This is a genomic window from Aeromonas fluvialis (assembly GCF_000819885.1).
GTDB lineage: Bacteria > Pseudomonadota > Gammaproteobacteria > Enterobacterales > Aeromonadaceae > Aeromonas > Aeromonas fluvialis.
Window position 1 is genome coordinate 1 of sequence record NZ_CDBO01000040.1, and the last position, 113,122, is coordinate 113,122.

Annotated in this window: 116 protein-coding genes (1 of these 116 cut by a window edge); 34 read left to right on the plus strand and 82 right to left on the minus strand. The window is 59.0% G+C overall.

Annotated features, from left to right (window positions below; genetic code table 11):
* Positions 1-884 (plus strand): bifunctional helix-turn-helix transcriptional regulator/GNAT family N-acetyltransferase (locus tag BN1125_RS18555; RefSeq protein ID WP_042011788.1); only part of this gene is annotated, 884 nt, incomplete at its 5' end.
* On the plus strand, positions 881-1,342 hold the full coding sequence (locus tag BN1125_RS08500) for an acyltransferase (RefSeq protein WP_042011790.1): 462 nt from the start codon (positions 881-883) through the stop codon (positions 1,340-1,342). The genes BN1125_RS18555 and BN1125_RS08500, both read left to right, overlap by 4 nt.
* A gap of 101 nt (positions 1,343-1,443) precedes the next feature.
* Here the strand turns inward: BN1125_RS08500 and prfC are convergent, their stop codons facing one another.
* The 4 genes from prfC to BN1125_RS08520 form a co-directional block, all read right to left on the minus strand.
* Positions 1,444-3,033, minus strand: coding sequence for a peptide chain release factor 3 (gene prfC / locus BN1125_RS08505; protein ID WP_156993224.1), 1,590 nt, complete (start codon positions 3,031-3,033; stop codon positions 1,444-1,446).
* A 221-nt stretch (positions 3,034-3,254) separates the two neighbouring features.
* A complete protein-coding gene (locus tag BN1125_RS08510) occupies positions 3,255-3,485 on the minus strand; it encodes a GGDEF domain-containing protein (RefSeq protein WP_042011794.1) in 231 nt (76 codons plus the stop codon).
* 276 nt (positions 3,486-3,761) lie between these two features.
* The gene (viaA, locus tag BN1125_RS08515) at positions 3,762-5,216 is read right to left on the minus strand and encodes an ATPase RavA stimulator ViaA (RefSeq protein WP_042011795.1); all 1,455 of its coding nucleotides are present in this window, start codon (positions 5,214-5,216) and stop codon (positions 3,762-3,764) included.
* Between the two features lie 9 nt (positions 5,217-5,225).
* Positions 5,226-6,839 carry an ATPase RavA domain-containing protein gene (locus BN1125_RS08520; protein ID WP_042011797.1) on the minus strand — a complete coding sequence of 538 codons (1,614 nt, stop codon included), beginning with the start codon at positions 6,837-6,839 and terminating at the stop codon, positions 5,226-5,228.
* 239 nt (positions 6,840-7,078) lie between these two features.
* On the opposite strand from BN1125_RS08520, the gene BN1125_RS08525 reads away from it, so the two are divergent.
* Both BN1125_RS08525 and rimI read left to right on the plus strand, forming a co-directional pair.
* Positions 7,079-7,483 carry a DNA polymerase III subunit psi gene (locus BN1125_RS08525; protein ID WP_042011799.1) on the plus strand — a complete coding sequence of 135 codons (405 nt, stop codon included), beginning with the start codon at positions 7,079-7,081 and terminating at the stop codon, positions 7,481-7,483.
* A 130-nt stretch (positions 7,484-7,613) separates the two neighbouring features.
* On the plus strand, positions 7,614-8,063 hold the full coding sequence (gene rimI, locus BN1125_RS08530; RefSeq protein WP_042011800.1) for a ribosomal protein S18-alanine N-acetyltransferase: 450 nt from the start codon (positions 7,614-7,616) through the stop codon (positions 8,061-8,063).
* A 29-nt stretch (positions 8,064-8,092) separates the two neighbouring features.
* Here rimI and BN1125_RS08535 read toward each other — a convergent pair whose 3' ends face one another.
* Positions 8,093-8,635, minus strand: a complete 543-nt coding sequence (locus BN1125_RS08535) for a thioredoxin family protein (protein ID WP_042011801.1) — start codon at positions 8,633-8,635, stop codon at positions 8,093-8,095.
* A 185-nt stretch (positions 8,636-8,820) separates the two neighbouring features.
* Between BN1125_RS08535 and BN1125_RS08540 the strand changes: the two genes are divergently transcribed.
* Positions 8,821-10,611 (plus strand): AMP-dependent synthetase/ligase, encoded by a 1,791-nt coding sequence (locus BN1125_RS08540; RefSeq protein WP_042011803.1) that lies wholly within the window; start codon positions 8,821-8,823, stop codon positions 10,609-10,611.
* An 81-nt stretch (positions 10,612-10,692) separates the two neighbouring features.
* On the opposite strand, the gene gshA is transcribed toward BN1125_RS08540, so the two are convergent.
* From gshA to BN1125_RS08560, 4 genes are all read right to left on the minus strand, one after another.
* Complete coding sequence (gshA, locus tag BN1125_RS08545) at positions 10,693-12,291, minus strand: glutamate--cysteine ligase (protein WP_042011804.1); 1,599 nt, start codon at positions 12,289-12,291, stop codon at positions 10,693-10,695.
* Between the two features lie 61 nt (positions 12,292-12,352).
* Positions 12,353-15,166 (minus strand): M16 family metallopeptidase, encoded by a 2,814-nt coding sequence (locus BN1125_RS08550; protein WP_042011805.1) that lies wholly within the window; start codon positions 15,164-15,166, stop codon positions 12,353-12,355.
* Between the two features lie 27 nt (positions 15,167-15,193).
* On the minus strand, positions 15,194-15,631 hold the full coding sequence (locus BN1125_RS08555) for a YqaA family protein (protein ID WP_005348990.1): 438 nt from the start codon (positions 15,629-15,631) through the stop codon (positions 15,194-15,196).
* Positions 15,628-16,605, minus strand: coding sequence for an NADP-dependent oxidoreductase (locus tag BN1125_RS08560; RefSeq protein ID WP_052446111.1), 978 nt, complete (start codon positions 16,603-16,605; stop codon positions 15,628-15,630). Before BN1125_RS08560 ends, BN1125_RS08555 begins: the two co-directional genes overlap by 4 nt.
* A 56-nt stretch (positions 16,606-16,661) precedes the next feature.
* Here BN1125_RS08560 and BN1125_RS19030 point away from each other — a divergent pair, with 56 nt between their 5' ends.
* On the plus strand, positions 16,662-16,829 hold the full coding sequence (locus BN1125_RS19030; protein ID WP_167562313.1) for a hypothetical protein: 168 nt from the start codon (positions 16,662-16,664) through the stop codon (positions 16,827-16,829).
* 53 nt (positions 16,830-16,882) lie between these two features.
* Here BN1125_RS19030 and BN1125_RS08565 read toward each other — a convergent pair whose 3' ends face one another.
* Positions 16,883-17,893, minus strand: a complete 1,011-nt coding sequence (locus BN1125_RS08565) for a hypothetical protein (protein WP_042011807.1) — start codon at positions 17,891-17,893, stop codon at positions 16,883-16,885.
* Between the two features lie 255 nt (positions 17,894-18,148).
* On the opposite strand from BN1125_RS08565, the gene BN1125_RS08570 reads away from it, so the two are divergent.
* Positions 18,149-18,445, plus strand: a complete 297-nt coding sequence (locus BN1125_RS08570; protein ID WP_042011809.1) for a hypothetical protein — start codon at positions 18,149-18,151, stop codon at positions 18,443-18,445.
* 19 nt (positions 18,446-18,464) lie between these two features.
* Positions 18,465-18,794, plus strand: a complete 330-nt coding sequence (locus BN1125_RS08575) for a hypothetical protein (RefSeq protein WP_042011810.1) — start codon at positions 18,465-18,467, stop codon at positions 18,792-18,794.
* 52 nt (positions 18,795-18,846) lie between these two features.
* Here the strand turns inward: BN1125_RS08575 and BN1125_RS08580 are convergent, their stop codons facing one another.
* From BN1125_RS08580 to rpsF, 4 genes are all read right to left on the minus strand, one after another.
* Complete coding sequence (locus BN1125_RS08580) at positions 18,847-19,590, minus strand: ferredoxin--NADP reductase (protein ID WP_042011811.1); 744 nt, start codon at positions 19,588-19,590, stop codon at positions 18,847-18,849.
* A gap of 102 nt (positions 19,591-19,692) precedes the next feature.
* Positions 19,693-20,139, minus strand: coding sequence for a 50S ribosomal protein L9 (gene rplI, locus BN1125_RS08585; protein WP_042011812.1), 447 nt, complete (start codon positions 20,137-20,139; stop codon positions 19,693-19,695).
* A 49-nt stretch (positions 20,140-20,188) separates the two neighbouring features.
* Entirely contained in the window at positions 20,189-20,419 is a 231-nt protein-coding gene (gene rpsR, locus BN1125_RS08590; RefSeq protein WP_005313392.1) for a 30S ribosomal protein S18, read from the minus strand.
* 30 nt (positions 20,420-20,449) lie between these two features.
* Positions 20,450-20,839, minus strand: coding sequence for a 30S ribosomal protein S6 (rpsF, locus tag BN1125_RS08595; RefSeq protein WP_042011813.1), 390 nt, complete (start codon positions 20,837-20,839; stop codon positions 20,450-20,452).
* A gap of 237 nt (positions 20,840-21,076) precedes the next feature.
* Here rpsF and BN1125_RS08600 point away from each other — a divergent pair, with 237 nt between their 5' ends.
* The 3 genes from BN1125_RS08600 (at position 21,077) to BN1125_RS08610 (ending at position 23,876) form a co-directional block, all read left to right on the plus strand.
* Entirely contained in the window at positions 21,077-22,297 is a 1,221-nt protein-coding gene (locus tag BN1125_RS08600) for an Nramp family divalent metal transporter (protein ID WP_042011814.1), read from the plus strand.
* A gap of 111 nt (positions 22,298-22,408) precedes the next feature.
* On the plus strand, positions 22,409-23,266 hold the full coding sequence (locus tag BN1125_RS08605; RefSeq protein ID WP_042011815.1) for an alanyl-tRNA editing protein: 858 nt from the start codon (positions 22,409-22,411) through the stop codon (positions 23,264-23,266).
* A 166-nt stretch (positions 23,267-23,432) separates the two neighbouring features.
* Positions 23,433-23,876, plus strand: a complete 444-nt coding sequence (locus tag BN1125_RS08610; RefSeq protein WP_052446113.1) for a PACE efflux transporter — start codon at positions 23,433-23,435, stop codon at positions 23,874-23,876.
* A 142-nt stretch (positions 23,877-24,018) separates the two neighbouring features.
* Here BN1125_RS08610 and BN1125_RS08615 read toward each other — a convergent pair whose 3' ends face one another.
* Complete coding sequence (locus BN1125_RS08615; protein ID WP_042011816.1) at positions 24,019-24,291, minus strand: HU family DNA-binding protein; 273 nt, start codon at positions 24,289-24,291, stop codon at positions 24,019-24,021.
* A 330-nt stretch (positions 24,292-24,621) separates the two neighbouring features.
* Here BN1125_RS08615 and BN1125_RS08620 point away from each other — a divergent pair, with 330 nt between their 5' ends.
* Both BN1125_RS08620 and BN1125_RS08625 read left to right on the plus strand, forming a co-directional pair.
* Positions 24,622-25,104, plus strand: a complete 483-nt coding sequence (locus BN1125_RS08620) for an Rsd/AlgQ family anti-sigma factor (protein ID WP_042011817.1) — start codon at positions 24,622-24,624, stop codon at positions 25,102-25,104.
* 101 nt (positions 25,105-25,205) lie between these two features.
* Positions 25,206-25,586 carry a PilZ domain-containing protein gene (locus tag BN1125_RS08625; protein ID WP_042011818.1) on the plus strand — a complete coding sequence of 127 codons (381 nt, stop codon included), beginning with the start codon at positions 25,206-25,208 and terminating at the stop codon, positions 25,584-25,586.
* Positions 25,587-25,655: 69 nt separating this feature from the next.
* Here BN1125_RS08625 and radA read toward each other — a convergent pair whose 3' ends face one another.
* Positions 25,656-27,023, minus strand: coding sequence for a DNA repair protein RadA (gene radA, locus BN1125_RS08630; protein WP_042011819.1), 1,368 nt, complete (start codon positions 27,021-27,023; stop codon positions 25,656-25,658).
* Positions 27,024-27,123: 100 nt separating this feature from the next.
* Here radA and BN1125_RS08635 point away from each other — a divergent pair, with 100 nt between their 5' ends.
* A complete protein-coding gene (locus BN1125_RS08635; protein ID WP_042011823.1) occupies positions 27,124-29,505 on the plus strand; it encodes a PilZ domain-containing protein in 2,382 nt (793 codons plus the stop codon).
* Positions 29,506-29,541: 36 nt separating this feature from the next.
* Here the strand turns inward: BN1125_RS08635 and BN1125_RS08640 are convergent, their stop codons facing one another.
* Both BN1125_RS08640 and serB read right to left on the minus strand, forming a co-directional pair.
* Positions 29,542-30,447, minus strand: a complete 906-nt coding sequence (locus BN1125_RS08640; protein ID WP_042011826.1) for an alpha/beta fold hydrolase — start codon at positions 30,445-30,447, stop codon at positions 29,542-29,544.
* A 28-nt stretch (positions 30,448-30,475) separates the two neighbouring features.
* Complete coding sequence (gene serB / locus BN1125_RS08645) at positions 30,476-31,486, minus strand: phosphoserine phosphatase SerB (protein ID WP_042011828.1); 1,011 nt, start codon at positions 31,484-31,486, stop codon at positions 30,476-30,478.
* Between the two features lie 146 nt (positions 31,487-31,632).
* Here serB and BN1125_RS08650 point away from each other — a divergent pair, with 146 nt between their 5' ends.
* Positions 31,633-32,238, plus strand: a complete 606-nt coding sequence (locus BN1125_RS08650; RefSeq protein ID WP_042011977.1) for an AhpA/YtjB family protein — start codon at positions 31,633-31,635, stop codon at positions 32,236-32,238.
* Positions 32,239-32,300: 62 nt separating this feature from the next.
* Here BN1125_RS08650 and deoD read toward each other — a convergent pair whose 3' ends face one another.
* The 7 genes from deoD to BN1125_RS08685 form a co-directional block, all read right to left on the minus strand.
* Positions 32,301-33,017: a purine-nucleoside phosphorylase gene (gene deoD / locus BN1125_RS08655; protein ID WP_042011830.1), complete on the minus strand. Its 717-nt coding sequence runs from the start codon at positions 33,015-33,017 to the stop codon at positions 32,301-32,303.
* A 75-nt stretch (positions 33,018-33,092) separates the two neighbouring features.
* On the minus strand, positions 33,093-34,301 hold the full coding sequence (locus BN1125_RS08660; protein ID WP_042011831.1) for a phosphopentomutase: 1,209 nt from the start codon (positions 34,299-34,301) through the stop codon (positions 33,093-33,095).
* Between the two features lie 14 nt (positions 34,302-34,315).
* Positions 34,316-35,647: a thymidine phosphorylase gene (gene deoA / locus BN1125_RS08665; protein WP_042011832.1), complete on the minus strand. Its 1,332-nt coding sequence runs from the start codon at positions 35,645-35,647 to the stop codon at positions 34,316-34,318.
* A 106-nt stretch (positions 35,648-35,753) separates the two neighbouring features.
* On the minus strand, positions 35,754-36,527 hold the full coding sequence (deoC, locus tag BN1125_RS08670) for a deoxyribose-phosphate aldolase (RefSeq protein WP_042011834.1): 774 nt from the start codon (positions 36,525-36,527) through the stop codon (positions 35,754-35,756).
* A gap of 421 nt (positions 36,528-36,948) precedes the next feature.
* The gene (locus BN1125_RS08675) at positions 36,949-37,119 is read right to left on the minus strand and encodes a XapX domain-containing protein (RefSeq protein WP_005340467.1); all 171 of its coding nucleotides are present in this window, start codon (positions 37,117-37,119) and stop codon (positions 36,949-36,951) included.
* A 126-nt stretch (positions 37,120-37,245) separates the two neighbouring features.
* The gene (locus tag BN1125_RS08680) at positions 37,246-38,520 is read right to left on the minus strand and encodes a NupC/NupG family nucleoside CNT transporter (protein WP_042011837.1); all 1,275 of its coding nucleotides are present in this window, start codon (positions 38,518-38,520) and stop codon (positions 37,246-37,248) included.
* Positions 38,521-38,712: 192 nt separating this feature from the next.
* A complete protein-coding gene (locus tag BN1125_RS08685) occupies positions 38,713-39,516 on the minus strand; it encodes a TatD family hydrolase (protein WP_042011838.1) in 804 nt (267 codons plus the stop codon).
* A 44-nt stretch (positions 39,517-39,560) separates the two neighbouring features.
* On the opposite strand from BN1125_RS08685, the gene BN1125_RS08690 reads away from it, so the two are divergent.
* On the plus strand, positions 39,561-40,196 hold the full coding sequence (locus tag BN1125_RS08690) for a pilus assembly FimT family protein (protein WP_042011839.1): 636 nt from the start codon (positions 39,561-39,563) through the stop codon (positions 40,194-40,196).
* 325 nt (positions 40,197-40,521) lie between these two features.
* On the opposite strand, the gene luxS is transcribed toward BN1125_RS08690, so the two are convergent.
* The 8 genes from luxS to BN1125_RS08730 all read right to left on the minus strand — a co-directional run bounded on the left by luxS (position 40,522) and on the right by BN1125_RS08730 (position 48,116).
* Positions 40,522-41,031, minus strand: coding sequence for an S-ribosylhomocysteine lyase (luxS, locus tag BN1125_RS08695; RefSeq protein WP_042011840.1), 510 nt, complete (start codon positions 41,029-41,031; stop codon positions 40,522-40,524).
* An 18-nt stretch (positions 41,032-41,049) separates the two neighbouring features.
* Positions 41,050-41,694 (minus strand): transglycosylase SLT domain-containing protein, encoded by a 645-nt coding sequence (locus BN1125_RS08700; protein ID WP_042011978.1) that lies wholly within the window; start codon positions 41,692-41,694, stop codon positions 41,050-41,052.
* A gap of 8 nt (positions 41,695-41,702) precedes the next feature.
* The gene (glnB, locus tag BN1125_RS08705) at positions 41,703-42,041 is read right to left on the minus strand and encodes a nitrogen regulatory protein P-II (protein ID WP_005308848.1); all 339 of its coding nucleotides are present in this window, start codon (positions 42,039-42,041) and stop codon (positions 41,703-41,705) included.
* Between the two features lie 9 nt (positions 42,042-42,050).
* A complete protein-coding gene (locus BN1125_RS08710) occupies positions 42,051-43,673 on the minus strand; it encodes an NAD+ synthase (protein WP_042011841.1) in 1,623 nt (540 codons plus the stop codon).
* A 73-nt stretch (positions 43,674-43,746) separates the two neighbouring features.
* Entirely contained in the window at positions 43,747-45,855 is a 2,109-nt protein-coding gene (locus BN1125_RS08715; protein WP_042011844.1) for a type IV pilus modification PilV family protein, read from the minus strand.
* An 8-nt stretch (positions 45,856-45,863) separates the two neighbouring features.
* Positions 45,864-46,970 carry a PilX N-terminal domain-containing pilus assembly protein gene (locus tag BN1125_RS08720; protein WP_042011979.1) on the minus strand — a complete coding sequence of 369 codons (1,107 nt, stop codon included), beginning with the start codon at positions 46,968-46,970 and terminating at the stop codon, positions 45,864-45,866.
* Between the two features lie 4 nt (positions 46,971-46,974).
* Positions 46,975-47,562, minus strand: coding sequence for a PilW family protein (locus tag BN1125_RS08725; RefSeq protein WP_042011846.1), 588 nt, complete (start codon positions 47,560-47,562; stop codon positions 46,975-46,977).
* A gap of 20 nt (positions 47,563-47,582) precedes the next feature.
* Positions 47,583-48,116, minus strand: a complete 534-nt coding sequence (locus BN1125_RS08730; protein WP_042011848.1) for a GspH/FimT family pseudopilin — start codon at positions 48,114-48,116, stop codon at positions 47,583-47,585.
* A gap of 91 nt (positions 48,117-48,207) precedes the next feature.
* On the opposite strand from BN1125_RS08730, the gene BN1125_RS08735 reads away from it, so the two are divergent.
* Positions 48,208-48,594, plus strand: coding sequence for a type IV pilin protein (locus BN1125_RS08735; protein ID WP_042011981.1), 387 nt, complete (start codon positions 48,208-48,210; stop codon positions 48,592-48,594).
* A gap of 21 nt (positions 48,595-48,615) precedes the next feature.
* Here the strand turns inward: BN1125_RS08735 and tppA are convergent, their stop codons facing one another.
* The 12 genes from tppA to murJ form a co-directional block, all read right to left on the minus strand.
* Entirely contained in the window at positions 48,616-49,017 is a 402-nt protein-coding gene (tppA, locus tag BN1125_RS08740) for a type IVa pilus pseudopilin TppA (protein ID WP_042011850.1), read from the minus strand.
* Between the two features lie 8 nt (positions 49,018-49,025).
* Complete coding sequence (locus tag BN1125_RS08745) at positions 49,026-52,379, minus strand: pilus assembly protein (protein WP_042011851.1); 3,354 nt, start codon at positions 52,377-52,379, stop codon at positions 49,026-49,028.
* A gap of 10 nt (positions 52,380-52,389) precedes the next feature.
* Positions 52,390-52,866: a pilus assembly PilX family protein gene (locus BN1125_RS08750; RefSeq protein WP_156993230.1), complete on the minus strand. Its 477-nt coding sequence runs from the start codon at positions 52,864-52,866 to the stop codon at positions 52,390-52,392.
* 11 nt (positions 52,867-52,877) lie between these two features.
* Entirely contained in the window at positions 52,878-53,972 is a 1,095-nt protein-coding gene (locus tag BN1125_RS08755; protein WP_042011852.1) for a PilW family protein, read from the minus strand.
* Positions 53,969-54,382, minus strand: coding sequence for a type IV pilus modification protein PilV (gene pilV, locus BN1125_RS08760; RefSeq protein ID WP_042011853.1), 414 nt, complete (start codon positions 54,380-54,382; stop codon positions 53,969-53,971). Before pilV ends, BN1125_RS08755 begins: the two co-directional genes overlap by 4 nt.
* Positions 54,379-54,882 (minus strand): GspH/FimT family pseudopilin, encoded by a 504-nt coding sequence (locus BN1125_RS08765; RefSeq protein WP_042011854.1) that lies wholly within the window; start codon positions 54,880-54,882, stop codon positions 54,379-54,381. The genes pilV and BN1125_RS08765 overlap by 4 nt, the downstream gene beginning before the upstream one ends.
* 257 nt (positions 54,883-55,139) lie before the next feature.
* Positions 55,140-56,075 carry a 4-hydroxy-3-methylbut-2-enyl diphosphate reductase gene (gene ispH / locus BN1125_RS08770; protein WP_042011855.1) on the minus strand — a complete coding sequence of 312 codons (936 nt, stop codon included), beginning with the start codon at positions 56,073-56,075 and terminating at the stop codon, positions 55,140-55,142.
* Complete coding sequence (gene fkpB / locus BN1125_RS08775; protein WP_042011856.1) at positions 56,075-56,527, minus strand: FKBP-type peptidyl-prolyl cis-trans isomerase; 453 nt, start codon at positions 56,525-56,527, stop codon at positions 56,075-56,077. Before fkpB ends, ispH begins: the two co-directional genes overlap by 1 nt.
* Positions 56,524-57,021, minus strand: a complete 498-nt coding sequence (gene lspA, locus BN1125_RS08780) for a signal peptidase II (protein WP_042011857.1) — start codon at positions 57,019-57,021, stop codon at positions 56,524-56,526. The genes fkpB and lspA overlap by 4 nt, the downstream gene beginning before the upstream one ends.
* Positions 57,021-59,882 carry an isoleucine--tRNA ligase gene (gene ileS, locus BN1125_RS08785; protein WP_042011859.1) on the minus strand — a complete coding sequence of 954 codons (2,862 nt, stop codon included), beginning with the start codon at positions 59,880-59,882 and terminating at the stop codon, positions 57,021-57,023. Before ileS ends, lspA begins: the two co-directional genes overlap by 1 nt.
* Complete coding sequence (gene ribF / locus BN1125_RS08790) at positions 59,882-60,856, minus strand: bifunctional riboflavin kinase/FAD synthetase (protein ID WP_042011860.1); 975 nt, start codon at positions 60,854-60,856, stop codon at positions 59,882-59,884. Before ribF ends, ileS begins: the two co-directional genes overlap by 1 nt.
* A gap of 155 nt (positions 60,857-61,011) precedes the next feature.
* Positions 61,012-62,574 carry a murein biosynthesis integral membrane protein MurJ gene (murJ, locus tag BN1125_RS08795; RefSeq protein WP_042011861.1) on the minus strand — a complete coding sequence of 521 codons (1,563 nt, stop codon included), beginning with the start codon at positions 62,572-62,574 and terminating at the stop codon, positions 61,012-61,014.
* Between the two features lie 191 nt (positions 62,575-62,765).
* Between murJ and rpsT the strand changes: the two genes are divergently transcribed.
* Positions 62,766-63,029 carry a 30S ribosomal protein S20 gene (rpsT, locus tag BN1125_RS08800; RefSeq protein WP_005308808.1) on the plus strand — a complete coding sequence of 88 codons (264 nt, stop codon included), beginning with the start codon at positions 62,766-62,768 and terminating at the stop codon, positions 63,027-63,029.
* Between the two features lie 49 nt (positions 63,030-63,078).
* On the opposite strand, the gene BN1125_RS08805 is transcribed toward rpsT, so the two are convergent.
* From BN1125_RS08805 to rppH, 8 genes are all read right to left on the minus strand, one after another.
* Positions 63,079-63,381: an ArsR/SmtB family transcription factor gene (locus BN1125_RS08805; protein ID WP_042011862.1), complete on the minus strand. Its 303-nt coding sequence runs from the start codon at positions 63,379-63,381 to the stop codon at positions 63,079-63,081.
* A 50-nt stretch (positions 63,382-63,431) separates the two neighbouring features.
* The gene (gene nhaR / locus BN1125_RS08810) at positions 63,432-64,364 is read right to left on the minus strand and encodes a transcriptional activator NhaR (RefSeq protein ID WP_042011864.1); all 933 of its coding nucleotides are present in this window, start codon (positions 64,362-64,364) and stop codon (positions 63,432-63,434) included.
* On the minus strand, positions 64,351-64,758 hold the full coding sequence (locus tag BN1125_RS08815) for a hypothetical protein (protein ID WP_042011865.1): 408 nt from the start codon (positions 64,756-64,758) through the stop codon (positions 64,351-64,353). The genes nhaR and BN1125_RS08815 overlap by 14 nt, the downstream gene beginning before the upstream one ends.
* Entirely contained in the window at positions 64,755-65,945 is a 1,191-nt protein-coding gene (nhaA, locus tag BN1125_RS08820; RefSeq protein WP_042011866.1) for a Na+/H+ antiporter NhaA, read from the minus strand. Before nhaA ends, BN1125_RS08815 begins: the two co-directional genes overlap by 4 nt.
* Positions 65,946-66,168: 223 nt before the next feature.
* Positions 66,169-66,963 carry a thymidylate synthase gene (gene thyA, locus BN1125_RS08825; RefSeq protein ID WP_042011868.1) on the minus strand — a complete coding sequence of 265 codons (795 nt, stop codon included), beginning with the start codon at positions 66,961-66,963 and terminating at the stop codon, positions 66,169-66,171.
* Positions 66,963-67,787 (minus strand): prolipoprotein diacylglyceryl transferase, encoded by an 825-nt coding sequence (lgt, locus tag BN1125_RS08830; protein WP_042011869.1) that lies wholly within the window; start codon positions 67,785-67,787, stop codon positions 66,963-66,965. The genes thyA and lgt overlap by 1 nt, the downstream gene beginning before the upstream one ends.
* A 67-nt stretch (positions 67,788-67,854) precedes the next feature.
* On the minus strand, positions 67,855-70,134 hold the full coding sequence (ptsP, locus tag BN1125_RS08835; protein ID WP_042011870.1) for a phosphoenolpyruvate--protein phosphotransferase: 2,280 nt from the start codon (positions 70,132-70,134) through the stop codon (positions 67,855-67,857).
* Between the two features lie 20 nt (positions 70,135-70,154).
* Positions 70,155-70,682, minus strand: coding sequence for an RNA pyrophosphohydrolase (gene rppH, locus BN1125_RS08840; RefSeq protein WP_084202289.1), 528 nt, complete (start codon positions 70,680-70,682; stop codon positions 70,155-70,157).
* A 733-nt stretch (positions 70,683-71,415) separates the two neighbouring features.
* Between rppH and mutH the strand changes: the two genes are divergently transcribed.
* Together mutH and BN1125_RS08855 are read left to right on the plus strand one after the other, a co-directional pair.
* Entirely contained in the window at positions 71,416-72,090 is a 675-nt protein-coding gene (gene mutH, locus BN1125_RS08850) for a DNA mismatch repair endonuclease MutH (RefSeq protein ID WP_042011874.1), read from the plus strand.
* 80 nt (positions 72,091-72,170) lie between these two features.
* Positions 72,171-72,494, plus strand: coding sequence for an isoamylase early set domain-containing protein (locus BN1125_RS08855; protein ID WP_042011876.1), 324 nt, complete (start codon positions 72,171-72,173; stop codon positions 72,492-72,494).
* 101 nt (positions 72,495-72,595) lie between these two features.
* Here the strand turns inward: BN1125_RS08855 and rplS are convergent, their stop codons facing one another.
* The 5 genes from rplS to ffh form a co-directional block, all read right to left on the minus strand.
* Positions 72,596-72,943 (minus strand): 50S ribosomal protein L19, encoded by a 348-nt coding sequence (gene rplS, locus BN1125_RS08860; RefSeq protein WP_005313505.1) that lies wholly within the window; start codon positions 72,941-72,943, stop codon positions 72,596-72,598.
* A 35-nt stretch (positions 72,944-72,978) separates the two neighbouring features.
* Positions 72,979-73,725, minus strand: coding sequence for a tRNA (guanosine(37)-N1)-methyltransferase TrmD (gene trmD / locus BN1125_RS08865; protein ID WP_042011878.1), 747 nt, complete (start codon positions 73,723-73,725; stop codon positions 72,979-72,981).
* Positions 73,726-73,759: 34 nt separating this feature from the next.
* Complete coding sequence (gene rimM, locus BN1125_RS08870; RefSeq protein WP_042011880.1) at positions 73,760-74,281, minus strand: ribosome maturation factor RimM; 522 nt, start codon at positions 74,279-74,281, stop codon at positions 73,760-73,762.
* 24 nt (positions 74,282-74,305) lie between these two features.
* Complete coding sequence (gene rpsP / locus BN1125_RS08875; protein ID WP_042011881.1) at positions 74,306-74,554, minus strand: 30S ribosomal protein S16; 249 nt, start codon at positions 74,552-74,554, stop codon at positions 74,306-74,308.
* Between the two features lie 177 nt (positions 74,555-74,731).
* Positions 74,732-76,108, minus strand: coding sequence for a signal recognition particle protein (gene ffh / locus BN1125_RS08880; RefSeq protein WP_042011882.1), 1,377 nt, complete (start codon positions 76,106-76,108; stop codon positions 74,732-74,734).
* A 203-nt stretch (positions 76,109-76,311) separates the two neighbouring features.
* Between ffh and BN1125_RS08885 the strand changes: the two genes are divergently transcribed.
* A complete protein-coding gene (locus BN1125_RS08885; RefSeq protein WP_042011883.1) occupies positions 76,312-77,100 on the plus strand; it encodes a cytochrome C assembly family protein in 789 nt (262 codons plus the stop codon).
* A gap of 43 nt (positions 77,101-77,143) precedes the next feature.
* Positions 77,144-78,424 (plus strand): HlyC/CorC family transporter, encoded by a 1,281-nt coding sequence (locus tag BN1125_RS08890; RefSeq protein ID WP_042011885.1) that lies wholly within the window; start codon positions 77,144-77,146, stop codon positions 78,422-78,424.
* A 40-nt stretch (positions 78,425-78,464) separates the two neighbouring features.
* On the opposite strand, the gene BN1125_RS08895 is transcribed toward BN1125_RS08890, so the two are convergent.
* The gene (locus BN1125_RS08895; RefSeq protein ID WP_042011886.1) at positions 78,465-78,935 is read right to left on the minus strand and encodes an Rrf2 family transcriptional regulator; all 471 of its coding nucleotides are present in this window, start codon (positions 78,933-78,935) and stop codon (positions 78,465-78,467) included.
* Between the two features lie 111 nt (positions 78,936-79,046).
* Between BN1125_RS08895 and hmpA the strand changes: the two genes are divergently transcribed.
* Complete coding sequence (gene hmpA, locus BN1125_RS08900) at positions 79,047-80,240, plus strand: NO-inducible flavohemoprotein (RefSeq protein ID WP_042011887.1); 1,194 nt, start codon at positions 79,047-79,049, stop codon at positions 80,238-80,240.
* 100 nt (positions 80,241-80,340) lie between these two features.
* Here hmpA and BN1125_RS08905 read toward each other — a convergent pair whose 3' ends face one another.
* The 6 genes from BN1125_RS08905 to BN1125_RS08930 all read right to left on the minus strand — a co-directional run bounded on the left by BN1125_RS08905 (position 80,341) and on the right by BN1125_RS08930 (position 85,300).
* Entirely contained in the window at positions 80,341-80,925 is a 585-nt protein-coding gene (locus BN1125_RS08905) for a tetratricopeptide repeat protein (protein WP_208854231.1), read from the minus strand.
* Between the two features lie 395 nt (positions 80,926-81,320).
* On the minus strand, positions 81,321-82,256 hold the full coding sequence (mdh, locus tag BN1125_RS08910; RefSeq protein WP_042011889.1) for a malate dehydrogenase: 936 nt from the start codon (positions 82,254-82,256) through the stop codon (positions 81,321-81,323).
* A 221-nt stretch (positions 82,257-82,477) separates the two neighbouring features.
* Complete coding sequence (artM, locus tag BN1125_RS08915) at positions 82,478-83,140, minus strand: arginine ABC transporter permease ArtM (RefSeq protein WP_042011890.1); 663 nt, start codon at positions 83,138-83,140, stop codon at positions 82,478-82,480.
* Between the two features lie 3 nt (positions 83,141-83,143).
* Positions 83,144-83,794 carry an arginine ABC transporter permease ArtQ gene (gene artQ, locus BN1125_RS08920; RefSeq protein WP_042011891.1) on the minus strand — a complete coding sequence of 217 codons (651 nt, stop codon included), beginning with the start codon at positions 83,792-83,794 and terminating at the stop codon, positions 83,144-83,146.
* 3 nt (positions 83,795-83,797) lie between these two features.
* Positions 83,798-84,535: a transporter substrate-binding domain-containing protein gene (locus BN1125_RS08925; protein WP_042011892.1), complete on the minus strand. Its 738-nt coding sequence runs from the start codon at positions 84,533-84,535 to the stop codon at positions 83,798-83,800.
* 24 nt (positions 84,536-84,559) lie between these two features.
* Entirely contained in the window at positions 84,560-85,300 is a 741-nt protein-coding gene (locus BN1125_RS08930; RefSeq protein ID WP_042011893.1) for an ATP-binding cassette domain-containing protein, read from the minus strand.
* Positions 85,301-85,501: 201 nt separating this feature from the next.
* On the opposite strand from BN1125_RS08930, the gene argR reads away from it, so the two are divergent.
* Positions 85,502-85,972, plus strand: coding sequence for a transcriptional regulator ArgR (argR, locus tag BN1125_RS08935; protein ID WP_005340378.1), 471 nt, complete (start codon positions 85,502-85,504; stop codon positions 85,970-85,972).
* Positions 85,973-86,062: 90 nt separating this feature from the next.
* On the opposite strand, the gene BN1125_RS08940 is transcribed toward argR, so the two are convergent.
* The 5 genes from BN1125_RS08940 to glnK all read right to left on the minus strand — a co-directional run bounded on the left by BN1125_RS08940 (position 86,063) and on the right by glnK (position 91,458).
* Positions 86,063-86,968 carry a Dyp-type peroxidase gene (locus BN1125_RS08940; protein WP_042011894.1) on the minus strand — a complete coding sequence of 302 codons (906 nt, stop codon included), beginning with the start codon at positions 86,966-86,968 and terminating at the stop codon, positions 86,063-86,065.
* Between the two features lie 103 nt (positions 86,969-87,071).
* The gene (locus BN1125_RS08945; protein WP_042011895.1) at positions 87,072-88,106 is read right to left on the minus strand and encodes an ABC transporter ATP-binding protein; all 1,035 of its coding nucleotides are present in this window, start codon (positions 88,104-88,106) and stop codon (positions 87,072-87,074) included.
* An 82-nt stretch (positions 88,107-88,188) separates the two neighbouring features.
* Positions 88,189-89,814, minus strand: a complete 1,626-nt coding sequence (locus BN1125_RS08950; protein ID WP_042011897.1) for an ABC transporter permease — start codon at positions 89,812-89,814, stop codon at positions 88,189-88,191.
* 39 nt (positions 89,815-89,853) lie between these two features.
* Complete coding sequence (locus BN1125_RS08955) at positions 89,854-90,861, minus strand: Fe(3+) ABC transporter substrate-binding protein (RefSeq protein ID WP_084202290.1); 1,008 nt, start codon at positions 90,859-90,861, stop codon at positions 89,854-89,856.
* A gap of 258 nt (positions 90,862-91,119) precedes the next feature.
* Positions 91,120-91,458 carry a P-II family nitrogen regulator gene (glnK, locus tag BN1125_RS08960; RefSeq protein ID WP_042011899.1) on the minus strand — a complete coding sequence of 113 codons (339 nt, stop codon included), beginning with the start codon at positions 91,456-91,458 and terminating at the stop codon, positions 91,120-91,122.
* 201 nt (positions 91,459-91,659) lie between these two features.
* Here glnK and arfB point away from each other — a divergent pair, with 201 nt between their 5' ends.
* Together arfB and BN1125_RS08970 are read left to right on the plus strand one after the other, a co-directional pair.
* The gene (arfB, locus tag BN1125_RS08965; RefSeq protein ID WP_042011902.1) at positions 91,660-92,076 is read left to right on the plus strand and encodes an alternative ribosome rescue aminoacyl-tRNA hydrolase ArfB; all 417 of its coding nucleotides are present in this window, start codon (positions 91,660-91,662) and stop codon (positions 92,074-92,076) included.
* A gap of 27 nt (positions 92,077-92,103) precedes the next feature.
* On the plus strand, positions 92,104-92,601 hold the full coding sequence (locus tag BN1125_RS08970) for a methylated-DNA--[protein]-cysteine S-methyltransferase (protein WP_042011985.1): 498 nt from the start codon (positions 92,104-92,106) through the stop codon (positions 92,599-92,601).
* 294 nt (positions 92,602-92,895) lie between these two features.
* On the opposite strand, the gene BN1125_RS08975 is transcribed toward BN1125_RS08970, so the two are convergent.
* From BN1125_RS08975 to tapT, 4 genes are all read right to left on the minus strand, one after another.
* Positions 92,896-93,321 (minus strand): hypothetical protein, encoded by a 426-nt coding sequence (locus BN1125_RS08975; RefSeq protein ID WP_042011903.1) that lies wholly within the window; start codon positions 93,319-93,321, stop codon positions 92,896-92,898.
* A 195-nt stretch (positions 93,322-93,516) separates the two neighbouring features.
* Complete coding sequence (gene yaaA / locus BN1125_RS08980) at positions 93,517-94,290, minus strand: peroxide stress protein YaaA (RefSeq protein ID WP_042011905.1); 774 nt, start codon at positions 94,288-94,290, stop codon at positions 93,517-93,519.
* A 47-nt stretch (positions 94,291-94,337) separates the two neighbouring features.
* The gene (gene tapU / locus BN1125_RS08985; RefSeq protein ID WP_042011986.1) at positions 94,338-95,447 is read right to left on the minus strand and encodes a type IVa pilus ATPase TapU; all 1,110 of its coding nucleotides are present in this window, start codon (positions 95,445-95,447) and stop codon (positions 94,338-94,340) included.
* A 28-nt stretch (positions 95,448-95,475) separates the two neighbouring features.
* The gene (tapT, locus tag BN1125_RS08990) at positions 95,476-96,510 is read right to left on the minus strand and encodes a type IVa pilus ATPase TapT (protein WP_033135532.1); all 1,035 of its coding nucleotides are present in this window, start codon (positions 96,508-96,510) and stop codon (positions 95,476-95,478) included.
* A gap of 39 nt (positions 96,511-96,549) precedes the next feature.
* Between tapT and BN1125_RS08995 the strand changes: the two genes are divergently transcribed.
* From BN1125_RS08995 to BN1125_RS09015, 5 genes are all read left to right on the plus strand, one after another.
* Entirely contained in the window at positions 96,550-97,251 is a 702-nt protein-coding gene (locus tag BN1125_RS08995; RefSeq protein ID WP_042011908.1) for a YggS family pyridoxal phosphate-dependent enzyme, read from the plus strand.
* Positions 97,252-97,392: 141 nt separating this feature from the next.
* Positions 97,393-98,217 (plus strand): pyrroline-5-carboxylate reductase, encoded by an 825-nt coding sequence (gene proC, locus BN1125_RS09000; RefSeq protein ID WP_042011909.1) that lies wholly within the window; start codon positions 97,393-97,395, stop codon positions 98,215-98,217.
* An 11-nt stretch (positions 98,218-98,228) separates the two neighbouring features.
* The gene (locus BN1125_RS09005) at positions 98,229-98,780 is read left to right on the plus strand and encodes a YggT family protein (protein WP_042011910.1); all 552 of its coding nucleotides are present in this window, start codon (positions 98,229-98,231) and stop codon (positions 98,778-98,780) included.
* The gene (yggU, locus tag BN1125_RS09010) at positions 98,780-99,082 is read left to right on the plus strand and encodes a DUF167 family protein YggU (RefSeq protein WP_042011911.1); all 303 of its coding nucleotides are present in this window, start codon (positions 98,780-98,782) and stop codon (positions 99,080-99,082) included. Before BN1125_RS09005 ends, yggU begins: the two co-directional genes overlap by 1 nt.
* A 43-nt stretch (positions 99,083-99,125) precedes the next feature.
* Positions 99,126-99,545, plus strand: a complete 420-nt coding sequence (locus tag BN1125_RS09015) for a DUF4426 domain-containing protein (protein WP_042011912.1) — start codon at positions 99,126-99,128, stop codon at positions 99,543-99,545.
* 147 nt (positions 99,546-99,692) lie between these two features.
* On the opposite strand, the gene BN1125_RS09020 is transcribed toward BN1125_RS09015, so the two are convergent.
* From BN1125_RS09020 to BN1125_RS09040, 5 genes are all read right to left on the minus strand, one after another.
* Positions 99,693-100,229, minus strand: coding sequence for a glutathione peroxidase (locus BN1125_RS09020; RefSeq protein ID WP_042011913.1), 537 nt, complete (start codon positions 100,227-100,229; stop codon positions 99,693-99,695).
* Positions 100,230-100,287: 58 nt separating this feature from the next.
* A complete protein-coding gene (locus BN1125_RS09025) occupies positions 100,288-100,851 on the minus strand; it encodes an NnrU family protein (RefSeq protein ID WP_042011914.1) in 564 nt (187 codons plus the stop codon).
* 232 nt (positions 100,852-101,083) lie between these two features.
* Positions 101,084-102,217 (minus strand): glycerate kinase, encoded by a 1,134-nt coding sequence (locus BN1125_RS09030; protein WP_042011915.1) that lies wholly within the window; start codon positions 102,215-102,217, stop codon positions 101,084-101,086.
* Between the two features lie 9 nt (positions 102,218-102,226).
* Positions 102,227-103,489, minus strand: a complete 1,263-nt coding sequence (locus BN1125_RS09035; protein WP_042011916.1) for a GntP family permease — start codon at positions 103,487-103,489, stop codon at positions 102,227-102,229.
* Positions 103,490-103,607: 118 nt separating this feature from the next.
* Entirely contained in the window at positions 103,608-104,723 is a 1,116-nt protein-coding gene (locus tag BN1125_RS09040) for a sugar diacid recognition domain-containing protein (RefSeq protein WP_042011918.1), read from the minus strand.
* Between the two features lie 197 nt (positions 104,724-104,920).
* On the opposite strand from BN1125_RS09040, the gene BN1125_RS09045 reads away from it, so the two are divergent.
* Entirely contained in the window at positions 104,921-105,295 is a 375-nt protein-coding gene (locus BN1125_RS09045; protein ID WP_042011919.1) for a YacL family protein, read from the plus strand.
* Positions 105,296-105,360: 65 nt separating this feature from the next.
* Positions 105,361-105,657, plus strand: coding sequence for a hypothetical protein (locus BN1125_RS09050; RefSeq protein ID WP_042011920.1), 297 nt, complete (start codon positions 105,361-105,363; stop codon positions 105,655-105,657).
* A 134-nt stretch (positions 105,658-105,791) separates the two neighbouring features.
* Here the strand turns inward: BN1125_RS09050 and BN1125_RS09055 are convergent, their stop codons facing one another.
* Positions 105,792-107,021 (minus strand): DEAD/DEAH box helicase, encoded by a 1,230-nt coding sequence (locus tag BN1125_RS09055; protein ID WP_042011921.1) that lies wholly within the window; start codon positions 107,019-107,021, stop codon positions 105,792-105,794.
* Between the two features lie 396 nt (positions 107,022-107,417).
* Positions 107,418-107,918, minus strand: coding sequence for a thiol peroxidase (gene tpx / locus BN1125_RS09060; protein ID WP_042011922.1), 501 nt, complete (start codon positions 107,916-107,918; stop codon positions 107,418-107,420).
* Positions 107,919-108,102: 184 nt separating this feature from the next.
* Between tpx and BN1125_RS09065 the strand changes: the two genes are divergently transcribed.
* Positions 108,103-110,562, plus strand: a complete 2,460-nt coding sequence (locus BN1125_RS09065; protein ID WP_042011924.1) for a zinc/cadmium/mercury/lead-transporting ATPase — start codon at positions 108,103-108,105, stop codon at positions 110,560-110,562.
* Positions 110,563-110,760: 198 nt separating this feature from the next.
* Here BN1125_RS09065 and pulA read toward each other — a convergent pair whose 3' ends face one another.
* Positions 110,761-113,122, minus strand: partial view of a pullulanase-type alpha-1,6-glucosidase gene (pulA, locus tag BN1125_RS09070; RefSeq protein WP_084202291.1) — the 3' portion only. It continues 1,679 nt past the right edge of the window; the window shows 2,362 of its 4,041 coding nt (coding positions 1,680-4,041); its start codon lies beyond the right edge, outside the window; it ends in the stop codon at positions 110,761-110,763.

Here is a 113,122-nt window from a genome sequence, read left to right on the forward strand (position 1 = left end):
ATTCACTATGCCACTACACCCAGCAGTGTGGCAATCTGGCCCTCACCCCTATCGAGGCTCACCTGCTGATCGAGCTGGAAAACGCCCCTGCCACCAACCAGCAGCTGGCAGAAAAGCTGCACATCGACAAATCCAACGCCAGTCGTCCGCTGGCCCGCCTCGCCGAACGGGAGCTCATCAGCTGGCACCCCCACCCCTCCGACGGGCGCAGCAAGGAAGCCCGTCTCACCGTCAACGGTCAGGGGATGCTGCTGGCGTTGCACCGGGAGATGGACGGGGCGATGGAAGAGATGCTGGCACAGTTGAGCCTGCCCGAGCGTGAACAGTTGTGGAGCGGCCTGCTTCTCTACCGCAGCGCCCTATCCCGCGCCCGTCGCCAGCAGGGTTACCGCATTCGCCCCATCACGGCGGCAGATGATCCCCGGATCGCCACGGTGATCCGCGCCGTATCGGCCGAATATGGCCTCACCGCCGACAAGGGTTATGGGGTCTCGGATCCCAATCTCGATACCCTCTCCCAGAGCTATCAGGGGGAGAAGAGCCGCTACTGGGTCATCGAAGGACCGGACGGTTCCATCCTCGGCGGGGGCGGCATAGCGCCATTGGCGGAAGAAGAGGGTGTCTGCGAGCTGCAGAAGATGTACTTTATGCCCGCCCTGCGCGGACTGGGCCTTGGCAAACGGCTGGTACTGCAGGCGCTGGATGCGGCTCGTGATCTGGGTTATCAACGCTGCTATCTGGAGACAACCGAGGTCTTGCGCGAAGCCACCAGCCTCTACGAATCACTGGGCTTTGAACACCTGCCCGGTCCCCTTGGCTGTACCGGCCACGGGGATTGCGAGATCTGCATGGTGCTAGATCTGGAACAGAGAGGCGCATCATGAATGAGCCAACACGGCACACCGTCGGCATTTGCGATGTCAGTTTCGGCGAGCGGGTGAAACTGGTTGAACCCGTCAATCTCTACGGCTGCACTCTGGCTGATGATGTCTTTATCGGCCCCTTCGTGGAAGTGCAGGCCAACGTCACCATTGGCCGCGCAACCAGAGTCCAGTCGCACACCTTTATCTGCGAGCACGTCACCATAGGTGAAGAGTGCTTTATCGGTCACGGGGTGATGTTTGCCAACGATCTCTTCAAGAAGGGGGCTCCCGACCCAGACTCCACTCATTGGGGCCGAACCGTCATTGAAGATGAGGTCTGCATCGGCTCCAATACCACCATTTTACCAGTCCGTATCTGCCGGGGCGCCGTCATTGGTGCCGGAGCCGTCGTCACCCGGGATATCGAGATCCCCGGCACCTATGCCGGCAATCCGGCCCGCTTGCTGCGCACCTTCTGAGAGACTGCGCAACTCGCTAGGCGACACATCTGCGCACCAAGAAAAAGACCCCGCCGAAGCGGGGTCTTTGCTATCTTGTCTGCCGATAAGGCAAGACCTTATCAGTGCTCGCGAGTCTGACGGAACTCAACGTCCGGGTGACGCTCCTGTGCCAGACGCAGGTTGACCATGGTCGGCGCGATATAGGTGAGGTTGTCACCGCCATCGAGGGCCAGGTTGACCTCGTTTTTGCGCTTGAACTCTTCAAACTTCTTCACATCGGTTCCCTCCACCCAGCGGGCGGTGGAGACGTTGACCGCCTCATACAGAGCTTCGACGTTGTATTCGCTCTTGAGGCGCGACACCACCACGTCAAACTGCAGCACACCGACCGCACCCACGATGAGATCGTTGCTGATCAGCGGACGGAACACCTGCACCGCGCCCTCTTCGGAGAGCTGGACCAGCCCCTTGAGCAGCTGCTTCTGCTTGAGCGGGTCGCGCAGACGGATGCGGCGGAACAGCTCCGGTGCAAAGTTCGGGATACCGGTGAACTTGAGATCCTCACCCTGGGTGAAGGTGTCACCGATCTGGATGGTGCCGTGGTTGTGCAGACCGATGATGTCACCGGCGAAGGCGTCTTCCGCCTGCTCACGGTCACCGGCCATAAAGGTCACGGCGTCGGAGATGTTCACATCCTTGCCGATCCGCACGTGGCGCATCTTCATGCCCTTGCTGTAAGTGCCTGACACGATACGCATAAAGGCGATACGGTCGCGATGCTTCGGATCCATGTTGGCCTGGATCTTGAACACGAAACCGGAGAACTTCTCCTCGGTCGCCGCCACTTCACGGCTCTCGGCCTTGCGCGGCATGGGCGACGGCGCCCAGTCGGTCAGACCGTCCAGCATGTGGTCAACACCGAAGTTACCCAGTGCGGTACCGAAGAAGACCGGGGTCATCTCGCCTGCGATGAAGGCGTCGTGATCGAACTCGGGAGAGGCGCCCTGCACCAGCTCCAGCTCACCTCGCAACTGAGCAGCCAGATCCTCACCGACGGCGGCATCCAGATCCGGGTTGTTCAGCCCCTTGACCACCCGCTTCTCCTGGATGGTGTGGCCCTGACCGCTCTGATAGAGGTAGGTCTCGTCCTTGTAGAGGTGATAGACCCCCTTGAAGGATTTGCCGCAGCCAATAGGCCAGGTGATGGGGGCGCACATGATCTTCAGCTCGCGCTCCACCTCGTCCATGACCTCCATCGGATCGCGCACTTCGCGGTCCAGCTTGTTCATGAAGGTGAGGATGGGGGTATCACGCAGACGGGTCACTTCCATCAGCTTGCGGGTCCGGTCTTCAACACCCTTGGCGGCATCGATGACCATCAGGCAACAATCCACGGCAGTGAGAGTACGGTAGGTATCTTCGGAGAAGTCCTCGTGACCCGGGGTGTCGAGCAGGTTGACCAGACAATCGGCATAGGGGAACTGCATCACCGAGGTAGTGATGGAGATACCACGCTGCTTTTCCATCTCCATCCAGTCGGATTTGGCGTGCTGGCCCGAGCCACGGCCCTTGACGGTACCGGCGCGCTGAATGGCCTGTCCGAACAGCAGAACCTTTTCGGTGATGGTGGTTTTACCCGCATCCGGGTGCGAAATGATCGCAAAAGTGCGTCTCTTGGAGACTTCACTCAGAAATTCAGCTGACATAATTCAACGTTCTTCTATTGGGCGGCGGCCTTGGCCACCGTGGGAATAATTCCGGGATGCCGCATTGACTCACGGTCCGGCATGGATACGCAACGGGCCACTCGGGTGGGCATTAGATCCGCCGGTGGAAAGAGGAAGGGGGTTGCGTTACATGGGTCTTTTCACCTGAGCCAAAGCAAAATTGCGCGACATTATACCCGCGCGAGTGAAAAATACCCAGCCCGTCAGTGGTCTGTTTCCACCCGGTTGCGCCCGCCTCCCCCCTGATGGTGGCCGAGGGTATCGTTGATCCGCTTGAAGTGATCGATATCGAAGACCAGCAAGCTACATGGTGCGCCTGGCCGACGGGTAAGTTCAAACAGTGTATTGCCACGCCACAATACCCGTCGCCGGTTGTTGAGCCCGGTCAGCTCATCGGTAAAAGCCAATCGGTGCATGCGGCGATAGCGTTCCAACAGCCATCCCGTACTCAGCAAGGCCAGCCCGCCACACAGCAGCAGAACTGCAAGCAGCCAGAAACGACGCTCTTTGGCTAACCTCAGAGAGGTACGTCTGCTCCAGCGTATTGAGAGCACTCTCCAACTGAATGGGTAAAACCGCCTCGGCGATAGCGTTCAATACCAACAGCAATCCACAACTCGGATAAAGCTTCATATTCCTCATCCATCCGCAGTAGCACCAGAAACCCCCTCAAAGCAACCATCAAACACGGCTTATCACTCAAAGGGCTGTTAATTGCGCTGAAAACGCCGCAGCAACCGACCACGCAGGCCACAATCGAGCAGCCAGCGGTTGTCAAAGACCCGCAACAATGCCTGTTTGGCGTGGCGAGACATGGCCACGGCGTGAAAACGGGTCTGGCGCTGGCGATAGCGGTTCATCTGATCGAGCAGGGTGTGGGGCAGACTCTGGGCGATAAAGTCGGAGATGACCAGCACATCCGCCTTGGCAAAGGCGGGATCATCGAGCTTGGCCAGCGCCTTCTCGAGACAGGGCACCAGATCGGTACCGCCGTGAAAACTCATGGAGAGGAAGCGCTCCGCCTTGTCCAGCCCGGTATCGGCGGTGATCTCAAGGGTCGCCACCTCGGTGGAGAAGAGCATCAGGTAGCAGCCGCGCTTCTCATCCATCGCCACCTTGAGCAGCACCAGAAAGAGTGCCTTGGCACACTCCTCGGGATAGCCCCCCATGGAGCCGGAGGTATCGACACAAACGATAAAGGGCCCCCGTTGCTGCAACTGCTGCCCCCCCTGTTCAGGGGTACGGAGCATGATGCGCTGGCGCGGCAAGGTGCCGCGCGACTGGTAACTGAGCAGACGTCGCTCCAGATAACGGCGATAAAACTCCAGCTCCAGCTCCGGTAGCCCCAGCATCACCGCCTCGCTTGGCAGCAGCCTCATCAGATCGCTCGCCTGGTGGATCCCCACCAGATCATCCGGCACATCGTCGCTGGGGGCTGGCTCCAGCTCCATCATCTGAACCGGCGGCACCGGCTGCTCCGGCGCCCGTTGCTCCCGCTCGCTACGCCCGAGCAGACCGGCAATTTCCGCCAGCAAGGGCTCGCGTTGCAACATCCGGGCATATTGCTTAATCAGGACCAGACTGCGCTTGTGCCAGCTCCCCTGCGCCAGGTCCCACAGGCCGCCAGCGGAAATCTGGTGGGGATCGAGGGCATCGGCCAGGGTGCGGCTCGCCAGCAGCTGATCTTCAATCTCCTGACGTTGCTTCTCCCGCTCCGCTTCGGCGATCTGCTGCTGCAACTGCAACAGACTCCCCACCAGGCTGGCCCGCCACTTCTCGACAAACAGCTGGCGCAGCCCCTCGGTGGGGTGGGCCAGCAGTTGGCGAACCAAGGATCGGGCCTCACCGGCAAAGGGGCTGTAGCGATCCAGCGACTCAAGCAGGGTGGGCAGACGACCGATCAGCTCGGTCATCGGCAACTGGCGGTGCGCCTGATAGAGCAGGTACTCCTGCTCCAGCGCCACCGGCACCGGCTTGTGGCGGATCTCCTCGCCAAGCTGCTCGCCCCAGCTCTGCAAGCGCTTTTTCAGCAGCTTGCCCTGCAGGGGCGAGCGCTTGATAAACTCGGAGATCTTGGGGGAAGCCGCCAGCAGCAGCGCCACCTCCCCCGCCAGCTCCCCTTCCCCTATCAGGAGCCCCAGATCCAGCATGCCAATTTCCAGCATGGGGACTCCTTAATCGTCCAGTCTGGGCAACCGCTCGCGCCAGTGCGCCAGCTCGCCGGAGAGTTGCTCAAGATCCCGGTTCAGCACGAAGAAGCTATCCTCCACCTGCTGCAACCAGCGCTGCCCGATGAAGAGGTGCTGCTGATGGCGCTCGAACAGGCTGCGCTGCTGTTTGAGGGACTGTATCACCTTGGCCACCTCGGCCTGCAACTCGTCGAGCGCCTGTAGCCAAGGCTCCAGCACCACCTCGGGGATAGCGTTGCGCTCCATCAATACCAACGGGATTTGCTGACGCTGGATATCCAGCACATGAAGCCGCTGCTCGTCATCAACCACCAGCTCAAAATGGCCCTCTTTCGGGTTGCCATAGTGATAGCCCGCCAGGGCTTCACCGGTCGGGTGCCAGTGGGAGAGCAGGGTACGATCAAACACCAGCGTTTCGGTCAGGCGCTCGGGCTCTCCGCTATCCAGCGGCGCCGGGGTGAGCAGGTGAAAGTGCACCGCCTTGCCGAAGGGCCTGGCGTTGGCCAGGGGGATCTCGATCCCCCGCGCACGGCGGCCGAACCACTGTTTGCGCTGGCGCGCCTTGCAGCAAAGCCGTTGGGCGACCCGCTGCTTCAGTTGTTTGAAACTGTCCCGCAGGGCCAGGAGCTGACGGGTCATAGTCAGCTGCTGATAGCCGTAGAGACGGGAAAATTCGGTCATCATCTCCTGCAGGGCGGTGCGGGACTCCTCGTCGTGCCACAGGCAATCCTTGAACAGCAGCAGATCCACCGGCGCGACCTCGTCACGCCCATTGAAAAAAGCGCTCGCCTTGATGAGCCGAACCGCCTTCTTCCAGCGCCGATCCGACACATAGCAACGGTGGGCCAGCTGGCTGTCGAGCTGCTGGCGCAGTTGATATATGAGCTCGAAACAGGTTTCAGGCAGGCGCACCTGCTCAATCTGGCTCTGCCACTGCAGGTACTCATCCCCCTGGATCTGCAAGGCGGCCGGCAGGTTTTGATGGGCGTGACCATCGCTGGCCAGCATCGCCTGAAAGTTGGATTTTTCCTGCACCCTGTCCATCCAGATCCGCACCAGCATACGGTCGTAGAGCGCCTCCAGCCCGCTGTCCGGCGCCGGCAGTTCGTTGGAGGCGGTCACCAGCAGGCGCATCGGGATGGGGTGCTGGCTGTCACCGTTGCGAAATTGCCGCTCGTTGATGGCGGTGAGCAGGGTGTTGAGAATGGCGGGGCCCGCCTTCCAGATCTCGTCGAGGAACACCACTTCGGCTTCCGGCAGATAACCGGCGGTGAGACGCAGGTATTTGCCATCCTCCTTCAGAGCCTGGATGGAGAGGGGGCCGAACACCTCCTCCGGTGTGCTGAATCGGGTCATCAGGTATTCAAAGTGGCGAGCATCGTGAAAGGCCAGCTTGAGGCGGCGCGCGATCAGGCTCTTGGCGATCCCAGGCGGGCCGAGCAAGAAGACGCTCTCGCCGCTGAGGGCAGCCAGCAGCCCGAGGCGCAGGGCATCCTGGCGTTCATAGAGCCCCTCGCCAAGGGCGCTCAGCAGACGGGGCAGGCGTTCATGGATGGGCATGGACCGCACGGCGGCGTGAGCTTGAGATGAAAGCGACATAGAGACAATTCCGAATCAGCAGTAATGATGGTGCCAAGGGGTGATATTCGTTTGTTCGCCCTTGGATTTTGTCTTGTTATGATGTTTATTCTGGCCCCGGTTGCTGTAAACCCCCCCTTTCTGGCAGGAAAAAACCGTATGGGCCAAGGTTGGACGCAGCAAAGGGTGCAGCAGAACCCGTTCGAGTGTACCCTGCCCGGCACGATTTTTCCCAACGCAGATCATAGAGTGAGTCACCCATGCAAGATCCCTTACGTCAGAGCATGTTGGCCCGCATGGGCATTCAAGGCTGGCAATTGCGCCGCCCGGCCTTGCTGGGTGGCGCCCCTGAATCGACCTCGCCGCCGTCCGCCAGCGACGAACAGACCCAAGAGGCTGCCATGCCAGACGGCAAGCTCTGGCTGCTGGCCACCCAGTTGCCCGCTCAGCCTCTGCTGGCCGATATCTGCCAACTGCTCGGCATTACGCCGGAGGAGGTATCACTGCTTGGGGAGATGCCCGCCGGCGAGCCACCCCTGCTCTGGTTGACCGAGGGCGATCCCCGCTGGCCCGACGCCCTGATCTGCCCGCTCGCTCCCAACGGGGCGCAGAAACGGGCACTGTGGCAACAGCTGCGCCAACGGCTGGCCGCCACGGCGGCATAAGTGGGCATCTGGTCTCAAGCCGGCCCGATGATGCCGCTCTTTTCACCCGACTTTCCAAAGACGGCACACCACCTGGTTCGGCCGTTACCAGTGCGACGTGTCGTCATTTCCCCCTCGTTTCGGAGTGTCCATGGCTGAGTTTCGTCCCCTGCTCGAGAGCGATGTCGAGCTTGTCTATCCCATTGAGCGGGCCGCCCACAAGGAGCCCTGGAGCCAGGCCAACCTGCTCTCCTGCTTCGGTCCTCGCTATCTCAACGGCTTGATGCTGGTCGACGGTCGCCCGGCGGGCTTCTATATCTCGGATCTGGTAGCTGGCGACAGTTCGCTGATGAACATCTGCGTGCACCCGGATTTTCAGGGCAAGGGGCTGGGCCGGGCGCTGCTCATGGCGTATCTGGCTCGCAGCAAGGGGAAGGGGGCCGAGGCCTGGTTTCTCGAGGTGCGCGCCAGCAATCTGGCCGCTATCGGCCTCTACGAGAGCGCCGGCTTTGCGGAATATTGCCGCCGGACCGACTACTACGGCACCGGCTGCGAGCGGGAAGATGCAATCCTGATGTCGCGCCTGTTCGACTTCGGCTGACATCCGGCCTTTGGTGACTAGCCCCGGCATCACTCCAGCGGGGCATTGTCCAGGGCGGGGTCCTGCAAGGTCAGGGTAGTCTCGAGCACTGTCTCGAAGGCCGCCGCCGAGAGCGGCATATAGAAGCCCCGCTGCCAGGTCTTGCCCGGCATCCAGATCTGGTTGATATCCACCACCAGCTTGATGGGCCTCAAGGGTTCACCCGGTCGCTGAACGTAGATGCCGGGCGGCGTAGCCACCCTGGGGAAGCGGCGCAGGATCTGCTCGCTGCCATCCCCGCTCCCCGAATTGAGCCTCACCTTCACCAGCCGCGAGAGGGGGCCCACCATCTCGTCGCTCTGCCAGAAGCGCTGATCCAGCACCTTGCAGCGGCGACACTTCGGGGTTTCCAGTACATAGAGCAGCGGCTGACCGGATGATAGCGCCTGACGCTGCGCACTCTGATAGCCCTCATTCCCCTGATACCAGGCGCTGGCAGCCTTGTCCGCCTCACTGCCCGAGAAGAACCAGGCGCCCCCCACCGCCATCATGAGCACCCCGGCGGCTAATCCCCCTTTAAGCCATAAATTCATATTGTTAGCTCCCCTGTACACGCTTTTTTATATCGGCAGCCCTGTGCAGAGATAGAGCTATTTGCTCTCTTTGTGATCCAGAACAAACAGCGAACACTTGTAAGCTGTAATGCTCGAGTTTAAACTCTAGCCCGATTTTTAGTGCCCTAATGGGCGTACAACTGTAATTAAAGGATGTTTAACTGATGCCGAAGCTTCATCTGGTTCGACTGATGCGTGAACGTATTGCCCGACTTGGCAACAAGGCTGCCCTGCGCGTTCAGCAGGATGGTCAGTGGCGCGCCATTGGCTGGCGCACTCTGGGTCAGGCCATGGACTACTGCGCCCAGGCGCTGATCCGTGCCGGCCACCAGCCCACCGAGATGGTCGGTATCTACGCCCGCAACATGCCGGAGTGGACCCAGGCCGATCTCGGCATCCTGGCCGCCCGTGGCGTCAGTGTTCCCATCTACCCCACCAGCACCCTGGAGCAGCTGCGCTATATCGTGCGCGATGCCAACATCGGCCTGCTGTTCGTCGGTGAGCAGCCCCAGTTCGATCAGGCACTGCAACTGATCGAAAGCGGCGAGATCCGCCAGATTGTCGCCCTCGACGGCAGCGTCAACCTGCGCGACTGCCCGCAGGCGAGCCACTTCCAGGAGTTTCTGGTCTCCGGCAATCATCAGCCCAGCGAACTGGTGCTACGGGAGCGCGAGAGCCAGTACCGGATGGATGATCTGCTGACCCTGATCTACACCTCGGGCACCACTGGCGAGCCCAAGGGCGTCATGCTCGATTTTGCCAACGTTGCCGCCTGTTTCGAGATGCACAACACCCGCCTCGATCTCCACGAGCAGGATGTGTCGCTCTGCATGTTGCCGCTCAGCCACGTGTTTGAGCGAGTCTGGAGCTTCTACGTGCTCTACTGCGGCGCCGAGAACGTCTATATCCGTGACCCGCAGAAGGTGATGGAGGTGATTGACGAGGTGCAGCCGACCGTGATGTGCGCCGTCCCGCGCCTCTACGAGAAGGCCTACGCCATGATCCAGGCCAAGGTCGCCCAGGCGCCGCGCCTGCGCCGCGCCCTGTTTGGCTGGGCTACCCGGGTCGGCAAGCAGATGGTTGCTACCCGCCAGGCGGGCAAGTCCGCCTCACCCCAGCTCTATGCCCAGCTCTGGCTGGCGGAGCGACTGGTGTTTCGCAATCTGCGCGCCCGTTTTGGCGGCCGAACCCGCTTCCTGCCGGTGGCGGGCGCCCGCTTGGCCGATGATGTGAACCTCTTCTTCCAGGCGATGGGGCTCAACCTCAAATATGGCTACGGCATGACCGAGACCACCGCCACCGTCTGCTGCTACGAAGATCAGCAGTTCAAGCTGGGCTCCATCGGCACAGTGCTGAACGGCATCGAGGTGAAACTCGGCGAGAACAACGAACTGCTGGTGCGCTCACCGACCGTGATGCGCGGCTACTACAACAAGCCGCAAGCCACTGCCGAGGTGATGACCGAAGATGGCTTCCTGCGTACTGGCGATGCCGGTGAGCTCGACAGCCAGGGCAACGTCTACTTCACCGAGCGACTGAAAGAGCTGATGAAGACCTCCAACGGCAAGTACGTGGCCCCGCAGGTGGTCGAGGGGGCCATCGGCAAGGATCGTTTTATCGAGCAGATCGCCATCGTCGCCGATGCCCGCCACTTCGTCTCGGCGCTGATCGTCCCCTGCTTCGAGTCGCTGGAAGAGTACGCCCGCTCCATCAACCTGCAGTACCAGTGCAAAACCGAGTTGCTGCGCAACTCCCGGGTAATGGAGTTCTTTGAGGCCCGAATCCAGGATCTGCAGAAAGAGCTGGCCAAGTTCGAGCAGGTGAAGAAGTTCACCCTGCTGCCGAAGGCCTTCTCCATGGAACTGGGGGAAATTACCCCCACCATGAAGCTGCGCCGCAAGATCATCGAGGCCAAATACCAGAGCGAGATCGAGGCGATGTATAACCACGCCTGATCACGCTCAGATTCCAAGCAATAAAAAAGCCGCTCACTCGAGCGGCTTTTTGTTGGCGATTTTGTTGGTACGAACCAGCCTTCAGGCAGTGGTGGTACTGGTACCGAAGTAGTCGGCCAGGAAGTCGTCAAACGACAGGCTGTCGCTGCGCTCGCGCTCCCGCTGCTTGGCCAGCGAATCCTTCGCCTCACCGGCAAAGTAGGCTTCATCCCAGTACTGCAGCTCCCCTGCCAGCAGCTCCTCGCGATAGCGGGTCGCCAGCTTGTCGCCGAAGCAGCCGTTGTCCTCGCCACTTTGCAGCAGTTCGCCGAGGATGCGGGCGGAGTAGGTCAGCTCAGGATTGAGCAGCTTCTCCCTGTGCATCGCCAGCGTTTTGCGATAGTGGTTGCGGCCGCAGCAGCGATCCAGCAGCTCGGCCACCTGCGCCAGCTCGTCGAACAACTGCAGACCGTACTCCTTGAGACCGATGGGGTTACCCTGCTCATCTTCCAGCTCGAGGCCCGGGCGACGCCCTTCCAGCACCACCTTGTTCTGGTTGCGGCGGTTGCGGGCAATCTCCTCGTCACTCAGCACCGCAGACGGGCGCAGCAGGCACCAGACCAGGAACAGATCGAAGAAGCGGATCTGCTCGGCGTCGATGCCGAGCGGGGTGAAGGGGTTGACGTCCACGGTGCGCAGCTCGATGTATTCGATGCCGCGCTGATCCAGCGCATCGGACGGCTTCTCGCCGCTGCGCGGGGTACGCTTGGGGCGGATCGGGGCATAGAGCTCGTTCTCCAACTGCAGCACGTTATCGTTGAGCTGGCGGTACTCGCCAGCCACCTTGACCCCGATCTTGGCGAACTCGGGATCATGAGTATTGATGGCACGGCGCAGACTGCTGACATAGGCCGGCAGGCTGTCGTGGCTGATCTTGAGCCCCGCCTGAGCGCTGTTGGTATAGCCCAGATCGGAGAGACGCAGCGCGGTGGCGTAAGGCAGATAGAGGGTGCCCTTGCCGGTCTTCTCGAACGGCAGGTTGCTCTTGCGCCCTTTGAGGAAGGATTCGCAGATGGCCGGGGAGGCACCGAACAGGTAGGGCACCAGCCAGCCGAAGCGGTAGACGTTGCGAATAAGCCCCATGTACTTGTCGGAGATAAAGCGCTGGCTGCAGCAGCCGACACACTCCAGCTCCTGCCACTCGCTCCAGAAACTATCCGGCATGGAGAAGTTGAAGTGCACCCCGGCGATCACCTGCATCAGGCTGCCGTAGCGGTTCTTCAAACCCTGCCGGTAGAGGGTCTTCATCTTGCCGATGTTGGAGCTGCCGTACTGGGCCAGCCGGATGCTCTCTTCCCCGCCGACGAAGCAGGGCATGGAGAGCGGCCAGATCCGCTCGTCACCCAGATGCTGAATCACATGGTGATGGATATCACCGAGCTGCTCCATCAGGCTGTCGATGGAGTCGGTGGCCGGGGTGATGAACTCCAGCAGGCTCTCCGAGTAGTCGGTGGTGATATTGGGATGGGTCAGGGCCGAACCCAGCGCCCGGGGATGGTCACTCTGGGCGAGTCGGCCATCCGGCGTGATGCGCAGGCATTCACGTTCGATCCCGCGCCGGATCCCCTTGAGCGCAGTGAGGCGCTCCGGTGATCCCAACGCATTCAGCAACTCGGTGAGCGACAAGCTTGTTGTAGTCATATTCACGGCTCATGTGCGGCCGCCCCATCCGGGGCGGCTCTTGATTTTTATAAAGCGTCAGTTACGGCAACTGCAGCGGATAGATGGGAAGATGAAGCTCCTGCAGGGGTTTTTCAAGCTTTTGCTTGTCGCCCACCACCACGATCACCATGTCGGCCGGATTGAGCCAACGGGCAGCACTGGCCTTCAGTGCCTCGGGCGGCACCGTCTTGATCAGGTTGTTCTGGGCCTGCACATAGTCCGGTTTCAGGTCATACATCACCATCTGCAGCAGGAAGCCCGCCTTCTGGCCGAGAGTCTCGTAAGAGAGGGCATCCTGCTGGGAGACCGCACTGCGCATGTAGGCCAGCTCGACCGGGGTCGGGCCGCTCTTGCGGTAGTTGTCCAGCTCCTTGAGGAACTGGCGGATGGCATCGACGGTCGCGTCGCTGCGCACATTGGCGCCGGTGGCGAAGGTGCCCACCTCGCGGTTGGCGGAGAAACCCGAGCTGGCGCCGTAGGTGTAGCCCTTGTCTTCCCGCAGGTTGAGGTTGATGCGGCTGTTGAAGTTGCCACCCAGGTTGAAGTTCATCAGCCCGGCGGTGAAGTAATCCCCGGTGGTATCGAACGGCATGGCACGACGGCCGATGCGGATCACCGACTGGGGCGCCCCCGGCTTGTCGACCAGATAGATGCCCGGCTTGGCCTGCTCACCCTTGAGCTTGAGATCCCCCAGAGTCGGCGTGGCCCCCTTCCACTCGGTCAGGAAGCCAAGTTGCTCCTCGATCTGCTTCTGGTCCATATCACCGACCACCACCACTTTGGCATTGGTGGGGTTGTAGTAGGCCTGATAGAAGTGCTTCACGTCCGCCAGGGTCAGCTTGGCCACATCGGCCGGTACCCCGTCGGTAGGTTGCCCGAGGCGGTTCTGCTTGCCGTAGACCAGCTCGCGGAACGCCTGCCCGGCCAGCCACTCAGGCTGCTGCTGGGCCTGTTGCATCCCTTGCAGCAGCTGCGCCTTGACCCGCTCGAAGTCCGCCTCCCGCATGCCCGGACGTTCCAGCACCTCGCGCACCAGCGCCAGGGTCTGGGGCAACTTGTCCGCCAGCGAGCTGACGGTGATGAGGTTGTTGTACTGGGCGCTGGAGACATCGATGGAAGATCCCAGCTTTTGCAACTCGTCGCTCAGCTGAGCCTCGGTCAGGCGCACCGTACCCTGCCCCATCATGGCGGCGGTCAGATTGGCCAGCCCCAGTTGCCCTTTATCTTCGGCACGAATGCCGCCCGGCAGGGCGATCATGATGGAGACGGCCGGGATCTCGTCACTCTTGGTACCGATAATCTCGATGTTGTTGCCCTGCTTGCCGTGCCAGATGGCGGGCACCTTGACGCTCACCGCCTCGCTCGCCTTGGGCTGCACGCTGCGATCGAAATTGTCTTTTACCGGTCGTTCGGCCAGCGCCTCGTCATGCTTGCTGTAATCCGGCTGCTCGCGCTTGGCGGGGGTAAAGTTCGGGGGGGCGACCTGCCACTCGGTCTTGCCCTTGGGCACCACGCTCAGCACCACCGCCGGCTTGCCAGCGATGAACTTGTCGTAGGCGGCCTTCACCTGCTCCGGTGTCACCTTGCCGATGGCATCGAGGGTCTTGAACACATAGTTGGGATCCTGGGCAAACACCTGACCCATGGCGAGCTGGCTCACCTTGCCGGAGACGCTATCCAGACCCCAGATGGCGGAGGCGCGGTACTTGGCGATCGCCTTCTCCAGATCTTCCGGCTTGAGGCCGCGCTGGGCGAACTCGCCGATCACCTTGTCCACCTCCCCTTTGAGGGTCTTGAGGCTGCCATCCTGCGACGGATTGGGGTAGGCGTAGACGGTCAGGGTACAGGCCAGCTCTTCACAGTAGTGGGACGCCCCCACATCGATCGCCTTGCCGGTTTTCACCAGCGACTGGTAGAGCATGGAGCTGGCAGAGCCGCCGAGCACGTCGGCAAACATGTCGAGCGCCGGCTCCTGCTGATCGCCAAGGGAGACGGTGGGGTAACTGATATAGAGCAGCGGCAGGTGCACCTTGTCCTGCAGCGTCACATAGCGGGTCTCGGGCAGGCTCACCGGCGTTGGCGTCGGCTCGGCCACGTCCGGGCCACGGGGAATGGTGCCAAAATACTGCTCAATCCAGGCGAGAGCCTGCTTGCTGTCAAAGTCGCCGCCCAGGGTCAGGGTGGCATTGTTGGGGCCATACCAGCGCAGGAAGAACTGCTTGAGGTCGTTCACATCGACCCGGTCGAGATCTTCCACGTAGCCGATGGGCTGCCAGGAGTAGGGATGAGTACGCGGATAGAGCGCCTCCCCCATCTTCTCGCTCACCAGCCCGTATGGCTGGTTGTCGACCCGTTGAGCTCGTTCGTTCTTGACAGTGGCGCGCTGGATCTCGAACTTCTTCTGGCTCACCGCATCGAGCAGGAAGCCCATCCGATCTGCCTCCAGCCAGAGCACCTTCTCCAGCTGGTTGGCAGGCACCGTCTCGTAGTAGTTGGTGCGGTCCTTGTTGGTGGTGCCGTTCATGTCGCCACCGGCCTCGTTGATGATCCGCATATGCTCCTGATCACCGACGTGTTTCGAGCCCTGGAACATCATGTGTTCGAAAAAGTGGGCGAAACCGGACTTGCCGACCGTCTCGCGGGATGAGCCGACGTGATAGGTCACATCGAGGTGTACCAGCGGATCGGAACGATCGGGGGCCAGGATCACGGTCAGGCCGTTGTCCAGCTTGTACATCTGATAGGGGATGGCGAGCTTGCCCTCCTCCTTGCCCTGTTCGGCGATCAGGGTCGGTGCCGCCAGCACCGGCAGGGTGAAGCCCAGCAGAATCGTTAAAGGTATGACTTTGTTCACGGTAACCTCGTGAGTGACAAAAACAGGCTAGAAAATGTGACTGGCCAGCAGAAAAACCAGGGCATAACGGAACAATTTGCCGAGCCCGATCAAAATGAGAGAGCGCCAGAAGGAGAGGCGCAGCCAACCGGCCAACAGACAGAGACCATCACCGACCACCGGCGTCCAGGCAAGCAGCAGACACCAGTGACCATGTTGTTTGAGCCAGCCTAGGGCTTTTTGTTCCCCACGGCCTTGAAAATCTTCCGGTTTCTTCTTGAAGGTGGCAAGCCAGCCGAGCCACCAGGTGGTCATGGAGCCGAGGGTATTGCCCAGCGTCGCCCACAGCAGCAGGCTGGCCATGCTCCACTCCCCCTTGGCCGCCATCGCCCCCAGCAGCACCTCGGAGCTGCCGGGCAGCAGGGTGGCGGAGGTAAAAGCACTCAGAAACAGCCAACCGAGCCCCATCTCCATCATCTCGCTCATTCGGGATAGCCATCGGCGGCGGGCATCCGCAGCAACAGCTTGCCGCGCACATGGCCCCCTTCGATGACCTTGTGGGCCTGCGCGCCCTCGGCCAGGGAGAATTCACCAGCGAGGGTGACCTTCACCTCTCCCTGACGCAGCAGCGTCAGCATTTGGCTCAACTGCTTCTGATCGGGATGCACCAGCATGCCGAGCACCTCGATACCGGCCGCCGCCCCGGCATCCTTGATCAACTGGGCGGTGATGGTGGGTACCGTCACCAGACGGCCACCCGGCTTGACGCAGGCGAGCGCCGCCTTGCCGCTCTCGCCACCCACCAGATCCAGCACCAGATCGACCTGACCGGCCTCAGCCACCACCCGTGCTGGCCAGTTCGCATCGTGGTAATCCACCCTCCAGTTTGCCCCCAGTGCGTGCAGAAAGTCATGGTTGTCAGGGCTGGCGGTGGCCACCACCTCAGCGCCATAGGCATAGGCAAACTGCACCGCAAGATGGCCGACACCACCGGCACCGGCGAGGATCAATACCCGATGACCGCTCTGGAGGCCACCGTGCTCAAGCAGCCCCTGCCAGGCGGTGAGACCGGCCAGTGGCAGCGCCGCCCCCTGCTGCAGGCTCACCCCGTCGAGCTTGACCAGCTCGCTCTCGCTTGCCACCACAGACTCCCCGTAGCCACCGGCGGTGAGGGGAAAACCGACCATGCCGCACACCCGATCCCCCTCGACCAGCGAGGTCACGCCGGGGCCCACCTTCTCCACCACGCCGGAGACGTCATAACCCGGCGTCCAGGGCAGCTTGTCCTTGTTTTGCGCTGCCGCCCAGCCGAGGCCGGCGCGGGTCTTGGCATCGATGGGATTCACCCCCGCAAAGCAAATGCGCACCCGCACTTCGCCATCGGCTGGCGCCTTATCGAGGGAAGGGTTGAGCTTGAGTACCGAGGGGTCACCGAATGCGGTAATCTGTAGTTGCGTCATTGCACAATCCATCCTGTTGATTGATCAAGGGTCAACAGAATAACAGCGAGGACACCATGGCTCGAATGTTTCTTATTCCTCTGTTGCTGGCACTGGGGTGGTGGGCGTTTCTGCTCTACTTCCGCATCCCGCTCAAACAGGGGGCCAAGGGGTTTTACTGGATCATCGGCGTGGGTGGCGGACTGGCCGCCTTCCTCAGCCTGATGATGGTGCTGACTCACTGAGGGCAAGGCCACTCGATAACGAAAAAGGCCACCGCACTCCGGTGGCCTTCTCATTATCCGGGTTGCTGCTCCAGCACCGGATTGAGGTAGTAGTGGCGATTGCTCCCCTGCCCCAGCACCCCTTGCGACAGTAGATGGTGGAACACCCGGTCCACCTCCTCCAGCGAGAGTGACAGCGCCTGCGCTACCGAGCGCTTGCTGCACTTGAGCTCACCACTCATCAAGGCACTGCGCACCTGCCCCAGTACTTCCGGGGCGGGCTCGGGGGGCATGATGGGCTCGGGCTGTGCCGCCATCGCCAGCGCCTCTTGCGCCTCTCTGCGTGCTTGATCCTGCTGCCAGTGCCAGATCCGGCGAAAGCGGTTCTCCTCGCCGATCAGGCTGACGAAGAAGGCCCCGAACACGTCGAGCAGCACCGAGAGGAAGCAGACCAGCAGGAACTGCACCTGACTGATGCTCATCCCCACCCCGTCCGCCAGACTGCTCATCAGCCCCAGCATGGAGGATTGTTCGTTGACCGGTTTGGCATCGCGCTGCTGACGCAACTCATCCTGCTGCAAGCGCAGCTTGGTGTTGGCATGCTGCAACGAGGAGACGCCACTGGAGATACGCTCCAGCTCGATGTATTTGCGGGCCGCCTCCTCGTTGAGCTGGATCTGCCGCTCGATGCTGGCGATCTGCTCGTCGAAGCGGGCAAGCTCCCGTTCGTGGCGCGCCTGCTGGCTCAGTACCGTGTTGGTGGCGCTGTTGATGCCACCAATACTGCCGCCGATGGAGATGGCCGCCAGCACGCAGTAGAACAGCAGCGACCAGAAGGCCCCCCCCAGATCCCGCCGCGCCTTGCGTTCACCGTACTCGTACCAGACGTAAAACTTGCCCAGCTCGAAAATGATCGCCAGCCCGCCAAACAGCCACTTCATCAGCGGATTGTCATCGATGGAGAGGAACAGCAGCAGGGAGAAGATGATGGAGGCCAGAATGGCCAGCCCGGTGAAACTGTATACCGTCGTCAGAGCAAACCACCCCTTGGGGTAGCGCAGTGTGGAGGAGTCCTGTGTGGTCATGATGAAGGGGTGTGCTGTGCAGGAAAAGTTGGCTGCCGATTATAGTCGCCAGACTCGCCCAGAGAAGGGCAAATGACCGAATTCCTTCAGATTGGCAACCAGCTGCCCAGAGTGCGACCAAAACGGACAAATCGGCAGCAGAAAAGCGCTACAATCCCTCCATGACTTGATCATATGGTGAGATGGGGAGCAGTTCCGCCCGGGTTCAGCTCTGGTCTGTACACTCATCCACCGTTGCAATTATCCGAGGCCATCATGAACAGTAAGACCACCTTGCTACTCTCCCTTCTTCTGGTTACCGGCAGCGCCGCGGCGACACAGCAATATCAAGAGAGCAGTGGCTCCGCATTCTCCGTCGATGAGCTTAAATTCAACCTGGACTGGGATGACAAACAGTTCGGCTGGACCCAGCACGACTGCCTCGACTTGGGTGTCGGCGACACGGCCCCGGCCGACTGCAAGGCGGTCAAGTTCAATCTGGAAGAGGATGATAACCGCAACCAGCCACCGAAAACCAACCAGGCCCCTGCCAGTTCAGAGGGTGGCCAATGACGACAGGAGTAACTTTACGATGACCCAAGCCAAACACAACCCCGTTATCCAGCGCGGCATCCTGTTGCTCTCCCTGCTGATGGCGCACGGCATCGCTGTTGCGGCACCGCCCGGCAAGAGTGACGATGGCACCAAGATCAATCTCCGCTGGGATGACAAAGAGTACGACTGGTGGCAGGACAACTGCCTGGATCTTGGCATCGGCGACAGCCGGATCAAACTCAACTGTGACAAGATGGACGGCAAGTACCGGGATCACTACAACCGCAGCATTCACAGCGGCAATAACCCGGGACAGGGTCACGACAAAAAGAAGGATAAAAACAAAGGAAACGGCAAGAAGAACTGACTATGCCCGTGCCCTATGCCACAGGGGCTTGGCGCCCCTGTGCTGCTGTTGTTTACCAGTAGTTCTCCGCACTGATATTGCCGGGCGCCCGCCGCAGGTTCTTGGCCAGTCCCAATGCCAGCAAGGTCTGCTGGGTCTCTTTCACCATCTCCGGGTTGCCACAGATCAGCACCTGACTCCGCTCGGGTGAGAAGTCCAACCCCACTCGCGCCTGCAGCTGACCATTGGCGATAGCGGCCGGGATCCTGCCAGCCATCCCATCGGGCCAGGGTTCGCGGCTGACAAAGGGGACATAACGAAAACGCTCGCCATGCTGCTCGGCAAAGCTGGCGATGAGCGACTGATAACTGAGCTCCTCCCCTTTGCGCACCCCGTGCACCAGCACCAGATTTTCGAAACGGTTGAAGGCTTCGCCATCGCCCAGCATGGAGAGGAAGGGACCGATGGCGGTGCCGGTGGCGAGCAGCCAGAGATCACGTCCGGCGGGCACCTCATCCAGCGTCAGGAAGCCGGTCGCCTGGGATTGCACCAGCAGGGTATCGCCTGCTTGCAGCGAGCCGAGGGACGGTGTCAGCTCACCGCTCGGGATCTCGACCAGATAGAACTCATGCCAGGGGGCAGAAGGAGGATTAACGAAAGAGTAGGCGCGCTGAATGCGGCGATCGCCCTGCTCGAGGGCCAGCTTGGTAAATTGGCCTGCCTTGTAGGGGGCCAGATCGGCCGCTACGCGCAGGGAGAACAGGGTGGGTGTCCATTCGATGCGTTCGATAACGCGACCTTCGACCCAGGCAGCCATAAGGATCTCCTCCAGTGGAACAGACCTTTACTCTACCCTCGGGCCCCAAAATAAAAAACCCGCGCCTAAGCGCGGGTTTTATCTGCCAATAGCGAATCGCTATTACAGAGCAACAACCTGGATCTGTACGGTTGCTTTAACGTCAGCGTGCAGCTGAACAACAACTTCGTACTCGCCGGTGTTACGCAGAACGTTGCCCATGCGGACCTCGCTCTTGGCAACAGCAACGCCGGCAGCAGTGATGGCGTCAGCCACGTCACGGGTACCGATGGAACCGAACAGCTTGCCTTCGTCGCCAGATTTGGAGGCGATAACCACGGCAGCCAGTTCACCCAGCTTGGCAGCGCGCTCTTCAGCGGCAGCTTTACCGGCAGCCAGCTTGGCTTCCAGTTCAGCACGGCGAGCATCGAAAGTCTCGATGTTAGCCTTGGTAGCCATAACGGCTTTGCCTTGCGGGATCAGATAGTTACGGGCGTAGCCAGCTTTAACAGCGACTTGATCACCCAGACCGCCCAGTTTGGCGATTTTGTCGAGCAGGATAACTTGCATTACCTTTCCTCTAGAGAAGTTGAGTTAGGCTTAAGTGCCGGACCGATTCTTACTTGTTGTGCAGATCGGTGTACGGCAGCAGAGCCAGGTAACGAGCACGCTTGATGGCGCGTGCCAGCTGACGCTGATACTTGGCGCGGGTACCGGTGATACGGCTCGGTACGATCTTGCCAGATTCAGTGACGTAGTTTTTCAGAGTAACGATATCTTTGTAGTCGATCTCGGTAACGTTCTCGGCGGTGAAGCGGCAGAACTTACGACGACGGAAATAACGTGCCATGGCCTTTATCCTCTATTCAGTGATCCAGAATTACTCTTCGGAAGCAGCTTCGGTAGTAGCTTCTTCACGGCGCTCGTCGTCACGACGGACAAAACGCTCTTCCTTGGCCTTGGCCATCGGAGAAACTTCAGTCACAGCGTGCTTGGTGCGCATGATCATGTTGCGGATAACGGCATCGTTGAAGCGGAAGTTGGTTTCCAGCTCATCGATAACGGCTTGCTCTGCTTCTACGTTCATCAGAACGTAGTGGGCTTTGTGCAGTTTGTCGATCGGGTAAGCCAGCTGACGACGGCCCCAATCTTCCAGGCGATGAATGGTACCACCGGAGGTGGTGATGGCGCCGGTGTAACGCTCGATCATGCCGGGAACTTGCTCGCTCTGGTCCGGATGAACCATGAAGACGATTTCGTAATGACGCATTTTAGCTCCTTACGGATTAATTCAGCCTCCGCCCAGGTGCAGCCAGACCTCGGAGGCAAGGAACATAAAGGTGTTTAGTCGCTGCTTTTCTAGGGCGGCGTATTGTACAAAATCACATCCTTCACTGCAACTGACTGCCTCAAATGTTTTTCCCGATGGAAATCATCACAAACAACAATTGATAATAGTTATCATTTATTCCCATTCTCTCTCCATATCCTGATGGAGGGTGATGCCATGCAACCCGCACTGACGACGATCCCGACCCGCAAATTCAAACTGACCCTGCTCGGGCCTGCCTTTATCGCCGCCATCGGTTACATCGATCCGGGCAACTTCGCCACCAATATCCAGGCGGGCTCCACGTTTGGCTATCAGCTGCTGTGGGTGGTGGAGTGGGCCAACCTGATGGCCATGGTGATGCAGACCCTGTCAGCCAAGCTCGGCATCGTCACCGGCAATAATCTGGCAGAGCACATCCGCGACCGACTGCCAAAACCGGCGGTCCAGGCCTACTGGGTGCAGGCAGAGATCATCGCCATGGCCACCGTTCTCGCCGAATTTATCGGCGCCGCAGTCGGCTTCAAGCTGCTGCTTGGCGTGACCTTGCTTGAAGGGGCCTGTATCACCGCCGTAGTGACCTGGGGGATCCTGATGCTGCAATCCCGTGGCCAGAAACCGCTGGAGTTGGTGGTCGGCAGCCTGTTGCTGTTTGTCGCGGCGGCCTACATCGTCGAGCTGATCTTCTCCCGCCCCCATCTGCCCAGCCTGCTGGAGGGCGCCCTCTTCCCCGGTCTGCCCAACAGTGATGCCGTCTATCTGGCTGCCGGTGTGCTCGGTGCCACCGTGATGCCCCACGTTATCTACCTGCACTCGGCACTGACCCAGCACACGCAGGATCAGGGCTCGGTCAGCCAGCGGCTGCACACCACCCGGGTCGATGTGGCGATTGCCATGACCATCGCCAGCTTCGTCAATCTGGCGATGATGGCGATGGCGGCCGCCGCGTTCCACAGCTCGGGCCACCAGCAGGTAGCGGAGCTGGAATCCGCCTATCAGACCCTCACTCCGCTGCTGGGTCAGGCTGCAGCCACCCTGTTTGGCCTCTCGCTGGTCGCCTCCGGCATCAGCGCTACCGTGGTGGGTACCCTGGCCGGGCAGGTTGTGATGCAGGGCTTTGTCCGCTTTACCATCCCGCTCTGGCTGCGTCGCGCCATCACCATGGCGCCTGCCTTCGTGGTGATCGCCATGGGCTTCAACACCACAGAAATTCTGGTGTTGAGTCAGGTGATCCTCAGTTTTGGTATCGCGCTCGCGCTCATTCCCCTGCTGATCCTGACCGGCGACCGCGCGCTGATGGGGGAGCATCGCAACCACCCGCTGACGCAGGCCGTTGGCCGCCTGATCGTGGCGCTGGTGATCGGCCTCAACGCCTACCTGCTGGTCGCCATGATCTAGCGAACCACCAAGCGGAAGAGAAGGCTCATTAACACTGGTTAATGAGCCCTTTCGCACTTTGGCGTATGCTGGCCGCTTTCTCTTCTCATTTATCGTTGCGGGAGCCTTGCCATGGAACATACCCGAGCCAGCTTCGTGCTGGGCCATCATCAGGAGCAAGCCAGCGTGGTCTGCTGCCAGCGTGGCGACACCACACTGCTGGTCACCGACCTCACCCCCTTTCATCCCCAGAGCCACCTCTGGCCCGATCAGCCGGGGGATGTGGGCAATGCTCGCTGGGAAGGGGGCGAATCCGCCATTGGCCCTTGTCGGATGGGGGCCATCAGCCCGGATGGCGAGCTGTTCGTCGATACTGCGATTCCGGTAAAACGGGGGGCTGAAGAGTGGCGTTTCGTGGTAGTCCACCCACTGACCGGAGACCACGCTCTGGCCGTTGGCAGCCAGGTCGAATTGCAAGTAGATAGCGCTGCCCGCCACGCCCTGAGTCTGGGCCATAGCGGCTGCCATCTGGCCGCGCTGGCGCTCAATCGAGTGCTAACTCCCTACTGGCGCAAGGAGGTAAGCGAGCGTGATGCTCTGGGCCAGCCCGACTTCGACCGCCTCGCCATCCAGCGTTCACGGGTCGAGCCTATGGGCTCACGCGAGCAGTACCGTATCGGCAAGAGCCTGCGCAAGAAAGGGGTCAATAGCGAGGCGCTGCTGGCGGATCTGGCGCTGATTGAAGAAAAGGTCAATCAGCAGCTGGCCGACTGGATCGCAGCCGGGGGCGAGATCCATCGCAGCCGCGCTGGCGAGGCGATCATCGATTCCCGTTACTGGCACTGCATGCTGGAAGGCCAGGAGGTGACCATCCCCTGTGGCGGCACCCATGTTACCTCGCTCGCCGAGTTGGGAGAGGTCAAGGTAGAGCTCACTCTGGTGGAAGAGGGCTTTACCATGCTGACCCGGGTCACACCAACCGGTGCATGAGTAAGCAGGGTTAACCACTCAGGGGCACGCTGAGAACGGGCAATTAAGAAAAGTACCGCCGAGAGGGGCAGCATCATGCCCCTTCAACGCCAGCCATGACAGAGCGAGCTGCTTCTCTTTTAACCACTCCCTGATTAGAATGCGCCTCCCACAGGAGGCACATCACATGAGTAGTACCCAACTGCGCACCACCTCGGATAGACTTCGTTATCTGGTTCTCTACGAAGGCATAGGTCTGGCACTGGTCGCACCGCTGATCAGCCAGCTGTTTGGTCAGGGCGTCGCCGAGGTCGGTTCGCTGGCCATCTTCTTCTCCATCGTCGCCACCGCCTGGACCTACGGCTGGAACCTGTCGTTCGACAAGGGGTTACTCAAACTGTGCGGACGTACCAACAAGCAGCCACTGGATCGCTTCCTGCATGCGTTTGGCTATGAGGCGAGCTTTATGATGCTATCCCTCCCCTGCGTCATGTTCTGGCTCGATCTGGGCCTGTGGGACGCCCTGATGCTGGATCTCGGCTTTGTCGCCTTCTACCTCGTCTACATCATGGTCTTTACCTGGGCCTATGAGCGGATCTGGCCGCTGCCCTCCAGCCCGCAGACGGCATGAGGCCTCAGCCGCAGCGAGGCCGACAGAAGGAACCGAAAAAGCGGGAAAAGTCAGGGAGTACTAACCGGAAGGATGGGAGAAAACCATAAAAACAATGCCAGTCAGCGAGCTGACTGGCATTGGACAAAACAGACTTTCGAACTTACTTGACAGCGTCTTTCAGAGCCTTGCCAGCCACGAATGAAGGCACGTTGGCAGCAGCAATCTGGATCTCTTGACCAGTTTGCGGGTTACGACCGGTGCGGCCTGCGCGGTGGGTGACCTTGAAGGTGCCAAAACCGACCAGTTGCACAGCATCGCCTTCTTTCAAGCTCTGGGTAATACCATTGATGATCTCTTCCAGAGCCACTTTGGCCTGAGCTTTGCTCAGATCTGCTTTGGCGGCAATCGCATCGACAAGTTGAGCTTTGTTCATAACATTTCCTTTATGATCGGGCATTTAGCGCTGGGTCACTCTATGCAAAAAAAAACGCACAGGCAAAGGCTTTATCGAGGCTGACGGGTTAAACGCTGGGGTTTTCATCAAGATCTGCGGAAATAATCACATTCCGCGCCAGCAAAATAGCTGGCGGGCCCAAAACCTGCTTGCGGCAAGTCCCTCCGTCTGCTTATTTCTTCCCCGCTTAACAATATCCCGGCAAGCCTATTGACGCTTGGTCATATTTTCCATAGTTATAGGTATTGTCACCGCTCAAACGACTTGGAAGCCCCATCAAACGCCAAGCCTTTGCCCCATGGAGGGATTATGTTGACCAAACTGGAACAAACCAAACAGGCGCTGGCAGGCAAGCATAAGGCAATCGATGACTGGCTGGATGCCCGGCAAGCGTTGCTGGTTGAATATATGCGACTGGCGGGCCTCACCCCGGCTCGAACCAAACAGCGCTGCCTGCCCAAGCAGGAGGAGTTGCAGCACTTCTGCGACCGCCTGGTCGACTATGTCAGCGCCGGTCATTTCGAAATCTACCACCACGTCGTTACCGCTTTCGAACAGGCCAGCGGCGAAACACTGGAGCTGGCCAAACGGATTTATCCCCATATTCGTGCCACTACCGAGTTTGCCCTCGAATTCAACGACAAATACAGCGATGCCGACGAGGCCCAACTGCTGCTGCTCGATGAGGACCTCAACGAGTTGGGCCAGGTACTGGAAGATCGCTTCAAACAGGAAGATCGTCTGGTCAAGGCACTCCATGTGGTGGAGTCCCTCAGCACCCAGCAAGCTTGATTGCTATTTTCGGAGCAAGTTCAAGATACTGGCAGCCAAGGTCGATTACACTCGATGTAATGATTCACAGTGTCCAGCAGATTGCATACTAGGAGATGAGCATGTCTGAGCGCCGCCGTTTTGCACGGATCCTCTATTTGACCACGGCTGAACTCACCCAAGGGGAGCAAAAGTGGCAGACTCAGCTTGTCGATATATCGCTGCAGGGCGCCCTGCTAATCCGCCCGGATGATTGGGAGAGTCGTGACAACAAGGAGTACCAGCTCAGTTTTGTCCTGAGTGGCAGCGACATCAAGATCAAAATGCAGGTCGAGCTGAACCATGAGGCCAGCAAGAAGCTGGGGTTCTACTGCCACCACATCGACATTGACAGCGCCACTCATCTCAAGCGGATGATAGAACTCAACGTGGGTGACGAAGAGCTGCTGCATCGGGAGCTGGAACAACTGCTAAACGAACACCAGGAACACAGTCAGTCGTAATGACGTCCGGCCAGAATGAAAGTGTGCTCTGGTGCTCTTTTTCCGTTCATTCAGTCTCTATTTCTACGGCTATAGAGCCTCGAGTGCATCAGACAGCTTCTTGACCGGTACCACTTCCATCCCCTCGATGGGGTGTTTGGGGGCATTGGCCTGTGGCACGATGGCGCGACGGAAGCCATGCTTGGCAGCCTCCTGCAGTCGCTCCTGACCAGACGGGACGGGGCGGATCTCCCCTGAGAGCCCTACTTCGCCAAACACCACCAGATCCTTGGGCAGCGCCTGATCCCGAAAACTGGAAACCATCGCCAGCAGCAACGCCAGGTCAGCACTGGTCTCTTCCACCTTGACCCCGCCGACCACATTGATAAAGACATCCTGATCCGCCATCTGCAGACCCCCATGGCGGTGCAGCACCGCCAGCAGCATGGCGAGCCGGTTGTGATCCATTCCCACCGCCACCCGGCGCGGATTGGAGAGCTGGGAGTAATCCACCAGCGCCTGTAACTCCACCAGCAGCGGCCGGGTGCCTTCCCAGATCACCATGACGATGGAGCCGGGCGCCTGATCCTGACCGCGACTAAGGAAGATGGCAGAGGGATTGCTCACCTCTCGCATCCCCTGTTCGGTCATGGCAAATACCCCGAGCTCGTTGACCGCCCCGAAGCGGTTTTTGTGGGAACGCAGGGTTCGAAAACGGGAATCATGACCACCGTCGAGCAGTACCGAGCAGTCGATACAGTGCTCCAGCACCTTGGGGCCAGCCAGGCTGCCATCCTTGGTCACGTGGCCCACCATGAAGATGGCGACATGATTCTGCTTGGCATAGCGGGTCAGCAAAGCCGCAGCCTCTCGGACCTGGGAGACAGAGCCAGGGGAAGATTGCACATCCGCCACATGCATCACCTGAATGGAGTCGATCACCATGATCTGTGGCTGTTCCTGCTGGGCAATCAGGCAAATCTGCTCTACGCTGGTCTCGGAGAGCATACGCAGCTTGTCGGTGGGCAGACCAAGGCGGTTAGCCCGCATTGCCACCTGCTGGAGCGACTCCTCACCGGTGACATAGAGGGTCTTCATCCGCTCTGCCAGACCGCACATGGTCTGCAACAGCAGAGTCGATTTGCCTGCCCCCGGGTTGCCACCGATCAGAATCGCCGAGCCGGGCACCACGCCGCCGCCAAGCACCCGATCCAGCTCCTTGAAACCGGAAGTAAAACGGGGGATTTCGGTGGTGGCGATCTCTGCCAATGTCTGGACCTGGCTGCCGACCGCTCCGGCATAACCGGTGTAACGGGCACTCCTGCCAGCGGGAGTGACCGAGCCAAGACGCACCTCGGTGATGGTATTCCACTCCTTGCACTCGCTGCATTGACCTTGCCAGCGAGTGAAGTCGGCACCACATTCGGAACAAACATAAGCAGTTTTATTTTTAGCCATTGATAACTCGGGGACAGGATGAATTCCTGCTTGATATACTTGTTTGCGACCGACAGATCAAACCCAGAATCGGAAAAGTGACTTTCCGTGGCAGGAACACATGGATTCAGCACACCAGCAACATCTGATTGAACAACTTGTCCCCCTGCTGCGGGAGAAAGATTTCGACGAGATCTTCAACCGTCTGACCCAGGACGAGAACAGCAACGGCCGTTTTCTGATCAAGATGGAGCTCAATCGCAAATGCTCCTCCTGCCGCAGGGTTATCGACATGCGCGATGAGCTTGAGGACGAGTGCCTGGTGCACGAGTTCGACGGTATCACCCACTTTATGCCGGCCGAGGCGATCGGCCTGTTTCAGTCACAGTGCTATCTCTACCGCGACGCCTACACCCTTGGCGTTTACGAAGCGCTGCAGCAATGGCAAAAAAACCATCACCACGCCAGGGTGGATGGACGGCTGTCCCCCCCCGTCAGCCCCTTCCGGCAATACGACGTCAACCCCATCATCTTTGCCAGTTACTACGGGCGACGGCAGGAGCGGATGCACTTCAGCTCGCCCTTGCTCATCAAACTTCATGATGGGGAGAAGCTGTTCGCCAAAAGTTCCGATCTTTCCCTCGGTGGTATGAGAGTTTCAGTCCCTTATTTGCCCAATTACCAGACCGGCGCTCAGGTAGAGGTCTTTTTCACCGGGCTGGTGCGGGACCACCCCAATCCGGTACTGCATCAGCCGGTCGATTACCAGATCCTCGGAGAAGAGAGCAAGGAAGGAAAGTATTGGCTGAGGCTGGTGCGCGCCGGTGAGCAACCCGCCTTCGATACCTTCCTCAACGACTTCATCGAGGCCAACAAGATCCGCTATCGGGTCAGCGTCGACTATCTGCTCTCGGCTGCTCTCATCAAGGGATATGAGCAGTTCTATCTGCCACGGATGACCGGCATGCCGCTTTTCTTCAGTACAGGGGACAGCCCCTCACTCGAAATTGCCCTGCGCACCGAAAATAACCAGCACCTGCTGGAGTACTGGCGCGACGAGAAGAACCGCGATGCCCTGGCGGGACTCTTCAGCGCAGAGCGGATGAAACGACTCTGCCCGGCCCCCGGCACCACGACCGAAACCCTCATCTATTGCTTCACTCACACGGTGCGCAGCCATATCTATTTCTTTTCTGCCACCGCTGAGGAGCTGCGTCAGAGTGGCCTCACCGCCCTCTTTTTCCAGGTTGGCTCCCGGCGTCCCAGCTGGCGGGTCTACAAGTTTTCACTGGAGACCTGTGAACCTCATGAGGCCGATGTAGGCCAGTTGCAGGGAGTCGAGAATTCGCAATTGCAAGATATTCTGTTACTCGAACGTCTCAAGCTGATTGGGTATTGCGGCCTGCTGCAGGAGATCACTCTGGAGTCCCAATGGGAAGAGTTCCGCTCGGAGGGCGAGCTCAGCAACAATGCCAATGAACTGCAACGTTTTGGTCACGAGCCGGGTATTGCCCCCTTCGAGATTGAGTCCCTGCACTATGTCCAGCTTCGCAAGGAACTGCGCTACATCCACAAAACAGTCGTTGCAATCCATCACAACGGCAAGTCATGGCTTGGTTGGACCCGCGATATCTCGGCCCATGGCCTGCAGGTCGAACTGGAAGAGGCCTTTGCCGGCGACAAAAACGATGTGGTGACCATTGCCCTGCCCCGTCTGCAGGAGCTATCCAAAAGCATGGATCTGCAGCATCTCTCCTACCGGCTGGTTAGCCTCAACATGACTCGCACCGTGCTGCACCTCTGTATCGACGGAAATTCCGATCGCCACACCGGTCGCCAGTTCTTCAGCCTGCTGATCGAGAGCAACCAGAACAAGCTCAAGGCGGCGCAGGAGCTGCGTCGCTATCGTGGACTGGCGCGAGCCCTGCGCAATATCTATACCCATCATCTGTTTAACTCACCGGTCTATATCAACAAGCGGAAGGGGGCACCCAGGCCCGCTGCTATCGGCAAGTCACTCACCCCGCGCAGCCTGCAACGGCTGCTCACCGCCTGTGTCGAGCAACCGGAGCAGGAGAACCTCTATCCACTGTTTCAGGGGGAACTGCTTAAAGAGCTTCTTATGAACCCGTTGCGTACTATAGAACGAGAGGACAAACCGCGGGAAAATGAGGTCTACATTGCCAGCATCCAGACCAAGGCGGGCCTGCCCCTCTTCACCAGCCGCCTTGCCAGCAGCTTTAGCGGGCTAAAGGAAAAACGCCAGTTCATCGAGCAGGCACTGCAACAGGGAGAATTTTACTCGGTGCTGGTCGGTATATCCCGCACCGGACGCCCCGACACCAACTTCATCGCCAACGAACTGGACTACATCGCCAAATTCGCTATTCACAAGGCAAAGCGGTTGGAAGAGGAGCTGTGGAGTGTGGTGGGGGTTGGCGAGCTGACCGATACCACCCAGGCAACCCTGTTCCGGCTTGGTATCACGCCGCCTTCCCGCTGAATCACCGACTCGGGCGCACGATGCGCCCCATTTTTGTCATGCCGCCTGCGGATTGAGCAACCAGTCGAGGATCTGGGGGAAGTGATCCTCCAGGGCCTGTGGTGCGGTCAACATGTTGATGTGGTCATAATCAAGCCGGTTGCCATTGTCACGCCCCAAGCGGGTGTGGCGACTCTTTGAACCCATCTCGGCGCTAAAACGGTGCACATCGGTGGGATGGCCCAACACCTTGTCCGCCCTGGCCGAAATCATCCAGAGCGGCGGCCAGTTTACCCGCGCTGCCCCCTCGTCATAGGCAAAGCCGTCGTGAGGGTCCCGCCAAGGGCCACACTTGACCCAGGGGATGGTCTCCTGCAGATAGCGTAGCGGCTCGTCATCGGCACCGATCTTGAGATCCCGGGCGGCCAGAAAACCGCGGCGGCGAGCCAGCCAGGGCGCCAATCGATTCCAAATTAGATCCACCTTCAGCCAGCGCTCGGGATTGTGCACCGACACTCCCCGCTTGGTGCCAAAAAACAGCAGGCTGGCCACCTGCTCCGCCAACTCGGGGAAGCGCACCAAGGTCGAGGCCATGATGACGCCGCCCCAGGAGTGGGCCACCCAATGTACCTTGAAGCCGTGATGGTGCTCGGCAATCCAGCTATGCAGCGTTGGCAGATCCTCGGTGATCAGTTCATGCTGGCCGTGCTCCGCCTGCTCGGCGATGGTCGGGGTGCTGAGCCCCCGCCCGCGTAGATCAGCCACATAGACCTGATAGCCGTGGCGGGCCAGAAAACAGGCCAGCCCCTTGCCCGACTCGGTATAGAATATCCGGCCGTTCTCGATGGCACCGTGCACCATCAGGATCGGTTCGCCATGCACGGCGACCCGGGGTTTGATATGGCGAACATGCAGTTGATGGACGCCACAGGGGATAAACAGAGACTGCTGCAACAATTCCATTTTTATTGCTTTCCTCCTTGAAACACGGTCAGCGCTTGTCCCAGCGTCGTTCGCTGCAAGCCCGCGCAGCCAGCAGGCAGATCACCCCTTCCAGGTCGTGATGATTGAGGGTGGCAGCCGCCTGTTCCCGTACCAGCGGCTTGGCATGAATAGCAATCCCAAGGCCTGCCACCCCCATCATCTTGAGATCGTTGGCACCATCGCCGATGGCGACCGTCTGAGCTGGCCCAATGGCATACTCGGCGGCCAGTTGCTGCAGCACCTCAGCCTTGACGCTGGCATCAACGATACGCCCGCTCACCTTGCCGGTCAGCCGCTCCCCCTCTATCTCCAGCTCATTGGCGAAGATGGCATCGAGCCCCAGTGCCTGCCGCAGCTCACCGGCAAAACGGGTAAAACCGCCGGAAGCGATGGCCACCTTCCAGCCAGCCTCTTTGAGTGTATCGACCATCAGCGGCAAGCCAGGCATCCACGGCATGCTGGCTGCCACCTCGTCAAGAATGGTGACCGGCGCACCAGCCAGCAGAGCCACCCGGTTACGCAGGCTGTCGGAGAACTCCAGTTTGCCCTGCATGGCGGCAGCCGTCACTGCCGCCACCTGCTCACCGACCCCGGCTAGCCGGGCGATTTCGTCGATACACTCGATGCGGATCGCGGTCGAGTCCATATCCATCACCAGCAGCCCGGGTTCGCTCAGGGTCGGCAGCGCGGGCAGATGGCAGAGATCGATCTCCCACTCACCATTCTTGAGCACGGCCACCAGTTCGGGGGAGAAGCGATCGCAACCAAGCAGCAGCAGTGGCACACCCGCCACCTCGGCGGGAGGATAGAGGGTGGCCGTCACTCCCTGCGCTGCCAGCAGTGGCGACAGATGGGCCAGATGGGATGACCGCAGTCCCTTGCCAAACAGCACCAGCCATGCAGTCGTCAGAGGGGTCTCTGTCGGGTGCAACGCATCGGCATTGAACTGCCAGCAGGGAGAACCGGACAACAACGCGGGCCAATCGGATAACAGAGGGGGGAGCCGGGACAACAACATAAGGGATACGCCTTCCTTGGTGATCAGAGGGTTAACAATGCTGACCCAGAGTAGCGTATTGCTTTTTGCGCAGGCAAGCGCCAAGATCCTGCACTCCTTGTCCGCATGAGGTCTCGCGCTTGCAGCGTCATCTTCCAATCAAACGTATGCTCAGTCTGATAGTCGGCCTGCTGCTCGGCTGCTGGGTACTGGTTGTACTCCTTCATATGCAAGGAGAGAGCCAGGCTGCGCTGCACAGCGAAGCGCGCAGCCGGGCGCAGGCGTTGGTCGCTTATGCAGCCCGAGACATGAAGCGCTGGATCAAGGAGGAGAAGAGCAGCGAGCTGGAGCGGCTGGCGCGGGATCTGGCGGCAGAGCCGGAGATCCTCGATGCCACCCTCTACGACGGGCGCGGCATTCCCCTCGCCCAGTCAGAACAGGCGGTGCCGCTGGAGAGCCTGCTGCCCATCGGCAGCGACAACAAGTCGTTGCCGGAGCTGGGCAAGGGACGGATCCAGTTTGTGCAGGAGATCCTGGATGGCGAGCAGACCATCGGCTTCCTGCGCATCACCCTGGAAGAGCAGCAGATGCTGGCAGACAAGGACACACGGCTCAAGGTCGTGCAGGAGAAACAGCGGCTGATACTGCTGGTCGCCCTGTTGGCGGGCCTGCTCATCTCCTACGGTGTGCGCCGCAACTATATGCGGGTACGCAAGCACAAGAAAAAGTCACCCACCTCCCCGCCGCCAGCCAATGATGGCGCAAGCCAATAAACAGATAAAAAAACGGCGACCCGAAGGATCGCCGTTTTGCATCTGGAGGGTAATTATCGGAATTACTTGTCGCCCAGCAGGACGGAGTCCAGCGCGATCTCGATCATGTCGTTGAACGTCAGCTGGCGCTCTTCGGCAGTGGTCTGTTCACCGGTACGGATATGGTCGGAAACGGTACAGATGGTCAGTGCCCTGGCACCGTACTCTGCGGCCACACCGTAGATACCGGCAGCTTCCATCTCGACACCCAGGATGCCGTATTTTTCCATGACGTCGAACATGGAGGGATCCGGGGTGTAGAACAGGTCGGCGGAGAAGATGTTACCAACGCGCACCGGAGTACCCTTGTTCTTGGCAGCCTGTACCGCATTGGCAACCAGATCGAAGTCGGCGATGGCTGCGAAGTCGTGATCCTTGAAACGCAGACGGTTTACTTTGGAATCGGTGCAGGCCCCCATACCGATCACCACATCACGCAGTTTCACGTCTTCACGCACCGCACCGCAGGAACCGACGCGGATCAGGGTCTTCACACCGTAATCGGTGATCAGCTCTTTGGTGTAGATGGAGCAGGAGGGGATGCCCATACCGTGGCCCATCACGGAGATACGACGGCCCTTGTAGGTACCGGTATAGCCGAACATGTTGCGCACGTCGCAGACCTGCTCGACGTTCTCCAGGAACGTCTCGGCGATGTACTTGGCGCGCAGGGGATCGCCCGGCATCAGTACGGTATCAGCAAAGGCGCCATCTTTCGCATTGATATGAGGAGTTGCCATTCTCTTGATTCCTTCACACAGGTTGAGTTTTATTGTTGTATAAATTGCCCGCCGCCGAAGTGGCGGGCGGGTAAATTACAGGAAGCTGGTACCGTACGCCAGTTTCGGCAGACCGTGGTACGCCGCTATGCTCTGGCCGATATCGGCAAAGGTCTCGCGACGGCCGACGGAGCCGGCCTTGACCGGCTTGCCGAAGAACAGCACCGGAATGTATTCGCGGGTGTGATCGGTCCCCCCCCAGGTCGGGTCACAGCCGTGGTCGGCGGTCAGCACCACCACATCGCCATCTTGCAGCAGCGCAAACAGCTCCGGCAGACGGGAATCGAAGTACTCCAGCGCATCGGCGTAGCCCTTCACATCGCGGCGGTGGCCATAGGAGGAGTCAAAATCGACGAAGTTGGTGAACACGATAGTGTTGTCACCGGCGGCGTTCACCTCTTCCAGGGTACGATCCCACAGCTCGGTCAGACCGGTCCCTTTCACCTGCTTGGTGATGCCCTGCTGGGCATAGATGTCGGCAATCTTGCCGATGGAGACAACCTGGCCACCCGCATCCTTCATGTAATCCAGCACGGTCGGCGCTGGCGGCAGCACCGAGTAGTCGTGACGGTTGCCGGTACGTTTGAAGTTACCCTTGCCACTGCCCACGAACGGACGGGCGATGACGCGGCCGATGTTGTAGGGCTCCAGCAGCTCGCGCACGATGTGGCACAGCTCATAGAGCTTCTCGAGGCCGTAGGTCTCTTCGTGGCAGGCGATCTGGAATACGGAGTCGGCGGAGGTGTAGAGGATCGGCTTGCCGGTACGCATATGCTCTTCGCCCAGATCGTCCAGCACCTGGGTACCGGAGGCGTGGCAGTTCCCCAGATAACCGGACAAGCCCGCCTTCTCGACGATGGCATCCAGCAGCTCCTGCGGAAAGCTGTTGGTATGATCCTTGAAATAGCCCCACTCAAACAGCACGGGTACACCGGCGATTTCCCAGTGACCGGACGGGGTGTCCTTGCCGGAGGAGAGCTCCTGGGCAAAGCCGTAGGCACCGACCACCTCGATATCCTTGTTCAGCCCTGCCGGGAAGTAACCGGATGCCTGCTCACCGGCATGCCCCAGACCGAGCTTGTTGAGGTTGGGCAGGTTGAGGGCGCCACGGCCTTCAATGTCACCGGCCGCACACGCCTTGGCGATATGGCCAAGGGTGTTGGCGCCCACATCGCCGAACTTGTCGGCGTCGGCAGCAGCGCCAATACCGAAAGAGTCCATCATCAGAATAAAGGTACGTTTCATGGGTCTTCCCCTTGTTACAAATCGGCCAGGGTGATGCGGCGGTACACTTCAGGCAGTGCTTGTGGCCGCTCGCCACCAATCCGGACAGCCGCCTGCACCATGCTGGCAGCCTGAGCATACTGCTCTTCGGTTTGAGCGTGGATCATGGCGATCGGCTTGTCAGCATCAACGCGTTGACCCAGACGAATAAAATCGGTCAGACCGACCGCATAATCAAGTTTGTCACCGGCAGCGCGGCGACCGCCACCCATGGCGACCACGGCCAGACCCAGCTCGCGGGTATCCATGGCGGTGACGAAACCGCTGTTGGCCGCGAAGACAGGGCGCACGATAGATGCTTTGGGCAGGTAAGTGTCATAACGCTCCATAAAATCGGCCGGGCCACCCAGGCCGGTCACCATGCGGCCGAAGATCTCGGCCGCCTTGCCGTTATCCAGCACCGTCTGCAGCTTAGCGCGGGCATCGCGCTCGTCGCAGGCCAAGCCTGCGGAGATCAGCATCTCGGCGCACAGCGCCATGGTCACTTCGTGGATCCGCGGGTTGCGATATTCACCGGTCAGGTAACGCACCGCTTCACGCACTTCCACCGCGTTACCGGCGCTGGAGGCCAGCACCTGGTTCATGTCGGTCAAGAGCGCTGAGGTGCGGCAACCGGCCCCATTGGCCACGGCGACGATGCTTTTCGCCAGCTCTTCGGATGCCTCAAAGGTCGGCATAAAGGCGCCGGAGCCCACTTTCACATCCATCACCAGCGCTTCCAGCCCGGAGGCGAGCTTCTTGGAGAGGATGGAGCCGGTGATCATGGCGATGGATTCGACGGTGGCGGTGATGTCCCGTACTGCATAGATACGCTTGTCGGCCGGGGCAAGATCGCCGGTCTGGCCGATGATGGCGACTCCCGCCTCTTTCACTATCCTCAGGAAACGATCGTTATCGACCGAGGTTTGGTAGCCTGGAATGGCATCCAGCTTGTCTAGGGTACCGCCGGTGTGGCCCAGACCACGGCCGGAGATCATCGGCACGAAACCGCCGCACGCAGCGACCATGGGGCCAAGCATCAGAGAGACCACATCACCCACACCGCCGGTGGAGTGTTTATCGACAATCGGGCCACCCAGGTTCAGGTGATCCCAGGTCAGTACCATGCCGGAGTCACGCATGGCGCAGGTCAGGGCAACCCGCTCATCCATGGTCATGTCTTTGAAATAGACCGCCATCGCGAGCGCCGCAATCTGCCCCTCGCCGATGGTGTTGTTGGTAATACCCTGAATGAAGAATTGGATTTCTTGGGTACTGAGCGCTTCACCGTTGCGCTTCTTGCGAATAATTTCTTGAGGCAAAAACATCTTTCATTCCCTCCGCCATGACTGGCGTTACAAAAGCCGGACGCCCTGCCACAGGCCATGTGGCCGGGCATAACAGGGCGAGCCGGGCTCGCCCTCTCGGGTCAACTTAGTAACCGCTGGTGTTGGCCGGCTTTTCGCCGTGACCCAGGGTCGCCAGCAGGCTGGCCAGCAGGCTGGAGGCACCAAAGCGGAAGGTACGGGCGGATACCCAGTCCTTGCCCAGGATCTCTTCGGCCATGGCGAGGTACTGACCCGCAACAGCAGCGTCTTTGACGCCACCGGCAGGCTTAAAGCCCACTTTCGGGTTCTTGGCCTTGATCACTTCCATCATGATGCGGGCAGCGATCGGGGTCGCATTGACCGGCACCTTGCCGGTGGAGGTCTTGATGAAGTCGGCACCGGCATCGATGCAGATCTCGGAAGCGCGACGGATCAGCGCCTCTTCTTTCAGCTCACCGGTTTCGATGATCACTTTCAGCAGCACATCGACGCCACAGGCCTCTTTACAGGCTTTGACCAGATCAAAACCGATCTGTTCATTACCAGCCATGAAAGCGCGGTACGGGAACACCACGTCCACTTCGTCGGCACCGTAGGCGACGGCGGCACGGGTCTCGGCTACGGCGATCTCGATGTCGTCGTTGCCGTGCGGGAAGTTGGTCACGGTCGCAATGCGCACGTCGGCTGCGCCGATCTCACGCAGGGTCTTGCGAGCGATGGGGATAAAGCGGGGATAGATGCAGACGGCGGCAGTCAGGCCAGCCGGTGACTTGGCCTTGCGGCACAGATCGATCACCTTCTGGTCAGTGTCGTCATCGTTCAGGGTGGTCAGGTCCATCAGGTTCAGGGCGCGCTGAGCGGCCAGTTTCAGATCAGTCATTCTGTTCTCCAAAGTCTCGATTTAATCCACATAACCGGGTACCACCAGACCATCCAGCGATGGATGCGGCAGTCATCCCCTGCTATACAGGAATAGAATTACAGTGCAAAAACATCGGCACTATCGGGATGCTATGCAAAGCTCCCTGCAGGCACTGCGACTGTAAATAAGGCAAGAGCCCTGTCACTTTCTTACAAAAGTGCGGACTTGGTTCCATGAAGACTTGAGAAAGGCCGACAACATCTGACCTGACTTCCCAATCAATTCCATTTGACCGCCAACACCCGATTTCATCGAGTATTAGTCATTGCCAGCACCCTGCTGGCAACGCCTATTTCAGCCGAGATACCCCCTGTTTGCAAGCCGGATTTGCCAATTTCAGAGATAACTCACATCTGGCAAATTCCTGTCTAAAAAAGCCTTACGAAAAGAAGCGAGTCAGGATCCAAGAGTAGGCCAATCCCCCCAGATAGACCCCGACGATCCCCATCACCCCGGACAAAACGGGAGGCGCCGGGATCGGCAATTTGAGGAAAGAAAACAACAAACCGACAATAAAACCCGCCACCATCGCCAGTAGCACTTCATTCATATAACCTCCGATTTGACTCATTTTTATTATTAGTTTAGATAGGAAAACGCTTGTCACCGATCCATACGCAAACGCCACGGCAGATGCCGTGGCGTTTGTGTTTATACCCTGTCTGTCAGGCGGCTATTACATAGCAGAGAGAGCCAGGAAGAAGCCTGCGATAGTGGCAGACATCAGGTTGGACAGAGAACCGGCCAATACGGCTTTCAGACCAAAGCGTGCAATGGTGCCGCGGCGGTTCGGTGCCATGGACCCCAAACCACCCAGCAGGATGGCAACAGAAGAGAGGTTGGCAAAGCCACACAGAGCGAAAGAGATGATCGCCTTGGTGTGCTCGGACATGGCAGCGCCATTGATCAGCAGCTCATCTTTCAGGTACGGAGCAAAGTTCAGGTACGCCACGAACTCGTTCACTACCAGCTTCTGACCGATGAAAGAACCGGCAACCACAGCTTCACTCCAGGGCACACCGATCAGGAAGGCCAGCGGGGAGAAAATCCAGCCCAGGATAAGCTCCAGAGAGAGCTCTGGCATGCCAAACCAGCCACCCACACCGGAGAAAATACCGTTGATCATGGCGATCAGGCCGATGAAGGCCAGCAGCATGGCACCGACGTTCAGGGCCAGTTGCATACCGGCAGAGGCACCGGCAGCAGCAGCGTCGATGACGTTGGCAGGCTTGTCGTCCAGCTCGCCATCGGTAGAGCTTTCGTCGTAGTTCGGGGTCTCGGTTTCGGGCACCAGCAACTTGGCGAACAGCAGACCACCCGGAGCGGCCATGAAGGAGGCAGCAATCAGGTACTCCATCTTGACGCCCATGGAGGCGTAACCGGCCAGTACGGAGCCGGCGACGGAAGCCAGACCACCACACATGACAGCAAACAGCTCGGAGTCGGTCATCTTGGAGATGTAAGGACGAACGACCAGCGGGGCTTCAGTCTGACCAACGAAGATGTTGGCAGTCGCAGAGAGGGATTCGGTACGGGAGGTTCCCAGCACTTTCTGCAGGCCACCGCCCAGCAGCTTGATCACCACCTGCATGATGCCCAGATAATAGAGCACTGCAATCAGGGAAGAGAAGAAGATGATGACCGGCAGAACACGGAAGGCAAACACGAAGCCACCGCCACCGAACACTTCAAACATCTTGTTGCTGACCAGACCACCGAACAGGAAGTCGATGCCGTTCTGGCCATAGCTGATCACACTGGATACTGCGTCGGATACGCCCACCAGAATATCGCGACCTACCGGTACATAGAGCACGAAAGCGCCCAGACCGACTTGAATTGCGAACGCGCCCGCCACGGTACGTACGTTAATTGCCTTGCGATTGCTGGAGAACAGCACCGCGATAAGGACGAGCGTTGCCATCCCCACCAGACCCATGATTAAGCTCATTATTATCTTCCTCTAGTAGCACCTATCTTGTTAGCAACTTGTAATACAAAGCCGCTAATCAAGGGGAGCGCATTATACTAATTAAAGGCCTTTAAAATAGAATGCTGGTCACATTTTATCGCTATCAAAATGCCTGACTGTCACAAAATTAGACAGCAAACGATTTTTACGCTCGTTTTTTTTCCTGATAGCTTAATCGCATGTTGCCAAATTGTTTTGTTGGCATTGATCGTGATGGAAAAGTCGCTGGGCAGTCTCAAATAACACCTTCGCAACATCTACCGATGATTCCTCCCGCAATGTCATCAATATTTCCGCTATTCTCGGCAGTGCCTCAGGGGTATTTCGGGTACCTTGCTCACCCTGCAACGGCATATCGGGCGAGTCGGTTTCCAGCACCAGTGCCTCGAGCGGCATGGCCTGAAATACGTCTCGCGTCTTGCTCGCCCGCTCAAAACTGATTACCCCGCCTACCCCGAGCCGAAAACCCAGCTGCCAGAATGCCTCCGCCTGCTGCAAGGAGCCGCTAAAGGCATGGATCACCCCGCCACGTGGCGGCTTGAAGCGGCGCAACAGCTTGGCCACAGTGTCATTGGCGCGTACCGAGTGGATCATCAGGGGTAGCCCGGCATCGGCTGCCAGCCGGACCTGAGCCTCAAATAGCGTATGCTGCCCCCCCTGCGGCACGTGAGAGCGCAGGTCCAGCCCACATTCGCCAATGGCCACCAGCCCGGCAGGTTGGCTCATCACCAGCGTTTGCAGTCGCTCTATCACCCCCTCCCGCTGCTCACCGGCATACCAGGGATGAATACCCAGGCCATAAAATAGGCCGTCATACTGACCTGCCAGCGCCATCACACGAGTCCAGTTATCCTCCGCGATGGCAGGAATGATATACTCCGTCACCCCTAATGCCCGACAGCGAGCCAGCAACGCTTCCCTGTCCCGGTCGAACACCGGAAAGTCGAGATGGCAATGGGTATCTATCAGCTGCATATCACTCTCGCCTGTTTGCGGTATTTAATGGGTCATTGAACACGATGAACAACAGAAACTACGGCTTTACCCTGATTGAACTGGTACTGGTGATCATAGTACTGGGGATCCTGACCGTCACCGCCCTGCCCCGCTTTATCAATATCAAGGATGATGCCCTGAAAAGCACGGTTTCGGCGACCGCTGGCAGCTTTGCCAGTGCAGTTCAGCTGGCAAATGCCGGCTGGGCGGTGAAAGTTCAGGGACAAGCGATCGCGCTCTATAACCTGAGCAGTTTTGGCAACAGCACGATAGATATCAACCGCTATGGCTGGCCGGCGGGGACAAAAGAGGATTACTACAAGCCGGTAGACACGCACTATCAGGCTGGCTCTGGCAACCATATCTCGGTCAATAATTCTGATGATTGCAAGTTACTATTTACCAACCTGCTAGAGGGCAGCCAAACTGTTGCCCCCGCAGATCTCAACGGGGGAGTTATTCCAGAAGGGGTTGATTACTTGTCTATCGAGATTAAAACGAACCATAAAGATGAAGATGAACCGAACGAAGAACACCATAACTGCCGCTATATCCTGCGCGACTCAATGGGCCGCTTCCAGACTGGCTCGGAGTATGAAAACGGCCTCGGCTTTGAGTACAACAGCGTTACCGGTGCCGTGACCCGCAATTTTCAGTAAGTGAATCATCGCGACCGGAATGATGTTCTGTCGTTTGCTCCTCATCATAACGAACCGGTGTGCAGCAGCGCCGGTTCTCCTGAGTGAGCCCCCACTCCTCGCACCATGCATCGTAACGGGCCAGCCAACGTAGCAATACGCCTTTCATCGTCACACCTCCGCCAACAGATTCAGGTCAAAAACCATCCTAATCAGAGTCGGCAAGGGGAGCAAGTCATCCCCACTATCGCTATCGGGCGAGATAAAAAAGAGCCGATCAGCATGGCTGACCGGCTCTTTTAACATTCCCTGAAGAGGTTATCCGATGAGCGACAGCTCATCAGCCTCACAGACTCTTCAGCTTCTCTTCCGGCAGGGCCAGCTCGACGTTGTGGTTGACGCCGATCCCGCGCTCCAGCACATGACGGGCGATGGCGTGCGCCTCTTCCAGCGAGTGCATGCTGTAGGTGCCGCACTGATACTCGTTCAGCTCGGGGATTTTGGCTTGATCCTGCACGGTCAGCACGTCGCTCATGGCCGCCTGCCAGGCTGCGCCAACACGGGCTTCGTCCGGCGCGCCAATCAAGCTCATATAGAAACCGGTACGGCAACCCATGGGGGAGATGTCGATGATCTCCACGCCGTCACCATTCAGGTGATCACGCATAAAACCGGCAAACAGGTGCTCCAGCGTATGGATACCGCGCTCGGAGAGGATCTCCTGGTTCGGCACACAGAAACGCAGGTCGAACACAGTAATGGTGTCCTTGTTCGGGGTCTGCATGGTCTTGGCCACACGCACCGCTGGCGCTTCCATACGGGTGTGGTCAACGGTAAAACTGTCCAATAACGGCATTTCTGACTCCTGCTTTGGTTACCAGAACCAGCCCCCGCGCGAGAGCTGATCCTTGCATTGACGGTACTGAGCGCCGTAGCGCTGGGCGCGAGCTTCCACCTTGCGCGAGGTCTTCATCAACCACCCCTTGCTGCGATAGCTGCCACGCCGGTAGCCCCCCCACCCTTCGTGATAGTTGAGGTACTGGCCATAGGCATCCCACTTGGAGGTGCCATTGAGCCGCTGGGCTTTGTTAGTGTACCAACCCATAAAATCGATGGCGTCGGCAAAGTCATCGCGGTCACTCCAGCTGTTGCCGGTTTCCCGCTGGTAATCAGCCCATGTTTCATCTTTGACCTGAGCATAACCATAAGCCGAACTGGCCCGCCCGGTCGGGATAAAGAGAAAATACTGCATCGGCGGCTGGGCATCGTGCACGAAGGAGGACTCCTGATACATCATGGCCATCACCACTTGGATCGGTGTCCCCCACTTCTCGTTCATCTTGAGCGCGGCCTTGTGCCACTCCGGCTTCTCGCGAAAGATCTGGCACAGATTCTCCGGCTGGGCCGGTGGACGGGTACTGCAAGCAGTCAGGCCCACCAACAGGCTGGCCACCACTACGAGGCGCGTCCAACCTGCCGCATGAGGTCGTTGCTCGTGCTCCCGATTATCTCGCAACATGGCCAAGGTCAAATCGCGTCTTCGTTCTCTTCGCCGGTACGGATACGAATGACACGCTCCACCTCACAGACAAAGATCTTGCCATCACCAATCTTGCCGGTACGGGCGGTGTTCTGGATCGCTTCCAGACAGGCATCGAGATCCTCGTCCTGCACCACCAGCTCCACCTTCACTTTCGGCAGGAAGTCGACCATATATTCGGCACCGCGATAGAGCTCGGTGTGGCCCTTCTGGCGGCCGAAGCCTTTGACTTCGGATACGGTCATGCCGTTGATGCCGATCTCGGCCAGGGCCTCGCGCACATCGTCCAGCTTGAACGGTTTGATGATGGCTTCAATCTTCTTCATGGTGACTCCTTACCAGTTCTGTTTACCGAACCCGGATGTGATGGGGTAACGGCGATCCTTACCAAAGTTGCGAGCCGTAATACGGGGCCCGACTGCCGCCTGACGGCGCTTGTATTCGTTGAGATCCACCAGGCGGATCACCTTGCGTACCACTGCCTCTTCGAAGCCCTCCGCCACCATGTCGGCAACCGAAGCATCCTCTTCCACGTAACGCTTGAGGATCGCATCGAGGATGTCGTAAGGGGGCAGGCTGTCCTGATCCACCTGATCCGGCGCCAGCTCCGCTGAAGGCGGGCGATCGATAACCCGCTGCGGGATCACGTAGTCAACCGAGTTGCGATATTCGCACAATTTAAAGACCAGCGTCTTGGGCACATCTTTGAGCACATCAAAACCGCCCGCCATGTCGCCATACAGCGTGGCATAGCCGACCGCCATTTCGCTCTTGTTGCCAGTGGTCAGCACGATGCGGCGACGCTTGTTGGAGAGAGCCATCAGCAGCACACCGCGGCAGCGGGCCTGCAGGTTCTCTTCGGTGGTATCGCGGGCGGTGCCCTCAAACAGCGGCGCCAGTTGGGCCATAAACCCTTCGAACATCGGCTCGATGGAGATGATGTTGAACTCCACCCCCATCCGCTCGGCCTGCTCTTTGGCATCTTCCACACTCATCTGGGCGGTATAGCGGAACGGCATCATCACCGCCTGCACCTTATCTGCTCCGATGGCATCGGCCGCAATGGCAAGCGTCAGGGCCGAGTCAATGCCGCCGGAGAGGCCCAGCACGGCGCCAAGGAAACCGTTCTTGGTGACATAGTCACGCACCGCCAGCACCAGCGCCTGATAGGTCTCGGCCAAGGGCTCAAGCGGCGCAGCCGGTTCCCGCTCCTTCACCGGCTGACCATCGGCAAAGCGCACCAGCGCCAGCTCTTCGGCAAACGGGGCCAGCTTGTGGGTCAGCTCGCCCCGGCTGTTGAACACCTTGGAGCAGCCGTCGAAGATCAGCTCGTCCTGACCACAGACCTGATTGAGGTAGACCAGTGGCAGGCCGGTCTGATCGCAGCGTTCCGTCATCAGTTCACGGCGGATCCAGGGTTTCTCCTGATCGTAGGGCGACGCATTGATAGTGAGCAGCAACTCGGCACCCGCTGCCTTGGCGGCCAACGCCGGACCCGGCTGCCACAGGTCTTCGCAGATCAGCAGCCCCAGCTGGTGACCACGGAACGGCACCACGCAGGTCTCGCTAGCAGCGGTGAAGTAGCGCTTCTCGTCAAACACGCCGTAATTGGGCAGGTCCTGCTTGAAGTAACGGGCGATCAGTTTCCCCTGCTCATAGAGAGAAGCCGCGTTGTAAAGCGCCTCCCCTTCACGCCAAGGGTGCCCCACCAAAATGGCACAGTTACCCTGCCATACGGCAATACGAGCCAGCGCGGATTCGACCCGGATCATCAGGTCGGTACGCAGCAACAGATCTTCCGGCGGATAGCCGGTCAGGGCCAGCTCGGGGCAGACCAGCAGATCGGCACCTTGCCGCTCGGCCTGAGCTGCCGCAGCGAGCACTTTGTCAGTGTTATCTTCGATGGCGCCTACCGTCAGATTCAACTGGGCAAGCATCAGAGAGAGGGCTTTTGCCATGGCGATGCATCTTGAATTCGAAAATGATGGGGAATGATAAAGAAAAGGCGCTGGCTGTGCCAGCGCCCCGGATTCAAGGGGTGCAACTTAAATTGGCTGCGTTGGATACACCGTTGTCCACCAACAGGGCACAAGGACCAGTAATCACCTGACCGTTGGCGGGTGGCGTCATGGCAATGCTGAGGGAGGCAGGCTTCAGCAAATAGGTTGTACTGCCCTGAGCACTGTAAGAAAAACTCACCACCAGACTGCTGTTTTGTGCCGCCGTGCAAACATAGGTAGCTGGCTGGTTGTTGGCCTGGGGCTTGTCGATTCGGCAAGTGGCCCCCGTGGTGGTGGTGGTCAAGCTTAACCCGTTAAAGGTGTTTTTGTTGCATGAAACAGGATCAGTATTGTTACCGTTACCTTTCTCCAAACATTCGATCCGTCCCGATACCGTGAGAGTCGGAACCGTCTGGGAGCTGGTATCGACCGAGATAGGCATGGTGGCGACCTTGGCCTCACTTCGATCTACCGGTGAGATAAGTGAAGCTGTGATCCCCGAGTTACCTTGGTAGGCCGTCACCTTGATCGATGCACTTTGCAACACGTTGGATGCATCCTTGGTGCTCTTCTTGGCGGACAGATAGCCACGGCTGTAGCTACCAAAATAATAGCTGCCAAGATCAACGACTGTCTTGACCGGCTCGTTGGTCACACCGACATAGTCAGAGGCACTGCCAGTCAACTGGCCACTCAATGGCACCAAGCTCCACTCCGCCAGCATGGTCAGATTGATGTCCTGAAACGGGACCTTGGCCAACAGATCCTGAGAAGTCAGATCGAGCTTCGAGAGACTGTCCGGCGAGAGCAGATCCACGTAGATACCTCTGGCAATCAACTGGGCGGTCCCCGTATTCATGGTGATCTTGGTGCTGGTATCTCCCCCTGTCGCAGCATTGGCAGGCAACCAATCCGCAAATTCGGTGATCGTCGGCGGCGTGGCCGTGGAGTTTGCGGTCCAGTTGAGGGTGTTTTTCTGCCAGGTGATGTAGGTAGTAACCACGTACTTGATGTAGTTCTGGTAGCTGGTCTGGTTTGCGGGCTTGGCAAGAAAATCAGCGCTGGTCACGACAACTTTGATCAGGTTCCAGTCCGGCAGCGGACGATAGTAACCATCAAGTCTGACAAAGCGGCAGGCATCCACATAATCGCCACTATTGACCGATGAGAGGCCACTGTTGTAACGCAGTCGACTGGTATTGAGTGGAGCGTAAAACTGTTCGAAACTGCTGCCGCTGCCATCGAAGTGATCCTTGCAGCAACTGGTGCAGAGACTCGGTTGATCTCTGACACTGCTGTTGAGTACCCCGGTCTGCTTGGTAACCTGGGAGCCCACGTTCCAGTACAACAGATTGCTGCTGGTCAAAATGGCCTTACCGGGCAGGTAGGCATTGACACTCGAGCCATAACTGCAGGAACAGGAGACCGATGCCAGATCCTGCAGCACCTGTTGGGTATTGCCACCATTGTCTGGCTTATAGGTAACAGTCTCGAATTGCACCAGTTTGCCAACAGCACCATCCTTGGAGGTCACGGTGGGCAATGGCTTGCTGGTCTCTTGCTTGCGCCCTTCTTGGTCAATCTCGATGGAAATGACATCGGGCGCAACCCCAGGGGTATAAACCACATGGGGCGGTTCACGACTGGTATCCAACCCCCCGTTAAACTGATTCTGGGTTAATGACTCAACAGGCGATACCGCACCGGAAAGCAACAAGGAATGGGACTGCCCGACGCTGTCGCTCCAACCCACCGTCACATTGATGACCTTGCGACCCGGATAGGTGTAGAGATACCCCGCTGGGGCCGAGGCTGACCAGCCCGTCCCATTCCAGTACTGATTACTGACGGTCCAACTAAGGGCATAAGTCCCACCGCCATCAGGAGGTGTCGCCGAACTGGAGCCGGCCGCAATACTGTTATAAGCAGTAAGCGGTGAAACCGCGCTTACCACTCCATTGAAGGTACGAAACGCATCCAGCTTTGACTCCGCCAGCCGCATGGCTACCTCATAACGGCGGCTATCCTGGGAGGTATTGAGCAACGAACGAGACATAGCCACCAGTCCTGCGACCCCCACACCCAGCAGCACCAGCGTGATCAAAATCTCCAACAGCCCAAATCCCTTGTGCGGTTTCATAGATGCTCCTACCAGTCCCGCCAACTACCGGGCACCAAATTAATGCGCTGAAACGCAGCCCCATTTTCGATATTGCTCAACACCGCCTGATCATACTTGGCATCGAAGGTTCCGTTGGCCGTCTTGCCCAACTGATAGTTGGCTACTACGGCGCCGTTGACGATTGCTCCGCCCTTCAGGCTGACGTCGGTGGTGGCGGTAGCGGGCGTGGCTGAGTAGGCGAACACCAGCCCGTACAGGGTCGCATTCCCGTTCACCATCAGGTTACCGTTGCGTATGATAAGCACGACCGGCGCGGCGGTCGAACCGATCGACCCACCCGGTTTGCAGTCTCCGTCGACAATAATAAGGCCGCTCGAGGCGGTCGACAGTGAATCGCAATTGGTCAGCAGTTGCACCGCCCGCGACTCCAGATTGGCCCACCCCGTAGCGTCGTCATTCTCGTTGAACAGATACCAGACCAGGTCTGTGGGGAATGCCGTATCGTTGTCTTTGATATCCGACTGCTTATCACCCTTCTGGCTTATGTTGGCGCTGCACCCGCCGCTGTAGTCTCCCTGGTGGCAAGTCTGACCAGAACCATTGGTCAAATCCACATTGCCATTCGTCCAGACAGATAACGGAACCCCTGGCCCCCCCCCGTTAGGGTTGGCCACCACAGTGAAGTTGCCGGATACTGCCATACCACCGGCGACAGTCAGAGGGGCCGCGGGTGTACCGGCCAATACGCTTATCTTGATGACCTTCACCTCAACCTCGGCATTGGCCGTACTGTCCACTAGGGTCGCCATGGCGCGCACTTTAACCGGCACGACATTCGCTCCACCGACTACCACTGCCGGTTCATCCTGAGCCTGCAGGGTATAATTGCCTGCGGATACGGTGACAGAAACCCCGCTGCTAGGGGTACGCCAAGTGGCATCCTGCGCCAGCCGCCCGACCCCGTCAGAGAGACCCAGCTCGGCCAGTGCCAACGCCTGCCGGTACTGTACTTCATTAAGGCTGACACGACGGTCTGCCACCATCAGTTTGCCCACCAGCAAGGAGATGCCGAGCAGGATCAGGATAAGCAGCAGCGTAATAGTGAAGGTGGTAAAGCCAAGATGACGTTTCATGGCATCAATAACCATCGTTGCGCAGCTTGATATCGCGCTGCAGGGTGAGTTTGAGTGCAGAGTTCGCCTTATACTGGCCTGAGATAGCTAGTTGCACCGTTCTAGCGCCAGCCGAGGCGCTGCTGCCAAGCAGTGAGAACGTCAGAGCAGTCACCTCAATAGTGTTGTCTGTGCTGAGCAGGTTGCCAGTGCTGCAACTGGTGCCAAGTTGCACCCCTTTGTCAGCGCTGTCATAGCTGTAGATAAAGGTTTCATCAGCGCCAAAAGAACCGTTGTTATCATCATCGTATTTCAGTCTGATACAGCGATAAATCTTGGAGCCACTGACGGTCTCATTCATCAGATCGCTGCTCGTATCGAAATAAAATGGGGATCTGGCTCCCGATGCAGCCCCAAGAAATGCGGTAGCCCCCTGATCGTAACCGGTTCGCTGCACATCACGGGCAATCATATCGGTGATGGCCTGCAGCTCCTGATTCAGACGGCTCACCTGCATGGTGGTATGATTTGCCTTGATAATGGTGGCAAACAACGACGTCACCGCAGCAACCAAAAATAATCCTGCTACCATGGCTACCATCAGCTCTACCACGTTAAATCCTTTTGGTGTCCTCAACATGCCGGCACCCCGCTGACATTGCTGACACCGCAGGTACGCACGCGTCCGACATTATTAGTTTTGACCTGCATGGAGTAGGTACCGGAAGAAATGGCGATATTCCCAGCAGCCATTGTGGCCCTTCTGGGTGAGATACCAAGGGGTCTGACATTGGTTGCCGATTCACTGTAACTGGCCACCAGGCTGATACCGGGATATTCACTGGCATCGGCGCCTTTACGTCCCTCAATGCTTGAACAAGAGTCGTTACAGCTGCTGCAACTACCATCAATATGAATTCGATAACACCAGTTACTGGTGCCGCTGTTGAAGATAATAAACTGCAAGGTACGATTACGTTTGATCGCCTCTGACTTGAGCAGCATCACATCCGTGTAAACGGCTTGGGTAGCCGCCTTGACCATCTGCTCCTGGCGCAATGACTGATAACTGGGGATGGCTACGGTTAGCAGCAGGGCGACCAGAGCCATGGCGATGATCAATTCAATCATGGTAAAACCGGCGGCTCTGCCCTCTGTGCATTCCATTAGCTCAAGACTCCTTTCTTTTTGCATGCCAGTAGAACGTTCTGTCAGTACTATCCTATAGTATCAACCTCTTTCACAAATCATGCTGCTCATGAGAATCAAACAATCTGGTATCACTCTGCTGGAACTGATGGTCGTCATCGCCATCGTGGCTATCATTGCGTCCATTGCTTACCCCAGTTTCACAGATGGGCTACGCAAGTCCCGCCGAGCCGAGGCGTTCAAGGGGTTGCTCAGCATGCAACTCAAACAGGAGGAGTTCCGGATCTCCAACACCACCTACAGCTCCAACCTAAACCAAGTGGGCAGTCCGGTCAGCGATTACTATGACTTCTCCATTTCCGGGGCTAGCGCCACCGCCTACACCCTGATTGCCACCAGCAAGGGGGCCCAGGTCGGCGACAAGGCTGGCAACACCAGCTGTGATAGCTTGACGATCAACAAGGCCGACACCAAGACCCCAGCCGATTGCTGGTAACAGGCGACCGTTATCGACGTCCTACCAGCACTCCGCCGCCGTCATGGTGGCACCTGACACCCCCTGCAGCCCGCTCTGGTCGAGGGTCAACAATCCACAGGGATCGCCATTCATCGTACCGGTCGGAATGGCGGTCAGGGTATAACGGGCCCCACTGGCATTGAGCGCTACATTGTAATACGCAGCCCCCCCATCCCTCGGCAGGGTCGCCAAGCCGGCAGAGGCTAGGTTACCGGCGTCGTAATTGCCATTGGCAGTAAACTCCCGCTCCAGATATTGCGCCGCTTCCAGCAACACTGCCTTGGCTTCGGCCCGCTTGGCAGCCGCCATATAGTTGTTGTAACTGGGATACGCGATCGCGGCCAGAATGGCGACCACTGCGACCACTATCATCAACTCAATCAGGGTAAAACCACGTTCCATGCCAACCTCTACTCCAGTTGCAACCAGGACTGGCGGCCACCCAGATCGCCTGCCCCCTCTTCCAGCGTGACCGAGATATTTCCGCTGGAGCCGCTGATATATTTGCGCTCCATCTCGGCATCTTCCACTACGCTTGGCGTCGTGGTGAGCTCGTCAAATTGCTTGCCGCTGACCGGCACCTTGATGTCATTGCCAGCGTCATCCTTGATCGCGACGTAGTCATCATCGTTAACGGCTCCGTCGCCATTGACGTCGAATACCGAATAGGTAAGACGGGCGCCAGAGATAGGATCCAGCTCCATCAGCCAGGAGCGGCCACCAAAGTCACAGGCATCCGCAGAAGGTATCAAGGTATTGAAGATGAGCCGCTTGTGGCGGTAGAGCATCTCTGAGACCGCCCGCTCCCCGATCCCCTTGCTCAGCCCGGGTGATTTCAACACCAGATACCAGCCCTTCTGGCTGGTGTAATTGACATCCCTGCTGGAGGCCACCCGCACATCGAACTTGATGGTGGTACCATTGGCCACAAACTCATGGGTGATGCTCTGCTGCAACAACTGGCTACGGCTCACCTCCGCCCCCGTATCCCAGATGCCATAGACTGCCTCCAGCCTTGGATTGGTGGGTAATGACTTGTCATCGTTGGTGAAATAGCTGCCCGTCCCCAGCAACACCATGATCCCCCCTTTGGGATGGCGGATCGCCAGTGGCCGCATGGTAATGGGTTGGCGTGTACTGGTCGAACAGGTACCGTCGCAGGCCTGAAACAGCGGCTTGGGTTTATTGCCAACCTTGAACGCAACTCCCCACTGTGCGCTGTTATTGTCGGTCAGATCGAATTTCCACAGATTGCCGTGCAGGTCACCGGCATAGACATAGTCGACCACCCTGTCCCCGTCTTGATCTACCGGCAAGGGGGAAGATAGACCGTTGGGCTCGCTGGCCGAGCCCACCTGGGTATCGATTTCCTTGATGACGGCGCCGGTCGCCAGATCCAGCACAAACAGCCGGGCGGTCTGGCTGGTGCTGTTGTAGCCGTTGGCCACCAGGGCAACCCACTTGTTGTCGGCCTTGACCCGCACCAGCGTCGGGGCTGCCAACGCGATCCCCATCTCGGAATGGGTGAACTCCCACAGCATCTTGTCAGCGGTGAAGTTGTTCGGTGCAGTCACATCGATGGCAAATACTGCCTTGCCACCAGCGCCAGTGGATCCCAGCAAGATACTCTTCCAGCGACTGCCCAGATAGGCATCTCCCACCTTGGGCGTTCCATCCACAAAGTAACGATGGCTGTAATTCGGTCTGGTCAACTGATGCAGCTCCCCCAGCAGGCTGGCCGGGATATAGGCCAATCGCTCGACACCATCAGCCACCCGAAAGCCGTGCAGCATGCCGTCATTGGCACCGACATAGAGCATGGGCGTGCGGCCGGTGATCGCAGTCGAGCCCAGAAAAGCCTGATAACTCTCCCGCTCGGTCTGGGTCAGACCGGCGGCACTGCTGTAACCGTAATCACGCTTGCCCACATAGACGGGATCCGAATTGATGATGTCGCCGAGCAGATCGCTGCGATTGCGAAACGCCCCGCCATTGCGTTGCTCCCCAGCGGGCTCACCGCGCAGATAGGCGACACGACTTTCCCCAAGGTTGTCGCCAGCAATATTGAACAGGGCACGATTGGTCGCATTCAGCGTATCCCAACGGAAAGGAATGCCGACGCCACCTTGCAGGGTATAGATATTGCGTGCCGAAGGCTCGGGGATCAAGGTAGCGGCATCCCAGGCAATCTCTCCAAGGGAGCCATCGCTGTTAAGCGGGATCGAGACCAGTTGACCCGACCAGTCGCCACTGTTGTAGCGGGCCTGATAGATATGAGTATTGCTATCCAGCCGTGTGGCGTTGGCCGTTACCGAACTGGCTGAGCTGTTACGCGCAGCAATCTGTGCCAGGGTGCTGCTCAGGGCTGCGGCAAAGGTATCGGGGTCGGCCGCGCTGAAGAAGCTGCCTTTGCTATTGACGGCGGCATGCCACAAATCATCGATCTTGTACTCCGGAATATAGGTCGAATTCTTATACTCCCCGTCAGCCGGGTCATGAGGGTTAGGCCAGCGACTCGGGATACCGTTTGACGGATTGAGCGACCCATTGACCCCGAGCCCTACGGTAAAGTTGACCAGATGCTGCCAGTTGGCAGAGTCTGCCGTACTGGTCGGCACCTTGTTGGCCAGGTCGCTACGCAGATCCGTCTTCCAGTATTTGTAGGCCACGTCTGCCAGGGTGTTCTTGATGCCATCCTGGTCCTGATCGCCGACCGAGGGCGAATCACCGTTCCAGTAGCCATCCGTCATCAGAATGTTGTAGCTCTGGCGGCAGGTCAGATGAGGAAGTGTGCTGCCGGCATGGGCAGACCAAGGGCCGTTATCGTCACTGCGGGAAAAATAATCCCCTACCTCTTTCAGACTGGTGCGCAGCGGTGTCCCCTTCGCCGGAATGTCGCGGCCATACAGCTCACCAAAAAAAGCGGTTCGATCAGTACCTGAAAAAGGGGTTACACCTCGGATCACGCTGCCACTGGCATTGATAGTGGCAAAGCCGACCCGAATGGTCTCCCCTTGGCTGGCGAAGGCTCTTCCTACTCCGGCCCGGGCCGCCAGGATCCGCGAACGATAATAGGTGTACCAGTTGGCAAAGTTCTGAATTTCCTCGTCATAGGTACAAACGGGCGCATTTTTGCAATCACTGCGGTTTGAGCTCCCGCTGTAGGTGCTGCCAGGCTTTATCTCGACCCGGGTATAACTGCCCACTTTCTTCACATCACCACTCCCCTTGTAGGTGAAGTAGACTGCAGGAAAGAAGGTCTCGTCATCGTTGTAATCGGTAGAGGAGAACTCGGTGTAGTATCGCAGGGGCTTGGAACGGATGCTCTTGGTCAGATCACGACAACCTGCGGCGAGATTGAGAGGATTGTGCGGAGCGCAGGTGCTGTCGGCCTTGTCCATCAAGGTGCCATCCGCATTAGCCCAGGGGCGATAGGTCAGCTGCGGGTTGTAATAGAGCTTGTTGTTATGGCTAGAACGGGTATAGGCATTGCGATTACTGCTCGCGGTAAAGGTCACGGTGCGATTAGCATAATCCTCACTGCCATAGACCTTGCTTGCTCGTGGGTAAATATAACGTGCGTCATTCTCTATAAGTGATTCCGGCATGATCTCAAAATGCATCGAGCCCGAATCATCCAAGGTAAACATGATATTGGGTTCGGCACGAGTACCGAGATATAGCGGAACCTGGGCAATATCGAGCGCCGCCTGCGCCGAAGCACAGCAGAGCATCATCGAGAGTCCAAAACCGAGTTTGCTCATACCCCGCCTCCTAGCGACTATAGGTCGATTGCAACAGCACCCGGCTCTCGTCCGAGAGACCAAATCCCCTTGCTGTGATGCGATAGAGACGGCGCTCGCTGATGGGCTCATCGACCGCCAGATTCTCGCTGCCCCCTAGGGTATAGGGCAACCGTTCGATAAAGTATTCGGGGGCACGCCCCGCCAGACCGCTGCTGGCATAGGTGCGCCAGGATGTGGAGGGTGATGCGGGATCCACCGCGGTATCGACAAATTCATACAGGCCCGCGCTGTTGTCATAAGGACCCGAGTTGCCAGCCTCGATATAGCGTTCGGCGGCGCGCAGACCAGCCTCTGCCGCCTGCAGCGCTTGCAGCGCCTCCTTCTGGTTGCCTGCCATCTTCTCCTGCAGCTGCGCGCCCCGCATGCCGGCCATGCCCAGCAGGCTCACCATGACCAGAAAAATCAGGCTGATCACCAGCGCCATCCCCTGTTGTCGATGCATCATGACTGGGCTCCTCAAGGTAACCGATTACGCAGCGCGACCGTAGTCTCGGCTACCCAGTACCAGTTGCGATCGGTCGCCTGGAAGGTGGCGCCGGCAAAGCTCAGAGCCTGCGGGGCCGACACCACATTGCCCTGATTGCTGCGCATCAGAAGCTGTACCCCAATTCCCAGCACGTTGTCCCAGTTTGGATTGCTGGCGGCGCTCACATAGCGATCCGTCGCCCGATCCCGGTTCTGATCCTCCCCGAACGTGAGCTGCATATTGGCAACCCCTTCAATGAGGGGCATGCCGACGGCAACTCCACTCTTGCGATAGAGGGCATAGGGACTGCTGGCCGAAGGGCGGGCGATATAGTAGAGGCGGGTCTCCACCCTGTTCAGGGTCGAGCCTGGCCCGAAGCGCTCCTCGACCGGGCTGCTTGCACCGCCCCAGGAGCTGGTGGCATTGCCCGGTGTGTATTTGTTGTCATTGGAGTGGCCGATATTGACCTCGTCACCCCCGCCAATCACTTGGGTCTGGGTGATCTGGAAGATCCTCGCCTTTTGGCAATCGGAGACCATAACGATATCTCCCTCGCACAGATCGCTGTAACCCTGCTTGCCGGTGCCGCAATAGTCCACCTTGCTGGAGAGATGCTGGACAAACAGCTGGGCTGCGCTATTGTTGCGCACCACAGGGACACCGACGCCGGCCGGCCCTTGTACCAGCAACACATCGCTATCCGGCATGGGCCTGGGCTCGGATCCCGTAAACAGGGCAGAAAGAGGGGCTGGCAAGGTGGCCGTCACATTGTCATAGCCACGCAAAAAGGTGGTGAAGTTGTAGGGCAGTGCCGCGTTGTTGTTGAGGGTATTGGTAATATTGACCCCCTGTTTGCTAAGACACCCCTGATAACCCACCATCCGCAGTTCTTTTTGCAGCAGATTGATCGCAAACCGGCTGTCTTCCTGTACACGGGCAATGGCCTCGCCAGTGAGATAGGTTTTGTGATTGCCGAGAAATACCTGAATGATGACTCCCACCGTCACCAGTGACAGCACCAGGGCGATCATCACCTCGACCAAGCCGACCCCGTGTTGGCGTGGTGGCAGACCAATCCTGCTCATAGGTCAGTCCTCAGGATCATGCTGCGCAACGCGGGGTCTGTCGCCAGTCGGCTGCTATCCCACTGAATGGTGATGGTGGCCCTTCCGGCGCTAACCGCCACGGCACCATCGCCACCTGGCAGCTCGTTCAATACCCGCTTCCAGTGCAATAAGTCCTGTACCGCCATGGAGCTGCCCGAGACCGTTTCGCCCAGAGCGATGTTGTATTGCCCGATCAGGGCCGCGCTGCGATTAGCCCGCATCATGTCGTTGATCATGTAGGCGTACTGGGTCGCTTCGGTGCGCGTCAGGGCAGACTGATTGCTCTTGAGTGCCTGCAACTGCAGGGTCGCCATGCCCAGAATGCCGATGGAGAGCACCAGCACCGAGATCATGATTTCAAGCAGTGACAAGCCCTGTTGTCGTGTCATGGGCAACGCACCTCGGCGATGGAAGGGCGACCTGCCGCAGTGATAGTAATATCGCGGGCCGCCTCGTTGCGACACCCTTCAGGGCGCAGGGCAAACACCTGCGATACCTGGGAGCGGCCATCGAGAAAACCATCACCACTGAAGCGCAGCAGGGAGGTATTGCTACTCAGGGTAGCTGTCTCCATATCGGAGAAATTCCGCAGCAACTCGCCGTTATCGAGCCTGCCGTTGCCATTGCCATCGACCCAGATCTGCCAACCGGCCTCCCAGTGATGCTGGGGCAGGTTATCGGCAGAGGCGGAGAGGATCACTACCATGTTGCGGCGAATGGCTTCTGAGCGAGCAAGGTTGATGGCCGCGACAAAGTTGTTGGCCTGAGTATTGAGAGAAATGGTGCGCAGCAAAGCGCTGAAGGAAGGAACCCCCAACGTGAGTAACAAAGAGACGAGCACTATGGTCACCATAAGCTCGATAAGGCTAAAACCTGAACGCAAAAACATCCTGTTTCGCTCTGATTTGTACCGGGAGGACAGACACACTCCATGTGTGCTCAGCCAGAGTAAGGGCTTGCAGACAAGTCTATGCCGGGCACTTGGGGTTTCAATCCTGTCTATTCAAAATTTCGAGCTACATCATCAATTTTCGCAGCGATCTGGTCGTGAACATGCACAAAGGACTCGATGGAACCTATAATAAAAAGCCACCTCGATGTGAGGTGGCTCTGGCAATAAACGGGTATCCGGCGGGATAAGACGGGTCAGATGATCCGCAGCTCCGGCGGCACCTCAAAGACTACGTTCTCTTCACGGCCGGGATGCTCGGCGACGACCTTGCCACCCAGCTCGCGCAGGCGGGTGATGACGCTTTGCACCAGCACCTCGGGGGCAGAGGCGCCAGCAGTGACACCGATCGCCTTCACCCCTTCCAGCCAGCTTGCCTCTATCATCGATGCATCGTCGATAAGATAGGCCTTGGTGCCCACCTTTTCGGCCAGTTCGCGCAACCGGTTGGAGTTGGAGGAGTTGCGAGACCCCACCACCAGCATGGCGTCCACCAGCTCAGCCATCTCCCGTACCGCATCCTGACGGTTCTGGGTGGCGTAGCAGATATCGTCCTTGCGCGGCCCCTGGATCTTGGGGAAGTGCTTGCGCAGCGCATCGATCACCTCGGCAGTTTCGTCCATGCTAAGGGTGGTTTGGGTGACGAAGCAGAGATCATCCGGGTTCTTCACCTGGAGTTTGGCAACGTCCTCCGGCGTCTCCACCAGATACATGCCCCCCTCGCGGTTCTCGTATTGCCCCATGGTGCCGATCACCTCGGGATGGCCGGCGTGACCGATGAGCACAGCTTCGGATCCCTTGCGGCTGGCGCGATGGACCTCCATATGCACCTTGGTCACCAGCGGGCAGGTGGCATCGAACACCTTGAGGGCGCGGGACTTGGCCATCTCGCGCACCGTCTTGGCCACACCGTGAGCAGAGAAGATGACGATGCTGTCATCCGGCACCTCATCCAGCTCCTCGACGAACACGGCCCCCGCATCCTTGAGCTTGTTCACCACATAGCGGTTATGAACCACTTCGTGGCGGACATAGATGGGGGCGCCAAACTTCTCCAGCGCGCTCTCGACAATGCTGATGGCGCGATCAACTCCGGCGCAAAAACCACGAGGGTTAGCGAGCAGAATATCCATTAGTGCACCTTCTCCTCGTCATCAACCCCCAGGATCTCCACCTCAAAGGTGACGGTATGGCCGGCCAGGGGGTGGTTGAAATCGACCGTGACCGACATTCCGGCCACCGCCCGGACGATGCCCGGCAGCTCGCTGCCGTTGGGCTGATCGAACAATATGATGGTACCGACCTTGGGCTCCACCTCGGCGCCGAACTTGGCGCGATCCAGATGGTAGATATTATCCGGATTGGAGAGGCCAAACGCCTGCTCAGGTGCCAGCGTGAAGCTCTTGCTCTCCCCCTCGTGCAAGCCAAGCAGGCACTGCTCGAAGGTGTTGGTCAGGCTGCCATCGCCCATCCGCAGGCGGGCCGGTTTGCCGTGCAGCGCAGTGCTGTCGGCAACCGAACCATCTTCCAGCTTGATGGTGAAGTGGAACAGCACGCTGCTGTCAGTGGTGATCTGCTGGCTCATGCCTGCTCCTTTTTCTCACCCCGGAAACCGTCCAGCACTATCATGGCGGCCCCGATAAAGATAAAGCTGTCAGCAAAGTTGAATGCCGGCCAGTGAGCGGTGCCCCAATAGAAATCGAGGAAATCGACCACATGACCCAGCACCAGCCGATCAAAGACATTGCCCAGCGCACCGCCGATGATGAGCGAATAGGCGATGCCGCTCCAGCGCTCGGTAACGGATTGCTTGCGCAACCAGTGGGTCAGCAAGCCACAGATGGCAAACGCCAGCACGGCGAAGAACCAACGCTGCCAGCCCCCCTGATCTGCCAGAAAGCTGAATGCGGCGCCCTTGTTGTAGACGTGCACCAGATTGAAGAAGGGGGTGATCTCCACCCCCGGGTAACCAAATGGCAGCAACTTGACCACGGCGATCTTGCTCGCCTGGTCCAGCACAAAGGCCAACACCGCCAGCCACAGCCAACGCAGGCCGCTTTTATGTTGAGTCATGTTCATCAGGCAAATTGACGCGTTTCGCCGTCACCCTCAACGTTGGTGACACAGCGGCCACAGATCTCTTCGTGACCAGCAATGGTGCCCACGTCTTCCACATGGTGCCAGCAGCGGTCGCACTTGGCGGCAGCAGACTGGGCCACGCAGAGCCACAGGTCATCACGCTCGGTCGCAACAGAACCGTCGGGCGCACTGTCGGCCACCACAACCTTGGCCTTGGAGGTGAGCAGCACGAAGCGCAGCTCATCAGCCAGCGCGTTCAGACGCGCAGCCAGCTCCGGCTTGGCGAACAGGGTCAGTTCGGCCTGCAGGGAGCCACCGATGCGCTTCTCGCCACGGGCCACTTCCAGCGCCTTGTTCACTTCACCGCGCACGGTGAGGATCTCGGCCCAGAAATCATCGTTGAGGGTTTCACCCGCTTCCAGCCCGAACAGGCCGTCGTACCACTCCTCGGTGAAGACGAACTCACCCCGCTCACCCGGCAGCAGTGCCCAGATCTCGTCAGCGGTAAAGCTCATGATCGGCGCCATCCAGCGCACCATGGCCTCGGCGATGTGATAGAGGGCGGTTTGACATGAGCGACGGGCCAGGCTGTCAGCCTTGGCGGTGTACTGGCGATCCTTGATGACGTCCAGATAGAAGGAGCCCATCTCGATGGAGCAGAACTGCATCAGCTTCTGGGTTACGCCGTGGAAGTTGTACTCGTCGAATGCCGCCATGATCTCGGCCTGTACCGCTTTGGCACGACCCACAGCCCAGCGATCCACCACCACCATGTCGGCAGGCGCCACCATGTCGGTCGCCGGATTGAAGCCGTTCAGGTTGGCCAGCAGGAAGCGGGCGGTGTTGCGGATACGACGATAGGCGTCGGCAGAGCGCTTGAGGATCTCATCGGAGACGGTCATCTCGCCGGTGTAGTCAGTGCTCGCTACCCACAGACGCAGGATATCGGCACCCAGCTTGTTCATCACGTCCTGCGGGCTGACCACGTTACCGATGGACTTGGACATCTTGCGACCCTGGCCATCCACGGTGAAGCCGTGAGTCAGCACCTGGTTGTACGGGGCCTTGTCTTTCATGGCCACACCGATCATCAGGGAGGACATGAACCAGCCGCGGTGCTGGTCAGAACCTTCCAGATACATGTCAGCCGACTTGCCGTTGAACTCGGGACGGGCATCAACCACCGATGAGTGGGTTGAACCCGAGTCGAACCAGACGTCCAGGGTGTCAGGCACCTTGTCGTACATGTCGGCATCGCTACCCAGCAGCTCGGCCTTGTCCAGATCCCACCAGGCCTGGATCCCGGACTGCTCGACCCGCTTGGCCACTTCGTGCATCAGGCGCACGGATTCCGGGTGCAGTTCCTGAGTCTCCTTGTGAACGAACAGGGAGATGGGCACACCCCAGGTGCGCTGACGGGAGATACACCAGTCAGGACGGTTCTCGACCATCGCCTGAATACGGTTTTTACCCCAGGCCGGCACCCAGCCGCTCTGGCCGTGCTGTTTGATACCGTCCTTCTCGATACGCTCGATCTCTTCCAGCGCACGCTGGCGCAGACCTTTCTGTTCCATGCTGATGAACCACTGCGGGGTGGCACGGAAGATGATCGGTGTCTTGTGACGCCAGCAGTGCGGGTAGGAGTGGTTGAACACCTTGTGATGCAGCAGGGCACTGCGCTCGGTCAGCACTTCGACCACAGAGGCGTTGGCCTTGAATACGTGCTGGCCAGCAAACAGCTCGGTATCCGGCAGGTACACGCCATTGCTGCCCACCGGATTGGCGACTTCCAGACCGTACTTCTGACCGACCACAAAGTCTTCCTGACCGTGGCCAGGGGCGGTGTGGACAGCGCCGGTACCGGCATCCAGGGTGACGTGATCACCCAGTACCACCGGCACGTCGAAGCTGTAGAAGGGGTGGTTGAAGCGCAGCAGCTCGAGTGCCGCGCCCTTGGCGTAGCCCAGATTGTGGAACTGCTCGATACCGGCACGATCCATCACGTCCTTGACCAGCTCGGCGGCCATGATCAGGCGCTCGGGGTGCTCGCCTTCAACCTGCACCAGCGCATAGTCGAGGTCGGCGTGCATGGCGATGCCGCGGTTGGCTGGCAGGGTCCACGGGGTGGTGGTCCAGATCACCGCAGAGATCTGGCCTTTGCCGGTGTGGCCTTCGGCACAGTCAAACTTGGCGGCAACGGTCGCCTCATCAACGGCCTTGAAGCGCACGTCGATGGAGGGGGAGTTTTTGTCGTAGTACTCCACTTCGGCTTCAGCCAGCGCGGAGCCACAGTCGGTACACCAGTGCACCGGCTTGGAGCCTTTGTGCAGGTGGCCGTTTTCAACGATCTTGGCCATGGAGCGGATGATGTTGGCTTCGGTGCCAAAATCCATGGTCAGATAGGGATGTTCCCAGTCGCCCAGCACACCCAGACGGATAAAGTCGGTTTTCTGCGCATCGATCTGGGTCTTGGCGTATTTGCGGCACTCGGCGCGGAATTCGGCAGCGGAAACCTTCTCGCCCGGCTTGCCGACCATGCCTTCCACTTTCAGTTCGATAGGCAGACCGTGGCAATCCCAGCCCGGCACATAGGGGGAATCGAAACCGGATAGGCCCTTGGACTTGATGATGATGTCTTTGAGGATCTTGTTGACCGAGTGACCGATGTGAATGTTGCCGTTCGCATAGGGGGGGCCATCATGCAGAATGAAAGAAGGCTTGCCCGCTTTGGCGCGGCGAATAGCGCCGTAGAGATCCTGATCGTACCAACGTTTCAGCATGTTGGGTTCGCGCTTGGCCAGATCGCCACGCATCGGAAACTCGGTTTCCGGAAGATTCAGGGTGTGTTTATAGTCGCTCATCAGTCCTGGGTTCCCTTCTTTGCTAAAAGAGTGCTGGGTAAATTGAATTGTGGCAGCCCGAACCAGGCTCGGGCCGCCAGGGCATCTCGTTCGATCTGCTCTTTCAAGGCAGTGAAAGAGGCAAACTTCTGCTCTTCGCGCAGCTTGTGGCGAAGCAGCACCTTGACCTGCTGACCATATAGATCACCAGAAAAATTAAATAGATGTACTTCCAATCTGGCTTGAGTACCGCTCAAGGTCGGCCGTACACCCACATTGGCGACACCGGGGAAGGTCTTGCCGGAACATATCACTTCCACCGCAAACACGCCACCGACCGGGATTACCTGGCGCTTGAGGGCCAGATTGGCGGTGGGAAAACCTATGGTGCGCCCCAGCTTGTCGCCGTGGGCCACCCGGCCGCTGATGGTATAGGGACGGCCAAGCATCAACTCGACTTCCGCCATCCGGCCTGCTTTGAGCGCCTCACGCACCAGGGTGCTGCTGACCCGCTGCCGTTCCAGCTGGAAGCTCTGGGTGCTGATCACCTCGAAGCCGAAGCGCTGACCCGCCTCCTCCAGCAGGTGGAAATCCCCTTGTCGCCCCTTGCCAAAGCGAAAATCGTCGCCGACCACCAGATAGCGCACCCCGAGTTTCTCCACCAGCAACTGCTCGATAAAGCTGGCGGCCGCCTGTTCGGCAAAGCGGTGGCTGAAGCGCACGCAGAGCATGCGGTCGATATCCAGCCCCTGCAGCGCTTCGTACTTCTCCCGCAACCGGCTCAACCGGGCGGGCGCCGCCGTGCCGGCAAACAGCTCCAGCGGCTGCGGCTCAAACAGCATGACGCAGGCGGGCAATCCCAGCTGGGCCGCTTTCTCCTTGAGACGTGCCAATACCGCATGGTGACCCTGATGAACCCCATCAAAGTTGCCAATGGTTAATACACATCCCCGGTGACGGGGCTTGAGATTGTGAATGCCGCGAATAAGCTCCATCAGTGCCTTGTGCGTTGCTGCCATGGAAATCGGCGGATTATATATCAGGCAGCAGGCAGGGTCAGCCCTCATAGCCTGATTTCAACTATCCGGAGCCAATCCCGAACCCCTGCGGCGCCATGAGGCACTATCCTCATGGCGCCACAGGCTCATGGCTACTGCTGCCCCGATTTAAGGTGACGCGGCCGAATGCCCAGCAGCAACAGCGCCACGGCGTAGATCCCCGCCCCCAGCGCCAGCAGCATGGTCAGCTGCAAACTGGCCTTGCCCATGCTCCATGCCCCCCACAGGGCCAGATCAGGGGACAAGTAGGCGAGCACGCCCCCCATCAGCACGCTGGCGACCAGCAGCTTGAGGCAGAAGACACCGGTATGACGGGAGGGACGATAGACGCTCTGCTGGTACAACCCCTTGAACAGCAAGGCCGCATTCAGGGTACCCGAGCAGGCGGTCGAGAGCGCCAGCCCCACATAACCGAGCGGATAGATGAAAATGAGGTTGCACCCCATGTTGGCGACCATCGACATCACCCCGATCCGCACCGGCGTTCTGGTATCCTGACGGGCGTAGTAACCCGGTGCCAATACCTTGATCAGCATCAGGGAGAGCAGACCTGTGGTGGAGGCCAGCAGGCTGGCGCTCGACATGGCCACTTCATGCAGGCCAAACTCACCGCGCATAAACAGCACGCGCAAAATGGGCTCGCGCATGACCCCAATCCCCACCATGGCGGGCAGGCCGAGCAGCATCACCATCCGCACTCCCCAATCCATGGTGCGGGAGAAGTCGGCCGGGTCGGCATCCACGTGCGTCTTCGCCAGCGCAGGCAGGATCACGGTGCTGATAGCCACCGCAAAGAGGCCGAGGGGGAACTCCAGCAGACGATCCGAGTAGTAGAGGTAACTGATGGCACCGGTCGCCAGGAAGGAGGCGAGCATGGTATTGATCAGCAGGTTGATCTGGCTGACCGACACGCCAAACAGCGCCGGGATCATCAGGGTGCGGATCTTCACCACCCCCGGGTGATGCCACCCCCACTTGGGCCACACCAGCATGTTGATCTGGCGTAAAAACGGGAACTGGAACAAAAACTGGACCAAACCGCCCAAAAAGACACCAATCGCCAGCGAGAGCTCCGGCTTGTCCATCAGCGGGGCAATCCACCAGGCCGCCGCAATCATGGTGATATTGAGAAATACCGGCGTGAACGACGACACCGCAAAGCGACCGAAGGTGTTGAGAATGGCCCCCGCCATGGCGGTAAAAGTGATGAACCAGAGGTAGGGGAAAGTGATTTTGAGCATCAGACTGGCGAGCTCGAACTTCTCGGCCGCCGGCCCGCCGTGCAGCCAGTCCCAGAACCAGCCCCAGCCAAACAGCGCGGTCAGTCCCCCTGATCCCAGCACCCCGAGCAGGGTAACCACGGTCACTATGCCCCCCAGGGTTCCCGCCACAGCTGCCAGCAATTCGCGCACTTCACTCTCGTCACCGTTTTTTTTGTACTCCGTCATCACGGGAACAAAGGCCTGGTTGAAGGCACCTTCGGCAAACAGGCGACGCAGAAAATTGGGGATGCGATTGGCAAAGAAGAAGACGTCTGCGGCCACCCCGGCACCGAGCAGATTGGCGATGACGATATCGCGAACCAAGCCCATAACGCGGGATGCCAGCGTCATTCCGGACACGATCATGCCGGATTTGATCAATTTCTTACTCAAGACGAGGCCTCTGGAACTGTCAGAATGAAAAGAATGCTGCTAGAATCGGCCGACAGTTTAACCGTCTCCCTACTGACACACCACCGGGAGGCGGTGTTTATTTGCACAAATCATTTGACAATATGTGGTTGGAAGGGCATATTTCCGGGCCTTTTCAATACACTCGCTAAGACAGTTTTAGGAGTTTTACCTTGGCTAACATCAAATCTGCTAAGAAGCGCGCTCTTCAGTCAGAAAAACGCCGTCAGCACAACGCCAGCCGTCGTTCCATGACCCGTACCTACCTGAAGAAAGTCATTGCTGCTATCGCCTCTGGCGACAAAGCTGCTGCGACTGCCGCTTTCGCTGTTGCTCAGCCGATCATGGATCGTATGGCGACCAAAGGCCTGATCCACAAGAACAAAGCTGCTCGTCACAAGAGCCGCCTGTCTGCCCAGATCAAAGCTATGGCTTAATCAGCTTCTGCTGATCAAAGCTGAAAAAACCGGCCTTAGTGCCGGTTTTTTATTTATCTGTACTGCAATAAAGTCGATGCAGCAAACTAATCACTTCACGCACCTCATGGCTGCGCAGCGAATAGTAGACCGTCTGGGCCTCTTTGCGCGTCGTCACCAGCTCATCCCGCCGCAACAGCGCCAGATGCTGTGACAAGGCCGACTGACTCAATCCCAATCGCTCGTTGAGCTCCCCCACCGACAGCTCCCGCTCCAGCAACTGGCACAGAATAAACAGCCGCCGTTCATTGGCCAGCGCCTTGAGCAAGGCCACCGCCCGACTCGCATTGGCTTCCATCTCTTCAAGTTGCATACATCTCTCCTCTGCCACTCATCGCCGATGATACGTGGTGACGGGTCGTTTTAAAACGACAGGGTGGCCGGCTGGATGGCGGAGAAGTTCTCCTGGCCGGAAAAGAGAAAGGTAAAATCGCTCTCGCAGACCCGCTTCACCGCCGGATGCTGGATCATCCGCTCGGCGAAGATGACGTAATACTCCTCCATCAGATCCTGGGTTTCCCCGATCAGCATCACCCCCTCCCCTTCGAGGATCTCCTCCCGATAGATAGTTGGGGCCATGAAAATCCCCTGATTGAAGAAACCAAACGCCTTCATCAAGGCGGCATCATCAAACTCGCCAAGAATGCTGGGGGAGACACCTTGCTGTTCGAACCACTGGGTCAGCTGACGCCCCATGGCGGTACGGCGACCGGGGATCAGCAGCTTGCGCTCTTCCAGACAGGCTGGAAAGGGCTTTTCAGGCAACGGCGCCTTGCAGAAGAAGCTGACGCCACAGCCGCCCAATCGTTTGGAGAGCAGGCCCGCATGCTGGCTGGAGTCCACCGGACAGTCGGAGAGGATCATATCGAGCTTGTGCTCGCTCAGCTGCTCCAGCAGCAGTTCGTGGGTTGATTCAAAACAGCGCAGATGGATGGAACCATCACTGGGGATGACGGAGAGCAGCACGCGGCTGGCAAGGCGCTTGGAGAGGGCATCGGCGATGCCGACGTCGAACAGGATCTTGCTCTCCTTGCGGTAGTTGACGATATCGAGCATCTCGTAGGAGAGGCTGAACATCTTGTCGGCATAGCGAAACACCAGCTGGCCCAGCTCTGTCGCCTCAAGGGAACGCCCCTTGCGCTTGAGTAGCTTGCCACCGAGGCGCTGCTCCAGCAGCTTGATCTGGCCGGTGACCGTCTGCGGGGTCAAAAAAAGGGCTTCCGCTGCCTGGGTAACGGAGCCCTTCTTCTGAGTCATCCAGAAATAGTAGAGATGGTTGTAGTTAAGGTGTGACATCCGATGGGGTTCCCGCTTGACGCGGACTCCGGTAGCAGCTGAGTTCAACCGCCAGAATGTCATACATGTCGCTGACCGAGTCAACCTTGTTCGCGCCAAACTGCGCCAGTAGTGTCTCCTTGAGAGTGGTTTTATCGGGCATACGCTCACCGCAATAACGCCGGTTGGAGTGCTTGACCATCTCGCCAGCCCGGCTGCTCAACGCCCGCTCGGAGAAGGTCTCGCCAAAGCGAGCCTTGACCTGCTTGTCCCCCAGCATCAGAGCACTCTCCACCACCCCGTTGAGATAAGCCGAACAGCTGGCGGAGGTTGCCTCCTGCCGACACGCTTCAAACCCGCCAGCCCACCCCATCGGGCTGACCAACAAGAGCACTAACCACGCCTGTTTTCTCATAACCCCTCCGCATTCTGATCCCCATCACGCTTGGGGAGTGACAATCGCAAGGCCAGATAGCCAGCCAGCGCAGCAATGCTCGATCCAACGAGGATCCCGAGGCGCGAGTAGCTGCCATAATCCAGCCCACCATGCTCAAAGGCGAGCGACGCGATAAACATCGACATAGTGAACCCGATACCACAGAGGATGCTGACCGCAAAAATCTGCTTGAAGTTAACACCGGGTGGCAGTTGGGCGATGCCCAGCTTCACTGACAGCCAGCTGATAGTGAACACCCCGAACGGCTTGCCGACAAACAATCCCAGCATGATCCCCATCGGGACCGGGCTCATCAGCGCAGAGAGGCCAATGCCGTCTAGCGATACCCCAGCGTTGGCAAAGGCAAACAGCGGCAGGATCAGGTAGGCACTCCAGGGATGCAGCGAGTGCTCCAGCGACTTGAGCGGCGATTCATAACGCTTGCCCTTGAGCGGGATCATGAAGCCCACCACCACGCCAGCCAGGGTCGCGTGGACACCGGACTTGAGCACCGCCACCCAGAGCACCAGACCGGCCAGCATATAGAGGCCTATCCTGTCCTCACCGCGGCGATTCATCCAGAACAGGGCGAGGATCGCCAGCATGCCGACTGCCAGCGCCTGCAGTGACAGCTGCTGGGTGTAGAAAAGCGCAATGATGATGATGACGCCAAGGTCATCCATGATGGCCAGCGCCAGCAGGAATACCTTGAGACTCACCGGCACCCGCTTGCCGAGCAGCGCCATCACGCCGAGGGCAAAGGCGATATCGGTCGCGGCAGGGATAGCCCAACCGGCGCGCGCCACTTCATCCGAATAGTTGAAAAAGGCATAAATCAACGCCGGTGCCAGCATGCCGCCCACAGCAGCGATGGCCGGGAAGGTCGCCTGTACCCGGGAAGAGAGTGCGCCCTCCAGCATTTCACGTTTCACTTCCAGGCCAACCAGCAGGAAGAAGATCGCCATAAAGCCATCATTGATCCAGAGCAGTAGCGGCTTGTTGATGTCGAGAGCCGCGATGCGCACCTGCACCGGCGTGTCGAGAAACGCCTGATACCCGCCAGCCAGCGCGGTATTGGCTAAAATCATTGCCAGCATAGCAGCCATGATCAGAATAATTCCGGAGGCGGCCTCCAGCTTCAGGAACTTTTTGATTACGTCACTCATGGTTAAATTTTCCACCGTATTGCTTTGGTTTGAGTCTATCTCCTGCAACAACCAATGGAAAATCGTTTCTTGCTGCTCAATACAACGAAAAAACCGAAGGCAAAATAGAACATGCCTGCTATAAGCAGGTTTTTCCTCGTCTCTGGCTACCGTCTTATTAATCAATAAAATGAATTTTCAATTATTTAACTGCATAAAAAAGGCGCCCTGAGGCGCCTTGTTATCAGATGGCGACGGGCGCCTTGATGCCGGGGTGGGGGTCATAACCCAAGATCTCGAAATCCTCGAACTGGTAGTCGAAGATGGAGTCGGGTTTGCGCTTGATCACCAGGGTCGGCAGCGGGCGCGGCTCGCGGGAGAGCTGCAGCGCAGTCTGCTCCATGTGGTTGGAGTAGAGATGCACATCACCGCCAGTCCAGACGAAGTCACCCACTTCCAGATTGCACTGCTGGGCCATCATGTGGGTCAGCAGGGCGTAGCTGGCGATGTTGAACGGCAGGCCGAGGAACACATCGCAGCTGCGCTGGTAGAGCTGGCAGGAGAGCTTGCCGTCCGCCACATAAAACTGGAAGAAAGCGTGGCAAGGGGCCAGCGCCATCTTGTCCAGCTCGCCCACGTTCCAGGCGGAGACGATGATGCGGCGCGAATCCGGGTTGTGCTTGATGTCATCCACCGCTTTCTGGATCTGGTCGATGATGGCACCATCAGCCGCCGGCCAGGAGCGCCACTGAGCACCGTAAACCGGCCCCAGATTGCCATGCTCGTCGGCCCACTCGTCCCAGATGCTGACACCGTGCTCTTTCAGATAGGCTGTGTTGGTGTCGCCGTTGAGGAACCAGAGCAGCTCATGAATGATGGAGCGCAAGTGGCACTTCTTGGTGGTCACCAGCGGAAAGCCCTCCGCCAGATTGAAGCGCATCTGGTGGCCGAACAGGGAGACGGTACCGGTGCCGGTACGATCGGACTTGACGGTGCCCTCATCGAGGATCTTCTGCATCAGGTCGAGATAAGCTCTCATTACTTTGCCTCCCTTGCTGCGTTACCGAACAGCTGCGGACGCTGGTAGGCGGCCCAAATCATCAGGGCACCGGCGATAATCATCGGGGTGGAGAGGATCTGACCCATGCTGATCTCCTGGAAGTAGAGACCCAGCTGGCTGTCCGGCTGGCGCACAAACTCCACCAGGAAGCGGAACAGCCCGTAGAACAGCAGGAACATGCCGGAGATGGCCCCACGGGGCGGATGCTTGCGCCAGAACAGGTTGAGGATGATAAACAGCACCACCCCTTCCAGTGCGAACTGGTAGAGCTGGGAGGGATGACGCGGCTCTGGGCCGGCCTCCGGGAAGATGATGGCCCAGGGCGCATCGGTAACCCGACCCCACAACTCGCCGTTGAGGAAGTTGCCAATCCGGCCAACGCCGAGACCAAACGGAATGAGCGGTGCCACAAAATCGGCCACGGTGAAGAAGTGGCGCTTGGTCTTGTGGGCAAACCAGACCATGGCGGTGATGACCCCGATGAGGCCACCGTGGAACGACATGCCACCGGTCCAGATCTTGAACAGGTAGGTGGGATCCGCCAGGAAGAGATCGAAGTTATAGAACAGCACGTAACCGACACGGCCACCGAGGATCACCCCGAGGAAACCGTAAAACAGCAGATCCGACACCTCGTTGCGGGTCCAGCCGCTGTTCGGCGCATCGGCGCGACGGTTGGCAAGCCACATGGCAAATGCGAAACCAAACAAGTACATGAGACCATACCAGCGTACCGATAGTGGTCCCAAACTGAATGCTACGGGATCAATCTGCGAGAAAACCCAATATCCATCGTGCTGCATATGCGGCCCCAGTCAAAATAAAAGCCGCATTTTCCGATCATTCGTCAGCAGGGACAAGGCATGATTATCAATCACTCTGTTTCGCTTTGTGACCGGCTCGCAGCAAACCGCCCAAACCATGCTCCTCCAGATAGCGGGCAAACAGGCCCCGCAACATGTGAGGATTGTCGTGCTTGAGGCCGTCCGCCAACAGGATGGTCAACTCATCCAGCCGGGACTGGCGCAGCACGTACTTGATCCGGGCGATGTTGTGGGTGTTCATACTGAAGCGACGATAGCCCATGGCCAGCAGCAGCAACACACCGACCGGATCACCGGCCAGTTCGCCACAGACTGACACAGGCTTCTGGTAGCGGTGGGAGGCATCGACCAGTTGCTGCAGGGCACGGATCACCGCAGGATGAAAGGCGTCGTAGATGTTGGCAACCCGGGAGTTATTGCGATCTACCGCCAGCAGGTACTGGGTCAGGTCGTTACTACCCACCGACCAGAAGTCGATGAGCGGCGCCATCTCCGGCAAGATAAAGAGAGCAGAAGGCACCTCGATCATCACCCCGAGGCTGGGGTAGCGGATCACCGCATCGCGGCTAGCCGCCTCTTCCGACACCTCCCGCCACGCCTGATCCAGCAAACGACGAGAGGCTTTGATTTCGCTGACACTGCTGATCATCGGCAACATGACGGCGAGATTGTCCAGCCCTTCGCTGGCCCGCAGCATCGCCTTGAGCTGCACCAGAAACAGTTCGGGGTGATCCAGGGTAAGCCGGATCCCTCGCCAACCAAGGAAGGGGTTTTCCTCAACGATGGGGAAATAGGGCAACTGCTTGTCACCGCCCACGTCCAGCGTACGCATACAGACCGGCCGGTTGCGGTAGGTCTCGAGAATGCCGCGATAGCGGGCAGTCTGCTCCCACTCCGAGGGGAAACTGTCCTGCAGCATGAAGGGGATCTCGGTGCGATAGAGCCCTACCCCATCCGCCAACTGGTTGAGGGAGATCTCGGTATCGGCACTGAGACCGGCGTTGAGCAGCAGGGAGACGGGGGTACCATCGGCGGTCTCGGATGGCAGGTTGTCGACGCTGCGCACCAAGGTATCGAGTGCCCGCTCTTCACTCAGCAGCTGACGATACTCGGTCAGGATCACCTGATTGGGTTCGATGAAGAGATCGCCGCTGTAGCCATCGACGACCAGCATGCAACCACCTATGTCGCCCAGGGGCAGATCGACCCCCATGATAGCGGCCACCCCCATGGCGCGGGCCAGAATGGCCGCGTGGGAGTTGGTTCCCCCCTTGAGCGATACCACCCCGGTCAGGTACTCGCGGGGCACTTCCGCCAGAATAGTAGCGGTCACCTCGTCGGCAACCAGCACCACCGGCTCGCCGATGGAGATATGTTCCGGTTCATTCTGCACCAGTCGACTGATCAGCCGCTGGGCAATATCCTTCACGTCGGTGGAGCGCTCCTGCAGGTAGGGATCCTTCATCCCCTTGAACTGCTCGATCAAGCGATCGCTGATGAGCTTGACCGCCGAGACCGCAGTCCAGTGCTCCTTGCTCACCTTGTTGCGAATGGGCTTGATGTAGCCGGGATCGTTCAGCAGATGGAGGTAAATGTCGAAGATCGCCACCGAATCCTGGCTGTAGCTCTCGCGAAAACGCAGCGCCAGACTTTCCAGATCGTGACGAACCTCTTCCACCGCCAGCTCCAGCCGCGCCAGCTGACTGACATGGTCTTCATCCTTGCGCGGGGTGATGGACGAGAGCGCCTTGCGGGGTCGCCACACCCAGGCCTTGGCAATGGCGATACCACTGGCTCCGGCAATGCCGCGCAGCGGCTTGCTCCAGTCGGTCTTCTGCAACCACCCCTTGGCCTGTGCCTGTGCTATACGCGCCGCCAGTTGCGCCGCCAGGGTGACCATGAAGGACTCTTCCCCCTCATCGAAGCGGCGACTCTCCTTCTGCTGCACCACCAGAATACCGACCACCTGACGCTGGTGCATGATGGGGGCGCCGAGGAAAGAGCGGAACGACTCCTCGGCGACATCGGGCAGGAACTTGAAACTGGGGTGGGCGGGGGCATCGGCCAGGTTGATCAGCTCTTCCCGCTGGCCCACCAGACCGACGATGCCCTGCTCGTAGGGCAGGGTCACCTTGCCGACAGCGGAAGGCGCCAGCCCGTCGGTAGCAGCCAGCCGATAGCGACGCACCTCGGGTTCCGAGACATACACAGAGCAGCAGTCCACTGCCATGGCGTGCCGGGTCTGGCTCACCAATGCCTGCAAGGCCTGCTCGAGGGTATTGGCCTCGGCCATGCTCTCGACGATACGTCTCAGTTCCGTTAACAACTAATCTGTGCTCCTTAGCGTTAGCGCGCGCGGTTGCGCCGCCCATCCTTTTTATTGACCTGTACTGCCGGCACTGGCATCGCCAGCGGGGCAAACTCTTTCATGACCCGGCGGTACACTTCCCGCTTGAACGAGACAACCTGACGCACCGGGTACCAGAAACTGACCCAACGCCAATCATCAAATTCAGGGTGGCCATGACAACCGAACTGGATCCGCGACTCTCTACCCGGATTCAGCTGTAACAGGAACCATTTTTGTTTTTGGCCAATACAGACCGGTGAACTGTCCCAACGGACAAGGCGTTTGGGTAAACGATACTTTAGCCAGTTGCGACTGGTGGCCATGATGGTCACATCCTCGGGCTTGAGGCCAATCTCCTCATACAGCTCTCGATACATGGCCTGCTCTGGCGTTTCACCATCATCAACCCCCCCCTGCGGAAATTGCCAGGAGTGCTGCCCATAGCGTTTAGCCCACAACACTTGTCCTTCACGGTTACAGATCACGATACCGACATTGGGACGAAATCCGTCACCATCAATCACGTGATCACCTTATAAAGGCTGAATCTATAAGGAGATTGTTCCACATTCACCCCGTGGCAGCAAACAAGGAGTGAATCCCCTGTTTCATGAATAACTTTCAATTTCAAACATACTTATAAACAAATCCAAGGATCCGATCCCCCAAGTTGCCCACCCAGACTGTGCATAAAGCTGTTAGCAAACGGGTATATACAGTACTTTTTAACTGTGTGTGAAAAGTGCCCCTCCGCATCACCACGTAATATTAAATATTAAAAAGCCTTATTATACATAAGCTTGAATCGAAAAAACCAGATCTGGCTCCATGTCACCCCCAGCGCCAGATCCACGATTAAGATTGTGAACAAGTTTAACTGCTCAAAGATCCACCACGGTGAAATTATCCACAGGAGTGGCACAATATCTACCCCATTAACCCTGTAAAAATGGGGTGGCATTCACAATTTTTTGTAACATATCAGCGACTCCACTCACTTTCATCCACTTATCCAAGATTTCTGTGGATAACTGTGTGTAACATCATGCACAAACCCTTGGACAACTATTTCGAGGTCAAACCTGATCTGGCTTACTGCTCGATAAAACAGATAAAGTACTTTAAAATCATAATGATGAACATCTAGCACTCAAATTATCCATGTTTGATCTTATCCGTTCAGGATCGGTTATAAAAACAACGATCCTGCGCGGGATCCTCCCCTGTTAGAATATGGCGAGCAAGATGGAGCCAAACATGCCAAGCAATCCCCAATCCGAACAGGAATTATTAAGCCGCGCCTACGCCATGGCAGGCTTCACCTTGGCGCAACTGGCTGCCGAGGCCGGTGTGCCAGTCCCCAACGATCTGCGGCGGGACAAGGGGTGGGTCGGTCAGCTGATCGAACTGCAACTGGGGGCCAGTGCTGGCAGCAAACCTGAGCAAGACTTCCCGGATCTGGGCATTGAGCTCAAGACGATCCCCATCGATCCTCAAGGCAAGCCACTGGAGACCACCTTCGTCTGCGTTGCCCCGTTGATCGGCGTCAGCGGCCAGCGCTGGGAGGAGTCGAACGTGCGCAACAAATTGTCACGGGTACTCTGGATCCCGGTGGAAGGCAGCCGCGAGATCCCGGTTGGCGAGCGGCGGGTAGGTATGCCATTGATGTGGAGCCCGAATGAAGAGGAAGACCGGCTACTACGTCAGGACTGGGAAGAACTGATGGACATGATAGTGCTGGGGGAAGTGGAGCAGATCAGCGCACGCCACGGCCAGGTGATGCAACTGCGGCCCAAGGCAGCCAACAACAAGGCGCTGACTCGTGCCATCGGCCGCGATGGTCAACCCATCATGACCCTGCCCCGCGGCTTCTATCTCAAGATCGATTTCACCCACAGCCTGCTGCAACGCTATTTTGCCTTGCCGGCTTGATCTGCCTTATCAACATCTTTGTCATATGGTGATATAAAAATAGGCAGGAGCCATTTTTAACTCACAGATAGGGAGGCGTCATGCCACTGACCAAGCAATTTCTGAAATCCAGACCCGAGGTCAAGGTGACCTTTGCCGTAGAGAAAGAGGCGGCCGCAGGTGCGCAGCAGGTGATGCTGATAGGCGAGTTCAGTCAATGGCAGCCGGTCGAGCTGAAACGGATGAAAAGCGGCGAGTTCAAGGCCACCCTCAATCTGCCGACCGATGGGCCGGGTTACTTCGAATACTGCTACCAACTCATTACTTCGGCAGGAGAAACGCGCTACGAGAATGACTGGGAAGCGGACGACTATGTGCCAGGGCCCTTCGGGCGCGACAATTCGGTAGTGCGAGTCATCCAATAGAGCCCCCCCGAAAAATAGACACAAAAAAGGCTCGCCATTGGCGAGCCTTTTCACTACCTGTCGAGCTATTTGCCGACGTGTCGGCACCAATTCGAATCGAATTAGTTGAGCTTCTCTTTGATACGGGCAGCTTTACCGGACAGGTTGCGCAGGTAGTACAGTTTGGCGCGGCGAACATCACCACGACGCTTCAGTTCTACACTGTGGATCAGCGGAGAGTGAGTCTGGAATACACGCTCAACACCTTCGCCGTTGGAGATCTTGCGAACGGTGAAAGCAGAGTGCAGACCGCGGTTACGCTTGGCAATAACGATGCCTTCGAAAGCCTGCAGACGCTCTTTGCCACCTTCTTTAACACGAACTTGAACACGTACAGTGTCGCCCTGGGCAAAAGCCGGGATGTCGGTACGCAGTTGCTCTTGTTCAAGCTGTTGAATAATCTTGCTCATTGTCTTTCCTTACCTAGGATAAACTGAAAACTCTACTAAACGCTGTCACGCACTTCGCGGACATACTCGGCAAGAAGTGATTCTTGCTCGTCAGTCAGAGCTAGGTTGTTAATAAGTTCCGGCCTTCTTTGCCAGGTTCGTCCGAGCGATTGCTTGAGACGCCAGCGCCGAATCACTTCGTGATTGCCGCTTGTCAGCGCCTCGGGCACCGCCAGCCCATCCAACACCTCCGGCCGAGTATAGTGGGGATGATCCAGCAGGCCATCCGTGAAGGAGTCCTGCTCGGCACTGGCCTGATCGCCCAAGACCCCCGGGACCAGACGCGAAACCGCATCGATCAGGGTCATGGCAGGCAACTCGCCACCACTTAACACGTAATCCCCGATAGACCACTCTTCGTCGACTTCGGTTTGTATCACGCGTTCATCGATACCTTCGTATCGACCGGCTACCAGAATCAGTTTCTGATTCGTCGCCAACTCGGTTACGCCCGCTTGAGTCAGCTTGCGTCCCTGAGGGGAGAGATAGATGACTTTCACCCCGTCTCCCGCTGCTTGCTTGGCTGCATGAATCGCGTCACGCAGCGGCTGAACCATCATTAACATGCCGGGCCCACCACCATAAGGACGATCATCGACCGTACGGTGTTTGTCGTGGGTAAAGTCCCGGGGGTTCCAGCACTCAATCTGCAGCAGGCCACTCTTGACGGCCCGACCCGTTACCCCGTGCTCGGTAATGGCTCGGAACATTTCAGGGAAGAGGCTAATCACCCCAATCCACATAAGAAACCTCCGGCACCCGTGTTAGCGCGGGAAACTAGAAACCAGGATCCCAATCAACTTCGATTGTTCGAGCAGTCAGATCAATATGCTTGATCACCTGCTCTTCCAGAAACGGAATCAACCGCTCCTTTGCACCAAAGGCATCTTTTACATTGGCCTCAACCACCAACACATCGTTGGAGCCGGTTTCCATCAATTCGGTCACCTTGCCCAAGTCGTATCCCTTGGTGGTCATCACGGAGCAACCAATCAGGTCACGCCAGTAGAACTCACCTTCAGGCAACGCAGGCAACAGATCGGCGGGTACGCCAATCTCGACATTGGTCAATGCCAGGGCATCCTCACGCACATCGATACCATCGAGTTTGCAGATCAGACCCTTGTTGTGACGCTTCCAGGCCGAAACCTTGAGTTCACGCCACACCCCGTTTTGCTGAATCAGCCAGGGGTTGTAATCGAAAATCGCTTCGGCAACATCGGTGAAGGAGTTCACTTTAAGCCAGCCCTTGATGCCGTAAACGGTACCCAGGGTGCCCAGAACTACAGGTTTTTCCACCTTAACTCCTTACCGTTTGGCTGATTAAGCAGCTTTTTTAGCGTCTTTGATCAGCTTGGCAACGCGGTCAGAAACAGCGGCACCAGTAGCAACCCAATGCTCGATACGAGCCAGGTCCAGGTTCAGCTTTTCGGCAGAACCAGAAGCAACCGGGTTGAAGAAACCAACGCGCTCGATGAAGCGACCGTCACGGGCGCAACGGCTGTCAGAAACTACTACCTGGTAGAACGGACGCTTTTTCGCGCCACCACGTTGTAAACGAATGGTTACCATATCGTCCTCATTAACATCTAATGAACAAGGCCCGCAAACACGCGGACCCTAGCTTAAAATAAGCCGCATAATTCTACTTGGATTCGTAATAATTGCAACCAAGGCAGCCATTTTTTGCGCAGGGCAGCAATGAAAAGGGTCTGCCCATGGCAGACCCTGATAGACAAGACAATCTCGTCAGAAGGGACCACGTCCGCCACCGAAACCGGGGGGCATCATATTCTTCATCTGGCTCATCATCTTGCGCATCCCGCCCTTGCCGGACATCTTCTTCATCATGCGCTGCATCTCGGTGAACTGTTTGAGCAACTTGTTCACGTCCTGCACCTGCATGCCGGAGCCTGCGGCGATACGGCGTTTGCGCGATCCCTTGATGAGGTCGGGATGGGCACGCTCCTTGGGCGTCATGGAGCTGATGATGGCCTCCATCCGCACGGTGAGCTTGTCATCCATCTGATCTTTGACGTTATCCGGCAGACCGGACATGCCGGGCAGCTTGTCGAGCATCCCCATCATGCCGCCCATGTTGCGCATCTGGGCCAGCTGCTCGCGGAAGTCCTCCAGATCGAAGCCCTTGCCACTCTTGACCTTGCTGGCCAGCTTGGCAGCCTTCTCTTTGTCGACGTTGCGCTCGACCTCCTCGATCAGGGAGAGCACATCGCCCATGCCGAGGATACGGGAGGCGAGGCGATCCGGGTGGAAGGGCTCCAGCGCATCGGTCTTCTCGCCCATACCGATAAACTTGACCGGCTTGCCGGTGATATGGCGCACCGAGAGGGCGGCACCACCGCGCGCGTCACCGTCCGCCTTGGTGAGGATCACACCGGTAAGCGGCAGCGCCTCGTTGAACGCCTTGGCGGTGTTGGCGGCATCCTGACCGGTCATGGCATCGACCACGAACAGGGTCTCGACCGGCTTGATGGTGGCATGCAGATGCTGGATCTCGGCCATCATGTCGCTGTCGACGTGCAGGCGACCGGCGGTATCGACGATCACCACGTCATAGAATTTCTTGCGCGCCTGATCGATGGCGGCGGTGGCGATGTCGACCGGTTTCTGGCTGGCATCGCTCGGGAAGAAGTCTACGCCGATATCGCAGGCCAGGGTCTCCAGCTGCTTGATCGCCGCGGGGCGATAGACGTCGGCACTGACGACCAGCACCTTCTTCTTGCTGCGCTCCTTGAGCAACTTGGCCAGTTTGCCGACGGTGGTAGTCTTACCGGCCCCCTGCAGACCGGCCATCAGGATGATGGCGGGCGGCTGGGCAGCCAGATTGAGCTGTTCGTTGGCCTCCCCCATCACGGTGACCAGTTCACCGTGAACAATCTTGATGAATGCCTGACCCGGGCTCAGGGACTTGGCCACTTCCTGGCCGACGGCACGCTCTTTGACACGCGCAACGAAATCACGCACCACCGGCAGGGCGACATCCGCCTCGAGCAGCGCCATGCGGACTTCGCGCAGGGTTTCCTTGATGTTCTCTTCAGTCAGGCGACCGCGGCCACTGACATTGCGCAAGGTGCGCGAGAGTCGTTCAGTCAAATTCTCAAACATGACGGATTCCGGTTCTTGGCGTAATAAATGGGGGCATTATAACCCAGAGCGGGCGCAAGGACGATTATTCACCGCACCGCCGCAATAAGTACCTTCTCCCTATATATGGGCAGATCGGCGGCAGCACAACTGGCGAGCACATCTTGTGCAAGGTATACTGCCCCTCTTGTATCTCTAAATGCTTGTGTAACAACGACCTGGTTATGATCGTGATCTCTGTTCTGGCCCTGGCGTTCTATCTGCTGGCCATCATCGCCTCCCTGCATCTGTTACTGAGCGCCAAGCCGGTGGGACAGCGCCCCCTGTTTGCCTGTATCGGACTGGCCCTGATCGCCCACGCCAGCGCACTCGGCTCGGAGGTATTGCAGAGTTCCGGCCAGAACCTGAGCATGCTCAACGTCGCCTCGCTGGTCAGCCTGATCATCAGTTGCTTCATGAGCTGCGCCACCCGCCGCTTCAACGGCTGGATCCTGCTGCCGGTGGTCTACAGCTTCTCGGCCCTGCTGCTAGCGGCCAGTGCCCTCATTCCCGGCCGCTATATCACCCATCTTGAGGCTCATCCCCAGCTGTTGCTGCACATCGGCCTCGCCCTGATGGCCTACTCGGTATTGATGATCGCCTGCCTGTTTGCCCTGCAACTCGCCTGTCTGGCCAAGCAGCTTAAATCGAGAAAAATCAGCAACCTGCCAGCCATGCCACCCTTAATGACCGTGGAGAGACGGCTGTTCCAGCTCATCTCTGTCGGCGTATTGTTGCTGACCCTCTCCATCGCCTCCGGCCTCTTCTTCCTCGAAGATATGTTTGCCCAGGGCAAATCCCACAAGGCGGTACTCTCCATCCTGGCCTGGTGTGTCTATGTACTGCTCTTATGGGGCCATCACACCTATGGCTGGCGCGGCCGCAAAGTCATCACACTGAGTCTGATCGGCAGCGTCATCCTGACCCTTGCCTACTTTGGCAGCCGCTTTGTCAAAGAAGTGCTGCTGAGCTGACCCTTAACGTAATTTTCACCACACCATCCAACAGGAGCCCTTTTTGGACAGCATCGCAACGAGCACATTACTGATTGTTCTCGTTATCTTGATCCTTTTATCCGCCTTTTTCTCCAGTTCCGAAACTGGCCTGATGTCCATCAACCGCTATAAGCTGCGGCATCTGGCACAAACAAAACACAAAGCTGCACGCCGGGTAGAACAGATGCTCTCTCGACCGGATCGACTGCTGGGCCTCATCCTGATCGGCAATAATCTGGTCAATATCCTCGCCTCCGCCATCGCTACCATCGTCTGTATCCGCTTGTTCGGTGATCTCGGCGTCGCCATCGCGACCTTTGGCCTGACCATCATAGTGCTGATTTTTGGTGAGGTGACACCCAAGACGCTGGCCGCCATGTACCCGGAAAAGATTGCCTATCCGGCCTCCTGGATCCTCAAGGGGCTCATGGTGCCACTCTCGCCCTTCGTCTGGCTGATCAATGGCATCACCAGCGGCCTGCTCAAGCTGCTGAAGATCAATCCCAACAAGGATGACTCCCTCAACACCGAGGAGCTGCGAACCATCGTCAACGAGGCGGGTAACCTGATCCCCCAACGCCATCAGGAGATGCTGCTCAGCATTCTGGATCTCGACAAGATGCTGGTCGAGGACATCATGGTGCCGCGCAGCGATATCTACGCCATCGACATCAACGATGACTGGAAGAGCATTCAGCGCCAGCTTGCCCACTGCGCCCACACCAAGATCCTGCTCTATCGCGACAACATCGACGACGTTGTCGGTTTTCTGCATGCCCGCGATGCCCTGCGACTCATCGCCAAGGATCAGTTCAACAAATCGAGCCTGTTGCGAGCAGCAGACGAGATCTACTTCATCCCGGAGGGGACCCCGCTCAACGTACAGCTGGCCAAATTCCAACGTAACAAGGAGCGGATCGGTCTGATTGTCGATGAGTATGGCGATATTCAGGGGCTGATCACCCTGGACGATATTCTGGAAGAGATAGTAGGCGACTTCACCACCTCCATGACGCCAGCACCGAGCGACGAGATCCATCCCCAGCCAGACGGCTCGTTTCTGGTGGAAGGCTCGGCCAGCGTGCGCGAACTGAACAAGGAGATGAACTGGCATCTGCCCATCGACGGTCCACGCACCCTCAACGGCCTGATCCTCGAGTATCTGGAGGAGATCCCCCAACCCAATATCGGGATCCGGCTGGCCGGTTATCCCATCGAAATCCTCGATGTGGAGAACAACATGGTAAAAATGGCAAGGATCATGCCGGCATCGTATCAGGCGGAGTCGGATCCGCAAGATTGAAAAAGGGCTGCCAGTGGCAGCCCTTTTCTATTGCTCATCGTCACTGTTCATCTTCATCATCCGGCTCCAGCACCAGCGTCGGGATCAACTCGCCAAACACCCTCTGTAGCTCGTCACGGTTGGCCAGCAGGTCTTGCAGCGTATAGCTGTCCATCACCGCCAGAAACGCATCCATCGCCTCTTTCAGCGCACTCTTGAGCAGACAGACAGAGACGATGTGGCAAGCGGGCGAGCCGCAGTCAATGCCATCCAGATTGCCTTCCAGCGCCCTGATCACCTGCCCGATATTGATGGTGGCGGGATCGCAAGCCATGCGAATACCGCCATTCTTGCCACGCTGGGATTGCAGATAGCCCAGCTTCACCAGCTGATTGACCACCTTCACCATGTGGTTGCGGGAAACGCCATACAGGGCCGATACCTTGGCAACGCTCGACAACTCCCCTGCCGGCAGGGTGGCAAGATAGAGCAGGGCTCTCAATCCAAAATCTGTATAACTGGTTAGTCTCATAAAACCTGATTAGCGCGATGCGAAAAGTGGAGTATTGATTCAAATCAAATAAACATCTAGGATGCCACTTATTAAATGACATTTTATATGTTCAATTAGAACGAGGCCCCTATGCTAGATCAAACCACCGTTGCCGTCATCAAAAGCACTATTCCGCTGCTCGAATCGGCAGGCCCTGCCCTCACCCAGCATTTCTACCAGCGGATGTTCAGCCATAACCCGGAGCTGAAAGATATCTTCAACCTGGCCCACCAACGCAGTGGCGGCCAGCCGCTGGCCCTGTTCAATGCAGTCGCCGCGTATGCAAAGAATATCGACAATCTGGGAGCGCTCGCCGGTGCGGTCGAGCGGATTGCGCACAAACATACCGGATTCCTAATCCAGCCGGAACAATATCACATTGTAGGTAGTCATCTCTTGGCCACGCTCAAAGAATTGGGCGGAAGTGCGGTCACCGACGAGGTGCTGGAGGCATGGGGCAAGGCGTATGGCGTGCTGGCAGACATCTTCATCGGCCGCGAACGGGAGATCTATCAAGAGAAGGCCAGTCAGGATGGCGGCTGGCAAGGAACCCGCACCTTCATCATCAAGGAGAAGCGGGCCGAGAGCGCCCTCATCACCTCCTTCCTGCTGACGCCGGAAGATGGCAAGCCGGTACTGACCTTCAAACCGGGCCAATACCTCAGCATCAAGCTGGTTCACCCCGAGCTGGAATATCAGGAGATCCGCCAATACTCCCTCTCCGATGCCCCCAACGGGCAGGATTACCGCATCAGCGTCAAGCGTGAGCCGCAGGGTCAGGTCTCCAACCTGCTGCACGATCACCTGCAGGTGAGTGACAAGATCGAGGTGATGCCCCCTACCGGCGATTTCTACCTGAAAGCCGACAGCCATACCCCGGTTGTACTGCTCTCAGCCGGTGTCGGCGTGACGCCGATGATGAGCATGCTCAACCAGCTGCTGGCGAGCGGCCATCAGGCCGAGATCACCTGGCTGCACGCCTGCGAACAGGGCGCTGTACACGCCTTCCGGGAGGATATTCAGCACAAGTCCCGCCAGCATCCCAACTTACTGAGCCGGGTCTGGTATCGGGAACCGGAGGCCAATGACGTGCAGGGTCAAGATTACGACCTGGCCGGCACACTGGAGCTGAATGCAGTGCAGGAGCGCATCACGCCAGAGGCTCACTACTACTTCTGTGGCCCCGTCGGCTTCATGCAAGAGATCAAGCGGCAGTTGCTGGCGGCTGGAGTGCCAGCCGGGCAGCTCCATTACGAAGTTTTTGGCCCCCACCAAGATCTCTAGGGCACGGGCAGCCATATAACAGAGGGAGGTTCCGGCCTGTCATGGCACGGCGGCTGGAACCGGACCCACAGGTGCAGATCTGTGGGTCACTTTTTTTGGCTCAGTGCATCGCCTTGGCGCGAGCCACCACGTTGGCCGGCATCCGGTTGCCAAGACGGCTGAGCAGACTCGCCGCCTTCTGGTGCAGCGCCTTGTCACCGATGACGGAGCCGTGGAGCCAGCGGTAGGCATCCTCATAATCGAGCGGGCTGCCCATCCCCTGCAGCAGCATCTCGACCCACTCAATGCGGGCCCGTAGGAAACCGAGGCTGGCCGCCTCGCGCATCAGGGTCTCGGCTCGCCCCAGATCCTTCTGCACCAGGGTTCCCTTCCAGTAGTAGCGGCCCAGCTGCTCCAGCGCAGGAGCCAACCCCTGATTGGCCGCCTCCCACATATATTGCACCCCGAGCTCGGCATTGGGTTTGGTACAGACACCCCACGCCAGCATATCCCCCCAGAGGAATTGATAGGCCGGGATCTTCATCACCGAAGCTCGCGCTTCGATATCCTGAGTCAGCTGACAGCGATCCTGCTTCACCTGAGTGAGGTGGCGCCCCTGCTCAATCCAGTTGAGCAGTTCATCTTGCCGATAGAGCGGCACCGCCTGCAACTCGCCAGCGGCCAGTGACACGGGAGGCGCAACCACAGCGGCTGGCTCCGCCGGTTTTGGCAGCGGCGCGGCCCCCTCGCCACTGCTGGCGACCGGCGTGACCGGCTCGGCCGGGAGCAAGACGGGGGCTGCCTCAGAGGGCGTAGGCGTAGCAGCAGAGACAGGCGCCGTTGCCACCGCAGCACTGCTTGCGGTCGGTGTCGATGCACTAACCGCTGGCGCATCGCTCGATACAGCAGCCGATACTGCCTCGACACCATAGAGGGGCGCGCTGAATGCACCGACAAGAACGAGAAGGGTAAGGGGTTTCATCATAAGGATCTCCTGCTGCACTCTGTTATCGGCACCAACCCCCATCCCCTTAGCCTGCCGGGCGGATCTCATCAATACAAAAGGGAGCCGAAGCTCCCTTGTTGGCACGGTTGACCCGCTTACTTGACGAAATCGACACCCAGCTGAATATCGGCTTTCAGGGTAGCCAGCATGCCTTCCATCGCGTCTTGCTCGAAGGCACTCAGCTTGCCATAGTCCAGCACGGTCTCGACACCGTTCTTGCCCAGCAGCACCGGCTGTGCGAAGAAAGTGGCGTGCTCGCCATTGCCTTCCACGTAGGCGCACTCGATGACGTTGGCTTCGCCCTTCAGACCCTTGATGAGCGACAGACCGAAACGGCAAGCAGCCTGACCCATCGAGAGGGTTGCGGAGCCGCCACCAGCCTTGGCTTCAACCACTTCGGTGCCGGCATTCTGGATGCGCTTGGTCATGGCAGCCACTTCCTCGACAGTGAAGGAAGCCCCTTCAACCTGGGAGAGCAGCGGCAGAATGGTCACGCCGCTGTGGCCACCGATCACGTTGACACGCACGTTGTCGACATTCAGGCCCTTGGCGGCGGCCACGAAGGTCTCGGCACGGATCACGTCCAGGGTGGTGACACCGAACAGGCGACGCTTGTCATAGACACCGGCTTTTTTCAGCACTTCGGCGGCGATAGCAACCGTGGTGTTGACCGGGTTGGTGATGATGCCGATCAAGGCTTTCGGACAAGTCGCCGCACACTTCTCTACCAGGTTCTTGACGATACCGGCGTTGATATTGAACAGGTCGGAGCGATCCATCCCCGGCTTGCGTGCCACACCGGCGGAGATCAGCACCACATCGGCCCCAACCAGCGCAGGAGTCGGATCTTCACCGCAGAAGCCCTTGATGGCGACATCGGTAGGAATATGACTGAGGTCAACGGCCACACCCGGGGTGACCGGGGCGATGTCATACAGGCTTAGCTCGGAGCCAGCCGGCAGGCGGTTTTTCAACAGCAGAGCGAGGGCTTGACCGATGCCACCAGCGGCACCCAGAACGGCAACTTTCATGATCAACTCCATGTTTAAGCGTAGGTTTAAGGTTGTTCGTTGTTGTGCGCCCAACCTTAATGGATCCCCCCATAAAAAACAATCTGATAACAGTTGCAGTCACGGGTTATGTGAGCCACGAAACACGCGGGAGCAAAAATTGGAGGGAAATACAAAAAGTTGGAGGAGAAGCACAGTTTTTCTGCACTTCCCCCTACCATAAAGAGGTGGTTGTGAGGGGTTCAGGATTGAAATGCCAGCGCCCGTTTTTCACACCAGCGAAAACCAATTGTTAACAATCCGTTCATCACCAGATAAAGCCCGCCTGCCACCCCGAACACCGCCAGGGTATCGTAGGTCTGGGCATTCAGCCCCTGCGCCAACCCCATGATGTCCATGATGGTGATGGTACTGGCCAGCGAACTCCCCTTGAGCACCAGGATCACTTCGTTGGAGTAGGCAGGCACCAGATGACGGGCGGCGTGGCGTACCTTCATCCAGAGGGTTTGGCGGCCGTTAAAACCAAGCGCACGACACGCCTCTACCTCACCGGCCGGGATGGCATCGAGCGCCCCCTTGAACAACCGGGTGGAGTAGGCCGCCGTATTGAGCCCCAGCGCCAGCACGGCGCAGAACCAGGGCTGCTTGAGCAGCGGCCAGAGCGGGCTGGCTTTCAGCCACTCGAACTGACCCGGCCCGTAGTAAATCAGGAAGATCTGAATGAGCAGCGGCGTACCGGTAAAGAGCAGCACCCACAGCTGCACCAGCTGGGTCGCAACCGGCAGGCGCAGCTCCAGCACCCAGGTCATCAGGGCCGCCAGCACAATCCCCAGCAGCAGGCTGAACAGGGTCAGCTCCAGCGTGGTGACAAGACCGCCCAGCAACGTAACGAGATACTCTTGCATCAGTTAGCCTCCGTAGCGGCGGGTGTAGCGGGCAGCCAGCCCGAGGCCATATTCACTCACCAGACTGATGGCCAGATAGATGAGGGCCGCGGCGGCATACCAGGTGAACGGCTCATAGGTACTGGCCGAGGCCATCTGCGCCTGACGCATCATCTCGTTCACCCCGATAAGCGACACCAGCGCGGTGTCTTTCAGCAATACCAGCCACTGGTTGCCGAGGCCCGGCAGGGCATGACGCCACGCCTGCGGCAACACGATGCGAAAGAAGATGTGGCTCTTGCTCAATCCCAGCGCCAGTGCTGCTAATCGTTGCCCGGCAGGCACCGCATTGAGCGCCGCCCGCAGGGTCTGGGTCGCATAGCTGGCGAACAGCAGGGAGAGCGCCAGCACGCCACAGGCAAACGGGCTGAACTCCACATACTCGCCGGTGATGAGGAACAGCACCTGGGTCGAGCCGAAGTAGATGAACAGCACCACCAGCAACTCGGGCAGGCCACGGATCAGCGTAGTCAGGGTAGCCACCGGCCACACCAATGCACGCTGCTTGCTGAGCTCGGCGGCACTGAACGCCAGTGCCAATACCATGCCCCCGACCAGTGATGCCAAGGCCAGCCCGAGGGTCATCCAGGCTGCATCCAACAACAGGCTCAACATGGCTTACTGCGCGAAGTATTTGTCGAAGATTTTCTGATAGGTGCCGTTGGCCTTGATCTCGGCCAGTCCCTTGTTCAGCTGGGTCAGCAGCTCCTGATTGCCCTTGGCGACCGCGATGCCAAAGCCGGTACCGAAGTACTTGGCATCAGTCACCGGTGCCCCCACCACCGCATACTCCTTGTGCTGCTTCAGCCAGTCGGCAGCAACGGCGGTATCGGCAAACACGCCATCAATACGGCCGTTCATCATGTCGAGGAAGGCACTCTGGTAGCTGGCATAAGGCACGGTCAACAGACCCTTGTTCACCCAGTTATCCACCAGATAGGACTGGTGAGAGGTACCATTCTGCACGCCGACTGTCTTGTCGACCAGCTCTTCCGGCCCCTTGAAAGCATCATTCTTGGCGACGAATACTGCCGAGTTTTCGTAGTAGATATCGGAAAAATCGACCTGCACGGAGCGCTCCGGGGTCACGTCCATGGCGGCGATGGCAGCATCATAGCGACGGAATTTCAGGCTGGGGATCAAGCTGTCAAAGGCCTGATTGTGGAAGCTGCACTCCAACTTGGCCTGCTCGCAGATGGCACGGGCCAGATCGATATCGAACCCTTGAAACTCGTTCTTGTCGTCCAGGTATTCGAACGGCGCGTAGGTGGCCTCGGTGGCGAACTTGATCTCTTTGGCCATGATGGAGGTACTCAACAGGCCCATGGCAGCAACCAACAACAGACTCTTTTTCATGACAGCTTCCTTATGGATTCAATATCAATGCATCAAGAATTCGGCAAACCGGCTGGTTTGCGGGGATTGAAAAATGGCGGCGGTGCCGGATTCGATGATCCGCCCCTTCTCCAGATAAATCACCTGACTGGCCACCTTGCGGGCAAAGTCGACCTCGTGGGTCACCACCACCTGGGTAATGCCGGTCTGGCTCAGGTTGCGGATGATCTCGGCCACCTCCTTGGTGATCTCGGGATCGAGGGCGGCAGTCGGCTCGTCAAACAGCAGCACTTCCGGGTCCATCATCAGAGTACGGGCAATGGCCACCCGCTGCTGCTGACCGCCAGAGAGACGGGCGGGCCAGGCATCGCGCTTGTCGGCCAGTTGCAGCTGGGCCAGCAGATAGGCCCCCTTCTCCATGGCCGCGGCCTTGCTCATGCCGAGCACCTTGACCGGCGCTTCAATCAGATTCTCCATCACAGTGAGATGTGGCCAGAGATTGTACTGCTGGAACACCATGCCCACCTTGCGACGCAGCAGTTGGGACTGGCGGTTGAATTCGGCAGCAGAGAGGGAGTTCGGGAAAGAAAATTCACTTTCACCAATCCGCAGAACACCCGCATCCGGGGTATCCAGCAGGTTCATCATCCGTAGCAGGGAACTCTTGCCAGCACCGCTCTGGCCCAGCAACACCAAGGTTTCACCGGGGGATGTCCGAAAGCTGACCTGTTGCAGAACCGGCACCTTGTGCCAGGACTTCTCGATACCTATTAATTCAATACCCATACAGCCCAATTGAATAAGTTTTCAAAATTTCATCCCAATTCTATCCCTAATAAAGGTTGATGCAAGCCATTTTTGAATCAATATGCAGAACAAGCGCCGCTTCCTTGCAAAAAACGGCATATGAATGCAAAATGGCCCCGCTGTTCGTATCTGCCGCCTGTATCGCACAGGCCGCCACACCTCCTCATTCGTGAGACCAAGATGAAACACAACGACAAGCAAGAAAAACTGGCCAAGGCCTTTAAAGCCTTGCTGAAAGAAGAGCGCTTTGGCTCCCAGGCAGAAATCGTCACCGCCCTGCAAGAGCTGGGCTTCGAGAACATCAACCAGTCCAAGGTATCGCGCATGCTGAGCCGCTTCGGCGCCGTTCGCACTCGTAATGCCAAGATGGAGATGGTCTACTGCCTGCCGGTGGAACTGGGCGTGCCCACCACCTCCAGCCCGCTCAAGAATCTGGTACTGGACGTCGATCACAACGGCGCACTGGTGGTGATCCACACCAGCCCGGGCGCAGCCCAGCTGATCGCCCGCCTGCTCGACTCCCTCGGCAAGGCAGAGGGGATCCTCGGCACCATCGCCGGTGATGACACCATCTTCATCACCCCGACCAGCGATACCGATATCGAAGAGCTCTACCTCTCCGCCCTCGAGCTGTTCGAACAGACGCCGTAATGGCCGCTACCGCGTCATCGCGGTCACGCCAGAACGAAAAATCCCGGCCAAGGCCGGGATTTTTGTTTTCTGCAGCTTCGTTAGGCGGGCTTATTTGCCCTGCGCCATCAGAAAACCCTCCGATGGGGCGAAGAAAGCGGCGCCGGTCACCGCCTTGGTGAAGCGCAGCAGGTGGTCGAAGTGACTGCCCTCCCCCTTGTACATGCTGGCCAGCATGGCGTTGAAGTGCTGCGGAGTGCGGCAGCAGGAGATGAAGTAGAGCCCCTGCTCGGTCATAGTGCCCCAGGGCATGCTCTGGCGCAGGATCTCCATGGACTCCCCTTTCGGCGTCTTGAGGTTGACCCGCTTGATGTGGGCGGTCAGCGGTTTGGCGGCAGACTCATACTCGATGTTGTCGGGCTTGGTACGACCGATAATGTCTTCCTGCTCTTTCTGCGCCAGCTTCTCCCAGTCGCTCATGGCGTGTACCCAGCGCTGGACATGAATGTAGGAGCCACCGGCAAACTCGCCATCGGCCACCAGCGCCACTTCGGCACGGTGTTCATCCTGCGGATTCTCGGTGCCATCGACGAAACCGGTCAGGTCACGGCAATCCAGGTTGCGGAAACCGCGCACCTCTTCGGCCAGTTCGACCAGTCCGGCCAGCAGCGCCATCACGCGGTGACCGGCGTGGTGCAGCACATCCACCCGATCGGCGCGCAGCTGAATAAAGAGATCAAACGGGGTGTTGGGAGCTTCCTGACCGTTGGCGGATTGCGCCATAAAGCTGCGGAACTGGGGCGGACGGGCGGCAGGGTAGAGACCATCCCAGGCATCGGCGCCAACGGCAACCAGACCGCTGAAACCGGCATCGGGGAAATCGGCGGCGACCGCCTGCCACAGGGCGGGCAGTTTGGCCAAACGGCCGACCAGTTCGGCGGCATCGCCGGTGCGATTGAACATCAGATAGAGGGCGTGCAGATTCGGCTCTGCGCAGATCCCGGCTTGGGCTTTCATATATCTCTCCCCTGAGTAGGCGTTAGCGTTACGGGCTATTTGCGTTGCGCGATTATAAACCAGAGTGGATCCAGTTCTTTGATTTCACGACGATATCACGCGTTCAGGGCAAAGGGTCAAACAACACCAGCCCATGGGGGGCAACCTTGATCCGTGCCCGCATCCCATCAAGGGGCTCGCCAATGCTAGCCTCCAGCTGCAGCTCGCCACACTCGAACAGCACCCGGCAGTGGTGGCCGAGGAACTGCTGCTCCACCACCTTGAGCTCGCCATCTGCGGCGCTCTCCAGCAGCAGTTGCTGAGGGCGGAGCATCAGCTGTAACTGCTCACCCACCGCGCGGCCATGAGGCTCGCTGCCACAAATGACCCCGAGCGCCGTCTGCACGCAGTGGCTGTCCACCACCTCGGCAGCCAGATAGTTGACCCCGCCGAGAAACTCCGCCACGAAGCGGTTTTGCGGGCGGCGATAGAGCTGCTCAGGCTGGCCCACCTGCTCGATGTGACCGGCGCGAAACAGCGCCAGCCGATCGGCGAAGGCGAACGCCTCCTCCTTGCTGTGGCTGACGAAGATGGCGCCGATCCCCTGCTGCTTGAGCAAGGCGCGGATCTCGAGGATCAGCTTCATCCGTACCTGGGTATCGATGTTGGAGAAGGGCTCATCCAGCAGCATCAATCGCGGCTTGCACACTAGCGCCCGGGCGATGGCCACCCGCTGCTGCTGACCACCGGAGAGCTGGTGCGGATAGCGATCCCCCAGCCCCTGCAGATTGACCAGCGCCAGCGCCTCGTCCACCTGCTGCTGGCGGGCGCGGCGATCGAGTTTGGTCAGGCCAAAGCCAACATTGTCGGCCACCGTCAGGTGGGGAAAGAGGGCGTAATCCTGAAAGATCATCCCGATATTGCGCGCCTCGGGCGGCACGCTGGCACCCGGCCCGTCGAGCAGGGTATCGCCGAGGCGAATCGAGCCCTCAGACAACGGCAGCAGCCCTGCGATGGCCTTGAGCAGCGTGGTTTTGCCGCAACCGCTCGCCCCCAACAGGCAGACGATCTCGTTGTCTGCCACCGTCAGGGAAAGCTGCTCCAGCACATTGCGGCCGTTGTAACGGCAGTTGACATTTTCAACCTGCAAACAGGACAAGGCTGACTTCCTCTCGTTTCTGGCGGCGCGCTGCGTTTCGGTTCAGCACACCGCATGCAATTTCATTGACCGACGCGGCGACTCAGTGGCCCGGAGTGTCCAGACTACGGTTGACCCAGATCAGCGGCAACAGCCCCACCAGCACGATGACGATGGCGCCGAGGGCCCCCCGTTCCAGCATCTCGTCCGAGACGAACTGGTAGACATGGGTCGCCAGGGTATCGAAGTTGAACGGCCGCAGCAGCAGGGCGGCAGGCAACTCCTTCATGGATTCGATAAAGACCAGCATGGCACCAGCAAACAGGCCGCGGCGCACCAGCGGCAAATGCACCCTGCGCAGCATGCCGCCATCCCCCTGCCCCAAGGATCGGGCCGCCATGTCGAGGCTGGGGGAGATCTTGCCCATGCTGCTCTCCACCGAGCCGATGGCGATGGCCACGAAACGCACCAGATAACCGAACACGATGGCGGTGAGGGTGCCGGTCAGCAGCAGGCCCGGGCCCTGATGGCCGAGCCACTCGGCCAGATCGTTGATACCAAAATCGAGGGCCGTCAGCGGCACCAGCACCCCGATAGCCAGCACTGTGCCCGGCATGGCGTAGCCCATGGCGGCGATGCGCAGGGGCAGCAGGCTTTTAACTCCACCGTCGAGGCGGCGGAAGAAGCCCAGCAGCAGGGCGATCCCCATGGCCAGCAGGGCAGTCAGCACCGAGATGAGCAGACTGTTGCCGGCGAAGCGGACAAACTCCGGCGTCCAGGAGAGTTCGAAGTAGCGCACTCCATAATCCAGCAGGATGACGAAAGGCAGGCCGAAACCGGCCAGCACCAGCCCCCAGCACCAGATCGCGGCCAGCCAACGCCGCGCCCCCTTGAGCGGGTAGCGCAGCGGCTGCTCGTGACCCATCGACTTCTGGAACACCTGCTGGCGCAGGCGGGAGCGACGCTCCAGCGCGATCAGCAGCACTACCGCCAGCAGCATCAGGCAGGAGAGCTTTGCGGCGGTGGCCAAACTGCCGTAGCCGAGCCAGGTGTCGTAGACCGCCGTGGTCAGGGTGTTGATGGCAAAGAAGTGGACGGTGGCAAAATCGGCCAGCGTCTCCATGGCCACCAGGGATACCGCCACCATGATGGCCGGGCGCGCCAGCGGCAGGCTGAGACGGCGAAAACTCTGCCAGGGGGTACAACCCAGCAGACGGCTGGAGTGAATGAGGCTGACCGACTGCTCCAGAAAAGAGGCGCGAGTCAGCAGATAGACGTAGGGAAACAGCACCAGTGCCAGCACCCAGGCGGCACCACCGAGCGAGCGAATGGCCGGAAACCAGTAATCGGCGGGGGATTGCCAGTCAAACAGGACGCGCAGCCCCGCCTGCAGCGGGCCCGAGTAGTCGAGCAGATCCGTGTAGACATAAGCCACAATGTAGGAGGGCATAGCCATGGGCAGCATCAGCGCCCACTGCAGGGCACGCCGCCCCGGCACCTGACACATGGCCACCAGCCAGGCGGTGGGCACGCCGAACAGCAGGCTGAGCAGCACCACCCCGATAACCAGCCACAGAGTATTGCCAAGATAAGCGGGAAGCACCGTATCGGCGAGATGGCGAAACAGATCTCCGTCAGCCGAAAAGGCAGAGAAGACGAGGGCAAGCACCGGCAAAGCCAGCAGCAGGGCGGTGGTCCAGCTGCCGGTAATCCATCCAAAATTTTTCATGTGTCCACAGATATTGATGGGGCCGTCGGCCCCATCTGATTACAAGTCGAATTTCACTTCATCCAGCAGTTGCAAGGCATCCTTGCGGTGCTTGGCGTAATCGCTGACCGGTAGCGCGTCAGACTTGAAACTGCCCCAGGACTTGACCATGGCGGAAGGCTCGACCCCGGCCTTGACCGGATACTCGGCATTCACGTCAGCATACATATGCTGGGCGGTATCGCTGGCCAGGAACTCCATCAGCTTCTGGGCGGCCTCTTTGTTCTTGGCATACTTGGTCATGGCCACGCCGCTCACGTTGACGTGGGCACCGCGATCCCCCTGGTTCGGGAAGTTGATATAGACAGCATCAGCCCAAGACTTCTGCGCCGGATCCTTCAGCATGGCGCCCAGGTAGTAGCTGTTGCCCAGGGAGACATCACAGATACCATCCTTGATCGCCTTGACCTGATCCCGGTCGTTGCCCTGCGGCTTGCGAGCCAGGTTGGCCTTGACCCCTTCCAGCCAGGTTTTTGCATCCGCCATGCCGTGATGAGCGATCATGGCGGAGACCAGGGCCACATTGTACTCATGCTTGCCGCTGCGAGTACAAATTTTCCCTTTGAATTCAGGTTTTGCCAGATCTTCGTAGCTGATGGAGCCCAGCTTGCCGAGGCGCTCCTTGCTGGAATAGATGGCGCGCACGCGAGTGGTCAGGGCGAACCAGCGGTTCTCTGGATCACGATAGATGGAGGGGATGTTCTCCTGCAGGATCTTGCTCTCTACCGGCTGCACTAGGCCCTTGTCCACCAGCTCGGTCAACCGGCTGATGTCGACGGTCAGCATCAGATCCGCCGGGGAGAGCTTGCCTTCCCGTTCCAGACGCTCGTTCAACCCCTCTTTGGCGAACACCACATTGACCTTGATACCCGACTCTTGCTCGAATTGCTGGATGATGGGCTTGATCAGCTCATCCTGGCGGTTGGAGTAGACATTCACTTCCCCGGCTGCAAAAGCCGATTGAGCCGCCAATGCAGAGAAAGCCAGTGCCAACATCTTCATTTTCATCATCCATTCCTTGATTAGATATATAGAGTGATAACGATTTCTGTTTGCATTCTGCATATATTTTATGAGTGGATCAAGCAAGCTCGTTATCACCACATCACATATTTACTCCCCCATAAATGAAAAGGGCCGAATGGGATCCCATTCAGCCTCTTTTGACCACTAGGTTATGTTAACAAGGCTTCAATGAGCGCTCATTTCATCAGGACTCCCCGTGATCGGGAGGTCAGCTGATCTGTACATCAAGGAGACGGCTCATCACAGCGCTTCATCGTCACTCTCGCCAGTACGGATGCGCACCGCTTGCAACAAGTCGTAGACAAAAATCTTGCCGTCGCCGATCTTGCCGGTGTAGGCCGCCTTGCTGATCGCCTCGATCACCCCTTCCACGTTATCATCGGCGGTGGCAATCTCCAGCTTCACTTTGGGCAGGAAGTCGACCTGATACTCGGCTCCCCGGTATAATTCTGTGTGTCCCTTCTGGCGGCCAAATCCCTTGACCTCGGACACGGTCAGACCTTCCACCCCCAGGTTGGCAATAGCCTCGCGGACATCGTCCAACTTGAACGGTTTGATAATCGCACTAATCAGCTTCATCTGGTTGCTCCCAATCCATGGTGTGTCATGAATCGGGAATCAATTCTTATGCCAAGTATTTTTATTGTTTTATTTCATATGGATAGATGTTAACGCCGGCACCGTTGGTCAGGCACTTCCCCAGAACAGGCCAGCGCGCCCCATAATGAGGCACCATGCCGCAGCGACCAGCGGGTATGCACCAAACAAGAGCAAAGCAGCATGTTAGTTATCTCCAACTGCATCACAATTCCCTGGCATGAGCTGCAATTCCAGACCATGCGGGCACAGGGCAACGGCGGACAACACGTCAACAAGACCGACTCCGCAGTCTGGTTGCGCTTCGATTACCGCAACTCTCCCAGCCTGACGCCCCTCTACAAGGAGGGTCTTGACAGGTTGAGCGACAGCCGGGTACACGATGGCTTTATCCTGATCCGGGTCGAGAGCCATCGCAGTCAGGATATGAACCGCAAGGAGGCGATGAGCCGTCTGCTGGAGTTGCTGAAGAAGGCAGCCTGGCGCCCCAAGGCCCGCCATGCGACCAAACCGACCCGCAGCTCCCAGCGCAAACGGGTCGATGCCAAGAAACGCAAGGGGGATATCAAATCCGCCCGAGGCAAACCGCAACTGGATTGAACAAGGGCAGAGCCGATGAACAGCAACATGAAATACGACTTCTGTGAGACAACCCGCGGCCCCCTGTTGGTCGCCATCGATCAGGATGGACTGCGCCACGTGGAGTTCATGCAAGGGGAGCGGCCCATCACGCCGCACGTTGACTGGCAACGGGACAACAAGGCGCTGGCCCCCTATCTTGCGCAGTTCAGCGCCTATTTCGCCGGCAAGCTGCAACGGTTCGACCTGCCCATGGCGGCCCGAGGCACCCCGTTTCAGCAGTCGGTGTGGGGCGCGCTGTGCGACATTCCCTATGGCGAAACCGTCAGCTATCTCGAGATTGCCCAGACCATCGGCAATCCCAAAGCAGTGCGGGCCGTGGGTGCCGCCAATGGCCGCAATCCGCTGAGCATCATAGTACCCTGCCATCGGGTGATCGGACGCAGCGGCGATCTGACCGGCTATGCCGGCGGCATTCCCATCAAGCGCTGGTTGCTGGCACTGGAACAAACACGGCGAACATTCAAATTAACCCCTCAAGTCTGATCGCCGGGATTGCTGACAAGATGAACAGAAAATGAAGAATAGCCTCAGAACAACTTCAGATAGAGCCAGGCATCATGTTCCCATACTTGAGTGGTCCAGCTCATTTACCGCTCCAAGTAGCACCCATGTGACGCTTCCAATCTGTTTTTTTCCCCGCGCCTCCTCCGAGGCGCTTTTTTTGTGCCAACGCAACAGCCCCCCCCTCCGGCTGAGTGACCTGAGCGCGATCCCCTTGGTACTAGCGTAAAAACAAAGAGGCGAAGGATCCCCCTTCGCCTCTGACGTGACCGCTGGCTACTCGCTCTGGGGCAGGAACTGCAGCTCCGGCGCCGAGGAGGTCAGCACATCGGCACAGTAATCCCAGGTTGAGATGCGATAGTGCTGCAAGTCTTCATCCAAATGCAGGCCGTCTGACTCCTGATGAAACCAGCTGGCAAAGCGGGAGGGAGTTATGAGCTGGATCTGCTCTTCGATGGCGTGACTATCCTTCCCCTCAGCCAGATCGCAATCCTCAATGACCCGCAGGGCATAAATATGGCGAAAATGCACCCGGCAGAGGATTTGCGGGGGCAGGTCGATGCTGCGCGCACGCCCCAGCATGATGGTCAGGGAGTCGCTCCAGAGATTTTGGTGCAGCTCTGCCACAACCAGACCGGGCGGTAGTTGACGGGATGGGGCCCAAGGGACGGCAACCTGCCGAATGGCATTTTTCTGTTCCATATTCACCTCGCGACGACTCACTCCCTGTCTTGAGTTTATCTGAACCACATAGTCCCGGCGAAGGCAATCGGTGGACAATAAAAACGAACAATAAAAAAGCCGACGTATCAAACGTCGGCGAATAAAAAGTGCTTACAACAGAGGATTCACATATTCAGACCCGCGGGTCGCAAGATTGGTTCCCTCTTTTTGCAATTAATTTTCGGCGCGTTTAAACATCAGGGTATTGGCGTCCGACTCTTCCGGCACGAAGTTGTAGCCCTCAGCGTTGAAACCGGTCAGCTGCTCCACCTCGGTCAGACGGTGCTTGATGATGTGACGGGCCATCATGCCGCGCGCCTTCTTGGCGTAGAAGCTGATGATCTTGAACTGGCCATTCTTCTCATCCTTGAATACCGGCGTGACGATCCGTCCTTTCAGGCTCTTGGGGCGCACCGACTTGAAATACTCGTCGGAGGCCAGATTGATCAGCTCCTCATCCCCCTGCGCGGCCAACGCGTCGTTGAGATGGTGCGTGATCACCTCGCCCCAGAACTGGTAGAGATCCTTGCCGCGACGGTTGTCGAGCTTGGTCCCCATCTCCAGCCGGTAGGGCATCATCAGGTCGAGGGGGCGCAACACGCCGTAGAGGCCGGAGAGCATCCGCAAGTGTGCCTGAGCGAAGTCAAAATCGGCCTCGCTGAAATCCTCCACTGCCAATCCGGTGTAGACATCCCCCTTGAAGGCCAGCAGCGCCTGACGGGCGTTGGCGGGGGTGAAATCTGGCTGCCACTGCGCAAATCTGGCGGCGTTGAAACCGGCCAGCTTGTCGCTGATCTTCATCAGGGTGGCGATCTGGTCCGGGCTCAGTTGACGGGCCCGGTTAATCAGCTCTGCGGAGTGATCCAGCAGCTCGGGTTGGGTGAAACGGGGGGTCACCAGCGGTGACTCGTAATCCAGCGTCTTGGCCGGGGAAACCACAATCAGCATAATGTTCCTTTATAGCGAGGGGCCGAACGGCAGAGCGGCCCCAAGATTCATTCATCCAGCGTCACATTCTCCAGCGCACCGGATCCAAACTGCTCGCGACCGGAGAGCTTGATAAGCAACCGCAGGTCGTTGGCGGAGTCGGCGTGGGCAAGGGCCTCACTGTAGCCAATCAGGCCGGCGCAGAACAGGGCGAACAGCGCCTGATCAAAGGTTTGCATGCCCAGCTCGGCAGATTTGGTCATCACCTCCTTGAGGCGGTGCATCTCTCCCTTGCGAATGATGTCGGTGATGAGCGGGGTATTGAGCAGGATCTCGAATGCCGCACTGCGCCGCAAACCATCGACACTCGGCACCAGTTGCTGGGCAACGATGGCCCTGAGGTTGAAGGAGAGATCGAACAGAAACTGGCGATGTTTCTCCTGCGGTACCAGATGGAGAATGCGGTCCAGCGCCTGGTTGGCATTGTTGGCGTGGAGAGTAGCGAGACAAAGGTGGCCGGTCTCGGCGAACTGCAGGGCAAACTCCATGGTCTCCTGACTTCGGATCTCGCCGATCAGGATCACGTCCGGCGCCTGACGCAGCGAGCTTTTCAGCGCCACGTCGAACGATTCGGTGTCTATCCCCACCTCACGCTGGGTCACCAGACTGCGGCCATGTTGATGGACGAACTCCACCGGGTCTTCCACCGTCAGGATATGGCCATCGGCATGCTGATTGCGATAACCGATCATGGCCGCCTGGGTAGTTGACTTGCCCGCCCCCGTGGCCCCGACGAACAGCACCAGCCCTCGCTTGGCCATCGCCACCTCCTGCAGGATCCTGGGTAGCTGCAGATCTTCAAAGGTGGGTATGCGGGTCTCGATGCGGCGCAGCACCATGCCAGGCAGCTCCTGCTGCCAGAAAGCGCTGACCCGAAAACGGCCCAGCTCCTCGCGATGGATGGCGTAGTTGGCCTCCTTGGTGCGGATGTAACGCTCGAAATGATCCGAGCTGAGGGTCTCCCTGACCAGCGTCAGCGCCCCCTTCTTGTCGAGCGGCTCTCCCCCGAGCGACACCAGATGGCCGTTCACCTTGAGAATGGGCGGCGAGCCCACCGTCACAAACAGATCCGATCCCTTTCGCTCTACCAACTGTCTTAGCAGATCATCCAGATTCATCATTTATCCCTCCCTGGGATCCAGTCCCTTAGACGCTGTTGGGATCGACGGCCTTGGCCTTGGCATCGAGAGAGGCCACCACGCCGCGACTGACCAGCTGTTTGAGGCTCTGATCCATGGTCTGCATGCCGTGGGTCATCCCGGTCTGGATCACCGAGTAGAGCTGGGCGATCTTATCCTCCCGGATCAGGTTACGCACCGCCGGAATGCCCATCATGATCTCGTGGGCCGCCACCCGGCCACCACCAATGCGCTTGAGCAGGGTCTGGGAGATAACTGCCCGCAGAGATTCGGAGAGCATGGAGCGCACCATGTCTTTCTCCGCACCGGGAAAGACGTCGATGATACGGTCGATGGTCTTGGCCGCCGACGAGGTGTGCAGGGTGCCAAACACCAGATGGCCGGTTTCGGCGGCGGTCATGGCCAGGCGAATGGTCTCCAGATCGCGCATCTCACCCACCAAAATGATGTCCGGGTCTTCCCGCAAGGCCGAGCGCAGGGCATTGCTGAAGCTCTTGGTATCCCGGTGTACTTCCCGCTGGTTCACCAGACAACGCTTGTTCTCGTGGACGAATTCGATGGGGTCTTCGATGGTGAGAATGTGGTGATGGAAGTTCTCGTTGATGTAGTTGACCATAGCCGCCAGGGTAGTCGACTTACCGGAGCCGGTCGGGCCGGTTACCAGCACCAGACCCCGCGGGAACTCGGAAATCTTGCGGAAGATCTCGGGGGCATCCAGATCCTCGAGGCTCAGCACCGTGCTGGGGATGGTACGAAATACCGCACCCGAGCCACGCGCCTGCTGGAAGGCGTTGACCCGGAAACGGGCCAGATTGGGCACCTCGAACGAGAAGTCGACCTCGAAGTTCTCCTCCAGCTCCTTGCGCTGATGGTCGTTCATGATGTCGTAAATGAGGGCATGCACTTCCCGGTGTTCCAGGGCGGGTAAATTGATCTTGCGAACCTCGCCATCAACCCTGATCATCGGAGGGACCCCGGCCGAGAGGTGTAGATCCGAGGCTTTATGCTTTACACTGAAAGCCAATAACTCTGTGATATCCATAGACTTGTCATTCTCCCATCACAAGATCACTAACGAAATATGAACCAGATTGCCCAGCACCTGTTTCAGGTAAAGGAACGTATTGCCCAGGCCGCCGAACGGGCGAGCCGCAACCTGCAGCAGATCCGCCTGCTGGCCGTGAGCAAGACCAAGCCGGTCGAGGCCATCATGGTTGCCCATGCCGCAGGTCAGCGCTGCTTTGGCGAATCCTACGCTCAGGAAGCAGCGGCCAAGATCGATACCTTGCGCCAACAGTCGAAATATAGCGACATAGAGTGGCACTTTATCGGCCCTTTGCAATCGAACAAGTCCAAACTGGTCGCCGAACGGTTTGACTGGGTGCAAAGCGTGGATCGGGACAAGCTGATCGACCGCCTCAACAACCAGCGCCCAACTACAATGGCACCGCTAAATGTTTGTCTGCAAATCAATATTAGCGGAGAGAGCAGCAAATCCGGAACGTCGGAACAAGAGATTTTCCGCCTTGCCGAGCTGGTCTCCCAAAGTGAGCGACTGGTGCTGCGGGGGCTGATGGCCATTCCCGAGCACACCAGTGACGAGAGCGTACTGGCCGCCCAAATGACCCGCATGCAGACTCTGTTCACCGAGCTTGCGCGACAATACCCCACGGTGGATACCCTCTCGATGGGGATGACCGAAGATCTCGAACTGGCCATCGCCCATGGCAGCACCATGGTGCGAGTCGGTACCGCCATCTTCGGTGCCCGTGACTACTCATAGGCAGGCTGGCGGATAACTCAGACGTCCGCCTCTTGCCGCGAATTCATCAACAGGAGCGTTTGATGGAACACCGAATTCTGGCGTCTGGTGGTGCAGGCAGCGCCAACCCCGCCACGACCCCATGTGCAACAGGAGCATCTGATGCAGCATAGAACGCTGGCCTTTATCGGCGCGGGCAACATGAGCCGCAGCATCATCGCCGGATTGGTCAAGGCGGGTTATCCCGCCGGGCAGATCACAGCCGCCAACCCCAGTCTGCCCAAGCTGGAGGCGCTGGCGAGCGAACATGGCATTCGCATCACCCAGAGTAATGCCGAGGCGGCCCGCGACGCCGAAGTGATCGTGCTGGCGGTCAAGCCGCAGTTGATGGCCGGCATGCTGGCAGCGCTTGTTGCCGAGCTGGGCTCCCTTGAGGGCAAGCTGCTCATCTCCATCGCGGCCGGTATCAAGGTGGTGCGCCTTGGCGAGATGGCCGGTGGCCATGACCGCATCATCCGCACCATGCCCAATACCCCGGCCCTGCTGGGTCTGGGGATGACCGGTCTCTACGCGCCCGAGCATATTGCCGCCGCGGATCGCGACTTTGCCGAGCAGATGATGCAGGCGGTCGGCAAGACCCTCTGGGTGGAGCAGGAGTCCGGCATCAACGGCGTCATCGCCGCGGCGGGCAGTGCCCCGGCCTACTTCTTCCTCTTTATGCAGGCGATTGCCGAAGAGGCAGAGGCACTGGGCTTCTCGCCCGAACAGGCACGCCTGCTGGTGCAGCAGACCGCGCTGGGCGCAGCCGCCATGGTGGAGCGAAACCCCGAGCTGGCGCTACAAACCCTGCGTGATCAGGTCACCAGCAAGGGTGGCACCACAGCCGAAGCCATCAAGACATTCCAGCAACAGGGGCTGATGCCGCTGACTGCGCAAGCCATGCAGGCGGCCGTTGCTCGCGCCACCGAAATGGAAACCCTCTTCTAACAGGAGCCCAGATGAACACTGCTTACTTTCTGATTAACACCGTTTTCGATCTCTACCTGATGGTGATCCTGCTGCGCGTCTGGCTGCAGTGGGCCCGCGCCGACTTCTACAACCCGATGAGCCAGATGGTGGTCAAGCTGACCAATCCACTGGTGATCCCGCTGCGCCGCGTTATCCCGGGCTTTGGCGGCATCGATCTCGCCTCCGTGGTGCTGGCACTGGTCATCGCCTTCGCCAAGCTGGCCCTGCTCAAGAGCATGAACGTGCTGCTGGCGGATTGGCTCAGCATCAGCCTGTTTGCCGCGCTGACCGTGCTGAAGAAAGCGGGTTCGATGATCTTCTGGGTACTGCTGATCCGCGCCATCCTGAGCTGGGTCAGCCAGGGCCGCAACCCCATCGAATACGTGATGCATCAGCTGACCGAGCCGTTCCTCGCCCCTATCCGCCGCGTACTGCCGGCACTGGGCGGGCTGGATCTCTCGGTGCTGGTCGCCTTTATCGGCCTGCAAGCCATCAACTACCTGCTGGGTGACCTGTTTGGCCAGCTGTGGTGGATGATTTGATGCCAGCCGTCCTGCAACAAGGGGATGAACTGGTACTGCATCTGGTGATCCAGCCCAAGGCGAGTCGGGATCAGATCATCGGACTGCACGGCGAAGAGCTGAAAGTGGCCATCACGGCGCCGCCCGTCGATGGCCAGGCCAACAGCCATCTGACCAAGTTTCTGGCCAAGCAGTTCAAGGTGGCCAAGGGACAGGTCACCATAGTGCGGGGCGAGCTGGGACGGCACAAAACCGTCGCCATCGACAGCCCCAAACAGTTGCCGCAAGAAGTGAGTGCACTGCTGAATGACACGCAAGGCTGAATGAATCGGCCTGCGCCCACCGTAGAGATGAGAGGGATGACAGATGAAAACAGCCTGGATGAGTGGCCTGCTGGCACTGCTAATGACCCTGCCGCTCAAGGCAGAACAGATGAAGGAGCTGGGGCCTTGGCTGGTGCACTACAACGCCTTCAACGCCAGCTTCCTCACCCCCGAGGTCGCCAAGGCGTATGGACTGGAGCGCAGCCGCTACAACGCCATCATCAATATCGCGGTACAGGACAAGCAGAAAGTGGCGCAAGCCGTGGGGATCACCGGTGAGGCCAAGAACCTGACCGGCACCCTCCGCACCCTGAACTTTCAGGAGGTAAAAGAGGGGGATGCCATCTACTATCTGGCGACCCTCCCCTACCGCAACGAAGATACCTATCAGTTCACCCTGAAGATCATGGGCGGCGGGCAGCAGCAGACCCTCACCTTCCAGCAGACCTTCTACGTCGACTGAGCAGCAACAGGAGGCCCCGACCAAGGTCGGGGCTTCATTTTATCCATATGACAAGGGCGCCATCAGGGCGCCCTTGTTACATCTATTCCGTACCGCTGCCCTTACAGAGCGAGGAACAGACCGGCCAGACTGCGCCAAGAGGTAGGGTCAGAGTCCCAGCGCCCGGGTGATCTGCAGTTTGAGGGGATCATCCGCCGGATTCTGGTTGGCGCCGTAGCTGGCGATCAGCTTGCCATCGCGCCCCACCAAATACTTGTGGAAGTTCCAGTTCGGCGCATCCCCGTCAGCGGCAGCTGCCAGCCCCTTGAACAGCGGCACCGCATCGGAGCCCCGCACCGCAACCCGATTGAACATGGGGAAGGTGACGCCGTAGTCGCGGCGGCACACCTCGGCAGTCTTGGTCTCGTTGCCCGCCTCCTGCCAGAAGTCGTTGGAGGGGAACCCCAAAATAATCAGTCCTTTGTCCTTGTAGCTCTGGTAGAGCGTCTCCAGATCGCGGAACTGGCCGCTGTAGCCACAGTAAGAGGCTGTATTGACCACCAGCACAACCTTGCCCTCGGTCAGCTGACAGAGGTTGTGGCGCTGGGTGCTGTTGAGCTCCCGCATCTCCACATTGAAGTAATCGGGGCAGGCCGCAGAAGCCGCACCAGCCCCCAATAGCAGTAACAGAGTTAACCATTTCATCGCCAAGACTCCTTTTGTTTTGTCCATCATACGCGGTTACGACAGTTGCAGTTCACGCTCAATGCAGGGGAATGCCGGTCAGCCAGCCGTGGCCCCAGAAAACCAGCAGCGCGGTGGCCGCCAATCCGGCCCCGACGTTGATGCCGGTAGCGGTCCAGTTGGCTGCCGGGCGCGGTGCTTTTTGCCACTCCCGCACCGAAATCCAGATCATGCTCACCAACGCCCACAGCCCGATGCCACCAAACAGCACCAAGGATCGCGCCTCACTGTTGACCAGCAGATGGGCCACCGCCCACAGCAGGGTGCCGAGCAATTGGGGATGCACCAACCAACGGCGCAGATGGTTGGGCCCTTGGCCGGAGAAAAAGAGGATCAGCGCAAAGGGCATCATCACCGTCATGGTCATCGGCCCCCAATCCGGCAGGAAGTAGAGCGGCAGCGAGCTGGCCGACCGCCAACCGGCAATGATGCAGGCGATAGCGACAAACACCAGCAGGGAGAAGAGCCCCTTGTAGCGATTTTCACCCAGCCGCTCGCGCAGCTGCGCCCGATGGGCCACCGCAAAACAGGGGTAGAGATGGATCAGGATAAACAGCGCAACCCCCAGCGTCAGCAGGAACATGCGTCTCTCCTTCTATTTGGTACGACCACTATGCCGTAAAGGGAGAGATGTGCCTATCAAAACCGCGCAGCCCCATGGGGTCAAAGGTGTGGCAAGGCAAAGGCACCGAAAGAAAAAAGCCGATCACAGAGGATCGGCGAAAAGTGCTAAGGGCTGCCAGACATCTCGCAGGATGGGAGATGCCCCAAACGGGGATATTGAGTAGCCGATAACGCGCATTGGCCCAACAGGATCAGCCCTTGAGCTGATAGAGTGCCGCCACGTTGCGCGCAGTGAGCTGAATATTGGTGCTGGCCGTCTCCAGCGCCTCCGGCAGGGACATGGCGCGGTTGACCACGGCGAACACCGCATCCAGCCCGTGCTCATGGACCACACCACAGTCATCGGTCAGGCAACCCGAAATACCGATCACCGGCTTGCCGAACTGCTTGGCACAGCGTGCGACACCGATGGGGGTCTTGCCGTGAATGGTCTGGCTGTCGATGCGGCCCTCACCGGTGATGACCAGGTCCGCATCGGCCACTTCCTCAGCCAGCTTCAGGGCTTCAATCACGATCTGGATGCCGGGCTTGAGCTCGGCACCGAGCAGGCCAACCAGCGCGGCGCCCATGCCACCGGCAGCGCCCGCCCCCGGAATATCCTTCACCTGCTTGCCGAGGGCCTGCTCGATGCAGTCGGCATAGCGGGAGAGGTTGGCATCGAGCTGCGCTACCATCGTCGGGGTCGCCCCCTTTTGCGGGCCAAACACTGCCGAGGCGCCTTTCGGGCCACACAGCGGGTTGTCCACATCGCACGCTACCTCGATAACCAAATCGCTCAAGCGCGGATCCAGACCGCTCAGATCGATGGTCGTCAGCTCACCGAGACCTCGACCGCCCAACGCGATGGCAGAGCCATCGGCTGTGAGCAACTTGCCGCCGAGCGCCTGGATCATGCCGGCACCGCCATCATTGGTGGCACTGCCGCCGATACCGAGGATGAGGTGTTTCACCCCCATCTCCAGCGCAGCCAGGATCAGCTCGCCGGTGCCGACGCTGGAGGTGTTCAGCGGATTGCGCAGTTCCGGCGCCACCAGATGGATGCCGGAGGCGGCGGCCATCTCGATGACGGCGCGCTCGCCATCCCCTAGCAAACCGACGAAGCCCTGAACCTTATTGCCGAGCGGGGCGGTCACCTCGACCGGCAGGATGCGGCCACCGGTGGCATCCACCAGGGATTGCACCGTGCCTTCGCCGCCATCGGCCATCGGCAATTTGACGTAGGTGGCACTCGGCAACACCTGCTTGAAACCGGCCTCGATGGCATCGGCCACCGCCATGGCGCTGAGGCTCTCCTTGAATGAATCGGGGGCGATCACAATTTTCATAGCAATTCCTTAGGCGAGGCCAAACACGCCAAACATCAGGGTGGAGACGGTAGCAATGGTCAGACCGACCGCCGTCTCGTAGGGGATCAGCTTGAGACGCTCGCCCACTCCCATGTGGACGCTGCCACCGGTCGCATGAAAGAAGGAGCCGTGCGGCATGTGGTCAAACACGGTGGCACCGGCGTGGATCATGGCGGCGCCTGCCAGACCGCTGACACCCAGTTCAAGCAGGGTGGAGCTGAAGACGTTGGAGGCCACCACGGTACCGGCAGTAGTCGAGGCGGTTGCCAGCGACATCAGGGCACCGGAGATGGGGGCCAGCAGGTAGGAGGGCAGACCGGAGGCGGTCAGGCCGCTGATCAGCACATCCTTCAGGCCGGAGTTGGCGATGATGCCGGCCAGGGTACCTGTACCCAGCAGCATGATGGCAACCGGTGCCATGCGGGCCAGACCCGAGACCGCAAACTGGTTCACCTTGGTGAACTTGCCCATCATCAGGGCGCCGACCAGGCCACCGAGGGGCAGCGCGATGAGCGGATCCACCACGATACCGGCAACCGGGCGCAGGGCCAGCAGCAGGATGGCGACCAGCGGTGCACTAATGGCAGCGGCAAAGCCAGGCAACTTGCCCCCCTTGAAGCTCACCACCTCGTCGGCTCCGACCTTGCTGCCCCTATTATTGAGGCGCTTGGCCAGCCAATAGGCCATCACCAGACCGAACAGACCCGGGATGATGCCCGCCGCCATCACCGACGTGAGGGGCAGATGGAAGGCGTCGGCCGCCGCAATGGCGTTGGGGTTGGGGGACATGACGTTACCCGCCTTGCCGCCACCGACCATTGCCAGCAGGATCGCCGCCTTGGAGAGGTCGGCACGACGGGCGATGGCCAAGGCAATCGGGGCAACCGTGATGACGGCCACGTCCACGAACACGCCGACCGCGGTCAGGATCAGGGTGGCCAGTGCCAGCGCAAGCAGGGCACGGGTTTCACCGAGCTTCTTGACGATGGTTTCGGCGATGGTGGTGGCCGCGCCCGATTCAATCAGCACGCCCGCCAGCACACCGGCCGCCAGAATCCGCATCACGGCGGTAGTGATCCCCTGGGCGCCGCCGATCATCAGGGCGACGGTCTGGGTCAGGTCGGCACCGCCAATCAGACCACCGGCCAGGGCACCGACGATCATGCCGTAAGCGGGCGGCACCTTCTTCAGAATGAGGATGATGGCGATGGAGAGCGCAGCGATGGCGCCAAGGGCTGTAACCGGGATCATGACGGACACCTTGAATGGGAGTGAATGGCCCCCATTATGGCGATCCGCAATCAGAATTCTTTGGTCAAATAACCAAATATTGCGTCACAAAAAAGACGTAATTTGTTTATTTGTACAATCACAAATCGAGATTGAGGCCGAGATAGAGCAAGAATTTGTCATCTAACTTATTGAAATTCAAACCGGTTATCTGCTCGATCCGGCTTAGTCGATAACGCAGGGTATTAGGGTGGATAAACAGGGCGTCGGCACAGCGATGCAGATCACAATCCTGCAAGAAATAGTGGCGCAGCGTTTTCAGTAGCGTTCCCTTTGCATCCTCTCGCGCCAGCTTCTGCAGCGGGGTGCGCAGCTGATCCGCCTGCCAGGAATCCGCCAGACTCCCCAGTAACACCGGCAGCCGATAATCCTCGAAGAAGTAGACCTGCTTGCGCGGAGCCTGGCGCATGCCACGACGCAAGGTATCCCGCGCGGTCTGGTAGGAGCGCGCCAGCCCGTCGGTGCCGGCGAAGTAATCGCCCACCGCAATATGCACCTTGAAGTGGGGAATACGGGCCAGCAACTGCTTGATGCGGCTGCGTTCCTGCGCCGATTGCCAGAGGCCATCGCTGAGCTGAGCGGGCTTGAGCACCACGATTTCGTCCAGCCCGTTGATGGCCACCAGATTGTCCCGCTCCGGATTTTCCAGCTGATGGACCAGCTCCCGCAGGCGAGCGGGATCGGCCTCCTCCAGCGCCAGCACCGCCACCACCCGTGGCTGGGCCAGATCCAGCCCGAGAAAGCGGGCCGCCTGCAGCAACTGATCGCCCCGCCCCTCGCCACGAATAAGCTGCAGTACCAGCTCCTCCTTGTGGCGCTTGTCCCACTGCAACTGCTCGGTGAGCGCTGCCTGCTCGAGGATCAGCTCGGCGGTCATCCGCACCAGCTCGGCATAAGCGCGCACAACGTCCGGCTCACCGGAGATGCCGATGACCCCGATCAGCGCCCCCTGATAGGTAATGGGCAGGTTGATGCCGGGGCGCACCCCCTTGAGCTCGCGGGCGGTCGCTTCGCTGATCTCCACCACCCGGTTCTCGGTGAGCGCCAGCACAGCCCCCTCATGACGCTGGTGGAGCCGCTCCGGATTGCCGGACGCAATGATAAGACCGCGCTCATCCATCACGTTGACCGAGAACGACAGGATCTTCATCGCTCTGCTGACAATCTGCTGCGCGAGTGTGTCATTTAGCTGCATAACATCTCCGGACAAGGGACGACTGGTGGCCCGCCAACCCGCAGCGGGAAGGCAAAGATGCCACATCATCAAGACAAGCGAGAAGGGGATCGCTAGAATAGGCCACTTTACCCGATGTGTGCCCCGCCATGGAGCAGGAACTTGGTGCTGTCACCTCTGCCCGGGCAGGCCCATCCCTCCGAAATATGGACTCTGCTATGGATTATGAATTTCGCCGCGACCCGTTCGGTGGCTATCGCGCCCGGTTCTCCATGGGCCACGAGGCCATCGGTCAGTGGTTGATCGACGAAGTGGGCAAGGATGAAGAGAAGATCGACGAACTTTTCACCATCATCGATCAGCTCTCCAACCGCACCCGCACTGAGTACCGGCTGCTTGGTGGCGATTACTCACTGCTGCTAACCCACGAAGAGGCGGAGGTGAAGGCCAACGCCCTTAATATCGAGCTGGACGAGGATCTCGACGATCTCGCCTACTACGATGATGAACAGCTGGCCATGTGCGGGCTGGAAGACTTTGCCCAGGTGCTCACCTCCTGGCGCGCCTTTATCCGTAACGAGGATATGGGCTGATTGACCCCGTTTTGCCAATTCAGGCCGACCGCCATGGTCGGCCTTACCAACCAACAGGATTGACTATGTCTATTTACGATTTTGATGACGAACTGCCGGAAGACGAAGAACAGGAATCCACCAAGAAAGTCGCTGCGCCTGCCAAGAAGAAAGGCAAGCAGGTGATGAACACCCAGGTCAACCTGAGCCCGCGCGATGCCAGCCGCCTCAACGGCATGCACGTTGAAGCCATCACCACCCTGGACGACGTCAGCCTGCCGAAGAACGTCATCTTCAAGGCTGGCCTGATCGCCCTGGGTGAGCTGGAAGCCAGCAAGCGCGCCGATATCATCGCCCGCGTGATCGCCGAATCCGGCCGCTAAATCGCCCGGAGAATGGACGCGCCAGCGAATTGTCCATTCCGCCCCATCTCCGCTGGCACAACATAAAAAGCCGGAGCCACTGCTCCGGCTTTTTATGTTGCACGGTTACCCATCCGCAGGCCAGCGCCTGACGGTCAGTTGCGCGGCGTCTTGCCCTTGAACTGCTTGACGCTGCGCTTGGCCTGGGTACGGCGATTGGCCTGCTTGTCGCGGGGCGGGCGCTTGCCCGCGCCACTCGAAGGCTGGTCCGTCACCGGGAAGCCAGCCAGCTCGCTTACCGGCAATTCACGGCCGGTCAGGGCACGGATCGCGCTCAGCATCTCGGCTTCAGCGTGACAAGTGAGCGAGAGGGCCAGACCGCTTCGCCCGGCCCGGGCGGTACGGCCGATGCGGTGCACATAAACGGGGGCACTGGCCGGCAAGTCCAGATTGATCACCACCGGCAGCGCCTCCACATGGATGCCGCGCGCCATCAGGTCGGTGGCCACCAGCACCCGAACCTTGCCCTCTTTGAAGTCACCAAGCGCCTGCTCGCGCACCGCCTGCTCCTTCTCACCGTGCAGGGCCGCCACAGCAATCCCCGCCTTGGCCAGCTTGCGGGCCACCCCGTCGGCATCGTCCCTCGCACTGATAAAGACCAGCACCTGTGGCCACTCGTGGGCCTTGATCAGGCTGATGAGCGTCGGCACCTTGCTGCTCTTGTTGACCAGATAGAGCTGCTCCTCGATATCATCGGCCACGCTGTTGCGGGGATCCGCTTCGACTCGCAGTGGATCCGTCAACAGACCTGCCGCCACCTCATCCAGCTCGGCTGGCAGGGTGGCAGAGAAGAGCAGGGTCTGACGCCTGGTGGGCATGGCCTTGATCAGCCACTGGATATCGGGCCAAAAGCCCATCTCCAGCAGGCGATCCGCCTCGTCCAGTACGAGGGCTCGCACTCCGGCAAGGGTCAACCGCTGCTGACCCAGCAGATCCCGCAGTCGCCCCGGGGTCGCCACCAGCAGTTGCGGCCCCTGTGCCAGCTCGGCCTGTTGCTGCTCCTGCGCCACTCCACCGCACAGGGTCACCAGTCGCATCCCCAACGCTTCGGCAAGACCTTGCAGCACCCCGCTCACCTGAGCGGCCAGCTCGCGGGTCGGCACCAGCACCACACCCTGTACCTCTGAGATGGCGGGATCCAGCCGCTGCAACAGCGGCAGGCCAAACGCCAGGGTTTTACCACTGCCGGTGCGGGCCAACGCCAGCAGATCCCGCTCAGCCAGCGCGGCAGGGATCGCCAGTTGCTGCACCCGGGTCGGGTGCTTGAGGTCAGTTGGCAAGGCCGCCAGCAGGGCAGGCGCGAGGGCGAGTTCGTTAAAGGTCATGGCGTTACGCAGATATCGGCAGAGTGAAGAGGTGGAGGCGAAGTCTAGTGAGCGGGGAGAGAGAAGTAAAACCCAATCCATCATGACCTGCGCAGAGAGAGGGAGGACGACACCAGTTCTGACACCTGGCGAAGAGAGAGCTGTCATGATCGGACACATCACCATACTGCTGCTGATAATCGCGCAGCGTGGCGAGCAACAATGCCGCCGAACAGGCCAAACCGGAGCGAATTGTTAATCCTCATCCCGGTGAACGGCCGGGCCGCTCAATACCGACAAGAGGGGACCATTCATGATGTGGTGCGCGCCATCGAGCAACTTGCCGCGACCGGCACAAGCCCACTGGCAGAACCATAAAAATCCCGCCGAAGCGGGATTTTTGTCGACCTGACGCGATTACAGCACGGCCAGCGCCGCGGCGTAGTTCGGCTCGTCGGCCACTTCGGCGACCAGCTCGCTGTGCAGCACCTTGTCATGCTCATCCAGCACCACGATGGCGCGAGCGGTCAGCCCGACCAGCGGACCGGAGGAGAAGGCAACCCCGTAATCCTCCATGAAAGCCGCACCACGCAGGGTGGAGAGGGTCACCACCTTGTCCAGCCCTTCGGCGCCGCAGAAACGGGACTGGGCGAACGGCAGATCGGCGGAGATGCAGAGCACGACTGTGTTATCCAGCGCGCTGGCCTGCTCGTTGAACTTGCGCACAGAGGTCGCGCAGGTAGGGGTATCAACGCTCGGGAAGATGTTCAGGATTTTGCGCTGACCGGCAAAGCTTGCCAGGGTCACGTCGGAGAGATCCTTGGCCACCAGGGAGAAGGGCTTGGCTTGCTCACCGGCGACCGGGAAGTGACCAGCGACGGAAACCGGGTTGCCTTGCAGAGTGACTGAGTTGCTCATGTGTTATGTCCTTTATTGGTGTAGTAAAAATCCGGGTGATCAGTATAGGGGCGGCGGGACCAGAGAAACACCCGCGAAGACAAGGGATATAAAGGGGTTGACCTTGGACTTAACACCAAGGTTTAGACTCCTTCTCGGTAATCAGGGATCTCGCAGGGGCGGGATCCATCAAGAGGGACTCATCATGAGCAAATCCTGCTGCAATCATCAGCACGCCGCCCCCATCAAGGCCGTCAGCAAGGCGGCCCCCGGCCAGAGTGAACATCACCACGATAGCCACTGCTGCGACAACACCACGCCCGTCAGTTGCTGTTCAACCCCGACGCCTCATGAGCACGCATCCCGTGACGGCAATGAATCACCTGGGGATGAAGAGCCTCCCCGAGGAAGTTACCACGATAAAGCGTGCTGCAGTGCCCCCTTATCGCCGGCTCACGATCATAAGCATGAGCATGAGCATGAGCATGAGCACGATATGCCCCCTGCCGACCCGCTGGTTGCGCCGGAGCAAGGCAACAGCCGCCATAGCTGGCAGGTGATGGGAATGGATTGCCCCAGCTGCGCCCGCAAGATCGAGACCGCCGTCAGCCGGGTGAGCGGCGTGCAGCAGGCGCGCGTGCTGTTTGCCACCGAGAAGCTGGTGGTGGATCTGGCCCCCGGCCTCTCCCCCGATCCCGTCACCGCCGCCGTGCTGGCCGCAGGTTTCCAGCTCAAGGGGGAAAGTGCTGACAAGCAGGCAGCTGGCCGTAAGCAAGCTTCACAACAGCCCCTGCAAGGCAATCTATTCGGTAACTTTTTGGGCAAATATTGGCAGCCCCTGTCACTGGCCGGCCTGATGTTGGTCGCCGCCCTGCTGCCGAAAGAGCTCGGTCAGCCACTCTTTACCCTGGCGACCCTCTGGGGTCTGTGGCCTATCTCCCGCAAGGCGTGGGCGCTGACCAAAAGCGGCTCCCCCTTTGCCATCGAGACCCTGATGACGGTCGCCGCCGTGGGGGCCCTGTTCCTCGGCGAAACCGCCGAAGCGGCCATGGTGCTGCTGCTCTTTATGCTGGGTGAACATCTGGAGGCCTACGCCGCCGGGCGCGCTCGGGCCGGGGTCACAGCCCTGATGGCGCTGGTGCCTGACAAGGCGCTGCGGATCCGTACCACTGCCGAGGGCGAGATGCGGGAAGAGGTAGCTGCCGATGAGCTGCGTCCCGGCGATATCATCGAAATCGCCCCGGGTGCCCGTCTACCTGCCGACGCCCGCCTGCTCGACGCCCTCGGTGCATTTGACGAAAGCGCCCTGACCGGTGAGTCTATTCCGGTGGAACGCCGTCAGGGTGACAAAGTGCCGGCCGGCAGTCTGGCTGCCGATCGAGTGCTGCGCCTTGAAGTCGTCTCCGAGCCCGGCAACAACGCCATCGACCGCATTCTGCACCTCATCGAGGAGGCCGAAAGCCAGCGCGCGCCCATCGAGCGCTTTATCGACCGCTTCAGCCGCTGGTATACCCCGGCCATGATGCTGGTCGCCCTGCTGGTGGTGCTGGTGCCGCCCCTTGCCTTCGGCCAGAGCTGGGACGAGTGGATCTATCGCGGACTGGCGCTGCTGCTGATCGGCTGTCCCTGCGCGCTGGTCATCTCCACCCCGGCAGCGGTCACCTCGGCGCTGGCCGCGGCAACCCGTCAGGGGGCGCTGATCAAAGGGGGGGCCGCACTGGAACGACTGGCCCATATCGACACCGTAGCCTTTGACAAGACCGGCACCCTGACCCTGGGCAAGCCGCAACTGACCGAGCTGGTGAGCCTCAATGGCCAACCGGAGACCGAGTTGCTGGCACTGGCGGCTGCCATCGAGCAGGGCTCCCACCACCCGCTGGCCCGCGCCGTGGTCGCCAACGCGACCGAACAGGGGCTGACGCTGGCGGAGGCCCGCGACCTGCGAGCCCTACCGGGCATGGGCGTTGAGGGACGCATCAACGGCGAACTGTGGCAACTGCTGGCACCGAGCCGGGTGGCGGCCCTGAATATGGAACAGCAAACCCGGATTGCTTCGCTGGAGCGGCAGGGCAAGACCGTTGTGGTGCTCTGCCAGAGCAGCGATGCTCAGGCGTTGCCAGTCGCCCTGCTGGCGCTGCGGGATCAGATCCGGCCGGAGGCGGCGGCTGCGCTGCAAGAACTCCATCAGCTCGGGCTCAACAGCATCATGTTAACCGGGGATAACCCCCGTGCCGCCGAGGCGATCGCCACCGAGCTGGGCATGGGCTGGCGTGCCGGTCTGCTGCCGGAGAACAAGGTAGAAGAGATCGCCAAGCTGGCCAGCACCCGGAAGGTTGCCATGATCGGCGATGGCATCAACGATGCCCCCGCCATGAAACGGGCCAGTATCGGCATCGCCATGGGGGGCGGCACCGATGTGGCGCTGGAGACCGCCGATGCGGCGCTGACCCACAACCAGCTCGGCGGCATCGCCGCCATGATCCGGCTGTCGCGGGCCGCGCTGGCCAACATCCACCAGAATATCGCGCTGGCACTGGGACTGAAGGCCCTCTTCCTGGTCACCAGTCTGCTCGGCATCACCGGCCTGTGGATTGCTGTGTTGGCCGACACCGGCGCCACCGCGCTGGTCACTGCCAACGCCCTGCGGCTGTTGCGCAAGCGCTGATCCCGCACAGCCAGAAACCGTGAAATAACCAATGCCGCCCCACCGGGGCGGCTTTTTTGCAGCCGGTGGCGGAAAATAAAAAGCGCGCCTGCCGGTCGGCAGTCGCGCTTTGCTTACTCTCTCGGAGTTATCCCACCCTTGGCAAGGTGGAAATCAACCCGGGGACGCCGAGCCAGCCCCCAGGCTCAATGGGATTGCTTACTTGGGCGTGCACTCCTGAACAATACCAGTCCCTGGCTTGGCACCGGTTGGATCGACCTTCACCAAGAAACTCCAGTAACCCTGCGGGAGTGTCAGGCTATTGTTCTTTGCGCCAGAGCCGGGCTTGGCATAAGCGAATGCATAACCCACTTCCGGTTCAATGGCTCCACCACCGTTGTACAGGTACTCAAACTTCCAATCCTCATCGGCAAGCTTGAACTCTGTAGTACCGCTGTAGTTAAACACCACTTGATAAATGGCCAGATCCCCATCCATTCCTTTGTAGGAGAGCTGGTGTTCAGGCTTAACGCCCCATTCATTCAAACCGCCTTTGACGAACAGGTTATGTTCCAGCGGATTGCCCGCTACCGTCTCCAGCACCTTGCAGCTCTGCACCGGCTCGGTGAAGCTGACGCTCAGGGTAGGCTTGTCCTTGTTCATGGCGGTAAAGACAAACTTGTAGCTGCCCGCCTTGTCCACATTGAACGGCAGATCCCCGCCGTTGGCGCAGAGCGCGCTGACCTGGCCGATTGCCAACTGGTCGGTATCGCTGCACTTGCCGTAGTTGACGGGGCCGCCCCAGTCGCTGCCGGCGATCTTCACCTGGGTCGTCCCCAGCTGATCCGTCGTCACTTCGGTGGTGAACTCATAGGTGTAGTTGCCACTGAAGCTCATCTTGTTGACCGGATCCCAGGCCCCCAAGAAACCACGGACAAATACCTCGGTATCACCGAAGGGGGGCAGCGTGCTCAGGTCGGTCTTCTTGCCCACCGGCAGGCCCGCGCCCTGTGCGCCAGACTGCGGCTTGACGAACACGGCGGCAGACCAGGCCCCCAGCGTCAGTTGGCCGTTGTCATAGGCGGCGCCGCTGGCGATGCTGTCGACTGCGCGATGCTTGCTGCTCAGCACCATACCGGAGAGATCGATGGGCTGATCGTTGCCGTCACGGAAGTCACCGATACTCTGGCTCTGGTTGCTGGCGTTGATCATCACCACCAGACCGTCGATGGCCGGATCCAGATCCGCCCCTACGCTGGCACCATCATCCACCGTCATGACGATGAGGCCCGGCACCTGATCCGGCCCGGTGTTACGGAAGTCGACCCGCTTGATCACTTCGCTACCGCTACCCAGGGTGAACAGTGGGGAAGAGGCGCGCAGTTCCGCCAGCTCCTGATAGAAGCCGACCATGGTTGCCATCTGTTCCGAGCTGGGTTTGGCATGCATCGGCAGTACTTTTGCAATCAACTCGTAGTTGTCGCGATCCTTGTCGGCACGCGGCAAGCCCTTGTCGTAGTTGTTATCTTGCAAGGTGTAGTCGAGCTTGTTGTACCAGTCACCCGAGTCGTAGCTGTCGCGTTCCATCGATTTGGAGCGCAGCAGTTCGCTACCGGCATGGGTGAACGGAATGGCCTGACCCAGCATGGCGGTCGCCAGCGACACGGCTTGCATCCGCAGCAGGTCGGCGCCTTCCGCAGCCTTGTAGACGTTGATATCAAACAGGGTCTGGTTGTCGTGCTTGGAGACGTAGTTCTGGATCTCGATCGGATCGACCGCATAACCGGCCGCTTGGCCGTTATAGTCGACATCCGCCCCTTTCTTGGGCACGCCATCCTTGTCGGTCAGCACAAACTCTTTCAGGTTGCCGGCCATGCCAAGGCGAACCAGGTCAGCCTGATGCAGCGCGGTGTCCAGCTCGACCTTGCTCATCTCGTTCTCGTCAACAAGTGCGCCGTTACCAAAGCCCTGGGTTTGGCGAATGCCATCACCGCCATCAAACGGGCTGCCGCCACGCACTGCATCACGCAAGCGATCGGAGAAGGAGCCGATGCCGGTGCCGCCGAGGTTCTTCTGGGTGGCCTGCACGAAGCGCTTGTCGTTTTCTACTTCGCCAAAGTTCCAGCCTTCACCGTAGAAGTACATCTCGGGGTTGACCTCTTTGACTGCGGCGAGCGCCTTGACCATCTGATCTTTCGGGTGGTGGCCCATCAGATCGAAGCGGAAGGCATCGACCTTGTAGTCACGGGCCCAGGTCACCAGCGAATCTTCGATCAGCTTGGCGAACATGGCGTGCTCAGGGGCGGTGTTGGAGCAGCAGGTGGAGGTTTCGACGTTGCCGGTATCCTGATTGAGGCGCTGGTAGTACCAGGGCACAATCTTGTCGAGCACCGACTTGTTGCCAAGACCGGCTTCGTTGGTGTGGTTGTAGACCACATCCATTACCACGTTCATGCCGATGTCGTTCTTGATGGCCATGACCATCTCGCGGAACTCTTTGATCCGCGCGGTGCCATCGGCATCGGTAGCGTAAGAGCCTTCCGGCACTGTGTAGTGGAACGGATCATAACCCCAGTTGAAG

Excerpts from the sequence above, each read along its gene's own strand:
- BN1125_RS08500 (WP_042011790.1), top strand. The coding sequence starts at position 881 with ATGAATGAGCCAACACGGCACACCGTCGGCATTTGCGATGTCAGTTTC.
- viaA (WP_042011795.1), bottom strand. The coding sequence starts at position 5,216 with ATGCTGGAAATTGGCATGCTGGATCTGGGGCTCCTGATAGGGGAAGGG.
- BN1125_RS08520 (WP_042011797.1), bottom strand. The coding sequence starts at position 6,839 with ATGTCGCTTTCATCTCAAGCTCACGCCGCCGTGCGGTCCATGCCCATC.
- BN1125_RS08525 (WP_042011799.1), top strand. The coding sequence starts at position 7,079 with ATGCAAGATCCCTTACGTCAGAGCATGTTGGCCCGCATGGGCATTCAA.
- rimI (WP_042011800.1), top strand. The coding sequence starts at position 7,614 with ATGGCTGAGTTTCGTCCCCTGCTCGAGAGCGATGTCGAGCTTGTCTAT.
- BN1125_RS08535 (WP_042011801.1), bottom strand. The coding sequence starts at position 8,635 with ATGAATTTATGGCTTAAAGGGGGATTAGCCGCCGGGGTGCTCATGATG.
- BN1125_RS08540 (WP_042011803.1), top strand. The coding sequence starts at position 8,821 with ATGCCGAAGCTTCATCTGGTTCGACTGATGCGTGAACGTATTGCCCGA.
- gshA (WP_042011804.1), bottom strand. The coding sequence starts at position 12,291 with ATGACTACAACAAGCTTGTCGCTCACCGAGTTGCTGAATGCGTTGGGA.
- BN1125_RS08555 (WP_005348990.1), bottom strand. The coding sequence starts at position 15,631 with ATGAGCGAGATGATGGAGATGGGGCTCGGTTGGCTGTTTCTGAGTGCT.
- BN1125_RS08560 (WP_052446111.1), bottom strand. The coding sequence starts at position 16,605 with ATGACGCAACTACAGATTACCGCATTCGGTGACCCCTCGGTACTCAAG.
- BN1125_RS19030 (WP_167562313.1), top strand. The coding sequence starts at position 16,662 with ATGGCTCGAATGTTTCTTATTCCTCTGTTGCTGGCACTGGGGTGGTGG.
- BN1125_RS08565 (WP_042011807.1), bottom strand. The coding sequence starts at position 17,893 with ATGACCACACAGGACTCCTCCACACTGCGCTACCCCAAGGGGTGGTTT.
- BN1125_RS08570 (WP_042011809.1), top strand. The coding sequence starts at position 18,149 with ATGAACAGTAAGACCACCTTGCTACTCTCCCTTCTTCTGGTTACCGGC.
- BN1125_RS08575 (WP_042011810.1), top strand. The coding sequence starts at position 18,465 with ATGACCCAAGCCAAACACAACCCCGTTATCCAGCGCGGCATCCTGTTG.
- BN1125_RS08580 (WP_042011811.1), bottom strand. The coding sequence starts at position 19,590 with ATGGCTGCCTGGGTCGAAGGTCGCGTTATCGAACGCATCGAATGGACA.
- rplI (WP_042011812.1), bottom strand. The coding sequence starts at position 20,139 with ATGCAAGTTATCCTGCTCGACAAAATCGCCAAACTGGGCGGTCTGGGT.
- rpsR (WP_005313392.1), bottom strand. The coding sequence starts at position 20,419 with ATGGCACGTTATTTCCGTCGTCGTAAGTTCTGCCGCTTCACCGCCGAG.
- rpsF (WP_042011813.1), bottom strand. The coding sequence starts at position 20,839 with ATGCGTCATTACGAAATCGTCTTCATGGTTCATCCGGACCAGAGCGAG.
- BN1125_RS08600 (WP_042011814.1), top strand. The coding sequence starts at position 21,077 with ATGCAACCCGCACTGACGACGATCCCGACCCGCAAATTCAAACTGACC.
- BN1125_RS08605 (WP_042011815.1), top strand. The coding sequence starts at position 22,409 with ATGGAACATACCCGAGCCAGCTTCGTGCTGGGCCATCATCAGGAGCAA.
- BN1125_RS08610 (WP_052446113.1), top strand. The coding sequence starts at position 23,433 with ATGAGTAGTACCCAACTGCGCACCACCTCGGATAGACTTCGTTATCTG.
- BN1125_RS08615 (WP_042011816.1), bottom strand. The coding sequence starts at position 24,291 with ATGAACAAAGCTCAACTTGTCGATGCGATTGCCGCCAAAGCAGATCTG.
- BN1125_RS08620 (WP_042011817.1), top strand. The coding sequence starts at position 24,622 with ATGTTGACCAAACTGGAACAAACCAAACAGGCGCTGGCAGGCAAGCAT.
- BN1125_RS08625 (WP_042011818.1), top strand. The coding sequence starts at position 25,206 with ATGTCTGAGCGCCGCCGTTTTGCACGGATCCTCTATTTGACCACGGCT.
- radA (WP_042011819.1), bottom strand. The coding sequence starts at position 27,023 with ATGGCTAAAAATAAAACTGCTTATGTTTGTTCCGAATGTGGTGCCGAC.
- BN1125_RS08635 (WP_042011823.1), top strand. The coding sequence starts at position 27,124 with ATGGATTCAGCACACCAGCAACATCTGATTGAACAACTTGTCCCCCTG.
- BN1125_RS08640 (WP_042011826.1), bottom strand. The coding sequence starts at position 30,447 with ATGGAATTGTTGCAGCAGTCTCTGTTTATCCCCTGTGGCGTCCATCAA.
- serB (WP_042011828.1), bottom strand. The coding sequence starts at position 31,486 with ATGTTGTTGTCCCGGCTCCCCCCTCTGTTATCCGATTGGCCCGCGTTG.
- BN1125_RS08650 (WP_042011977.1), top strand. The coding sequence starts at position 31,633 with ATGCTCAGTCTGATAGTCGGCCTGCTGCTCGGCTGCTGGGTACTGGTT.
- deoD (WP_042011830.1), bottom strand. The coding sequence starts at position 33,017 with ATGGCAACTCCTCATATCAATGCGAAAGATGGCGCCTTTGCTGATACC.
- BN1125_RS08660 (WP_042011831.1), bottom strand. The coding sequence starts at position 34,301 with ATGAAACGTACCTTTATTCTGATGATGGACTCTTTCGGTATTGGCGCT.
- deoA (WP_042011832.1), bottom strand. The coding sequence starts at position 35,647 with ATGTTTTTGCCTCAAGAAATTATTCGCAAGAAGCGCAACGGTGAAGCG.
- deoC (WP_042011834.1), bottom strand. The coding sequence starts at position 36,527 with ATGACTGATCTGAAACTGGCCGCTCAGCGCGCCCTGAACCTGATGGAC.
- BN1125_RS08675 (WP_005340467.1), bottom strand. The coding sequence starts at position 37,119 with ATGAATGAAGTGCTACTGGCGATGGTGGCGGGTTTTATTGTCGGTTTG.
- BN1125_RS08680 (WP_042011837.1), bottom strand. The coding sequence starts at position 38,520 with ATGAGCTTAATCATGGGTCTGGTGGGGATGGCAACGCTCGTCCTTATC.
- BN1125_RS08685 (WP_042011838.1), bottom strand. The coding sequence starts at position 39,516 with ATGCAGCTGATAGATACCCATTGCCATCTCGACTTTCCGGTGTTCGAC.
- BN1125_RS08690 (WP_042011839.1), top strand. The coding sequence starts at position 39,561 with ATGAACAACAGAAACTACGGCTTTACCCTGATTGAACTGGTACTGGTG.
- luxS (WP_042011840.1), bottom strand. The coding sequence starts at position 41,031 with ATGCCGTTATTGGACAGTTTTACCGTTGACCACACCCGTATGGAAGCG.
- BN1125_RS08700 (WP_042011978.1), bottom strand. The coding sequence starts at position 41,694 with ATGTTGCGAGATAATCGGGAGCACGAGCAACGACCTCATGCGGCAGGT.
- glnB (WP_005308848.1), bottom strand. The coding sequence starts at position 42,041 with ATGAAGAAGATTGAAGCCATCATCAAACCGTTCAAGCTGGACGATGTG.
- BN1125_RS08710 (WP_042011841.1), bottom strand. The coding sequence starts at position 43,673 with ATGGCAAAAGCCCTCTCTCTGATGCTTGCCCAGTTGAATCTGACGGTA.
- BN1125_RS08715 (WP_042011844.1), bottom strand. The coding sequence starts at position 45,855 with ATGAAACCGCACAAGGGATTTGGGCTGTTGGAGATTTTGATCACGCTG.
- BN1125_RS08720 (WP_042011979.1), bottom strand. The coding sequence starts at position 46,970 with ATGAAACGTCATCTTGGCTTTACCACCTTCACTATTACGCTGCTGCTT.
- BN1125_RS08730 (WP_042011848.1), bottom strand. The coding sequence starts at position 48,116 with ATGGAATGCACAGAGGGCAGAGCCGCCGGTTTTACCATGATTGAATTG.
- BN1125_RS08735 (WP_042011981.1), top strand. The coding sequence starts at position 48,208 with ATGAGAATCAAACAATCTGGTATCACTCTGCTGGAACTGATGGTCGTC.
- tppA (WP_042011850.1), bottom strand. The coding sequence starts at position 49,017 with ATGGAACGTGGTTTTACCCTGATTGAGTTGATGATAGTGGTCGCAGTG.
- BN1125_RS08745 (WP_042011851.1), bottom strand. The coding sequence starts at position 52,379 with ATGAGCAAACTCGGTTTTGGACTCTCGATGATGCTCTGCTGTGCTTCG.
- BN1125_RS08750 (WP_156993230.1), bottom strand. The coding sequence starts at position 52,866 with ATGATGCATCGACAACAGGGGATGGCGCTGGTGATCAGCCTGATTTTT.
- BN1125_RS08755 (WP_042011852.1), bottom strand. The coding sequence starts at position 53,972 with ATGAGCAGGATTGGTCTGCCACCACGCCAACACGGGGTCGGCTTGGTC.
- pilV (WP_042011853.1), bottom strand. The coding sequence starts at position 54,382 with ATGACACGACAACAGGGCTTGTCACTGCTTGAAATCATGATCTCGGTG.
- BN1125_RS08765 (WP_042011854.1), bottom strand. The coding sequence starts at position 54,882 with ATGTTTTTGCGTTCAGGTTTTAGCCTTATCGAGCTTATGGTGACCATA.
- ispH (WP_042011855.1), bottom strand. The coding sequence starts at position 56,075 with ATGGATATTCTGCTCGCTAACCCTCGTGGTTTTTGCGCCGGAGTTGAT.
- fkpB (WP_042011856.1), bottom strand. The coding sequence starts at position 56,527 with ATGAGCCAGCAGATCACCACTGACAGCAGCGTGCTGTTCCACTTCACC.
- lspA (WP_042011857.1), bottom strand. The coding sequence starts at position 57,021 with ATGAACATGACTCAACATAAAAGCGGCCTGCGTTGGCTGTGGCTGGCG.
- ileS (WP_042011859.1), bottom strand. The coding sequence starts at position 59,882 with ATGAGCGACTATAAACACACCCTGAATCTTCCGGAAACCGAGTTTCCG.
- ribF (WP_042011860.1), bottom strand. The coding sequence starts at position 60,856 with ATGGAGCTTATTCGCGGCATTCACAATCTCAAGCCCCGTCACCGGGGA.
- BN1125_RS08805 (WP_042011862.1), bottom strand. The coding sequence starts at position 63,381 with ATGCAACTTGAAGAGATGGAAGCCAATGCGAGTCGGGCGGTGGCCTTG.
- nhaR (WP_042011864.1), bottom strand. The coding sequence starts at position 64,364 with ATGTCACACCTTAACTACAACCATCTCTACTATTTCTGGATGACTCAG.
- BN1125_RS08815 (WP_042011865.1), bottom strand. The coding sequence starts at position 64,758 with ATGAGAAAACAGGCGTGGTTAGTGCTCTTGTTGGTCAGCCCGATGGGG.
- nhaA (WP_042011866.1), bottom strand. The coding sequence starts at position 65,945 with ATGAGTGACGTAATCAAAAAGTTCCTGAAGCTGGAGGCCGCCTCCGGA.
- thyA (WP_042011868.1), bottom strand. The coding sequence starts at position 66,963 with ATGAGAGCTTATCTCGACCTGATGCAGAAGATCCTCGATGAGGGCACC.
- lgt (WP_042011869.1), bottom strand. The coding sequence starts at position 67,787 with ATGCAGCACGATGGATATTGGGTTTTCTCGCAGATTGATCCCGTAGCA.
- mutH (WP_042011874.1), top strand. The coding sequence starts at position 71,416 with ATGCCAAGCAATCCCCAATCCGAACAGGAATTATTAAGCCGCGCCTAC.
- BN1125_RS08855 (WP_042011876.1), top strand. The coding sequence starts at position 72,171 with ATGCCACTGACCAAGCAATTTCTGAAATCCAGACCCGAGGTCAAGGTG.
- rplS (WP_005313505.1), bottom strand. The coding sequence starts at position 72,943 with ATGAGCAAGATTATTCAACAGCTTGAACAAGAGCAACTGCGTACCGAC.
- trmD (WP_042011878.1), bottom strand. The coding sequence starts at position 73,725 with ATGTGGATTGGGGTGATTAGCCTCTTCCCTGAAATGTTCCGAGCCATT.
- rpsP (WP_042011881.1), bottom strand. The coding sequence starts at position 74,554 with ATGGTAACCATTCGTTTACAACGTGGTGGCGCGAAAAAGCGTCCGTTC.
- ffh (WP_042011882.1), bottom strand. The coding sequence starts at position 76,108 with ATGTTTGAGAATTTGACTGAACGACTCTCGCGCACCTTGCGCAATGTC.
- BN1125_RS08885 (WP_042011883.1), top strand. The coding sequence starts at position 76,312 with ATGATCGTGATCTCTGTTCTGGCCCTGGCGTTCTATCTGCTGGCCATC.
- BN1125_RS08895 (WP_042011886.1), bottom strand. The coding sequence starts at position 78,935 with ATGAGACTAACCAGTTATACAGATTTTGGATTGAGAGCCCTGCTCTAT.
- hmpA (WP_042011887.1), top strand. The coding sequence starts at position 79,047 with ATGCTAGATCAAACCACCGTTGCCGTCATCAAAAGCACTATTCCGCTG.
- mdh (WP_042011889.1), bottom strand. The coding sequence starts at position 82,256 with ATGAAAGTTGCCGTTCTGGGTGCCGCTGGTGGCATCGGTCAAGCCCTC.
- artM (WP_042011890.1), bottom strand. The coding sequence starts at position 83,140 with ATGCAAGAGTATCTCGTTACGTTGCTGGGCGGTCTTGTCACCACGCTG.
- artQ (WP_042011891.1), bottom strand. The coding sequence starts at position 83,794 with ATGTTGAGCCTGTTGTTGGATGCAGCCTGGATGACCCTCGGGCTGGCC.
- BN1125_RS08925 (WP_042011892.1), bottom strand. The coding sequence starts at position 84,535 with ATGAAAAAGAGTCTGTTGTTGGTTGCTGCCATGGGCCTGTTGAGTACC.
- BN1125_RS08930 (WP_042011893.1), bottom strand. The coding sequence starts at position 85,300 with ATGGGTATTGAATTAATAGGTATCGAGAAGTCCTGGCACAAGGTGCCG.
- argR (WP_005340378.1), top strand. The coding sequence starts at position 85,502 with ATGAAACACAACGACAAGCAAGAAAAACTGGCCAAGGCCTTTAAAGCC.
- BN1125_RS08940 (WP_042011894.1), bottom strand. The coding sequence starts at position 86,968 with ATGAAAGCCCAAGCCGGGATCTGCGCAGAGCCGAATCTGCACGCCCTC.
- BN1125_RS08950 (WP_042011897.1), bottom strand. The coding sequence starts at position 89,814 with ATGAAAAATTTTGGATGGATTACCGGCAGCTGGACCACCGCCCTGCTG.
- BN1125_RS08955 (WP_084202290.1), bottom strand. The coding sequence starts at position 90,861 with ATGAAAATGAAGATGTTGGCACTGGCTTTCTCTGCATTGGCGGCTCAA.
- glnK (WP_042011899.1), bottom strand. The coding sequence starts at position 91,458 with ATGAAGCTGATTAGTGCGATTATCAAACCGTTCAAGTTGGACGATGTC.
- arfB (WP_042011902.1), top strand. The coding sequence starts at position 91,660 with ATGTTAGTTATCTCCAACTGCATCACAATTCCCTGGCATGAGCTGCAA.
- BN1125_RS08970 (WP_042011985.1), top strand. The coding sequence starts at position 92,104 with ATGAAATACGACTTCTGTGAGACAACCCGCGGCCCCCTGTTGGTCGCC.
- BN1125_RS08975 (WP_042011903.1), bottom strand. The coding sequence starts at position 93,321 with ATGGAACAGAAAAATGCCATTCGGCAGGTTGCCGTCCCTTGGGCCCCA.
- yaaA (WP_042011905.1), bottom strand. The coding sequence starts at position 94,290 with ATGCTGATTGTGGTTTCCCCGGCCAAGACGCTGGATTACGAGTCACCG.
- tapU (WP_042011986.1), bottom strand. The coding sequence starts at position 95,447 with ATGAATCTGGATGATCTGCTAAGACAGTTGGTAGAGCGAAAGGGATCG.
- tapT (WP_033135532.1), bottom strand. The coding sequence starts at position 96,510 with ATGGATATCACAGAGTTATTGGCTTTCAGTGTAAAGCATAAAGCCTCG.
- BN1125_RS08995 (WP_042011908.1), top strand. The coding sequence starts at position 96,550 with ATGAACCAGATTGCCCAGCACCTGTTTCAGGTAAAGGAACGTATTGCC.
- proC (WP_042011909.1), top strand. The coding sequence starts at position 97,393 with ATGCAGCATAGAACGCTGGCCTTTATCGGCGCGGGCAACATGAGCCGC.
- BN1125_RS09005 (WP_042011910.1), top strand. The coding sequence starts at position 98,229 with ATGAACACTGCTTACTTTCTGATTAACACCGTTTTCGATCTCTACCTG.
- yggU (WP_042011911.1), top strand. The coding sequence starts at position 98,780 with ATGCCAGCCGTCCTGCAACAAGGGGATGAACTGGTACTGCATCTGGTG.
- BN1125_RS09015 (WP_042011912.1), top strand. The coding sequence starts at position 99,126 with ATGAAAACAGCCTGGATGAGTGGCCTGCTGGCACTGCTAATGACCCTG.
- BN1125_RS09020 (WP_042011913.1), bottom strand. The coding sequence starts at position 100,229 with ATGAAATGGTTAACTCTGTTACTGCTATTGGGGGCTGGTGCGGCTTCT.
- BN1125_RS09025 (WP_042011914.1), bottom strand. The coding sequence starts at position 100,851 with ATGTTCCTGCTGACGCTGGGGGTTGCGCTGTTTATCCTGATCCATCTC.
- BN1125_RS09030 (WP_042011915.1), bottom strand. The coding sequence starts at position 102,217 with ATGAAAATTGTGATCGCCCCCGATTCATTCAAGGAGAGCCTCAGCGCC.
- BN1125_RS09035 (WP_042011916.1), bottom strand. The coding sequence starts at position 103,489 with ATGATCCCGGTTACAGCCCTTGGCGCCATCGCTGCGCTCTCCATCGCC.
- BN1125_RS09040 (WP_042011918.1), bottom strand. The coding sequence starts at position 104,723 with ATGCAGCTAAATGACACACTCGCGCAGCAGATTGTCAGCAGAGCGATG.
- BN1125_RS09045 (WP_042011919.1), top strand. The coding sequence starts at position 104,921 with ATGGATTATGAATTTCGCCGCGACCCGTTCGGTGGCTATCGCGCCCGG.
- BN1125_RS09050 (WP_042011920.1), top strand. The coding sequence starts at position 105,361 with ATGTCTATTTACGATTTTGATGACGAACTGCCGGAAGACGAAGAACAG.
- BN1125_RS09055 (WP_042011921.1), bottom strand. The coding sequence starts at position 107,021 with ATGACCTTTAACGAACTCGCCCTCGCGCCTGCCCTGCTGGCGGCCTTG.
- tpx (WP_042011922.1), bottom strand. The coding sequence starts at position 107,918 with ATGAGCAACTCAGTCACTCTGCAAGGCAACCCGGTTTCCGTCGCTGGT.
- BN1125_RS09065 (WP_042011924.1), top strand. The coding sequence starts at position 108,103 with ATGAGCAAATCCTGCTGCAATCATCAGCACGCCGCCCCCATCAAGGCC.